This is a genomic window from Streptomyces scabiei 87.22 (assembly GCF_000091305.1).
In the GTDB taxonomy this organism is placed as follows: domain Bacteria; phylum Actinomycetota; class Actinomycetes; order Streptomycetales; family Streptomycetaceae; genus Streptomyces; species Streptomyces scabiei.
This window is the reverse complement of sequence record NC_013929.1, coordinates 3,166,670-3,282,012: the sequence shown is the minus strand read 5'-3', so window position 1 is coordinate 3,282,012 and position 115,343 is coordinate 3,166,670. Positions and strand designations below refer to the sequence as shown.

Below are 115,343 nucleotides of genomic sequence, written 5' to 3'. Positions count from 1 at the left end.
CCGAACTGGCCGGCCGTATCCTCGGCGGCCAGGTCGGCGCGACCACGGTCGACCTGGTGTCCGGTCTGGTGCGCTCCCGCTGGTCGCAGCCCCGCGACCTGGTGGACGCGCTGGAGCAGCTGGCCTCCGTCGCCGACCTCACCGCCGCGCAGCAGTCGGGCTCGCTCGACGACGTCGAGGACGAGCTGTTCCGCTTCGGCCGGATCGTCGCCTCGAACACCGAGCTGCGGGCCGCGCTGACCGACCGGGCCGCCGGTGCCTCCGCCAAGAGCGAGCTGCTGCGCAGCCTGCTCGGCGGCCGCGCCAAGGCCACCACCGAGCGTCTGGTGACGCGACTCGTGGCAGCGCCGCGTGGACGTAGCCTGGAAGCGGGACTCGACTCCCTGTCCAAGCTCGCCGCCGAGCGCCGGGACCGCGTGGTCGCCGTCGTCACCTCGGCGGTCCCGCTGAGCGACGCGCAGAAGCGACGCCTGGGCGCCGCCCTGGCGAAGCTCTACGGCCGTGCCATGCACCTCAACCTCGACGTGGACCCCGAGGTCCTCGGCGGGATCAGGGTCCTGGTCGGCGACGAGCTGATCAACGGCTCGATCGCGGACCGACTCGAGGACGCCGGCCGCCGCCTGGCGAGCTAGCACCAAACTTCATAGCAGTACGTACGTATGTCTGCGGCCCGGTTGGGCCGTGCAGAGGATTCACCTCTTTCAGGGGGGAGTCCCCATCCCCCCAAAGTGAAACTTCGGGCCCAACAAGGAGAGCAGGGAACCCAGATGGCGGAGCTCACGATCCGGCCGGAGGAGATCCGGGACGCGCTGGAGAACTTCGTCCAGTCGTACCAGCCGGACGCGGCCTCGCGCGAAGAGGTCGGTACGGTCACGCTTGCCGGCGACGGCATCGCGAAGGTCGAGGGTCTTCCCTCGGCCATGGCCAACGAACTGCTGAAGTTCGAGGACGGCACCCTCGGCCTCGCGCTCAACCTGGAAGAGCGCGAGATCGGCGCCATCGTCCTCGGTGAGTTCAGCGGCATCGAGGAGGGCCAGCCGGTCAGCCGTACCGGTGAGGTCCTGTCGGTGGCCGTGGGCGAGGGCTACCTCGGCCGCGTCGTCGACCCGCTCGGCAACCCGATCGACGGCCTCGGCGAGATCGAGACGTCCGGTCGCCGTGCCCTGGAGCTGCAGGCTCCCGGCGTCATGGCCCGTAAGTCGGTGCACGAGCCGATGGAGACCGGCTACAAGGCCGTCGACGCCATGACCCCGGTCGGCCGCGGCCAGCGTCAGCTGATCATCGGCGACCGCCAGACCGGCAAGACCGCCCTGGCCGTGGACACGATCATCAACCAGCGCGACAACTGGCGCTCCGGTGACGTGAACAAGCAGGTCCGCTGCGTCTACGTCGCCATCGGCCAGAAGGGCTCGACCATCGCCTCCGTGCGTGGCGCCCTCGAAGAGGCCGGCGCGCTGGAGTACACGACCATCGTTGCCGCCCCGGCGTCCGACCCGGCCGGCTTCAAGTACCTGGCGCCGTACACCGGTTCGGCCATCGGTCAGCAGTGGATGTACGAGGGCAAGCACGTCCTCATCATCTTCGACGACCTGTCGAAGCAGGCCGACGCCTACCGCGCCGTGTCGCTGCTGCTGCGCCGCCCGCCGGGCCGTGAGGCCTACCCGGGTGACGTCTTCTACCTGCACTCCCGTCTGCTGGAGCGCTGCGCGAAGCTCTCCGACGAGCTGGGTGCCGGCTCGATGACCGGTCTGCCGATCGTCGAGACGAAGGCCAACGACGTCTCGGCGTTCATCCCGACCAACGTCATCTCCATCACCGACGGCCAGTGCTTCCTGGAGTCGGACCTCTTCAACGCCGGTCAGCGCCCCGCGCTGAACGTCGGTATCTCCGTCTCCCGAGTCGGTGGTTCCGCGCAGCACAAGGCGATGAAGCAGGTCTCCGGCCGTCTGCGCCTCGACCTCGCCCAGTACCGTGAGCTGGAGGCGTTCGCCGCCTTCGGTTCCGACCTGGACGCCGCGTCGAAGTCGCAGCTGGAGCGGGGTCAGCGTCTGGTCGAGCTGCTGAAGCAGCCGCAGTACCAGCCGATGCCGACCGAGGACCAGGTCGTCTCCGTCTGGGCCGGTACCACCGGCAAGATGGACGACGTCCCCGTCTCCGACGTCCGCCGCTTCGAGAAGGAGCTGCTGGAGTACCTGCACCGCAAGGAGCAGGGCCTCATGACCTCCATCAAGGAGGGCGGCAAGATGTCGGACGACACCCTCACCGCTGTCGCCGACGCGATCGTCGAGTTCAAGAAGCAGTTCGAGACCTCGGACGGCAAGCTGCTCGGCGAGGACGCCCCGGCCGTCAACGTCTCCAAGTGACGTAAGGAAGGGACCTGACTCATGGGAGCCCAGCTCCGGGTCTACAAGCGTCGCATCCGATCCGTCACCGCGACCAAGAAGATCACCAAGGCGATGGAGATGATCGCCGCCTCGCGCGTCGTCAAGGCGCAGCGCAAGGTGGCGGCCTCCGCGCCGTACGCGGCCGAGCTCACCCGCGCGGTCACGGCGGTCGGTACCGGTTCGAACACCAAGCACCCGCTGACCACGGAGGCGGAGACGGCGACCCGTTCCGCGGTGCTGCTCCTCACGAGCGACCGCGGACTGGCCGGCGCCTTCAACTCCAACGCCATCAAGGTCGCCGAGCAGCTGACGGCGCGCCTCCAGGCGGAGGGCAAGGAGGTCGACACGTACATCGTCGGCCGCCGCGGTCTGGCCCACTACAACTTCCGCGAGCGCAAGGTCGTGGAGTCGTGGTCGGGCTTCACCGACGAGCCCACCTACGCGGACGCGAAGAAGGTCGCGGGTCCGCTCATCGAGGCCATCGAGAAGGACACGGCCGACGGCGGCGTGGACGAACTCCACATCGTCTTCACCGAGTTCGTCTCGATGATGACGCAGTCGGCGCTCGACGCCCGGCTGCTGCCACTCAGCCTCGACGAGGTGGCGAAGGAGGCGGCGCCGAAGGGCGAGATCCTTCCGCTGTACGACTTCGAGCCGTCGGCGGAGGACGTCCTCGACGCCCTGCTGCCGCGCTATGTCGAGAGCCGTATCTACAACGCGATGCTTCAGTCGGCCGCTTCCAAGCACGCCGCCACCCGCCGCGCGATGAAGTCGGCCACCGACAACGCGGGCGAGCTGATCAACACGCTCTCCCGCCTTGCCAACGCGGCCCGCCAGGCCGAAATCACCCAGGAAATCAGCGAGATCGTCGGTGGCTCCGCAGCCCTGGCCGACGCGAACGCGGGGAGTGACAGGTAATGACGACGACAGTTGAGACGGCCGCTGCCACGGGCCGCGTCGCCCGGGTCATCGGCCCGGTCGTCGACGTGGAGTTCCCCGTCGACGCCATGCCCGACATCTACAACGCCCTTCACGTCGAGGTCGCCGACCCGGCCGAGGACGGCGCGAAGAAGACGCTGACCCTGGAGGTCGCCCAGCACCTGGGTGACGGCCTGGTCCGCACCATCTCCATGCAGCCCACCGACGGTCTGGTCCGCCAGGCCCCGGTCACCGACACCGGTGCCTCCATCACGGTGCCGGTCGGCGACTTCACCAAGGGCAAGGTGTTCAACACCCTCGGTGAGGTGCTGAACAGCGAGGACACCTACGAGGGCGAGCGCTGGGGCATCCACCGCAAGGCCCCGAACTTCGACGAGCTCGAGTCGAAGACCGAGATGTTCGAGACCGGCGTCAAGGTCATCGACCTTCTCACCCCGTACGTCAAGGGTGGAAAGATCGGTCTGTTCGGTGGTGCCGGCGTCGGCAAGACGGTGCTCATCCAGGAGATGATCTACCGCGTCGCCAACAACCACGACGGTGTCTCCGTGTTCGCCGGTGTCGGTGAGCGCACCCGTGAGGGCAACGACCTCATCGAGGAGATGTCCGAGTCGGGCGTCATCGACAAGACCGCGCTGGTCTTCGGCCAGATGGACGAGCCCCCGGGCACCCGTCTGCGCGTGGCCCTGGCCGGTCTGACCATGGCGGAGTACTTCCGCGATGTGCAGAAGCAGGACGTGCTGTTCTTCATCGACAACATCTTCCGCTTCACCCAGGCCGGTTCCGAGGTGTCGACCCTGCTCGGCCGTATGCCCTCCGCGGTGGGCTACCAGCCGAACCTGGCCGACGAGATGGGTCTCCTCCAGGAGCGCATCACCTCGACCCGTGGTCACTCGATCACCTCGATGCAGGCGATCTACGTCCCCGCGGACGACCTGACCGACCCGGCCCCGGCCACCACCTTCGCCCACCTCGACGCGACGACGGTTCTCTCCCGTCCGATCTCCGAGAAGGGCATCTACCCGGCCGTGGACCCGCTGGACTCCACGTCCCGCATCCTGGACCCCCGCTACATCGCGGCGGACCACTACAACACGGCGATGCGCGTCAAGACGGTCCTGCAGAAGTACAAGGACCTCCAGGACATCATCGCGATCCTCGGTATCGACGAGCTCGGCGAGGAGGACAAGCTCACCGTCCACCGCGCCCGTCGCGTGGAGCGCTTCCTGTCCCAGAACACCCACGTCGCCAAGCAGTTCACCGGCGTCGACGGGTCGGACGTTCCGCTGGACGAGTCGATCACCGCGTTCAACGCGATCATCGACGGTGAGTACGACCACTTCCCGGAGCAGGCGTTCTTCCTCTGCGGTGGTATCGAGGACCTCAAGAAGAACGCGAAGGAGCTCGGCGTCAGCTGACGTCAGGCACTCGTGGCAGAGGGGGCGAGACCGTACCTCTTGGGGTGCTGTCCCGCCCTTCTCTGTACTCCCACTAGAATTGACCCAACACCCGGCGGAACTGCCGGGTGGTGACCCGAGGAGCCATCTTGGCTGCTGAGCTGCACGTCGCGCTGGTCGCGGCCGACCGAGAGGTCTGGTCGGGCCAGGCCACCCTGGTCGTCGCCCGTACCACGTCCGGCGACATCGGCGTCATGCCCGGTCACCAGCCGCTGCTCGGTGTGCTGGAGTCGGGCCCGGTGACCATCCGTACGAGTGACGGCGGCACCGTCGTCGTCGCCGTGCACGGCGGTTTCATCTCGTTCGCGGACAACAAGCTGTCCCTGCTGGCCGAGGTCGCGGAGCTGGCCGACGAGATCGACGTCCAGAGCGCGGAGCGCGAGCTGGAGCGGGCGAAGGCGGCCGGCGACGCCGCCGCCGAGCGCCGCGCGGATGTACGACTGCGTACGGCGGCGGCGCGCTGAGCCCGCACGCCGTGTGATGCTGTACCTCAGCCGCGGCCGGGTCTGGATGACTTCATCCTGACCCGGCCGCGGCTGAGGCGAATGTGGGTGTTTTTTACGTTCCATTACCTAGCAGTGGCATTACCTAGGAGACGAGGAGGTCGGTGTCGATGGTCCTCGCTCTGGCTGTGTGCGGGTCGGTGATCGCGCTCGTGGTGGTGGGGCTCTTCGTCTTCGGACTGCGCAGGCGCCTCATCCAGCGCTCCGGCGGCACCTTCGACTGCAGCCTGCGCTGGAACGCGCCCGAGAAACCCGGGGACGGCGAGAACGGCAAGGGCTGGGGCTACGGAGTCGCCCGCTACAACGGCGACCGCATCGAGTGGTACCGCGTCTTCTCGTACTCCATCCGCCCCCGCCGTGTCCTGGAGCGTGCCGCGATCGAGGTGGCCGGGCGCCGCACCCCCGAGGGCGAGGAGGAGATGGCACTCCTCTCCGACGCCGTGATCCTCGCGTGTCTGCACCGCGGGACCCGGCTCGAACTGGCGATGAGCGAGGACGCGCTGACCGGGTTCCTCGCCTGGCTGGAGGCAGCCCCGCCCGGACAGCGAGTGAATGTGGCGTAGCCGCATTCACTCGCTGTGTGGGGGTCCCCCGGACGAAGTCTGGGGGAGCGTCAATGTGGCCTAGCTGGTAGTCGTCTCTACTTCAGCCCGTTGCTGATCGCGCTCACCAGCTCTCCGTTGCCCGTGTCGCCGCTGAACTCCCAGAAGAACGCTCCGCCCAGCCCCTGGTTCTTGGCCCAGGTCATCTTGGAGCCGATCGTGGCCGGGGTGTCGTACGACCACCACTGGTTGCCGCAGTGCGCGTACGCCGTGCCGCCGACGGTGCCGTTCGCGGGGCAGGAGTTCTTGAGGATCTTGTAGTCCTCGATACCGGCCTCGTACGTGCCGGGTGCCGCGCCGGTCGCCGTGCCGCCGGGGGTGGACTGGGTGACACCGGTCCAGCCGCGCCCGTAGAAGCCGATGCCGAGCAGCAGCTTGGCGCCGGGGACGCCCTTCGCCTTCAGCTTGGCGATCGCGTCGGCGGAGTTGAAGCCCGCCGCCGGGATGCCGGGGTACGAGGTCAGCGGCGAGTGCGGGGCGGTCGGACCGTCCGCGTCGAAGGCGCCGAAGTAGTCGTACGTCATCACGTTGTACCAGTTCAGATGGGTCGCGGCGCCGCCGTAGTCGGCCGCGTCGATCTTGCCGCCGGAGGAGCCGTCGGCGGTGATCGCGGCGGTGACCAGGTAGTTCGCGCCGAACTCGGTACGCAGGGCGGACATCAGGTTCTTGAAGGCCGCCGGCCCGCTGGTGTCACACGTCAGACCGCAGGCGTTCGGGTACTCCCAGTCGATGTCGATGCCGTCGAAGACGTCGGCCCAGCGCGGGTCCTCCACGACCGCCTTGCAGGACTTGGCGAAGGCGGCCGGGTTCTGCGCTGCCTGGCCGAAGCCGCCGGAGTAGGTCCAGCCGCCGAACGAGTACAGCACCTTGATGTGCGGGTACTTGGCCTTCAGCTGGCGGAGCTGGTTGAAGTTGCCGCGCAGCGGCTGGTCCCAGGTGTCGGCGGTGCCGCTGACGGACTGGTCGGCGGTGTAGGCCTTGTCGTAGGCGGCGTAGGTGTCGTCGACCGTGCACTGGCCGTTCTTGACGTTGCCGAAGGCGTAGTTGATGTGGGTGATCTTGGACGCCGAGCCCGAGGTCACCAGGTTCTTGACGTGGTAGTTGCGGCCGTAGACGCCCCACTCGGTGAAGTAGCCGAGGTTGATCTTCGAGCCGGGGTTCGGGTTCGTGCCGCCCGTGGTCCGTACGGCGGCCGCGCCGCTCAGCGGTCCGGTCTGGTCGGCGGTGTCGCGGGCCTGGACGGTGTACGAGTAGTCGGTGCCGGCGCTCAGGCCGGTGTCGGTGTAGGTGGTGCCGGTGACGGTGGCGACCTTGGTGCCGCCCCGCAGGACGTCGTAGTTCTTGACGCCCTTGTCGTCGGTGGCGGCGCTCCAGCTCAGCTTCACCGAGGTGCTGGTGACGTCCGAGGCGGTCGGGGTGCCGGGTGCGGAGGGGGCCGCGTCACCGGGGACGGACGGGCCGCCGTCACAACTGCCGCCGTTCAGCTTGCAGTTCGAAGGGGAGCCTGAGCCGCTCCCGTTGAAACCGAAGGAGACGGAGGCACCCGGGGCGAGGCTGCCGTTCCAGGACTTGTTCTTGGCGGTCCAGTGGGTGCCGGAGGAGGTGACGTCCGCGTCCCAGGCGGAGGTCACGGACGTGCCGGAGGGGAAGTCCCACTCGACCGTCCAGGAGCCGATCGTGGTCGTCCCGGTGTTCTTGACGGTCCACTTGCCCTCGAAGCCGGAGCCCCAGTCCTGGGGCTTGGCGTACGTGGCGGTGGCTTCCGTGGCCGCGTGCGCGGGGGTGGCGAGGCCGACCAGTCCGAAGAGGGGGAGGAGGAGGGTGGCGAGACCCGCAGTGAATCTGTGCCTGAAGCGCATGTGCGCCTCCTTGTGGGGTGTCTTGAGCAAGTGCTCTTGAACATGAGCATGACGTGGCGCAGTGGGGCGAGAATAGAAAGGTCTGGACCATAGGTCAATGGGTCTGGACCAGTGCGCTCACGCGGGACACCCCGGGAAGGTCAGACCCCCAACTCCCGTGCCAGCACGGCGGCCTGCACCCGGCTGCGCAGGTCGAGCTTCCCCAGCAGACGGCTGACGTGCGTCTTCACCGTGGCCTCGGCCATGTCCAGCCGCCCGGCGATCTCCGCGTTCGACAGCCCGGCACCCAGAGCGCCCAGCACCTCCCGTTCCCGCCGGGTGAGCGAGTCCAGGACGGCCGGATCGACCGCGGGTTCGCGTGCGGGCCCGGCGGCGAACTCGGCGATCAGCCGCCGGGTGACGGCCGGGGCGATCAGCCCTTCGCCGCGCCCCACCGCCCGTACCGCCTCGATGAGGTCCCTCGCCTCGGTGTTCTTCAGCAGGAACCCGGCGGCGCCGGCGCGCAGCGCCCCGAAGACGTACTCGTCGAGGTCGAACGTGGTGAGCACCAGTACGTCGGCCAGGCCCTCGGCGACGACCTGGCGGGTCGCCGACACTCCGTCCAGACGGGGCATCTGCACGTCCATCAGCACCAGGTCCGGCCGCAGTTCGCGGGCCAGCGCGACCGCCCGCTCCCCGTCCGCCGCCTCGCCGACCACCTCGATGTCCGGCGCGCTGCGCAGGATGAGGACCAGCCCCGCCCGTACGGCGGACTGGTCCTCGGCGACGAGCACACGGATCATGCGGGTTCTCCTTCGGTGGCGGGGAGGGTGGCGCGGACGCTCCAGATCTTGCCCCGGGCCGCGCCCTCGGGGCCCGCCTCGAAGGTGCCGCCCAGCAGGGCGGCCCGCTCGCGCATCCCGACCAGCCCGGCGCCCGAACCGGGGGCGCCGGGCCGGTCGCGGTCGCCGTACGGGCTGGTCACGTCGATACCGAGGGAGCCTTCCGCCCGGCGCAGCACCACCGCGACCCGGCCGGGGGAGGCGTGTTTGAGGGCGTTGGTCAGCGACTCCTGGACGATGCGGTAGGCGGCCAGTTCGACGGGGGCGGGGAGGGCGCCGCCGTGGTCGGCGTCCAGGGTGACGTCGAGGCCGTTGGTGCGGGCGCCCTCGACCAGGGAGCCGAGCCCGTCGAGGGTGGGTGCGGCGGACGGTTCGGTGCCGGCGCCGGCGTCCCGCAGGATGCCGATCAGTCTGCGCATCTCGGCCAGGCCCTCGACGCTGTTCTCGCGGATGACCCCGAGGGCCTCCGTGGAGGTGTCCGGGTCGTCCAGGGAGAGCGCGGCCGTGGAGTGGATGGCGATCGCCGAGAGGTGGTTGGCGACCATGTCGTGCAACTCCCGTGCCATGCGCGCCCGTTCGGCCACGACGGCCTGGCTGCGGTCCATCTCGGCCAGCAGGGCGGTCTGTTCGGCGCGCAGCCGGGCGGCCTCGGCGGCGTCGCGGTGGTTGCGGACGATCAGGCCGGTGGCGGCGGGCATGACGGAGACCAGGCCGACCACCACCCCGATGAGCAGCGCGTCCGGCTTCCGGAAGGCCATGAGCGGGACCACGGTGAAGGCGACGGTCACCAGCCCGCAGACCAGGGGCACCCGGCGCGCCGTGGCGGCCCGGCCGTACAGCACGGCGGCGTACACCAGGTCGGTGAACATCAGGACCGTGATCAGGTTGCCCTGGGTGATGGTGTCCAGCGTCAGCGCGGCCCAGCCGACCAGCAGGGCGGTACGCGGCATGGTCCGGCGCAGCGCCTCGCAGCCGGCCGTCACGACGAGGGGCGGCAGGACCCACCCGTGGGCCTCCAGGAGCACGATCCCGTCGTGCGGGGTGCGCACGTCGAGGCCCAGCCCCCACAGCAGCAGACCGCCGAGGAGTCCGGCGGTGGCGATGCACACGTCCGTGCGGTGCGGGCGGGGCGGTCGAACGGCCATGTCCCCATCCAACACGCGACGGGCCTTCGGCGCCTGATCCCCGGGAACGGTCCTGGACTGCATCCTTCGATGTACGGCGACTTCGTCACCGCAGACGACGCATCGCCAGCCGCCCGCCGGGAGCCTGGAAGGGTGACCGAGAGGAGCGAGTCGTGATCGTCGCGTTGATCATCGCCTGTGAGGTCGGCTTCTGGGTGCTGCTGGCGCTGGCCCTGGCCGTCCGCTATCTGCTGAAGAGGCGCCGGACCAGTGTCGTGCTGCTGCTCTGCGAGCCCGTGCTGGAGCTGGTGCTGTTCGTCGTGACCGCGATCGACCTGAAGAACGGCGCCGAGCCCAGCTGGGAGCACGGGATCGCGGCCCTCTACATCGGCTTCACCGTGGGCTACGGCCACTACATGATCGGCCGGATGGACGCCTGGGCGGCGTACCGCCTGGGCGGGGGCCCCAGGCCGGAGGGACCTCCGAAGTACGGCCTGGCACGTGCCCGGTACGAGGGGAAGCTGTGGGTGCGGACGGTGGTGGCGGCCGGGGTGGCGCTGGTCCTGCTCCAGCTGGCGGTCTGGTACGTCGGTGACGACGGGAACGTCGATTCGCTGAGGTCGTTCCAGTGGCTCGCCCTGCGGGGCGCGGGCATCCACGGCCTGGTCGCCCTCGCCTACACGATCTGGCCGAAGAAGGACCCGGCCGCGTCGGACACCGGGGAGCGGGTCACCGTCGAGAAGGAGAGGGCCGGACGATGAGCGCGACGGCGGCCGGCAATCTGCGGGACGGGGCCGGCACCTTCGTCGCCGGCCTGGTGCTGTGGCTCTTCACGGACGGGGTGGAGGTGCCGGTCGTGACCCTGACCAAGGTCGGCGTGGTGATGATGTGCGTGGGCGGCGTCCTCATCACCACCGGCCTCTACCAGCGGGTTCGCGGCACAGGGAGGTCCTAGGGCAGGTCGTCCGGATCACGCCCTGGCCGCAGGGCTCCGCTACCGCTCCCCGCCCGGCACCCACAGCACGTCCCCGGTCTCCTTGTTCGCCGTCCTCGCCAGGATGAACAGGAGGTCGGAGAGGCGGTTGAGGTAGGTCGCGGTGAGGGGGTTCATGTCCTCGCCGTGGGCCTCCATGGCCGCCCACGTCGAGCGCTCGGCCCGCCGGACCACCGTGCACGCCTGGTGCAGCAGGGCCGCGCCGGGGGTGCCGCCGGGCAGGATGAAGGAGCGGAGCTTCTCCAGCCGCTCGTTGAAACGGTCGCAGTCCGCCTCCAGCCTGTCGACGTAGAACTGCTCGACGCGCAGCGGCGGGAACTCGGGGTTCTCGACGACGGGCGTGGAGAGGTCGGCGCCCACGTCGAACAGGTCGTTCTGGACGCGGGTGAGGACCTGGACGATCTCCTCCTCCAGCCCGCCGAGCGCGATCGCCGTCCCGATCACCGCGTTGGCCTCGTTGGCGTCGGCGTACGCCGAGATCCGCGGATCGGTCTTGGGAACCCGGCTCATGTCGCCGAGGTGGGTGGTGCCCTTGTCGCCGGTCCTGGTGTAGATGCGCGTCAGATTGACCATGCGACCAGCGTAGTTAGGCCCCGGCCGTCCGGAAGACCCGTGTGCCCACCGTCACGGCGAGCCCCGTGAGACCGACCGCGACCAGGACGCCGTGGAGCATGGCCGGGGTGGCGTACGCCCCGACGTAGGCGTCACGCATCGCGTCCACGAGATAGCGGAACGGCACGAAGTGGGACAGGACGTCCAGCCAGCCCGGGGCCAGGGACATCGGCAGCATCAGGCCCGACAGGAGCATCGACGGCATGGTCAGCGCGTTGACCGCCGGGCCGAACTCGTGCTGGGAGCGGGCCTTCATGGCGAGGGCGTACGACAGCGAGGCGAGCGAGACCGTCAGCAGGGCCACGAAGACGAACCCGATGAGGATGCCGGCGAGGGGCGCCCGCAGGCCCATGAGCAGGGCGGCGAGGACCAGGAGTACCGCCTGGAAGACGAAGACCGCCGCGTCCCGCAGCACCCGGCCCAGGAGGAGGGCGAGGCGGCTCACGGGGGTGACGCGCATGCGTTCGATCACCCCGGTCTGTTTCTCCAGGATGACCATGAAGCCCGCGAACGAGGCTCCGAACAGGCTCAGTTGGAGCAGCAGCCCCGGTACGAGCACCTGCCAGGAGCTGCCCCGCGAGCCGAGCGGGATCCCGGTGAGCAGGGGGCCGAAGAAGAGCAGGTACAGCAGCGGCATCAGCACGCCGAACAGCATCGCGAAGCGGGAGCGCAGGGTCTGGCGGGCGTATCGCCCGAAGATCAGCGCGGTGTCGTGGAGAAGCATCGAAGTCCTCGGGCGGGTTCTAGACGGCTACGGGGGTGGTCTCGGCGGGGGAGGGCCCGCGCCCGGTGATGGCCAGGAAGGCGTCCTGGAGCGTGGCGTCGGCCGAGCCGCCGTACCGCAGTCTGAGCGCGCTCGGGGTGTCGTCCGCCACGACGAGGCCCCGGTCGACGACGACGATCCGGTCGGCGAGGGCGTCCGCCTCGTCGAGGTAGTGCGTCGTCAGGAAGACGGTGGTGCCGTGCTCGTCACGCAGCCGTCGGACCAGCTCCCACAGACCGGCGCGGCTGCCGGGGTCGAGTCCGGTCGTCGGCTCGTCCAGGAAGAGGACCCGGGGGCGGTGGGTGAGGGCCATCGCGATGTCGAGGCGCCGCCGCTGGCCGCCGGAGAGCGCGGCGCACGTGCGGTCGAGCAGCTCGGTCAGCTCCAGCTCGCGGGCCAACTCCTCCGCGCGCTCCACGGCCTGGCTTCTCGTCAGGCGGTAGAGCCGCCCCTGGGTGACCAGCTCCTCCCGCACGGTGATCTGCGGGTCCACCCCGCCCGACTGGGCCACGTACCCGCAGACCCGGCGCACTCCGGCCGGGTCGGTCGCCAGGTCGTGGCCCGCGATCGTGGCCGCGCCGCCGGTCGGCGGCAGCAGCGTCGTGAGCATGCGCAGGAACGTCGTCTTCCCCGCGCCGTTCGGTCCGAGGAACCCGAGGATCTCGCCGGGCCGGACGGTGAGGTCGATTCCGCGTACTGCTTCCAGGGGGCCGCGTTTCGTGCGGAAGGTGTGGGCCAGGCCGGCCGTGCTGATGATGGGCATGACCTCAGAAAAACAGAGTCTCCCAAATTTTGCAATGCCCCCAAATTTCAAGAGACTCCAGGGAAGTCCCGTGGGCCGGCGCGGCGACCTACGATGTGGCCATGGCAGAGGGGCTCAGGGAGCGCAAGAAGCGCGAGACGCGGCAGCGGATCTCGGACATCGCCACCGGGCTGTTCCTGGAGTACGGCTTCGTGACCGTCACCATCGCGGAGGTGGCCGAGGCGGCCGACGTCTCCGTGAACACGGTCTACAACTACTTCCCGGCCAAGGAGGACCTCTTCTTCGACCGCAGCGCGGGCATCGCCGAACGCCTCGCCCGCTGGGTGCGCGCCCGCGACCGGGGCGAGTCGGCCGTCGCCGCCGTCCTGCGCGAGCTGCGCGCCGAGGTCGAGGCGGTCTCTCCGCGCGTGGGCCTGATGGAGGGCTACGACCGCTTCATGCGGGCCATCCACGAGGCACCCGCCCTGCGGTCCCGGCTGTGGAGCATCCAGCAGGAGGTCCAGGACAACCTGGAGGCGGCCCTGCGGGAGGAGACCGGCGCGGCCCCCGACGACGCGCTGCCCACCCTGATCGCGGGTCAGATCAACTGGGTCCACCAGACGGTGATGGCCGTCATCGGACGTGAGATGCTCGCCGGGCGCAATCCGGGCGAAGTGTCCCGAGAGGTGCTTCTTCTCCTGGACGGGATGGAGGGCCTGTTGAGCGAGAAGGTGCTCAACTACGCCGTACGACCCCCGCAGTGAGCGCTGCCGGTGTGATGTCCGCCCCTTGAGACGTGACTCGCGTTACTAAGCGGTCACACGGCCCCTCACGAGCGCTAGTGTCCGCCGAAGAGGTAACCCATCGACAGCGCGTACCAGGGGAGTCGCACAGTGGCACGGAAGCTCGCCGTCATCGGAGCCGGGCTCATGGGGTCCGGCATCGCCCAGGTGTCCGCGCAGGCGGGCTGGGACGTCGTTCTGCGTGACGTCACCGACGAGGCGCTGAACCGTGGCATCGGCGGTATCACGGCGTCGTTCGACAAGTTCGTGGGCAAGGGCAAGCTGGCGGCCGAGGACGCCGAGGCGGCGCTGGGGCGGATCACCGCCACCACCGACCTCGACGCCGCGGCCGACGCGGACGTCGTCGTCGAGGCGGTCTTCGAGAAGCTCGAGGTCAAGCACGAGATCTTCCGGGCCCTGGACAAGGTCGTCCGCGAGGACACCGTGCTCGCCTCGAACACCTCGGCCATCCCGATCACCAAGATCGCGGCGGCCACCGAGCGGCCCGAACGCGTCGTCGGCGTCCACTTCTTCTCGCCGGTGCCGATGATGCAGCTGTGCGAACTGGTGCGCGGCTACAAGACGAGCGACGAGACGCTCGCCACCGCGCGGGAGTTCGCCGAGTCGGTCGGCAAGACCTGCATCGTCGTCAACCGTGACGTCGCCGGCTTCGTGACCACCCGTCTCATCTCCGCCCTCGTCGTGGAGGCCGCGAAGCTGTACGAGTCGGGCGTCGCCACCGCCGAGGACATCGACCTCGCCTGCAAGCTGGGCTTCGGCCACGCGATGGGACCGCTGGCCACCGCCGACCTGACGGGCGTCGACATCCTGCTGCACGCCACGAGCAACATCTACACCGAGTCCCAGGACGAGAAGTTCGCTCCTCCGGAGCTGATGCGCCGGATGGTGGACGCCGGTGACATCGGACGCAAGAGCGGGCAGGGCTTCTACAGCTACTGACGCCGACCCGTGCGTCACGGGCGGCACTTCCCACGCATGTGAACGCTTGAGCCTCTCGGGCCTCACCCCTTGAGGTGAATTCGGTATCGGTTCGCTCACAGACGGCAACCTGGCGGTGCCGAACGCCGTCAGACGTTGCATCACCCACATCACGGAGTACGAGACGCACTCACGGGGAGCGCTTATGTACATCAGGGGCGACCACGCCGAGCTGGTCGTCGGGGGCCGCCTCGACGTACGCAGCGCGGCGGACGCCCGTACGGTCCTGCACTCGGCCGTCGACGACGGAGCCGGCGACCTGGTGCTCGACCTGTCAGAGCTGGACTCCTGGGACGCCACCGGACTCGGGGTGATCATGGGAGCCCACCGGCGGGCGGGGCGGTGCGGACGGCGGCTGGTGCTGCGCGCCGTGCCGCCGCAGATGCAGCGGCTCCTCGTGGCCACCCGGCTGCACCGCATCCTCGCCATCGAGGGCGGTATCGGTCTGGAGTCGTTGCCCAGAGTCTGAACGCGTGTGCGGATCCCTACGTATGGCTCGGTGCGTGCGGGACACCCGGCCGGTGCACGCCGCAATCCTCACGAGACTGTGATGTCTCGGACAGCGTGGGACCCCGGACTGTCGTAGATACTGTGCAAAGGTTTAGGGTTCGGCTGCCCGCTGCCAGCTACCCTCGAGCGGGTTCCGGACCAGAAGCGACAGCGCAGTGTGCGACCAGGCCGGGAGGGGCTCCAGCACACGAGACGCTTTTGGGGGGCTTGAACCGATGGACCCGAACAGCCGGGGACCCGAAGAGTACGGCCACGACGACGCACAGGCGCAGAGCAGACGTCCGGCGCGTGACGCGCTGACGCAGGACTTCGACCGGCACGCTCCGGCGCTCGCCCGCACCGTCCGGCTCGTGTCGGGCGACTTCCTCCTCACCGTCAACCCCGTCGACGGCAGCGAGATCGAGAACTGCCCGCCGGGCGAACTGCCTGGTCGGCCCGCGAAACACACGTCCGACGAGCGCGCCGCCCTCGACCGTGCCGCCCGTCCGCCGGTGCCCCCGGGCCCCTCGCTGCCCCGGCTGCCGCTGATCCAGCGCGACGAGGAGCGGGAGCGGCTCGTACGGCTCCTGGCCCGCGGCCGTTCCGTCCGCCTCACCGGCGCGCCCGGCTCGGGCCGCACCACCCTCCTCGACGCGGTCGCCGAGGACTGCGCGGACCTGGCCCCCGACGGTGTCGTCCGGCTCAGCGGTTTCCGGCGCACGGTCGACGACCTGCTGTACGAACTGTTCGCAGCCGTGTACAGCACATCCGGGTTCCGGCCCGCCCCGCCGCAGGTCGCCGACGTCGTGCGGGAGATCGGCGCGGTCGTCGTCCTGGACGACCTGGAGTTCGGCGGCATCGCGCTGGACGAACTCCTCGACGCCACCCCCGAGTGCGCCTTCCTGATCGGCGCCACCCCCGACATCCCGCTGCCGTCCGCCGACGCGCCCCTGGACGAGGTCGTCCTCGGGGGCCTCGACCGGGCCGGCAGCGAGCAGCTCCTGGAGCGGGTCGTCGGGCGGGCGCTCACCGAGGACGAGTCGAACTGGGCCGGCGACCTCTGGTTCGAGTCCGAAGGGCTGCCGCTGCGCTTCACCCAGGCCGGGGCGCTGCTCAGGCAGCGGGACCGGCAGCGGGCCGGCGAGAACGCCGTCGACGAGTTCGGGGTCTTCCAGGATGCGCCGCCCGTCGACGCCCCCTACGAGGCCGCGGACGAGCACGACGTCCCCCTGCCCTCCCTCGCCGAGGGAGCCGCCCCCGCCGCGCTGCTCGCGTCCCGGCTGGGCTCCTCGGCCCGTGAGACCCTCCGGTTCGCGGTCGCGCTCGGCGGCGAGATCCCCCACCAGGCACACCTGCCCGCCCTCGTGGGCGACACCCACGCCGACGCGGCCCTCGGCGAGCTGGTCGGCTGCGCCCTGGTGACACCTGTCGGTGCCCGCTACCGGCTCGCCGCCGGGGTGCGCACCCAGCTGGAGGCCGCCGGATACGCCGACGACGCCGGGACGCGCGCCGAGGCCGCCGCCCAGCACTACGCCTGGTGGGCCGGGCACCCCTCGGTCACCCCCGAGCGCGTCTCGGCCGAGGCGGACGCCGTCCTGGCCGCCCTCACCGCGCTCGCGCCGGCCACCACCCCGCCCGGCGAGGGCGAGGAGAGCGCCGCCGTGGTGCTGGCCCGGCAGGCCGCGCCCGCGTTCGCGGCGGGTCGGCGCTGGAGCGCCTGGGAGCGGGCGCTCCGGGCCGGTGCCGAGGCCGCCGGCCTCGCCGACGAGACCGCCGAACTGGCCTACTTCCACCACGAGCTGGGCGTCCTCGCCCTCTGCTCCGGACAGCTGGAGCGGGCGCGGGCCGAGCTGGAGTCCTCCATCGGGCTGCGCAACGTCCTCGCGGACAAGCGCGGCACGGTCGCCGGCCGCCGGGCCCTCGCCCTGGTCGCCGACCGCTCGGGGGTGACCCCGCCGGCCGGCCGTACGGCGGTGGGGGAGGAGGTGCCGGACGTCCGGCACGAGGAGCAGGCCCCACCGCTCGGCGGGCCGTCCGCCTACACACCGGTGGGCTTCGGCATGGTCGGCCCCGGGGCGACGGGCGCGGCGGCGGCCACCGGCGGCGGTGGCTCCGCACCGTACCCGTCGGCCGACGACAGCATGCTCGTCACGCACGGGTCCGGCGACGCCACGTCCGCGCACCGGTTCACCGGTCTCAGGAGCCTCGTCGGGGGCGCCCGGCGCAATCTGCTCGCCACGGGCGCGGGAGCGCTGCTCGTCGCCGTGCTGGGGACCGTGGTGACCCTCGGCGCGACCTCCGACCGCAAGGACGACACCCCGGCGGAGCGGGTCGGCGTCAACCCCTCCGCCAGCGCGGGCGTCGACGACGGCGGACTCGTCGCGGACCGTCCCAGGACGGGCGGGGACGACGACGCCCCGGGTGCCGTGCCCGAGCCGACCGACCCGGGCCCGGACGGCACCTACGGCACGTCGGACGACCCGACGCCCACGGGCAGCGCGGGGCCGTCGGACGACCCGAGCGGTACGGACGGGCCGACGGGCAAGCCGACGCCGTCCCCGACCAAGTCGTCCCCCAGGCCGACGCCGTCGAAGCCGGAGTCGGAGTCGCCGTCCGCGACGCCCTCGGAGTCGGAGTCGGAGTCGGCAAGCCCCAGTCCGTCGGATTCGGCGTCGCACGTGCCCACCCCGCCGGCCGACACGAACAGCGCCGGCGCCCCCACGTCCGGCCGGGCCGTCGAGTCGACCGGCGCCGCCGCCCCGGTGGACGAGTCCGACGCGCCGGGCGGCACACCGGCCTGAGCCGCCGTTCCGCCCGTTCGACGCGCCGTTCGACACCGGGAGGGCCGGGTCCGGGAATCGGACCCGGCCCTCCCGGTGTCGTGTGTCGGAGCCCGAACGGGCTCAGAACAGCCGCAGCTTGTCGTCCTCGATGCCGCGCAGGGCGTTGTAGTCGAGGACCGCGCAGCCGATGCCGCGGTCGGTGGCGAGGACACGGGCCTGGGGCTTGATCTCCTGGGCGGCGAAGATCCCGCGGACCGGCGCGAGGTGCGGGTCGCGGTTCAACAGCTCCAGATAGCGCGTGAGCTGCTCGACCCCGTCGATCTCGCCGCGCCGCTTGATCTCGACCGCGACGGTCGCGCCGTCGGCGTCCCGGCACAGGATGTCGACGGGGCCGATGGCCGTCATGTACTCGCGGCGGATGAGCGTGTAGCCCTCGCCGAGGGTCTCGATGCGGTCGGCGAGGAGTTCCTGGAGGTGCGCCTCGACGCCGTCCTTGATCAGGCCGGGGTCGACGCCCAGTTCGTGCGAGGAGTCGTGGAGGACCTCCTCCATCGTGATGATGAGCTTCTCGCCCGCCTTGTTGATGACGGTCCAGACGCCTGCCTCGTCCCCGGAACCCTCCTTCAGCGTGCAGGGCGGCGACATCCAGTTGAGGGGCTTGTAGGCCCGGTCGTCGGCGTGGATCGAGACGCTGCCGTCCGCCTTCACCAGGATCAGGCGGGGGGCCGAGGGGAGATGGGCGGTGAGCCGGCCCGCGTAGTCGACGGAGCAGCGGGCAATGACGAGACGCATGGTCGGCAACGCTATCCGACGCCGACGGGTGCGCGCGATTCGACCGCCGTGGGCGCTCGGTCCGGAGGCCACCCCGCGGCCGCTGCCGCGGGCCGGGGGCCGTTCGACGGGCGGCCGGTCCCGTGCGGTCGCTGTCGCCCTCCGTCACCCTCCTCCGGCCTCTCACGTGGGCTTCCGTCGTCCTCCGGCATGTGCCGCTGTCAACTCCTGTTCGGCATTGGCTGATTGTGTGCGTCCCGCGCCGTGTCGGTGCGCGCAATCTCCTGGTGCGGCCCCGTTCGGTTCCTTACCGTAGAAACTGGAGGTCGCGGACCGTGCACTCTGCGTGTTCGGCATGCGCTCTCCGACCTTGTCCGTCAACCCCTGTTGTTGTGGGGGTGCGAGAGGAGAACCCATGTCGCTCGACGTCTCACCGGCCCTACTCGAACAGGCCGAGCGAGGCGAGGTCGACGAAGCCGCCTTCGTCGACTGCGTCCGGACCTCCCTGCCCTACGCGTGGGAGATGATCAGCTCCCTGGTGGCCCAGCTGAAGGTCGACGGCGGAGAGTTCGCCGACAACCAGACGCCCCCGCCGGACGAGCAGGCACGCGGACAACTGCTGCGCGCGCTCGCCAGTGACGCGATTCGCGGCGCGCTGCAGCGGCACTTCGGTGTACGGCTGGCCTTCCAGAACTGCCACCGCGTGGCGGTGTTCCCTCTGGACCCGTCCGTGGACGACAGGCTGGCCCGCTTCACCTCGATCCGCGGCCAACTCCTCAACCAGTCCCCGGAACTCAGGGACTGCTGAGGTCGTGACGCAGCACGGCTTGCCGCTCCGACCGCGGGAGGTGCATCAGTAACCGGGGCGGCAAGCTTCCCGTAGTGGCTCAGCCGAGGTGAGGCAGCACCTCGGCACCGAGTCGTCGTACGTTCTCCTCCGTCGCCGCCAGGTCGCCGGAGCCCTCGACCAGCAGGGCGAAGCGGGAGATGCCCGTCCGCTCGCTGGTGGCCGCGAGGCGGTCGGCGCACAGCCGGGGGGTGCCCACGGGGTGCAGCCCGCAGAGCAGTTCGGTGTACGCCAGCGGGTCCCGCATGGCGCGGGCCCGGCCGTCGACGGTCACATGGGCGTCGAGGCCCTGCTTCAGCCAGCCCGGCATCGCCTTGGTGAGCGCCTCCACGGCGTCGGTGCGCCGGTCGGCGATCTGGCAGACGCCGGCCGAGACATGGGCCGCGCCGGAGATCTCCTCCGGCGAACGGCCCGCCGCCCGGGCGTGCTTGCGCCACAGGGCGACCATCTCGGCCTTCTCCTCGTCCCCGACGTGCATGCCGAGCAGCATCGACAGCCCGCGCTCGGCGGCCAGCCTGACGCTCGTCGGCGAGGTGCAGGCGACCACGACCTCCGGGCCGGGTGTCTCGTCCAGGTCCTCGGCGGGCCTCGGGACGACCGGGACCTCGCGAAAGCTGAATCGTTCCCCCGACGCCGACACCGAGGGCTCGCGCAGCCAGCGCAGGAGCAGATCGAGTGATTCCGGGAAGCCCGTCTCGTACGCCTGGAGTCCGGCGCCGAACACCTCCAGGTCGACCCACGGGCCGCCGCGTCCGACCCCCAGCGAGAAGCGCCCGCCGGACGTCACGTGCAGCAGGGCCGCCTGTTCGCCCAGGGCCACGGGGTGGACGGTGGGCAGCACACTGACCGCCGTGCCGACCCGGATCCGCCGGGTGCGGCCCAGCAGCAACGCGGCGAGGGTGATCGCCGACGGGCAGGTGCCGTACGGCACGAAGTGGTGCTCGGCCAGCCAGACCGCGTCCAGCCCGGCCTCCTCGGCCACCTCCGCGGTCCGTACCGCCCGGTGGAGCGCCTCGCCCTGACCCTGGCCGGGGAACTGGGCGCCCAGTACAAATGTTCCTACGTGCATCGCTCTTCCTGCTTCCTCGGCTCCGGCTCGGGAGCTCCCCCACCGGCATAACCGGGGGACACGTGACGAAGTCACGGCCTGGCGGCGAGATTTGCGGATTGTCTGCAGAATGGGCCGAGCGGAGGGTGATCTGGGGGGTTTGGTGACGTACGCATACCCCCACCGGGCCCGCGTAGGCTGGAGACCGACCCTGCCCCCTGCCGAGCCCCGTGAGGTGTCCCGTGTCCCCGCGTCGCAACCGCCCCAACGACCAGGGTCCGTCGGGTCCGTCAGGCCGCAGCGCGGAGGAGGACCGGTCCGACCGCTACGGCGGCTGGCAGACCAGCGAGCCCTGGCGGGGCGAGGAGTGGAGTGTGCGCCATGTGGCGGGCGCCAGCGCGGCGGGCAAGACCTACCGCTGCCCCGGCTGCGACCAGATGATCGCCTCGGGGGTCCCGCATGTCGTGGCCTGGCCCGAGCACTCGGGCGTCGACGAGCGCCGGCACTGGCACAAGGCGTGCTGGAACGCGAAGGACCGCCGCACCTCGCGGGTGCAGCGGTCCCGTAACGCGCCGAGGTTCTGACGCCCCCTCAGCCGGAAGGTCAGACGTCCCGCTGCTCCAGCAGGGCGTACGCGCCCACGAACGCCACTCCCGTCAGCGCGAGCATGATCCACAGGGGCTCCCAGCCGGACGGGCCGGACTGGCTGATCTCCGCGCCGTAGAAGACGCTGAGCTGGCTGGGGATCGAGTACTCCAGCAGGAACTCCTGGACGTCCCTCAGCGACTCCGAGAACATGAAGATCGCGATGACCAGCGGGGCGAGGAAGACGCCGAGCATCAGGGTGATCGCACCCGCCGAATGCCGGATCAGCGAGCCCGTCAGCAGCGCCAGCAGCCCGAACAGCGCGAGGTACAGGCTCACGCCGACCGTGGCCTTGAACCACTCACCGGCGTCGGGGCTCGTGGCGCCGTTGCCCTCCAGGATCGCCGTCTGCGCGAAGCCGACGAACGCGGTCGTGACCACCGTGACCGTGAAGGTGAGGGCGAAGAACACGATGGCCTTCGCGGCCAGGACCCGGCCGCGGCTCGGGCACGCCGTCATCGTGGTCCGGATCATCCCCGTGCCGTACTCGGAGGCGGTGGTCAGCACCCCGAGCGTGAGGATGCAGACGCTGCCGATCATCACGCCGAACAGGCCGAGGCCCAGCGGGGACTCGCCCTCCAGGTTCATGTCCGTGGAGGCGGCGATCAGGGCGAAGAGCAGCCCCAGGCCGATCACCAGGACGACGAAGACGCCGAGCGTCCAGATCGTGGAGCGGACCGACTTGATCTTCGTCCACTCGGAGGAGATCGCGTGCCCGAGGTGCGTGCGCACCACCGGGATCGGCGAGGTGTACGACGTGCCCGGCGCGCCCTGCCACTGGGCGGCGGGCGGCGCTTGCGTGAGGGGCGGCTGGGGCGTGCTCATCGGGCGTCCTCGGACTTCGTCAGGTCGGCGGCGGGCGCGGCGGAGGCGGCCGCGGCGGGGGCCGGCGCGGCGGCGGGCTGCGCGGGGGCCGGCGGCGCGGCCTGGGCGTACGGGTTCGGCTGCGGCTGCGGCTGCGGCTGCCCGGGGGCCGGGGCGGCGGGCGCCGGAGCCCCGTAGGGGCCGGCCGGCGGCGGGGCCTGGTGTCCGTGCGGCGCGGGCTGACCCTGCGGCGCGTACGGCTGACCCGGCTGCGGTGCCGGCGGGGCGTACCAGCCCGGCTGGCCCTGTCCGGGCACCGGCATCGGCGGCTGCGCGCCGGGCGGCAGGGGCTGCTGCAGACCGGCCTTCTGGTCGGTCGTCGACCGGTAGTCGACGGCGCCCTGCGTCATCCGCATGTACGCCTCCTCCAGCGACGCCTGGTGCGGCGACAGCTCCCACAGACGTACGTCGGCGCCGTGCGCGAGATCGCTGATGCGGGGCAGCGGGAGCCCCATGACCCGCAGCGCCCCGTCCTGCTCGGGCAGCACCTGGCCGCCCGCCTCGGTCAGCGCGGCCGTCAGCTTCTCGCGCTGCTGCGGCTCGGTGTCCGGTGTCCGTACGCGCGCGAAGTCGGCGGAGTTCGCCGAGATGAAGTCCTTGATGCTCATGTCGGAGAGCAGCTGTCCGCGCCCGATCACGATGAGGTGGTCGGCGGTCAGCGCCATCTCGCTCATCAGGTGCGAGGAGACGAAGACGGTACGACCCTCGGCGGCGAGCGCCTTCATCAGGTTGCGGACCCAGAGGATGCCCTCGGGGTCGAGGCCGTTGACCGGCTCGTCGAAGAGGAGCACCTGCGGGTCGCCGAGCAGCGCGGCGGCGATGCCGAGCCGCTGGCCCATGCCGAGGGAGAAGCCCTTGGAGCGCTTCTTGGCCACGTCCTGCAGACCGACGACACCGAGCACCTCGTCCACCCGGCGGGCCGGGATGCCGGACAGCTGGGCCAGCGACAGCAGGTGGTTGCGGGCGTGCCGGCCGCCGTGCACCGCCTTGGCGTCGAGGAGCGCGCCGACCTGCCGGGCCGCGTTCGGCAGCTTGCGGTACGGATAGCCGCCGATCGTCACCTGCCCGGACGTGGGATTGTCCAGGCCGAGGATCATGCGCATCGTCGTCGACTTCCCGGAGCCGTTGGGCCCCAGGAAGCCGGTGACGGCCCCCGGCCGCACCTGGAAGGAAAGGTTGTACACGGCCGTCTTGGCGCCGTAGCGCTTCGTCAGGCCGACTGCCTCGATCATGCTCCGCACCCATCGAACGGTTCAGGACGTCCCAGGACGTCGGGGCGCACGCCCCCGTAAGGATTAGGAGCTTATCGGGACGCTGACGGTTCCACCCAAGAGGAGGTAAAACCTCGCAGGTCACGAGCCCCTTGCTTTGGCATGTACGTAACCGCTGGTCAGGCTCCCGCTCAGGCGTCACGCCGCTTCAGCATCAGGTATCCGCCGAGCAGGGCCGCTGCCACCCACAGCGCCATGATGGCGAGACCGCCCCAGGGCCCGTACGGCGTGTCGTCGTCCACGGGGGTCACCACCTGCATGATCCTGCTGCCGGCCTGGTCGGGCAGGTACCGGCCGGCCTTCTCGGTGGCGCCGACGTTGCCCAGGATGTTGGAGATCAGGAAGAAGAACGGCATCAGGATGCCGAGCGACAGCATCGGGCTGCGGAGCATCGCCGCCACCCCCATGGAGAACACGGCGATGAGGGTCATGTAGAGACCGCCGCCGAAGACCGCGCGCAGCACGCCCGGGTCATCGATCCCGGCGCGGTGCGGACCGAGCATCGCCTGCCCCAGGAAGAACGTCACGAAGCTGGTCGCGAGCCCCACCGCGAAGGCGAGGGCGGTGGCCACCGCGATCTTGCCGAAGAGGAAGGTGCCGCGCTGCGGAACGGCGGCCAGCGAGGTCCGGATCATGCCGGTGCTGTACTCGTTCGACACCACCAGCACCCCGAACACGATCATCGCCAGCTGGCCGAGGGTCATCCCCGCGAAGCTGATGAACGTCGGGTCGAACGACAGCCGGTCCCGGCGGCTCAGGTTGTCGAACTCGTTCTTCGACAGCAGCGAGATCAGCACGCCGAGCGCGATCGTGACGACCCCGGCCAGCGACAGCGTCCACACCGTGGACGCCACCGACCGGATCTTGGTCCACTCCGAGCGGACCACCTGGGTGACGGCCATCGTCAGCCCTCCCTCTTCCAGGAGCCGCCCCATCCGGCGACGGGTGCCGGTTGGGCCACCGGGGTGCCGTCGTGCGCGTGGTACTCCACCGACTCGGCCGTCAGCTGCATGAACGCCTCCTCCAGCGAGGCCTGCTGGGGGCTCAGCTCGTGCAGCACGATCCGGTGCTGGGCGGCCAGCTCACCGATCGCCTCCGGTTTCCCGCCGTCCACCTCCAGCGCCCCGTTGCCGCTCTCCACGACCGTCGTGCCGACCGCGTGCAGCACGTCGAGCAGCCGCTCCCGCTGCGGTGTGCGAATGCGTACGTACGACCGTGAGTTCTGCCGGATGAACTCCGCCATGGAGGTGTCGGCGAGCAGCCGCCCCTGCCCGATGACGACGAGGTGGTCGGCGGTCAGCGCCATCTCGCTCATCAGGTGCGAGGACACGAACACGGTCCGCCCCTGGGCCGCGAGGGACTTCATCAGATTCCGGATCCAGTGGATGCCCTCGGGGTCGAGGCCGTTGACCGGCTCGTCGAACATCAGGATCCGCGGGTCGCCGAGCAGCGCGCCGGCGATCCCGAGCCGCTGCCCCATGCCTAGCGAGAACCCCTTGGCCTTCTTCCGGGCGACCGTGGTGAGCCCGACCGTGTCCAGCACCTCGTGCACCCGGGCCCGGGGGATCCCGTTGCTCTCGGCCAGGCAGAGCAGGTGGTTGAAGGCGCTGCGGCCGCCGTGCACGGCCTTGGCGTCCAGCAGCGCGCCGATGTACGTCAGCGGGTCCCGCAGGCCGGCGTAGTGCGTGCCGTCGATCCGGACGTCCCCCGAGGTGGGCCGGTCCAGCCCCAGGATCATGCGCATGGTCGTCGACTTCCCGGCCCCGTTCGGCCCCAGAAAGCCGGTCACCGTTCCGGGCCGCACGGCGAAGGTCAGGTTGTTCACCGCGACCTTCTCGCCGTACCGCTTGGTCAGCCCGTCCAGCTCGATCATGCGGCCACGCTAGAACGGGGCTCGGGGGCCTGCCACCGGAGCACTGGTGACTGCCGGTCATCCCCTCAGGGGCGCGGGGAACTGCGCGACCAGCCACGTACGAGTGGCAGCCGCGCGACAGCAGAAGCCCCCGAGCCATGAGGCACCCGCACCCGGAACCCGGCACCACGGCCGGGCGGCCCCGTCGCCACCCCCGGCACACCGAAGGCCCGCGCCCCCCGGAGGGGAGACGCGGGCCCGATGGTGCCTCGTCCGGCCGGTGCCGTCAGGGTGACAGGGTCACCGGGACTGCTGCGCCGGAACCCCGCGGGAGATCGGCTCGTCGTCGGTGACCGGCGTGCCGGCCGCGGCGACGGCCGCACCCGTGAGGGTCGCCAGCATCTCGCGCACGTTCGTCAGCTGGGCGTTGATCGAGTCGCGGCGGTTGGTGAGCGCCGCCAGCTCGCGCTCGGATTCCGAGCGGATCCGGTCGGCCTTGGCGTTCGCGTCCGCGACGATGTCCTCGGCCTGACGCTGCGCGGTCTCCACCGTCTGGCGGGCGCGGCGCTCGGCGTCGGTGCGCAGCTTCTCGGCCTCCAGGCGGAGCTGCTCCGCGCGGTGCTCGATCTCGGCGAGACGCTTCTCCGCCTTCTGCTGACGCGACGCCAGGTCCCGCTCGGACTGCTCGCGGCGCTTGGCGAGGTTCGTCTCGAAGTCGGCGGCGGCCTGGGCGGCCTTGGCGCGGGTCTCCTCGAAGAGGGCGTCCGCCTCCTCGCGCTTGGACTGCGCGTCCTTCTGCGCCTCGGCGCGCAGCTGCGACGCGTCGCTCTTGGCCTTCTCGACGATCCGGACGCCCTCGTCCTCCGCCTTGGCCTTGCGCTCCGCGGAGAAGGACTCCGCGTCGTTGCGCACCTGCTGAGCCGCCGACTCGGCCAGCTCGCGGTGCTGCTCGGCGGCGCGGCGGGCCTCCTCGCGCAGGTCCTTCGCCTCCTCCTCGGCGAGGCGGAGGATCTTCTCGACGCGCGCGCCGAGACCGGCGTAGGACGGCTCGGCGTCGGTCACCGCGGCCTGGGCGTTCTGCGTCTCGAGGTGGAGCTCCTCGATGCGCTTCTCCAGAGCGGTGATGCGGGCGAGCGCGGAGTCACGGTCGGAGACGAGCTTGGAGATACGTTCGTCCACCTGAGCGCGGTCGTATCCACGCCGCACAAGCTCGAAGCCGTAGGGGGAAGTGTCGCTCATGGGGTTCCTGTCGAATGAGACCGGTGAGGTGATAGGTGGAATCCTAGGGGGCGAAGCGGCGTGTCATCGAGCAGATGCACGTTTGATCTGGAGAATGACACCCCTTTTGAGTGGCCGACCTTCGGAATACTTGCCAGAAACTTTGCGTAAAGGCCCTGAAAGCGCAGACGGCACAGATGGCAAGCACAGAACGAGCACAAAATGGTGTCCGTAGGGCTGGAGGCGGAGCGGGAAGATACCCGCAACGCCCCCGCTCCGCTAGCCGTCTGACGACTTGCCACCCGAACGAGTCGCACCCGCCGTGGCGCCCGTCTTGACTCCACCGTCCTTGCCGCCCGACGGGGCCTCAAAAGACTCCAACGCCACCAGGACGTCCTGGACACGGGAGATCTCCGCATTGATGTCCTCGCGGCGCCGGACCAGCACCTCCAGCTCGCGCTTGCCCTCCTCGACCGTGCGGCGCGCCTCGCGGATCGCCTCGGCCTTCAGCTCCTCGGCCTCACGGACGAGCGTGGACTTCTTCTGCTCGGCCTCCTTCAGGAGACCCTCGGCCTTCTTCACCGCCGCGATACGGACCTTGCCCGCTTCGGAGTTGGCCTCGGAAACGATCTCCTTGGCCTTCGACGTCGCCTTCTCCAACTGCTCCTCGGCGGCTTTGATCAACGCGTCACAACGGTCACCTGTCGATTTCATCGTCTCGGCGGCCTCGCGGCGGGCCCGCGTGTGCAGCGCCTCGATCTCGGCGGTGATGCGGTCCCGCAGCTCCTCGGCCCGCTCCCTTATCGCGGTCGCGTCCCGGCGTGCCCCGACCAGCAGCTCGTCGGCGTCCGTACGGGCCTTCTCCACCGTGGAATTGCCCTCGACGGTGGCCTCGGCGACCAGCCGGTCGGCCTCCTTGCGGGCCGCCCCGACCATGGAGTCGGCCTGCCCCTCGGCGTCCGCGGTGGTCTTCAGGGCCTGCGACTGCGCCTCGGCGAGCAGCTTGTCGGCCTCGGCCGCCGTCTCCGTGATGAGCGTGTCGACCTGCTCGGCGGCCTCGGAGCGCCGCTTGTTGGCGTCCTTGCGGGCCGCGTCGAGCGTGTTGTCGGCCTCCTCGCGGGCGTGCGCCATGAGCCGGTCGGCCTCCGCCTCCGCCTCGGCCCGCGCGCGCTCGGCACCGGCCCGCACCCGCTCGGCGTGCGCCTGCGCGGAGCCCACCGTCTCGGCGGCCTCGGCCCGCAGCCGCTCGGCCTCGTCGGTGGCCTCGCCGATCAGCCGGTCGGCCTGGGCGACGGACTCGGCCCGTACGCGCTCGGCCTCCTCGTTGGTCTCCCGCGTCAGCCGCTCCGCCTCGGCCGTCACCTCGGTGATGAGGGTGTCGGCCTGGGTGGCCGCGTCCGACCGCATGCGGTTGGCGTCGTCGCGGGCCTCCGCGCGGGTGCGCGAGGCGTCCTGGTCGGCCCGCGCGATGGCGTCCGACGCCTCCGTACGGACCCGCTGGGCGTGCTCGGACGCCTCCGAACGGATGCGCTCCGCCTCGCCGATGGCCTCCGCGACCGTGTGCTCGGCGAGCGCCTTGGCGGCCTCCGTCTCGTCCCGCGCCTCACGGCGGACCCGGCCCGCGTCCTCGGCGGCCCGCTCGCGCTCGGCGTAGGCGTCGGCTCGGACCCGGTCCGCCTCCGCCTCCGCCTCCCTGCGCATCCGGTCCACCACGTGCTCGGCGGTGTTGCGCAGCCCGGCGATCTCCTCCTGGGCCTGCTCGTGCAGCCCGGCGACGGACTCCCGGACCTGCTGGGCGTGGGTCTCGGCCGCCGACACCATCTCGCCGGCGCGCCGCTCGGCCTCCTCGACCAGCCGTACGGCCTCGGTCTGGGCCTCCTCCACGCGGGTGCGCGCCGAGGCCAGCAGCTCCTCGCTCTGCTCGCGGGCCCGTCGGCGCTCCTGGTCGGCCTCCTGCCGGGCCGAGCCGAGCAGTTCCTCGGCCTCGCGGCGGCGCCGGGCGGCCTCCTCCTGCGCGGCGGCCAGGGTCTCGGACGCCTCGGTGGCGAGCCGCTCGGCCGCGGCCTGTGCCTCCGCCCGTACCCGGTCGGCGGTGTCCTTCGCCTCGGACTTCAGCCGCTCCGCCTCGGCCGCGGCCTCGGAGCGCAGCCGTACGGCGACGGACTCGCCCTCGGCACGGGACACGGACGCGTCGGCCGCGGCCTCGTCGCGCAGCCGCTCGGCCTCGGCCTCGGCCTGCGCCTGGAGCGTACGGATGCGCTCGGCGGCCTCGGAGCGCAGCCGGTCGCTCTCCTCGCCGGCCTCGCGGCGGATCCGCTCGGCCTCGGCACGGGCGTCGGTGAGCGCCTCCTCGGCGGAGGCCAGCCGGCCCTCGGCCTCGGTGTGCAGCCGGGTCAGCTCCTCGGCCGCCTCGGCCTTGCGGGCCTCGACGCCCCGCTCGGTCTCCTCGCGCAGCTCGGCGGCGGCGCGCTCGGCCTCGGCCTTCAGCTCCTCGGTCTGCTCGGCGGCCTCGGCGCGATAGCGCTCGGCCTCCTTGCGGGTGCGCTCCAGGGTCTCCTCGGCCTGGCGGCGCAGTGCGGACGCGCGCTCGATGGCTTCGGTGCGGACCTTCTCGCTGTCCGCGGTGGCGCTCTGCCGCAGCTCGTCGGCGTCCGTGCGGGCCTTGGCGAGCAGCTCCTCGGCGGTCTTGGCCGCCTCCTCGATCTGCTGGACGGCCTCGCGCCGGGCCTCGGAGCGGATCCGCTCGCCCTCGGCGACCGCGTCGGAGCGCAGCAGCTCGGCCTCGCCGCGCAGCCGGCGCGCCTCCTCCTGCAGCTCGACCGTCTTGGCGCGGTACTCCTCGGTGTCGTCCTTCGCCGTGCCCTTGAGCTGTTCGGCGAGGTCGTGCGCCTCGGCACGCAGCCGGTCCGCCTCGGCCTCGGCCTCGGCACGGATGCGCTCGGCCTCCTCTATGGCGGCCTTGGTGGTGCTGCGGGCCTCCTCGGACGCCTTGTTCAGCACGTCCTCGGCGGTCTTGGCGGTCTTGGCCAGAGCGGAGGCGGACTCCTCCGCGGTGATCGAGCGGGCCTTCTCGGAGGCCTCGGCGACGATCTTCTCGGCCTGGGTCTTGGCGTCGGCGACGGACTCCTCGGCGGCCGCCTTGGTGGCCTCGGCCTCCTTCGTGGCCTCCTCGACCAGCCGGGCGACCTGCTCCTTGGCCGTGCGCGTGCGCTGCTCGTTGGTCGACTCGGCGCCGGCGACGGCCTTGGCCGCGTTCTCCTTCGCCTCCGTGACCAGCTTCTCGGCCTCGGCGCGGGCCTCGCGCAGCGCCGTCTCGGCCTCCGTCATCCGCTGCTCGGCGGTCCGGCTCAGCTCGGTGGCCTGGCGGCGGGCGGAGTCCGACTCGGTGGCGGTGGAGGTGCGCAGCTGCTCGGCGTGCTCGGTGGCCTCCTGCGCCTGGGTGGAGGCCGCGTTCAGCAGCCGCTCCGCCTCGGCGCGGGCCCGGCGCAGGATCTGGTCGGCCTCGCCTCGGGCGGCCTCCGAATCGCTCTGCAGCCGCTGGCGGGCCTCGGTGGCGAGCCGTTCCGCCTCGGCGCGGGCGGCGGCCAGCGCCTGTTCGGCCTCCGCGCGGGACTCGTCGACGAGCCGGCGGGCCTGGGCCTCGCTGCGGGCGCGCAGCTGTTCGGCCCACGCCACGTTCTCGTTGACGTGCGACTCGACCGTCTGGCGGCGCTCGGACAGCTCCTGGTCGAGCTGCTGGCGTCGGGTGACCGCCTCCTGGTGCAGCTCCGCCTGGAGGCGCGCGGCCTGCTCGGCGTGCTCCTGGAGGATGCGCTGGGTCTGCGCCCGGGCCTGGCTCAGCTCGCGCTCGGCGTCCGTGCGCAGCTGGTCGGCCTGCATCTGGGCCTGGCGGAGCATCTGCTCGGCCTGGTACCCGAGGTCGCCCCCGGTGTCGTAGGCGGGCCGGGACATGAGGGTGCGGCGCGCCTCGTGCAGCTTGGCGCGCAGCACCTCGACCTGGTAGCCGAGGTCCTCGGCGTGCTGGATCGCCTTTTCCCGCTCGGTCTTCAGCCGCTCCATCTCGGCCTCGAACCGAGAGAGGTGGTCGACGTCAGCCGCCGGCTCTCGCTCCTGGCGTTCGTAGCCCCGCACTGCGCGGTCCCATCCGTCCCCTGGTCGCAACCTCTGGCAAACGAGCTCCGTCCAACCGCCGAACGGGGCCCCCGGGGAATGGTGTCAGATCAACGGCGGAGCACGGGCTGCCGCCCTCACCCTCGTCCCCCGAAACCTGGACCCCGGCCCTCGGACAGCCGCTGGTGGATCGCCGCGGTGCCCTTGGATCCCGCTCGTCGGAAGGCGGCGGAACCCGGGCCGTCCCCCTCGAAGGCGACGGCCGACCCCAACCCTACCGGCCCATATGTACGGGGGTCAGTGCTCAGGTGACTCAACTGGCGCCGAAGTGACCAGTTCTGTCAGTACGCCATGGCAATCCTTGGGGTGCAGAAACGTGATCCGTGACCCCATGGAACCGACTCGCGGCTCCTCGTACAGGACGCGTACGCCCTTGTCCTTGATCGCGGCCGCCTCGCCGTCGACGTCCGCCGTGCCGAAGGCGATGTGATGGACGCCCTCGCCGTTCTTGGCCAGCCACTTCGCGACGGTGGAGTCCTCGCGGGTGGGCTCCAGGAGCTGCAGGTAGGAGGCGCCGCCGTCGTCCGTGCTGTTGATCCTGAGCATGGCCTCGCGCACGCCCTGCTCCTCGTTGACCTCGGAGTGGTACACCTCGAAGCCGTAGGTGGCCCGGTAGAACTCGACGGTCCTGTCCAGGTCGAAACAGGCGATTCCGATGTGGTCGATTCGCGTCAGCATGGTGTCAGTGCAGCGCCCCGGCGCCGGTTACGCAACGTGCGCGCGATCACACCGACAGCCCGGTGACGGCACGGAGTGCCACTCAGTACATTCGAAGTAAACCCTCGTTCACTCACTTCTCGGCCGTGCAGGCTGGAAGGGGATCGCACCTCATGACTGGAACGAACGGCAGGACCTCGGTGATCGTCGCGGGCGCCCGTACGCCCATGGGACGACTGCTCGGCTCGCTGAAGTCCTTCTCCGGAGCCGACCTCGGCGGATTCGCGATCAAGGCCGCCCTCGACCGCGCGGGCATCGGCGGCGACCAGGTGCAGTACGTGATCATGGGCCAGGTGCTCCAGGCCGGGGCGGGGCAGATCCCGGCGCGCCAGGCCGCCGTCAAGGCGGGCGTCCCGATGAACGTGCCCGCGCTGACGATCAACAAGGTCTGTCTCTCGGGCCTCGACGCCATCGCCCTGGCCGACCAGCTGATCCGGGCCGGCGAGTTCGACGTGATCGTGGCCGGCGGCCAGGAATCCATGACGAACGCCCCCCACCTGCTCCCGAAGTCCCGTGAGGGCTACAAGTACGGCGCGATCCAGATGCTCGACGCGATGGCGCACGACGGGCTCACGGACTCCTTCGAGAACATCGCCATGGGCGAGTCCACCGAGAAGCACAACACGCGCCTCGGCATCCTGCGCCCCGAGCAGGACGAGATCGCCGCCCAGTCCCACCAGCGGGCCGCCGCCGCCCAGAAGAACGGCCTCTTCGAGGCGGAGATCACGCCGGTCGAGATCCCGCAGCGCAAGGGCGAGCCGGTCGTTTTCAGCCAGGACGAGGGCATCCGCGGTGAGACCACCGCCGAGTCCCTGGCCAAGCTGCGGCCGGCCTTCGCCAAGGACGGCACGATCACGGCCGGGTCCGCCTCGCAGATCTCCGACGGCGCGGCGGCCGTGGTGGTCATGAGCAAGGAGAAGGCGCAGGAGCTGGGCCTGACCTGGCTGGCCGAGATCGGCGCGCACGGCAACGTCGCGGGCCCTGACAACTCCCTGCAGTCGCAGCCCTCGAACGCGATCCTGCACGCCCTGAAGAAGGACGGGCTGGACGTCGCCGACCTCGATCTGATCGAGATCAACGAGGCGTTCGCCGCGGTCGCCGTGCAGTCAATGAAGGACCTCGGCGTTTCCCCCGAAAAGGTGAACGTCAACGGTGGCGCGATCGCCCTCGGGCACCCCATCGGCATGTCCGGCGCCCGTCTCGTCCTGCACCTGGCCCTGGAGCTGAAGCGGCGCGGCGGCGGTGTCGGCGCGGCCGCGCTGTGCGGCGGCGGCGGACAGGGTGACGCGCTGGTCGTGCGGGTCCCCAAGGCCTGAGTCCCCGGCGGGGCCTTCTTCGTGAACGGAGCTGTGATGCAGGACGTCTCCACCCTGGTGGCCCAGGCCAGGGAAGGCCGGCCGCGGGCCGTGGCCCGGCTGATCTCCCTGGTGGAGGGGGCGTCCCCGCAGCTCCGTGAGGTCATGGCGGAGCTGGCCCCGCTCACGGGCGGGGCGTACGTCGTCGGCCTGACCGGCTCGCCCGGTGTCGGCAAGTCCACGTCCACCTCGGCGCTGGTGACCGCCTACCGGCGGGCCGGGAAGCGGGTGGGCGTGCTCGCCGTCGACCCCTCGTCGCCGTTCTCGGGCGGCGCCCTGCTCGGCGACCGCGTCCGGATGGCGGAGCACGCCTCCGACCCCGGCGTGTACATCCGTTCGATGGCGACCCGCGGCCATCTGGGCGGTCTCGCCCGGTCGGCCCCGCAGGCCGTCCGGGTGCTGGACGCGGCCGGGTGCGAGGTGATCCTGGTCGAGACGGTCGGCGTGGGCCAGTCCGAGGTGGAGATCGCCTCGCAGGCGGACACGTCCGTGGTGCTGCTGGCGCCCGGCATGGGCGACGGCATCCAGGCGGCCAAGGCCGGAATCCTGGAGATCGGCGACGTCTACGTCGTCAACAAGGCCGACCGGGACGGCGCCGACGCGACCGCGCGCGAGCTGAACCACATGCTCGGCCTCGGCGAGTCCCGTGCCCCCGGCGACTGGCGGCCGCCGATCGTCAAGACGGTCGCCTCGCGGGCGGAGGGCATCGACGAGGTCGTCGAGGCGCTGGAGAAGCACCGGGCCTGGATGGACGAACGGGGGGTGCTCGCGGACCGTCGGCGGGCCCGGGCGGCGCGCGAGGTGGAGAGCATCGCGGTGACCGCGCTGCGGGAGCGGATCGGCGACCTGCACGGCGACCGCCGTCTGTCGGCCCTCGCCGAGCGGATCGTGGCGGGGGAGCTGGATCCCTACCGGGCGGCGGACGAACTGGTGACGGGCCTGACCGAGGGCTGACCCCGGCCGCGCGCCCGCCCTCCCGGAAATCCCTGGGGCCCTGGTGCGGGCCGCTGCTAGGTTGGCCGCATGTTCCTTCTTCGTGCGTAGAGGCGGACCCTTCCGCGGGCGACGTGTCGTCGCCGCGCGGGACATCGGTGTCCCCCTTTTCGCCTCCGAGTGAGGAACATTTCGCATGTCCGCGACCATTCCGCGGCCGTCGTACGCCTCGGTGCTCCGCATCCCGTACGCCCGCCGCACCTTCGCCGCCGTACTCGTCGGCCGGCTCTCCTACGGCATGGTGTCCGTCGCCGTGCTGCTCGCCGTGTCCCGGACGACGGGGTCGTACGCCGTCGCCGGCACGGTGCTGGCCCTGTTCGGGGCCACCAGTGTCCTGCTGTCACCCGTGCGGGCGGCGCTCGTCGACCGGTACGGCCCGCGCCGCGCGCTGCTGCCGATGGCCTCGCTGTACGCCCTGCTGCTCGGCGCCCTGGCCGGGGCGAGCTGGCGGCCGGGGGCGTCCGGGGCGCTGCTGGGGACCGTCGCCGCGGCGGCCGGGGCCTGTACGCCGCCGCTCGGACCGACGATGCGGACGGTGTGGAGCGAACTCACCGCCTCGGACGAGGGGCTGCTGCGGCGCGCGTACAGCCTCGACGGAGTCGCGGAGGAACTGCTGTTCGTGTCGGGGCCGCTGGTGGTGGGCGTGATCGTGCAGATCGCCTCCCCGGCCGCCGCCCTGGCCGTGGGGGCGCTGCTGGTCGTGGCCGGGACGTTCGGCTTCGTGAGCTCTCCGGCCGTGGCACGCACGCCGGGGCGCGCACCGGCGCAGGAGAAGGGGGCCCGGGAACGGAAGCCGCGCACGGTGACCGGGATCGTGCCGCCCGTCGTCGCGGCCGCCGGGGTGGGACTGTCGATCGGCGCGCTCGACCTGCTGGTGCTGGCCTTCGCCGAGCACCACGGGCGCGGGGACACCGTCGTGGCCTGGATCTTCGCCGCGCTGTCCGCCGGGAGCGCGGTGGGCGGCCTGGTGTACGGCGCGGTCGACTGGCGCTCCGGTGCCCGCGTACGGCTCTGCCTGCTGACGGCGGGGCTCGGCCTCGCGCTCGCCGGTGCCGGGCTCGCCCCGGGCCTGGCCGTGCTCACCGGCGCCGTGGTCTGCGCCGGTCTCTTCGTCGCCCCCGCGCTGACCACGGCGTACCTCGTCGCCGACGCCGCCGCCCCGTCCGCCTCGCGCACCCAGGCCGGCGCCTGGGTCAACACGGCCGTGAACGCCGGCATCTCGGCGGGCGCGGCCGCGTCGGGCCTCCTGGTGGCCCACTTCTCCCCGGCGCTCGGCTTCGCCCTCGCGGGGGCCGCGGCCCTGCTCGCGGCGGCCGCCGTCGGCCTCGGGCTGTCCGGGGCGGGCACCGCGGCCTGAGACGCCGGCAGAGGCACCCGGTGCCATGCGCCGGATGCCTCTGCGTGTGTGGGGGGGGAGGGGGGAGCCTCGTGGTGCGGGGCGGAGCGTCAGTCCTCGGTGCGGTCGGCGGTGACCTTGCCGGAGCCGAGGGCGACCCGCCAGTCGCTGCCGGTGCCGTCGGCGGCGGTGGTGTCGACCTCCCAGGCCCGGTCCGTGCTCTCCTCGTCGAGGTCGACGGAGGTCACCGTGCCCTTGGCGGCGGCGGCCTCGGCGGCCTCGGCGGCGGTCACCGAGGCGCCCTTCAGCGCGGCCCGGATCTGCCGGGTCTCGGCGGCGTCGTCCCCGTCGTCGTCCCGGTCGGCGTGCGAGCCGAGGACCTTGCCGGTGCGGGGGTCGACCTGGACGCTGAACCACTTGCCGCCGTCCGTCAGGACGTCGACGTCCCACACCAGGTTCGTGCCCTCGTCGTCGAGGTCGGCGGAGACCGCCGTACCGGCCTTCTCCTTCAGGGCCGTCGTGATCGCGTCGGCGGCCGTGACCTGGCCGGCCTTCGCCTCGGCGGCGTTCTCGGCCTTGTCCTCGGCGTCCTGGTCCGTGTCACGGGCGGCCTGGTCCTCGGCCCTGTCCTCGGCCTTGTCCTCGGCCGTGTCCTGTGCGGTGTCGTCGGCGTCGTCGCGGTCGTTGTCGCGGTCGTCGTTCGACACCGACACGGTCTTCCCGGCCGGCGCCTCGTCGTCACCCGCGACCGCGATGGCGGTCGCGGTGCCGCCGCCGATCAGGGCGACGGCCGTGACGGTGGCGATGACGATGTTGCGCTTCATGGGGTTCCTCCAGGATGCGACTGGCTGCGACCAGTAACGGATGATGTCGCCGGTCGCAGCGGGGCTTGTCCGGCTCGTCGGCCTCGTCTGCTTTCGACGGGAACCAATCTGGCCGAGCGACGCTGAAGCGGACCTGAAGCCCCCTGAAGACCGCTTCAGGTTCGGTTTGCCAAGCTGAACGCATGCGCCTGTTGATCGTGGAAGATGAGAAGCGGCTCGCGGTGTCGCTGGCCAAGGGGCTGACGGCCGAGGGATACGCCGTGGACGTCGTCCACGACGGCGTCGAGGGCCTGCACCGCGCGAGCGAGGGGGCGTACGACCTCGTGATCCTCGACATCATGCTGCCCGGCATGAACGGCTACCGCGTGTGCGCCGCCCTGCGCGCCGCCGGCCACGACGTGCCGATCCTCATGCTCACCGCGAAGGACGGCGAGTACGACGAGGCGGAGGGCCTCGACACGGGCGCCGACGACTATCTGACCAAGCCGTTCTCCTACGTCGTCCTCGTGGCCCGGGTGAAGGCGCTGCTGCGGCGGCGCCACGCCTCGGGCGGCGCCTCGCCCGTGCACGAGGTGGGGGAGCTGAGGCTCGACACCGCCGCCCGCCGCGTGTTCCTCACCGAGGACGAGATCTCCCTGACCACCAAGGAGTTCTCCGTCCTGGAGCAGCTGGTGCTCAGAGCCGGTGAGGTCGTCTCCAAGGCGGAGATCCTGGAGCACGTCTGGGACTTCGCCTACGACGGCGACCCGAACATCGTCGAGGTCTACATCAGCACCCTGCGCCGCAAGCTCGGCCCCACGCTCATCAAGACCGTGCGCGGCGCCGGCTACCGACTGGAGGGCCGCCCGTGAAACGCCGCCTGGGCTCGGTGCGGGCCCGCGCCACCCTCGCCGCGACCGTCGTCGTCGCCGTCGCCCTGGTCGCGGCGGGCGCCGCCGTCCTGCTCTCCCTGCGCTTCTCCCTCGTCGACAAGGCGGACACGGAGGCCGACTCCGTGGCCCGCAACGCCGCCTCGGCACTGGCGAACGGGTTCGCCTACGACGAGCTGCGGCTGCCGGACGGCGACGAGAACCCCGTCGAGGTCCTGGACCGCGAGGAGAAGCCCGTCGCGGTCGGCGAGGACGTCGAGGCCATGAACGTGACCGCCGTCGCCTCGGACCGGCTGAACTCCGAGACCAACGACGACGCCGACGACCGCGCGGAGGGCGACAGGGACGCCGAGGACGACGGCACGCTCGGCCCCCGCGAGGTCGCCGACGAGACCTGGTACGGCGAGGGCACCGCGACCGTCGAGGGGGTGACGGCGCACTACCGGTTCGCCGCCGTCGACGTGGTCACACCCGCCGGCGTCCCGCTCACCGTCTACGCGGGCGCCCCGCTCGCCACCGAGGAGGACGCCGTCGGCACCGCGCTGACGACGATGCTCATCGGGCTGCCGCTGCTGCTGCTGACGGTCGGCGCGGTGACGTACGTCGTCACCCGGCGGGCGCTGCGTCCCGTCGAGGACATCCGGTCGGAGATGGCCGCCATCACCGCCTCCGAGGATCTCTCCCGGCGCGTGCCCGAGCCGGACACGCACGACGAGATCGCCCGGCTGGCCCGTACGACGAACGAGACGCTGGCCGCGCTGGAGACCTCGGTGGAGCGGCAGCGGGCGTTCGTCGCGGACGCCTCGCACGAGCTGCGCAGCCCGATCGCGTCGCTGCGCACCCAGCTCGAGGTGGGCGCGGCCCATCCGGAGCTGCTGGACCTGGAGGGGGCGGTCGAGGACACCGTACGACTGCAGAGCCTCGCCGCCGACCTGCTGCTGCTGGCCCGGCTGGACGCGGGGGAGCGGCCGCCGCCGGAGGCGCGGTTCGACCTGGCGCAGGCCGTACGGGACGAGGTGGCGTCCCGGGAGGGCGTGGCCCTGGACGGCGACGGCCCGGTGGAACTGCACGGTTCGCGCAACCAGATCCGCCGCGTGCTCGGCAACCTGCTGGACAACGCCCGCCGCCATGCCCGCGACCGGGTCGCGGTCACCCTGCGCACCGTCCCGGGCTGGGCGGTCCTCCAGGTCACGGACGACGGGGCGGGAGTTCCCGAGGCCGACCGCGAGCGCGTGTTCGAGCGCTTCGTCCGGCTGGACGACTCCCGGGCGAGGGACGACGGCGGCGCGGGTCTGGGCCTGGCCATCGCCCGGGACATCGCCGTACGCCACTCGGGGACCCTGACGGTCGGGGACGCGCCCGGCGGGGGAGCCCTGTTCGAACTGCGGCTGCCCCTGGAGACGCCGGGGCGGGGGGCCGTGACACCCGAGGCCCCGCCTCGGGGGCGTCACCAGCCACGCCGGACCCGGGGCCGCGGCTGACGCCCGGCCCCCGGCTCGTCCCGGTCACCGGGTCACGGCCTGCCGCGGTGGCTCCGCAGGTGGTCCGCGATCGGCCCCAGCGACCGGTGCAGGTCGTCCAGCGACTCCTGGGGCAGCAGGTCGATGAAGTGCCGCCGCACCGAGGCGACATGATGCGGCGCCACCCGCCGCATCGTCTCCAGGCCGTGCTCCGTCAGCACGGCGAACAGCCCGCGCCGGTCGGACTCGCAGTTCTCCCGGCGCACCAGGTCCGCGTTCTCCATGCGGGTGATCTGGTGCGAGAGGCGGCTCTTGGACTGGAGGGTGGCGGCGGCGAGATCGCTCATCCGCATCCGGCGGCCCTCCGACTCGGAGAGGTTCACCAGGATCTCGTAGTCGTTCATCGTCAGGCCGAACGGCTGCAGGTCCCTTTCGAGCTGGTGGGTCAGCAGCCTGTTGACGTCCAGATGGGTGCGCCAGGCGCACTGCTCGGCATCGGTCAGCCAGCGCGTGGCCGTTTCGGTCTCCATGAATGAAGTCTACCTAAAATGTTGAAAGGCGAACTAGTGAGGGCGGGGTGGTTCCGGTCGTACGGACAGGTCGGGTCGTACGGGGGTGGAGCATGACAACGCGCACACGTTCGATGTCACACTCCGCAGACTACCGCTCACAGCCCGAAGCGACGCTGGAGGTCCCCCAGCTGTCCGGGAAGGCGCGGTGCCCCCATCGGCTGTCCGTGGTGGCCGGGCACCCCACCGCCACCGGGTACCCCGGGCTCGTGCGGGACCACGCCCGTGGCCTGCTCGGCCATGAGGGTCTCGGAGGACTGCAGCAGCACTGTCCCCGCCCCGACGAACTCGAACTGGTGCTCCTCGCCGGAGGCGCCGCCGATGCCCGTCATCGCACGTAGGCCGCCCATCACGCCGGCCATGTAGCCGTGGTCGTAGTGGTGGCACGGCGAGGGGCAGTCGGCCCACCCGACCAGGGCCTGCGGGTCGACCCGGATGGGGGGTTCCATGAACACCACCGGGCCGTTGGAGGCCGCCACGAACTTGCCCGTTCCGATGAGGGTCAGGAAGCCCGGAACGATCGACTGCTTCAGCGCGAGACTTGGCTGAAAAGCGAGGAGGTTGCCGGAGCGAATGGTCAGGTTGCCGTCCTCCAAGTCATACGAATTGACGTCGAAGGCCCGGTCGGCGAGGAGCATCTTGCCGGATCCCTCGGCCACGACCCAGTCGCTCGCGTGCAGAGGCGAATGGAACGACGTCCGGACGAGACCGCCGAAACGGCCGTGCCCGATGCCGTTGAACTCCATCTGGCCGTAGTAGGCGATCATCTTGCCCTTCTGCAGGAACCACTGGCTCCCCTTGAGCTCCACGCAGAAGGTGTAGTTGTTGACGTTGTCGTCGGACGGCAGCGTCATCGGGTCGTGGACGGTCGGTCCGGCGACCGGGGCCCCGTACATGCTCACAGCTTCTCCTCCGAGGCCTGGACGTACACCGCACCACTGCCGCTCAGCTCCAGCTGGAACGCCTCGCCGGAGCCCCGGCCCACCATGTCGCGCCAGCCGAGCGCGGTGGAGAGCTTGTTGCGTACGTCGCCGTGGTGCGCCACGTACGCCTGCGGGTCCACGTGGACCGGGCGCTGGGGGGTGATCGGGACCTCGATGACCCCGCCGTGCGCCATGACCGCGACCGCGCCGTGCCCCTTCAGGGTGGTGGTGAACAGGCCCTGGCCCGTCACCTGGCCCCGCACCATGCCCATGACGCCGCCCTGCGAGCCCATGAACATCGTGCCCTGCTGGAGGGTGCCGTCGAAGGCGAGCAGACGGTCGGCCTCGACGTAGAGGGTCTCGCCCGTCAGGCTGATCACCTGGATGTGGTGGCCGCCGTGCCCGAACAGCACCGTGCCGCTGCCCTCGACGGTCATCAGTGGGGTCGCCTCGCCGGCCACCCGGCGGCCGATCATCGAGGCGATACCGCCCTGGCCGCCCTGCATGTTGGGGGTGAAGGACACCTCGCCCTTGTAGGCGAGCATCGCGCCGCGCTGGCTGAACAGCCGCTGGCCCGGCATCACGGTCGCCTCGATCATCTTCGAGTTGATCTCACGGAAGGCCATGTCAGACGTCCCCCGCCACCGTGTTGCGCTCGCTGGGCTGGACGTAGACGAGTCCGTCGCCCTCGAAGCGGATCTGGAAGGCCTCGCCGCCGCCCTCGCCCATGAGCGTGCGGAACGTCACACCGGACTGGAAGGACTGCTGGAGGTTGCCCTGGTGCGCGATGTACGCCCCCGGGTCGACCGTCAGCGGGTACTGGTGACTGACCCGCAGCACCACCGCCGGGCCGTCGGACATGATCGCCGCCTGGCCGTGGCCCTCTATGGTCGTGGTGAACAGGCCGTTGCCCTGCGAGGCGCCGCGCAGCCCCGTGAAGCTCGTGCCCGTACGCAGCCCGGAGCCCGTCGCGAGCAGGTTGCTCGACTCCACGTACAGCTTGTCCCCCTGAAGATTCACCAGGTTGATCTCGGAAGCCCGGTCCGCGAACCAGCAGGTCCCTTGTCCGGTCACCTCCATCAACGTCATCTGCTCACCCGTGAGGCGGCGCGTCACCATCCCGCGCAGGCCCTCACCGCCGCCGCTCAGCTTCTTGAACGACATCTGACCGTCGTACGCGACCATCGAGCCGTTCTTCGCCTTCACGGCGTCCCCGGTCATGTCGACGGCCAGCACTTTGCTGCCTTGAAGTCGGAACATTGCCACGGGAGGACGGTAACCGGCGGATGCCCGGACAGGACAGGCCCTTGAGGAGGATCTCGACCCCGAGGGGACCCCTGGGGGCACCGCGAGGTTGACGGATGCCAGAATGGACGTCGCTTGTGCTTCCTTTCACAAGGGCAGCCGGGCCCCGCGACGACTCGCCCCGCCGACCTCACCGAAGGTGACCCGTGGACATAAAGACCGCCTCCGCCCTGCGCCGCCTGCGCCTCGTCTCCGCCCCCGAGGCGGTCTCCTTCCTGCTGCTGCTCGTGTGCTCGGTGCTCAAGCGCACCACCGAGTTCAACGCGGTGCCGGTGATGGGCTGGGTCCACGCCGTCCTCTTCCTGCTGTACCTGCTCTTCTGGGCCGACGCCTGGAACCGCACCAAGTGGCCGCTGAGCACCGCCGCGCTCTACTTCGCCCTCTCCGTCCTGCCCACCGGCGGCTTCTTCGCCGACCGCAGGCTCCGCAAGGAGGCCGAGAGCGCGGTCGGCGCGGTGTTCACGGCCCGCGCGCAGGGCGAGGACGAGGGAGCGGTGAAAGCGTGATCGTCGCCTTCTCCGTGACCCCGCTGGGTGTCGGCGAGGACGTGGGCGAGTACGTCGCCGACGCCGTCCGGATCGTCCGTGAATCCGGACTGCCGAACCGCACCGACGCCATGTTCACCTCGATCGAGGGCGAGTGGGATCAGGTGATGGACGTCGTCCGGCGGGCCGTCGCCGCCGTCGAGGAGCGCGCGCCCCGCGTCTCGCTCGTGCTCAAGGCCGACATCCGCCCCGGTGTGACCGACGGCCTCACGTCCAAGGTGGAGACGGTGGAGCGCCACCTGTCCGCCGAGCGGTAGCCGTTCGCCGCCGTCGAACCCCGGTCCCCGCGGACCGGGGTTTTCACGTGCCTGCCGTTTGAGCGATCGCTCAAAACGTAGTACGGTCCTGTCCATCGAATTGAGCAGTCGCTCAAAAATGTCGCCGACCTGGGGGAACGCGAATGGGGCTCTACATAGAGACATATGTCCGGGCCGATCTGGACGCACTGTGGGCACACAGCCAGGACCCGGCCCTCCACCAGCGCTGGGACCTGCGCTTCACCGAGATCCGGTACCTCCCGCGCGCGGAGGGCGAGCCCCGGCGCTTCCGGTACGCCACCCGTGTCCTGCCCGGTCTGACGGTCGCCGGGACCGGGGTCTCGGCCGGTGAGCGGGAGCGGCCGGACGGCACCAGGACCTCGGCGCTGCGGTTCTCCTCCCCGCACCCCCTCTCCCTGATCGCCGAGGGCAGCGGGTACTGGCGTTACGTGCCCGAGGGCGACGGGATCCGCTTCCTCACGGGTTACGACTACCGCCCCCGCTGGGGCCGTGCCGGTGCCCTCGCCGACCGGCTGCTGTTCCGTCCGCTCATGGGCTGGGCCACCGCCTGGTCCTTCGACCGGCTGCGCCTCTGGCTGGAGCGGGGCATCACCCCCGAGCGGGCCCTGCGCCGCTGGCTCGCCGAGGCGGCCCTCCGGATGCTGACGGTCGTGGCCGCCTGCGCAGGGCTGGCGTACGGCGCGCTGGTGGACCCGGCCGGGCCCCTCGCCCCGCTGGCGCTGTTCGCGACGCCGGTGCTGGCGGTGTCGGCGATGCTGGCCGCCCTGGTCGTGCCGCCCCTGCCCGGCACCCCGTCCGCCCGCCGCTGTCTGCGGACCCCGCCCCCACGCGCGCGTGCGCCGCGTCTGCTCGCGACCCTGAAGGGATGACCGCCATGCACTCCATGCGCGCGGCGATGCCCCCGCCCTCGATCTTCCGGACGGTCATGGGCGCGGACTTCGACCGGCTCCACCCCGAGCTGCGCCGGCGGTTCTCGGTCGGGCTGGCGAGCGGTGAGGCATGCACCGGCCGGGGGGTGATGGACCGGATCTGGCACGGACGGCGGCTGGTCAAGCCGTTCCTCGCCCTCGGCGCCACCCGCAACATCCTCGTCCCGCGCGAGGGGCGGGACGTCCCCTTCACCATCGAGAACGTGCCGTACGCCGACCGCTTCGGCCGTGAGACGGTGACCTTCGTGCGTACCTTCGACCTGCCCGGCCGGTCCCGCCGGTTCGACGCCCAGATGGTGCTGAGCCCCGAGGGCGACCGTGTCCTCGACTATCTCGGCACCCACCAGCACCTGGCCACCGACCTGTACTTCGGCGCCGAGCCCGACGGGTCGCTGCTGATCCGCTCCGGCGCGCACCGGTTCCGGGAGGGGCCGGTCGACGTGCGCGTCCCGGAACTCGTCGGCGGCGAGGCGGAGGTGCGGGAACGGTTCGACGAACGGACAGGGCGATTCCGGATCCGGGTGCGGGTGGTGAACCGGCACTTCGGGCCGCTCCTCGGCTACGAGGGCTCGTTCGCGGCGACGTACGAGGACGTGCGGGCGTGCGGGGTCCGGGCGGGGCTGCGGCCGGTCCGTGAGGAGGTGCGGGCGTGAGCGAGGCGACCCGGGTGAAGCTGCTGGAGGGTGCGCTGCGGACCCTCGTCGAGCAGGGGATCGCCAAGACGTCCGCCCGCACGATCGCCGCGACCGCCGGGGTGAACCAGGCGCTCGTCTTCTACCACTTCGGGTCCGTGGACGAACTCCTCGCGGCCGCCTGCCGGTACGGGGCGGAGCAGCGGGTCGCCCGCCACCGCGAGCGCCTGGCGGAGATCGGCTCGCTGTCCGAACTGCTGGCCTTCGGGCGGGAGATGCACGCGGAGGAGCGGGCGCGCGGGCATGTGGCGGTCCTGGGACAGCTCCTCGCGGGCGCGCAGACCCAGCCGCGGCTGGCGCCGGCCACGGCGGCGGGGCTGGAACTGTGGATCACGGAGGTGGAGGGGGTGCTGCGGCGGGTCCTGGCGGGCTCGCCGCTCGGCGAGTTCGCGGACGCGGGCGGGCTGGCGCGTGCCGTGGCGGCCTCGTTCGTGGGGCTGGAGCTGTACGAGGGGGTCGATCCCGAGGGGGCGGAGGCGGCGCTCGGCGCGCTGGAGCAGCTCGCGGCGCTCGCGGCCGCGCTGGACGGCCTCGGGCCCGTGGCCCAGCGGGCGGTCCGCCACCACCTCCGCAGGACCGCGGCGCGGTGACGCGGTCCGGCCGGACGGGGTGGACGGCGGTGGCGGCGGGGGCGGGGCGGATCGGCGACGGTGGTGCGGGTCGGCGACGGGGTGCGGGGCCCGGTCGTACCGAAAAGCGAGACGGGGCTGACCAGCATGTGACCGGCCGGTAAGGTCGATGGCGTGCCGAAGCCGCTCAGCCTCTCCTTCGACCCCATCTCGCGCGCCGACGAGCACTGGAAGCAGCGCTGGGGAAGCGTCCCGTCCATGGCCGCGATCACCTCGATCATGCGCGCCCAGCAGATCCTGCTGGCGGAGGTCGACGCCGTGGTCAAGCCGTACGGGCTGACGTTCGCGCGCTACGAGGCGCTCGTGCTGCTCACCTTCTCCCAGAAGGGCGAGCTGCCGATGTCCAAGATCGGCGAGCGACTGATGGTGCACCCGACGTCGGTGACCAACACCGTCGACCGCCTGGTGAGGTCCGGACTCGTCGACAAGCGCCCCAACCCCAACGACGGCCGCGGCACCCTCGCCTCCATCACCGACAAGGGCCGCGAGGTCTGCGACGCCGCCACCCGCGACCTCATGTCCATGGACTTCGGCCTGGGCACCTACGACGCCGAGGAATGCGCGGAGATCTTCGCGATGCTCCGGCCGCTGCGAGTGGCGGCGGGGGACTTCGAGGAGAGCTGAGGGCGGGCGTCAACGGACGCAGCCGCGTACCGCGTGCCGGTGGTTTCCCCGCCGATGTGCCGTGTGGAGGGCGGGCCCCGCGGTGATCGCTGCCATCCTGTCGCTCGACCGACATCCGGACGGCCGAAGTCCGGAACTGCCGACAGGGGGCCGGGTCCTTGCCGTTCATGCCAGGTGTACGTACCTGCGTTCGTAGTGTGGTCGTTGCCGGGAGCGCGGTCGTGTTCGCCGCGGCAATGGCCCTGGGAGCGGCGGGACCGGCGCGAGCAAGCGCCACGGGGAGCACGGCGGTCGGGACCTTCGACTACGACGTGCGGGGAGTCGGCGTGCGGGTTCCCGTCGGCTGTTTCCTCACCCACACCATTGACGGGTCCGGCAGACGGATCACCGGCCAGTCGGCGGGTGTCGACTGTGCGGGGCTGGCGGCAACCTTCTCCCGCTTCTGCAACTGGCGCATCGATTTCGCCTATGCCGACACGGACAACCGGACGTACCGCACCTCGCGCGGCGCGACGCACGCCGAGTGCAGGGGCAATCCCCTGCGGCGTGCGGTGCCGCAGAGGCTGCCGAAGTTCGGCAAGGCGTGCGCGAAGTTCCACGTCAACGGCAAACTGCGTGCCGTGCAGTGCCACTACATCACGAGGTGAGCGGCGCAGGCCGCGGCCCGCGGGCCCGTCCGGTTCAGGCCGCGGCGGGGTTCGGGGCCGCTTCCTTGACGATCAGCGGCTCGACCTCGCGGCTCACCTGGCGTTCGACGAAGAAGGCGGCCGTGGGCACGGTGCCCGCCAGGAGCACCCAGGCGAGACGTCCGAGTGGCATCTTCGCCTTGCTGCCGAGGTCGAAGGCGAAGACCAGGTACAGCACGTACAGCCAGCCGTGCGCGAAGCCGACCACCGTGACGAAGCCGTCGAAGCCGTCGAGATCCAGCAGACGCTTCCCGATCACGCCCGCCGTCAGCAGGATCAGCAGGACGGCGGTGACGTAGGCCATCACCCGGTAGCGGGTCAAGACGCTCTTCTTCATGGCGTCGAGCGTAACGGGTGCTTTCCGGCGCCTCGCGCGCGCGTCCCCGCCCGCGCCCGCTGTCGGTTACTAGGGCGTCCTAGTAAATTGGAGGTCATGGACCCCGACGCCATCGCAGAGGGACGCCGACGCTGGCAGGACCGCTACGACTCCGCCCGGAAGCGGGCGGGGGACTTCACGACGTTGTCCGGGGACTCGGTGGAGCCCGTGTACGGGCCCCGCGGCCGGGATGTGTACGAGGGGTTCGAGCGGATCGGTTGGCCGGGGGAGTATCCGTTCACACGGGGGCTGTACCCGACGGGGTACCGGGGGCGGACCTGGACCATCCGGCAGTTCGCGGGGTTCGGGAACGCGGAGCGGACCAACGAGCGGTACCGGACGATCCTCGCCAACGGGGGCGGAGGGCTGTCCGTCGCGTTCGACATGCCGACGCTCATGGGGCGGGACTCGGACGACCCGCGGGCGCTCGGTGAGGTCGGGCACTGCGGGGTGGCGATCGACTCCGCCGCCGACATGGAGGCGCTGTTCCGGGGGATCCCGCTCGGGGACGTCACCACCTCGATGACCATCAGCGGACCCGCCGTCCCGGTCTTCTGCATGTACCTCGTCGCCGCCGAGCGGCAGGGCGTCGATCCCGCCGTCCTCGACGGCACGCTCCAGACCGACATCTTCAAGGAGTACATCGCGCAGAAGGAGTGGCTCTTCCCGCCCGAGCCGCATCTGCGCCTCATCGGCGACCTCATGGAGTACTGCGCGGCCGGAATGCCCGCCTACAAACCGCTGTCCGTCTCCGGGTACCACATCCGTGAGGCCGGGGCCACGGCCGCGCAGGAGCTGGCGTACACGCTCGCGGACGGGTTCGCGTACGTCGAACTGGGGCGCAGCCGCGGGCTGGACGTGGACGTGTTCGCGCCGGGGCTCTCCTTCTTCTTCGACGCCCACGTCGACTTCTTCGAGGAGATCGCCAAGTTCCGCGCGGCCAGGAGGATCTGGGCGCGGTGGCTGCGCGACGTGTACGGGGCGCGGACCGACCGGGCGCAGTGGCTGCGGTTCCACACCCAGACCGCCGGAGTCTCGCTGACCGCGCAGCAGCCGTACAACAACGTGGTGCGTACGGCGGTGGAGGCTCTGTCCGCCGTGCTCGGCGGCACCAACTCCCTGCACACCAACGCCCTCGACGAGACGCTGGCGCTCCCGAGCGAGCGGGCGGCGGAGATCGCGCTCAGGACGCAGCAGGTGCTGATGGAGGAGACCGGGGTCGCCGACGTGGCCGATCCGCTGGGGGGTTCGTGGTACGTCGAGCAGCTGACGGACCGCATCGAGGCCGACGCCGAGAAGATCTTCCGTCGGATCGAGGAGCGGGGGCTGCGGGCGCGTCCCGACGGCGTGCATCCGGTCGGACCGATGACGTCCGGGATCCTGCGGGGGATCGAGGACGGGTGGTTCACCGGGGAGATCGCGGAGTCCGCCTTCCGGTACCAGCAGGCCCTGGAGAAGGGGGAGAAGCGGGTCGTCGGGGTCAATGTCCACCACGGCTCCGTGACGGGGGACCTGGAGATCCTGCGGGTCGGTCACGAGGTGGAGCGGGACCAGGTCCGGGCGCTGGGCGAGCGGAGGGCGGAGCGGGACGACGCCGCCGTGCGGACGGGGCTCGGCGCGGTGGCGGCCGCCGCCCGGGAGGGCGGGGACATGATCGGGCCCCTGCTGGACGCGGTACGGGCGGAGGCGACGCTGGGGGAGATCTGCGGGGTGCTGCGGGAGGAGTGGGGGGTGTACACGGAGCCGGCCGGGTTCTAGGGCATCGCGGTACCGGCAGGTCCTAGGGAGCGCTCGCCCCGGGGCGGGTGTCCGACGCGTTCCCGCTCAGTCCCCGCAGCAGCAGGGCGGTGAAGTCCCGTACCCATGGCTCGTCCACCGAGCCCGAGCTGATCAGGGTGCGGTGGACCACCGCGCCCGCTACGACGTCGAAGATCAGGTCGACGGTGCGGGAGGCGACGGCGGGGTCGGGTTCGGGAGGGAGTTCGCCGCGGGTCTGGGCGCGGGCCCGGCCCTCCAGGACCAGGCGCTTCTGACGGTCGACGATGGACGCGCGGATGCGTTCGCGCAGGGCCTCGTCGCGGGTCGACTCGGCGATCACCGCCATCAGGCCGCTCCTGGCCTCCGGCCGGGCCAGGATCGCCGCGAACTGGAGCACGACGCCCTCGATGTCGGCCGCCAGACTGCCCCGGTCGGGGAGGCGGAGTTCGTCGAAGAGTTCCGCGACCGCGTCCACCACGAGTTCGTTCTTCCCCGCCCAGCGGCGGTAGAGCGTGGTCTTCGCGACGCCGGCCCGGGTGGCCACGTCGCCCAGCGTCAGCTTCGACCAGCCCAGGTCGACCAGAGCCTCCCGGGTCGCCGCCAGGATCGCGGCGTCCGCGGCGGCGCTGCGCGGGCGGCCGCCCGTGGCGCGGGAGGCGGGGGTGCGGCTCTGCATCAGCCGACCATATCCGGCCGTTGTCGAAATACCGGGCCGCAGCGTGAGACAGATCACTGCGGAGTGGGTAGTGAGGGGTGCAGGGAGCCGTCGGGGGCAGTTACGCTACGAGTCGTAGCGTAAGCCGGGGTGGACGTCTGGCTCTCGGGACGCTTTTCACCCGCGTGCTCGGAAGGGGGAGGATGTACTCATGCAGCCACGGAACATGTCCATGAGCGGAGTCGTCGACCTCGCCGCGGTGAAGGCGGCCCAGGAGGCCAAGGCGAAGGCGGAGCAGGCGCGCGCCGAAGCGGCACGGCAGGGCGGGGGCGGCGCGGTCTCCCCGGCCGACCTGGTCATCGATGTCGATGAGGCCGGGTTCGAGCGCGAGGTCCTGCAGCGGTCCACCGAAGTACCCGTCGTCATCGACTTCTGGGCCGAGTGGTGCCAGCCCTGCAAGCAGCTCAGCCCGGTGCTGGAGCGCCTGGCCGTCGAGTACGCCGGCAAGTTCGTCCTCGCCAAGATCGACGTCGACGCCAACCAGATGTTGATGCAGCAGTTCGGGATCCAGGGGATCCCGGCCGTGTTCGCCGTGGTCGCCGGGCAGGCGCTGCCGCTCTTCCAGGGGGCCGCCCCCGAGCAGCAGATCCGCGAGACCCTCGACCAGCTCGTGCAGGTCGCCGAGCAGCGCTTCGGGCTCACCGGCCTCGTGGTGGACCCCGACGCCGAGGCCGGCGCCCCCGTCGAGGCGGCCCCGCAGATCCCGGCCGGCCCCTACGACCACCTGCTCGAAGCCGCCGTACACGCCCTGGACGCGGGCGACTTCGGCGGCGCGGTGCAGGCGTACAAGAACGTACTGAGTGACGACCCGGGCAACACGGAGGCCAAACTGGGGCTCGCGCAGGCCGAGTTGCTCCAGCGGGTGCAGGGGGCCGATCCGCAGGACGTGCGCAAGGCGGCCGCCGAGAACCCGGGTGACGCGCAGGCGCAGATCGCCGCGGCGGACCTCGACCTCGTCGGCGGGCACGTGGAGGACGCGTTCGGTCGACTCATCGACACCGTGCGGGTCACGGCGGGGGACGAGCGCGACGCCGTACGGACGCGGCTGCTGGAACTCTTCGAGGTGGTCGGCGGCGACGACCCGCGGGTGGCCGCGGCGCGGCGCGCGCTGGCGCGAGCACTGTTCTGAGCCACGGGTGAACCCCCGCCCCGGCTGCGCCGGCCGGGCGGAGCGGGGGCCGTGACCGCGCCGTCCCGGAGTGCCGGGACGCGTGGTGCGGGAGAGAACGATTTGGCGACACAGCGACACCGCGGCCGCGTTTTGCCAAATCTTGGTAAACGCGGCCGCTGTTACTGGCAGTAAGAGAATCCCGTCGTTCTGTCGGGCTCTGTCCATCTGTCAACCATTGTGTCGCCTCACTCGGTGCCACCCAGGGTCGCTGGCCGATGCCGATGGGTCGTTGTTCGGTTATCCGTCCGTTACTAGCCAGTAACGACCCCCCTTGCGGGGGCGGCGAGAATGCACCACGATCGGCGACGCTCGGTCCTTCCCCGTGCCCCGCCAACCAGTCGGGTCAACGGGTTTTCTGGGTCCCCACCGAGCAGAGCGGGCGACAGTGGCGCCTGCTCTTGGACAGGGGGGTCTCCGCCCGAGGGTGGAGCCTGTCCAGCAGGTTGTGCGTGATGCGTGTCAGGCGCGACCAGTGGTTGTCGCTCGGGGGTGATCGCCGGTGAGTTCGGGCGCTTTTCGCGCCGCCGAGCGCGGGCGCTCTCCTTCCCGAGGACGTAGCACTTCTCCCATCCCTGCCCGGTTGAGCCGCCGCCTGTGGGGGCGAACCGGTGGCAGGAGATGTACGTCCGAGAAGGAGGAAATATGGAGTCCCAGGTGCGTGGCGGGACCAGATGGAAGCGGTTCGCTGTGGTCATGGTGCCCAGCGTCGCCGCCACGGCAGCGATAGGTGTCGCCCTCGCGCAGGGTGCTCTCGCAGCGTCGTTCAGTGTGTCGGGCCAGTCGTTCAAGGTGACGGCTGACCAGCTCGACGGTACGGGCTTCTCGCAGTACGGAGCGCTCGACGAGGGCTACACCCTCAAGGGCGAGAAGACGGTTCACCCCGTCGCCGTTTCGGCGTTCAAGTCCGCGTCGATCACCAACATGTGCCAGTCGGTCGTCACCCCGGGCGTCCCGTTCCTCGGTAGCGTCAGCCTCAAGCTGACCGCCGGTACGGGTGGCAAGAAGGTCGAGGCCGAGAACCTCTACATCGACGTCGAGGACCTCTCGGCCGATGCCGTCTTCCGCGGCATCGACATCGGTGTGGCGGCCAAGGACGCCAACAAGGGTCCGGGCATGAAGGGTGGCTCGGAGCAGGCCAACCCCTACGGGTTCGCCCAGCAGGCCGACTCGGCCTCGCTGACCGACGTGAAGCAGACGGCGTGGGCCACCACTGCCGGAACCTTCAAGCTGAGCAACCTGAAGATGTCGCTCCACAAGGGCACGGTGGAGTGCTACTAGGCACTCCCTGGGCGGGTGAGGGGGCCTCTCGCTTCTTCGCCCGCCCGTCCCTCTCGCCGTGCGCTCCGCCGCGCACGCGCATTCCGCACGTGAATTCCGTACGCGCGCTTCGGCGTACGTGAACTTGTCACAGCAACACTGTTCCAGGGAGCTGTTGTCCATGAGCGCCGAGTCAACGGGGCAGAACGAAGACTATCTCCGCGTCCTCCGGCGGCGCTTCCGCGACTGGAGGGGCAGCCGTCCCTTCTGGGCGGGCCTGTTGGTACTGCTCAGCGGCTTCCCGATCATGTACTTCCCGTACGCGAACATCCAGCTCGGCCACCTCACGCTCGCCATGGCGACGACGGGCGGTTCGGGCTCCCTCATCATCGGCGTGCTGCTGGTGGTGCTCGGGGTCAGCCTCTGGTTCCAGCGGCACGTCCGCACCTTCGCCGGTACGGCGGCGATCCTCCTGGCGCTCGTCTCCATCCCCGTCTCCAACCTCGGAGGCTTCGGCTTCGGCTTCCTGCTCGCCCTGATCGGCGGTGCGCTGGCCATCGCCTGGGGGCCCGGTCACGACGAGGCGTCGGTGCCGTCCACCTACCGGACCCCGGCCCAGACGGCGGCTGCCCGGGACGCGACGGCCCAGAACACGGCACAGCAAGGTGCGGTCCCCCTGCACAAGGGCGACGCCCCGGAGCCCGCGACCGCGGGGTCCGTGAGCGGGGCGGCGAACGGCGAGCGCGACGACCTGTCAGGTACCACCCCCACCAACGGGACGAACGGGAGGCACAGTGCCGGCTGACGAGGTGACCCACGGGACTTCGGTGGGAGAGTCCCGTGCGAGAACCGGACCGCGGCACGCGGCACCCAAGAAGCCCCTTCTCACCCGGCTGAACATGCCGGCGGGCAAGGCGATAGCCCTGGCGGCCATGCCCACGGCGGTCCTCATGGGCATGGGCTTCACCCCCACCCTGGCCCTCGCCGAGGACCCCGCGTCCAAGAGCCTGACGGCCGACGAGTACAAGGACTGCCTGACGGCCCTGGAGGCCGCCGAGGAGGACAAGGACAGCTCCGCCTCCCCGACCCCCACGCCGTCCGCCTCCGCCACGAAGGACGCCGACTCCTCGGACGACGCGAAGGACGACGACGCGAAGGACGAGCCGAAGGACGAGCCGAAGGACGAGGACAAGCCCGCGGGCGGCGACTCCTCCGGCGGCTCCGCCTCCGACGACACGTCCTCGGACGAGCCCTCTTCGCCGGATTCAGGTTCCGACGACAAGGACACGACGGGCGGCTCCGCGCCGGCCGACACCTCCGACAAGGCGGCCGCGGACACGCCGTCCGACTCCGTCTCGGAGAAGGACAGCGGCGGCAACGTCCTGGAGGACATCGGCAGCGCGCTGGAGGACCTGTTCACGCCGGACGACAAGGAGACCGGGAGCGACACCCCGTCCGCGTCCACCAGCCCGTCCCCCTCGCCCTCGGCGGCGGAGAACGGCACGGACGACGGCAAGGACTCCGGTTCGGACTCGGGCAAGGACGGCAAGGGCTCCGTCGACGTCACCGACAAGGTCGAGGACTCCGCCAAGGACGTCACCGGCGGCGGCGACAAGACCGACGGCAAGACCGACAAGGCCGACGACAAGGCCGACGACGCCGAGGACAAGGCGAAGGACGCCGACGCCGAGGCGACGCCGAGCCCGTCCCCCAGCGAGAGCACCGACCTCGACGACTGCTTCGTCGCCACGGACGACGAGAGCGGCGTGGAGAAGGGCATCCCCGCGCTGCCCTCCGAGCCCTGGTACCTGAACGCCAGCTCGCTGACGCTGAAGGGCGCCGACTACCAGGGCATCGTCAAGGTGCGGACGGCCGACGGCAAGGTCAAGGAGGTGCTGAAGTACGTCATCTCCGGCGGCACCGACATCGGCGACCTCCACCAGACCGTCGACGACAAGCAGGCCGGCGTGACCTACCACGTGCAGGCCGGCAAGGGCACGACGTCCACGATCCGCGACGGCAAGACGGTCATGTACACCGAGAGCATCTCCGGCAACCTGCTCGGTCTGATCCCGGTGACCTTCGACCCGAAGCACCCGCCGCCGCTGAACATCCCGCTGATCTACTTCACCAAGGTGAAGGTCGTCCAGGCGGGCCAGTTCGGCGGAACGCTCACCGTGCCGGGGCTGCACCAGTTCACCACCAAGTGAACGCCGCCCCTCCCGCGGCCCGCTGAGCGCCGCACAGGACCCTTCCGGGAGCCGCACAGACCGAGGGCGCCCCCTGTTCCCAGGGGGCGCCCTCGGCGCGTTCGGAACGGCTGCGGGCCGCGTCAGTCGCGGGCGCCGCCGCCCAGGTGGTGCACCCGGACCATGTTCGTGGTGCCCGGCACACCGGGGGGCGAGCCGGCGGTGATGACCGCGATGTCGCCCTCCTGGAAGCGCTTGAGCTTGACCATCTCCCCGTCCACCAGGTCGACCATCTCGTCGGTGCTGTTCACGAACGGCACGACGTGCGACTCGACACCCCAGCTGAGCGCCAGCTGGTTGCGGGTGGACTCGTCGGTGGTGAACGCGACGATCGGCTGGGAGGCGCGGTAGCGCGAGAGCCGGCGGGCGGTGTCACCGGACTGCGTGAAGGCCACCAGGGCCCGGCCGCCGAGGAAGTCGGCGATCTCGCAGGCGGCACGGGCGATCGAACCGCCCTGCGTACGCGGCTTCTTGCCCGGCACCAGCGGCTGCAGGCCCTTGGAGAGCAGCTCCTGCTCGGCGGCCGTCACGATCTTCGACATCGTGCGGACCGTCTCCAGCGGGTACGCGCCCACACTGGACTCCGCCGACAGCATGACCGCGTCCGCGCCGTCCAGGATCGCGTTGGCGACGTCGGACGCCTCGGCGCGCGTGGGGCGGGAGTTGGTGATCATCGACTCCATCATCTGGGTCGCCACGATCACCGGCTTGGCGTTGCGGCGGCACAGCTCGATGAGCCGCTTCTGCACCATGGGGACCTTCTCGAGCGGGTACTCGACGGCCAGGTCGCCACGGGCGACCATGACGCCGTCGAACGCCATCACGACGTCCTCCATGTTCTCCACCGCCTGCGGCTTCTCCACCTTGGCGATGACGGGGACCCGGCGGCCCACCTCGTCCATCACCTTGTGGACGTCCCGCACGTCCTCGGCGTCCCGCACGAAGGACAGCGCCACCAGGTCGCAGCCCATCCGCAGCGCGAACCGCAGGTCCTCGACGTCCTTCTCGGACAGCGCGGGCACGTTGACGGCCGCGCCGGGCAGGTTGATGCCCTTGTGGTCGGAGATGACACCGCCCTCGATGACCTCGGTCCGCACCCGGGGGCCGTCGACCTCGATGACCTTCAGCTCGACGTTGCCGTCGTTGATGAGGATCTGGTCGCCCGCGGTGACGTCTCCGGGCAGGCCCTTGTACGTCGTGCCGCAGATCTGCCTGTCGCCCGGCACGTCCTCGGCGGTGATGGTGAACTCGTCACCGCGCACCAGCTCCACCGGGCCCTCGGCGAAGGTCTCCAGGCGGATCTTGGGGCCCTGGAGGTCGGCGAGGACACCGATGGCCGCACCGGTCTCGGCGGCGGCGGCCCGGACCCGGTCGTAGCGGCCCTGGTGCTCGGCGTGACTGCCGTGGCTGAAATTGAAACGGGCCACGTTCATGCCGGCCTCGATGAGGGCGACCAGTTGCTCGTGGGAGTCGACCGCGGGGCCGAGAGTACAGACGATTTTCGAACGGCGCATGGGACGATCCTATCGGTTTGTTTCGCTGCGGAATATTCCGTCTGATGGAATAGCAAATGTGCGGCTATGCGCTCAGGCGTGTTACCGGCGTGTATTCCTCGGCGCTTCTCCGCTCACTCGCGTCCTCTTCGCTCATTTGACGACCAGGGCATACGTTTGTGCCGCGATCTCCAGTTCCTCGTCCGTCGGCACCACTGCGACCGCGACCCGAGCCCCGGCCGGCGAGATCAGCCGGGGCTCACCGCTCCGGACGGCGTTCAGCTCGCCGTCGACCGCGAGTCCCAGGCCCTCCAGGCCCGCCATGGCGGCCTCCCGCACGGGCGCGGCGTTCTCGCCCACACCGGCGGTGAAGACGACCGCGTCCACCCGGCCGAGCACCGCGCAGTAGGCGCCGATGTACTTCTTCAGCCGGTGAATGTAGATGTCGAAGGCCAGCTTCGCCCGCTCGTCGCCCTCGTCGACGCGGCGGCGTATTTCCCGCATGTCGTTGTCGCCGCACAGTCCGATCAGACCGCTCCTCTTGTTGAGGAGAGTGTCGATCTCGTCCGTGGACATTTCGCCAACGCGCATCAAATGAAAGATGACGGCCGGGTCCAGGTCTCCGGACCGCGTACCCATCACGAGCCCCTCCAAGGGGGTGAGCCCCATGGAGGTGTCCACGCACCGCCCGCCCCGGACCGCCGAGGCCGAGGCCCCGTTGCCGAGATGCAGCACGATCACGTTGACGTCCTCGGGCGCCCTGCCCAGCAGTTCGGCCGTGGCCCGGGAGACGTAGGCGTGCGAGGTGCCGTGGAAGCCGTAGCGCCGGATGCGGTGCGCGTCGGCGGTCTCCACGTCGATCGCGTAGCGGGCGGCGGACTCCGGCATCGTCGTGTGGAACGCGGTGTCGAAGACGGCGACCTGCGGGAGGTCGGGGCGCAGTGCGCGGGCGGTGCGGATGCCGGTGAGGTTGGCCGGGTTGTGCAGCGGCGCCACCGGGATCAGGCGCTCGATCTCGGCGAGCACGGCGTCGTCGACGACCGTCGGCTGCGTGAAGCGCTGCCCGCCGTGCACGACGCGGTGCCCGATGGCGGCCAGCTCGGGGGAGTCGAGGCCGAGTCCGTCGGCCGCCAGCTCCTCGGCGACGGCCTTCAGGGCGGCCTCGTGGTCGGCGATCGGGCCGGTGCGCTCGCGGGAGACGCCGCCGCCGGTGAGCGGGCTGTGCTTCAGCCGGGAGTTCTCCTCACCGATCCGCTCGACCAGCCCGACGGCCAGCCGGGCCCGGTCGCGCATGTCGAGCAGCTGGTACTTCACCGACGAGGAGCCGGAGTTGAGGACGAGTACGCGGGTGGCGGTCACGGTCTGCTTCCTGACGAGGTTCACTTGCCGGGGTCGCCGAGGGCGGCGGCGGAGGTCTGGGCCTGGATCGCCGTGATGGCGACCGTGGTGACGATGTCCTGGACGAGCGCTCCCCGGGACAGGTCGTTGACCGGCTTGCGCAGCCCCTGCAGCACCGGGCCCACCGCGAGCGCGCCCGCCGACCGCTGGACGGCCTTGTAGGTGTTGTTGCCGGTGTTGAGGTCCGGGAAGACCAGCACCGTCGCCTGGCCCGCGACCTCGGAGTCCGGCAGCTTCGTCGCCGCGACGCTCGGCTCCACGGCGGCGTCGTACTGGATCGGCCCCTCGATCAGCAGATCGGGGCGCCGCGCGCGCACCAGCTCGGTGGCACGGCGCACCTTGTCGACGTCGGCGCCCGACCCGGAGGTCCCCGTGGAGTACGACAGCATCGCGATCCGCGGTTCGACCCCGAACTGCCGTGCGGTGGCGGCCGACTGGACGGCGATGTCGGCGAGCTGCTCGGCGTCCGGATCCGGGTTGACCGCGCAGTCCCCGTAGACCAGCACCTTGTCGGCGAGACACATGAAGAAGACGGACGAGACGATGTCCGCGTCCGGCCGGGTCTTGATGATCTCGAACGCGGGCCGGATGGTGGCGGCGGTGGAGTGCACGGACCCCGACACCATGCCGTCGGCGAGCCCCTCCTGGACCATGAGCGTGCCGAAGTAGTTCACGTCCGACACCACGTCGTAGGCCAGCTCGACGCTGATGTTCTTGTGGGCGCGGAACTGGGCGTACTTCTCGGCGAACCTGTCCCGCCACGTGGAGGTCGCCGGGTCCACCAGCTGGCTCTCGCCCAGGTCGATGCCCAGGTCGGCGGCCTTCTTGCGGATCTGCTCCACCGGGCCGAGCAGGGTGAGGTCGCAGACCCCGCGCCGCAGCAGCACCTCGGCGGCGTGCAGGACGCGCTCCTCGGTGCCCTCGGGCAGCACGACACGGCGCTTGTCGGAGCGGGCCTGTTCGAGGAGCGTGTGCTCGAACATCATCGGCGTGACCCGGTCGCTGCTCGGCGCGGAGACCCTGCTCCGCAGCTCGGCGGTGTCGACGTAACCCTCGAACAGGCCGAGCGCGGTCTCCGCCTTGCGCGGGGTCACCGCGCTCAACTTGCCCTCCATGGAGAACAGTTCGGAGGCGGTGAGGAAGGAACCCGTCTCGACGGCGACCACGGGGGTGCCGGGCGCGAGCCGCGCGGCGAGGGTCAGGACCTCCTCGCTGGGCCGCTCGTTCAGGGTGAGCAGCACACCGGCGATCGGCGGGGTGCCGGCGCTGTGGGCGGCGAGGGCGCCGACGACCAGGTCCGCGCGGTCGCCGGGGGTGACGACCAGACAGCCCGGGGTCAGGGCGTTCAGGAAGTTGGGCAGCATGGCCCCGCCGAAGACGAAGTTCAGCGCGTCACGGGCGAGGCCCGAGTCGTCGCCGAGGAGCACCGTGCCGCCGAGGGCGTGGGTGATCTGGGCGACGGTGGGCGCGGAGAGAGCCGGCTCGTCGGGCAGGACGTAACAGGGCGCCGGGAGCGGCAGCCGGGAGTCCCCGAGCCGCTCGGCTATGTCGTCCCGGTCGGCGGGCGCGACCCGGTTGACGACCATGGCGAGCACGTCACAGCCGAGGCCGTCGTACGCGCGGAAGGCGTTGTGGGTCTCGGCGGCCACGGACTCGGCGGTCTGCCCCCGCCCGCCGACGACGGGGATGACGGAGGCGCCGAACTCGTTGGCGAGCCGGGCGTTGAGGGAGAGCTCGTCCGGGAACTGGGTGTCGGCGAAGTCGGTCCCGAGGACGAGGACGACGTCGAAGTCGCGCGCGACGGCGTGGAAGCGGTCGACGAGCGCCGACACCAGCTCGTCCGTGCCGTGCTGGGCCTGGAGCGTGGACGCCTCGTGGTAGTCCATGCCATACACGGTCGCCGGGTCCTGGGTGAGCCGGTATCGTGCGCGCAGCAGATCGAACAGCCGGTCCGGCCCGTGGTGCAGCAGCGGCCGGAACACCCCCACCCGGTCGACCTGGCGGGTGAGAAGCTCCATCACCCCCAGCTCGACCACCTGGCGGCCGTCGCCGCGGTCGATCCCGGTCACGTACACGCTGCGCGTCACGTGTGCTCTCCGTTTCTCGTGGGACGTGTAGGACGTGTGGTGCGGTTGGCGGGGGCTCGGCCGGCAGGGGTGAAAATCACCGCCGTGGCGGACGGAAACCCTCTTGACAATACCCTTGACCATGGATAAGGCGCCCATCAGCCCGGAGTGGTCCGCGCGGGGGTGCCGGGCGGCGGCGGTCGGGCGCGGCGACCCCCTGGGAGCCGTGAAACAATCGGACTGGCTCATCAGTACCAGTACCGAGCAGGACGATCAGGACGATCAGGAGACACAGCACGATGCGTATCGGAGTTCTCACCGCAGGCGGCGACTGTCCGGGCCTGAACGCAGTGATCCGGTCGGTCGTGCACCGAGCGGTCGCCCAGTACGGCGACGAGGTCATCGGCTTCGAGGACGGCTACGCCGGACTGCTCGACGGCCGCTACCGCACCCTCGACCTGGAGTCCGTCAGCGGCATCCTCGCCCGCGGCGGCACCATGCTCGGCTCCTCCCGCCTCCAGCGCGACCGCCTCCGCGAGGCGTGCGAGAGCGCGCAGGACATGGCACACCGGTTCGGTATCGACGTACTGATCCCGATCGGCGGCGAGGGCACGCTGACGGCCGCGCGGATGCTGTCGGACGCGGGCCTGCCGGTGGTCGGCGTCCCGAAGACCATCGACAACGACATCTCCTCGACGGACCGCACCTTCGGCTTCGACACGGCGGTCGGGGTCGCCACGGAGGCGATGGACCGCCTGAAGACCACCGCCGAGTCCCACCAGCGTGTGATGGTGGTCGAGGTCATGGGCCGGCACGCGGGCTGGATCGCGCTGGAGTCCGGGATGGCGGCGGGCGCGCACGGCATCTGCCTGCCCGAGCGCGCCTTCGACCCGGCCGACCTGGTGAAGATGGTCGAGGAGCGCTTCGCGCGCGGCAAGAAGTTCGCGGTCATCTGTGTCGCGGAGGGCGCCCACCCCGCCGAGGGCTCGATGGACTACGGCCACGGCGAGATCGACCAGTTCGGGCACGAGCGCTTCCAGGGCATCGGTGCCGCGCTCGCCTACGAACTGGAGCGGCGCCTCGGCAAGGAGGCCAAGCCCGTCATCCTCGGCCACATCCAGCGGGGCGGCACCCCGACCGCCTACGACAGGGTGCTCGCCACACGCTTCGGCTGGCACGCGGTGGAGGCCGCGCACCGCGGCGACTACGGCCGGATGACCGCCCTGCGCGGCACCGACGTGGTGATGGTGCCGCTGGCGGAGGCGGTGACCGAGCTGAAGACGGTGCCCAAGGACCGCATGGACGAGGCGGAGTCGGTGTTCTAGACCGGTTGGTTCCGGACCGGTCGCCGGGGAGGGGTCCGTCCGGCCCCTTCAGCGGGCCGCCGTTCTCCGGACGAGTGCCCAGAAGTGGCCCAGGATCTGGTCCAGATAGTCACGGCCCGCGTCGCCCGAGTCGGTGGCGGCGGTGCCGTTGGCCCAGGTGAGGGTGGCGGCCACCAGGTTCTGGTACTCGGTGTGCATCTCCCGCAGGACGTCCTCCAGGAGATGCCGGTCGAGGTGCCGGTCGAAGGACAACAGCCTGGCGGCCGGCCGCACATGCGCCGGCCAGCGAGTGGTCACCGCGTCGTGGAGGAGTTCCCTGAGGCGGCCCTCCAAGCCCAGGGCGATGACGAGTTCGGGGATCGAGAGGTCGAGCGCGACCCCGAGGGCGGCGGCCTGACGGTCCGTGCCGTGCCACTCCTCACTCTCCTCCGTCCGTACATACGCGGAGAGTTCGAGCCCGGCCGCGCGGGCCACGTCCTCGGCGGCGAGGCCCCGGGCCGTGCGGTGCTCGCGCAAAGTCCGGGGCGTGCCGATGAGTTCGGCCGTCGAGCACCACAACACCCCCGCCAGCGCGGTGAGTTCGGGCCCGGTGGGCGGGACGCCGCCGCCCTCCCAGGCGGCGACCAGGTCGGGGGTGACATGGAGCAGCCCGTACGAGGAGCGCATGCCGTACGCGACGTGCTCGGGCCCCATCCCGAGAGCGATACGGAGGCTGCGGGCGGCGGGGGCGTCGAAGGGCGGGGCGGGGGCGTCGGTGGGCCGGGGGTCCGAGTGCGGCTGCGGGAGCGGCTGTTCGGGTCCGTGTTCATGGGCTGAGCGTCGGTGCACGCGGACACCGTAGGACCGCGGGACGGCGCTGACTACGGACTGTTCGGCCACACTCACGGATGGTGGGAGCCTTGTGGCGGTACGGGCGGCGTGGGTAGGGATGCCGCATGACACCGCTGGACGGACACATACGCGAGCGCCTACTGGCGCCGAATTTCTGGCACTTGGCGACGGTCGGACCGGACGGCGCGCCTCAGGTATCACCCATGTGGGTGGACATCGAGGCCGTCGGCGACACCGAGTACGTCATGGTCAACACCTCCGTGGGGCGGGTGAAGGAGGAGAACCTGCGCCGCAATCCGCAGGTGTCCCTGTCCCATCACGACACCGGCAACCCCTACGACCGGGCCGAGATCCGGGGGCGGGTGGCGCGGTTCGTCGAGGGGGACGACGCCCTGCGCGCCATGGACCGGCTCACCCGGAAGTACATCGGGGAGGAGCGCTATCCGTGGCTGCTGCCCGGGGAGCGGCGGCTGATGATCCTGATCGAGCCGGTGCGGGTGCGGCGCGTGGTGGGGGTGGAGCCGTTCCGGGCCGGCGTGCTGGAGTATCAGTTTCGCTGGGCGATGCTGCCGGGCCGGGGCCTTGGACCGGGTCAGAGGGTGGCTCAGCCCGATACACTGGCCCGGGCGCGGGCTTGGGTGGCTTCGGCGGGGGCGTTGGCCCGGGTGTAGGCGTCGCAGGCTCGGAGCCAGTGGGCCCGGGCTTCGGCGGGACGGTGGGCGGCTAGGAGGGCTAGGGCCAGGTTGCCTAGGCTTTGGCCTACCCCGTACCAGTCCTCGAGCTCGCGGCAGATCTCCAGATCTTTACCGAATGCTGTGATGGCCTCCTCCGGTTGGCCCGACTTTCCCAAGGCGGCGCCGATGTTGTTCCACGCCATGGCCTCGCCGCGGCGGTTCTCGGTGCTCTGGTGCAGGTCGCGGGCGCGGATGTGGGCGTCGATCGCCTCCTCCATCCGACCCGCTTCCTGCAGGGCGGCGCCGATGTTGTTCCACGCCGTGGCCTCGCCGCGGCGGTTCTCGGTGCTCTGGTGCAGGTCGCGGGCGTGGGTAAGGGCGTCGATCGCCTCCGCGATTTGCCCCGCGTCTCGTAGGGCAAGGCCGAGATTGTTCCAAGTGTCGGCCTCGCGTCGGGGGTCTCTCCTGTTCTGGTGCAGGTCGCGGGCGTGGGTAAGGGCGTCGATCGCCTCCTCCACTCGATCCGCATCCCGCAGGGCGGTGCCGTGGTTGTTCCATGCGACAGCCTCGTTGAGACTGTCCCCGGCGCGGTGCGCTGCCTCCTGTGCGGCACGTGTGACCGCGATCTTGTCGTCGAAGTACCGCCGCCAGTCGAGATAATCGGGCAGACAGTCGGCCAGCCGTATCGCTGTACTCGCGAACCTTTCCTCCCGCGCCCAGAGCGCTGCCTCCACCAGTCCCGCCCGCTCCTGGTCAAACCAGGCCAACGCCTCCCTCCGGTCCGCGAACCGCTCCGGCTCCGCTCTCCCGGGCCACCATTGCAACCGCTCATCAGCGGCAGTCGCCCACTCGTTGTAGAACATCAGCAGCCGCTCCTGCGCCACCTTCCCCTCCTCCCACAGCCCCGCATCCCCCGCCACTACTCCCACCCCGAACACCCGCACCAGGTCATGCAACCGCCACCGCAACACGGCAGCTGTCCCCTGATCGCCCCGGACTGGCGTGACCAGGTACGCAGCAGCCAAACTCTCCAGCAGGGACGAGGCTGTCTTCTTGTCCAGAGCTGTCATGGCGGCCACCGCCTCCGTCCCGGTATCCGCGCCCGGAGCCAGGCACAGCAGCCGCAGCAACCGGGCCTGGTCCGGCGGCAGCCGGCGGTAGGAGGTCTCCAGCACCGGCCGGAGGGCCAGTGACTGGCTGTGCAGGTCGGTGCCAGGGCTGCCGCTGTCCAGCGTGGCCGTGGGGTCTCCGGTTTCTCGGATGTCCTCCAACAATGATGCGATCTGCCGGTGACGGCGTCGTCGTAACATCGCGGCGGCAATCTGGAGAGCCAGGGGCAAGTGGCCGCAGAGAGCGACGAGTTCGCGTAGGACACTCGGTTCACGGGAGGGCCGGTCGTCGCGTTCGTCGGCGTAGTGCAGCGCGTGAGTGATGAGCGCGACGGACTCGTCCGGGTCCAGCGTCTCAAGGTCGATGACGCGTATCGGGAGGGAGTCCGGGCGGTCTCGCGACGTGATCACCACCCGGTGGTGGTCAGTGCCGGGGAGGAGAGGGAGGTACTGGGACGGGTCGGAGGCGTTGTCCAGGATTAGCAGTGTGCGATCTCGCCGCTCGGTGAGGAGCGCGCGGTAGGCGTCGTACTGGCGTGCTGCCGTCGGTGGGAGGTCCGTCCCCCGTACCCCCATCGCGTCCAGCAGGGCCAGGACGCCCTGGTCCGCTGTGACCGGGTTGTCGTCGTAACCGCGCAGATCGACGAAGAGGAAGCCGCCGGGGAACCAGCTCTTGGCCCATGCCCGGTGCGCAGCCTCTACCACGAGGGCCGTCTTGCCGATGCCGCCCATGCCGGTGACGGCCGAGATGAGGAGCGGTGTGCCCTCGTCCGAGGAGGGGCCGAGGCGGGGGAGCAGGCGGGCCAGGTCCGCCTCGCGGCCGATGAAGCCGGGTGAGCGGGCCCGGAGGGTGGTGGTCGCGACCGGGACCGGGCCGTGGACCGGTCCCTGGCCCTGCGGCAGGTTCTCCGCGCTACCGTCCGTCCGACTTGCCGGTGACGGGCCTGTAGAAGGTTCCCCCTCGGAAGTCGATGTGATCGCCGCCGTAAGTGGCTCCGCCTTCGTTGCCGCGTAAGGGTCCCTCCTGGGAGCCGGAGGAACCGTCGCCGCGCGGCCGGTGTTTACGGAGGACCGCCATTGCCACGGCCGCGGCCTGCTTGGAGGCCAACTCCTGTGAACCCGAGGCATCCGCCTTGTGCTTTTGGCGGTTGGCGCGGTCGCTGATGCCCCGGACGACCAGAGCGTCCAACTGGCCGTTGAGATGGGCCGCGTGGGCCGCGCCCGAGCCCTCCATCTCGATCGCGCAGGCATCGTTGTAGTGGTGGCGGATGTGCTCGGCGAGCGCGGACCTGTCGTCGGCCAGGACGACGTCACCGCACGCGATCGGCTTCAGGTGACCCCGTACGTCCGGCAGATCGCGTAGCGCGGAACGCGCGGCCGGCACCAGTCGGCCCGACCCGTGCCAGACCTCGGGCCGGGCCTGGAACCCCTTGGTGGTCTGCTTGCCGCCGTGGATGCCGTACACCTTCGTGCCGACCACCACGTCACCGATCTCGATGTCGTCCTTGAGCCCGCCTGCGACCCCCACGAAGAGCAGCACCTCGGGGCGGAGCCAGCCGACGATCTGGGTGGCGCGCGCGGCGGCGTGCACCGCGCCCTCGCCCAGCTCGGAGATCGCGACGGTCCAGGAAGTGCCCTCGATCCGGCCCACCTCGACCCGGGCGCCGTCCTCGTGGACCTGTTCTTCGGGCTCCAGGTCCGTCAGAAGGCCGCGTACGGCGGCGTACTCGACCGGGAGCGCGGTGAGGACGACGACTGATACGGGGTGTGTGTCAGGTTTGGTCACCTGTCCACGGTACTGCCAAGTCTGCTACAAGGGCCGCCAGTTGGCTCCGGCGTGGTGGGCGGCCGGGTCTGCCGTCGAAGCTACCTTTGTCTCTCACGGTGCGGAACGGGGGTCCACGGGCACATGAGGGCGGCGTTGCTGACTGCTCTGTTCGAGGGTGCGTGCGGGGAAGACGGGCGCCGGGCGGTGGAGTCGCTGGCACGGTCGCTCGGGCTGGAGGTCGGGGCGTCGGTCGTGGAAATCGCCGAGGCCGCGCGGGAGCCGGCACGGCGGGAGGCCGTACGTGAGTGGGGCAAGCGATTGGCCGGCCTGCTCGCCGACGAGCCGACCGTCGCGGGCGCCGTGGCGGCGGCCATGGAGCGGCATGCGCCGGGAAGTGGGGCAGCCTGGTACGGCGGGGACCACTGCGACTTCCGGGGCGGGATCTTCCTCCGCGAGGCGATCGGGGTTCAGGTCGTGATCGAGTTCGGTGGGGCCGCCGCCGCGCCGGAGGCCCTGGCCTCGCTGCCGCCGCGGCCAGGTGGGTTTACCGGACGGGACGGTGAGACGGCCGAGCTGCTGCGGGCGCTCGGCGGCTCGGCGGCGGTTCTGGTCAGCGCCGTGTCCGGGCTGGGCGGCATCGGGAAGACAGCGCTCGCCGTCGAGACCGCGCATCTGGCGTGTGGCCAGGGGTGGTTCCCGGGCGGAGTGCTCTTCGTCGACCTGCACGGGTACGACGAGGAGCCGGTCACCGCTGATCAGGCGCTTCAGTCGTTGCTGCGGGCGCTGGGGGTGCAACCGGAGCAGCTTCCGGTCAGGGCCGATGACCGGGCGAGCCTCTATCGGTCGGTGCTCGCGGAGAGGGGGAGAGAGCGAGGGGCGGTGCTGGTGCTGGCGGACAACGCGTCGTCGCCGGAACAGGTACGGGCGCTCCTGCCGGGCGACGATCGGCACCGGGTTCTAGTCACTTCGCGAGACCGGCTCACGCAACTCGGGGCTCGGCTTGTACCGTTGGACCAGCTCACGCCGGAGCATGCTCGGGGGCTGCTCGACCTCGCCCTACGGACCGCCTCGCCCGAGGACAGCCGCGTTGCGGACGACGTCGACGCGGCCGGACGGCTCGCCAGGCTTTGCGGACACCTGCCGCTGGCACTTCAGATCGCAGCCGCGCTGCTGGTGGAGGACCCGGGCATGACGATCGCGGAACTGACCCATGAGCTTGCGGCATCGCGTGATCGGCTGGCGCAACTCGACGACGGGGAACGTAGCGTCCGTGCCGCCTTCGACCTGTCGTATCGGCGTTTGCCGCTCGGACAGGCCCGGCTGCTGCGCCTGCTAGCCCTAGCACCGGGGCCTGAGGTGAGCGACGAGGTCGTTGCCGCGCTGGTAGGGGTCAAGGCTCCACCACTGGCAGAGCTGCGCGCGCTCGCTCGGGCACACCTTGTCGATCGTGGGAGTGGGCATGGGTGGTGGCGGTTGCACGACTTGGTGCGAGAGTTCGGGGCGGGTGTGGTGGCGGGCGATGCGGGGTTGTCGGAAGAAGGGGAGGTGGCCCGCGAGCGAGTGATGGGGCTGTATCACCGAACGGTGTCGGATGCGGATGAGCGATTGCGGTGGTTGCCCGGAAAGGCGGAGCCGGATCGATTTGCGGACCGTGAGGAGGCGCTGGAGTGGTGTGATGGTGAGCGGGCCGGTTTGGTGGCGGCTGTGTCCTGGGGGCGAGAGGTCCGGTTCGCGGAAGTGGCAGTGAGGCTGGCTGAGTGTCTGGGGGAGTATCTGGCTTGGCGACGGTACTTCGATGACTGGATCACTGTTTCCGATGCAGCGCGTAAGGCAGCACAACGGGTTGGGGATCAGGTCGGTGAGGCGGGGGCCTGGACGAGCCTAGGCCTTGCTCTGCAGGAAGTGGGTAAAGCAGGAGAGTCGATTGATGCCCATGGGCGCTGCCGCGAGTTGTTCCATTCCGCCGGATACCCACTTGGCGAGGCCATGGCCTGGAACAACCTCGGCTTGGCGCTGGCGGAGGTAAAGCGCAAGAGCGAGGCGATCGACGCGCTCCTCCGATCACGAGATTTGTATCAAGCCGCCGGGGACCGACAACGCGAGGCTGTTGCGTGGAACAACCTGGGTCTTGCCCATTGGGAGGCGAGGAGGGTGGATGAGTCGATCGATGCGCACAGTCGAGCCCTCGAACTGTGCCAGGCCGTCGGAGACAGCCTCGGTGAGGCCAGGGCGTGCAACAACCTAGGTCTCGCCATGGAAGAAGCAGGCCGGGTGGAGGATGCGGTCGAGGCGTACGGTACGGCCGCCGAAATCTTCGGCAAGTTCGAGGACTGGTACAGGGCTGCCCTGGCTCTCCAAAACCTGGCGATCGTTCACGAGAACGCCCGGCGCCTCACCGACGCCCGCATCCACTGGCTTCGGGCCGCCGACGCTTTCGCGCGTGCCAACGCCAGCACCGAGGCTGCCCAAGTGCGAGCCCAGGCCAAGGCTTTGGAATAACGCGGTCCATTCCCTTCATCCTTTGACCGCTCCACCCAGAGCGAACCCCCCACCCAACCGCCTTGCCACCCCCACATACAACAAAATCACCGGCGTCGAGTAGATCACGGAGAACGCCGCCAGCTGCCCGTAGACCACCGTCCCCCGGTTCCCGAAGAACTCGTTGACGCTGACGGCCGCCGGCATCTGTTCCGGTGTGAGCAGCAGCATGAACGGGACGAAGAAGTTCCCCCACATCATCACGAACGAGAAGACGGTCACCACGGCGACGCCCGGTCCCATCAGCGGGAGCACCACCCGCAGCAGCGACTGCGGCATCGACGCGCCGTCCGTCCACGCCGCCTCCTCCAGCTCCTTCGGAACGCCGTCCATGAAGTTCTTCATCAGCCAGATGGCGAAAGGCAGTTGGGAGGCAGCGAAGAAGAGGATCGTGCCCTGCATGGTGTCGATCAGGTTCACCTGGACGAACAGCGCGTACACCGGGACCATGATCGCCGTGATCGGCAGGCTCGTCGCGAAGAGGATCGTCAGGAGGAAGGGACGGTTCAGGCGGGAGCGGAAACGGGAGAGCGGGTAGGCCGCCGGCACCGCGCACAGCACCGTGAGCGCTGTTCCTCCGCCGCACAGCAGCAGACTGTTGAGCAGCGGCGTGAAGGTGATCTCCGGGGTCAGCACCGCGTCGAAGTGGTCCGGGGTCACGCCGTCCGGGACCTTCACCGTCAGGTTCGCCTCCGGGTCCACCGACGAGAGGATCACCCAGGCCAGGGGGAGGACGAAGGCCGCCGCGATGACCAGGAGAGCAGTGTCCGCCGCCCACCGGCGTGTGTTCAGGCAGGCCACGGCCCTCACACCTCCGTCCGCAGCAGCCGCAGATAGATCACCGAGAACAGCGAACCCACCACCAGCAGCAGCAGCGCCACCGCCGTGCCGTAGCCGATCATGCTCTTCTGGAACGCCTCCTCGTACATGAAGAGAGGCAGGGTCTGGCTCCTGCCGCCCGGGCCGCCTCGCGTCATCACCCAGATCAGGCCGAAGACGGACAGGGTCTGGAGCGTGATCAGCATGAGGTTCGTCCCGATGGAGCGGCGGATCATCGGGAGCGTGATGTGCCACATCCGCCGCCAGCCGCCCGCGCCGTCCATCTCCGCCGCTTCCGTGATCTCCTTCGGGATCTCGTTCAGGGCCGCCGAGTAGACCAGCATCGAGAACGCCGTTCCCCGCCAGACGTTCGCGAAGGAGACCGCGAGGATCGGGAGCGTGTACAGCCAGTTCTGGGTGGGCAGACCGAGCCAGTCGAGGACGGCGTTCAGAGTGCCCTCCCGGCGGAAGAAGGCGTACAGGAGGAAGCCCGCCACCACCTCCGGGAGTACCCAGGCCGTGACGACGATGCCGCCGACCAGGGTGCGGACGGGTTTCGAGGCGCGCCGCATCAGCGCCGCCAGCGCCAGCCCCAGCGTGTTCTGGCCCAGCAGCGCCGAAACCACCGTGAAGACCAGGGTCAGCCAGACCGCGTTCAGGAACGCCTCGTCCCCGAACGCCGTACGGAAGTTCTCGAAGCCGATGAAGGAGTCCTCGGCCTGGCCGGTGAGCTGGAGGTCGGTGAAGGCGATGTAGGCGCAGTAGGCGATGGGGCCGGCGAGGAAGAGGACGAGGAGGACGGTCGCGGGGGTGAGGGGGAGGGCTCGGGCGAGCGCCCGGAACGCCGGGCGGGGTGCTCCCTCCACGGCCGGCCCCCTCATGCGCGGGGGCTCATTCCTCGATCACCTGGTCGTCCGTGGCCCGGCGCAGCTCCTCGTCGTAGTTCTCCGCCGCCTCGGCCACGGACGCGTCGCCCGTGGTCACGGACTCCATCGCCTCCTGGACGGCCGTGGAGACCTTGGGATACGCCGGGTAGGCGGGCCGGTAGTGCGTGCTCGACACCAGGTCGGTGAAGAACGCGATGCCGGGCTGGGCCCGCACGTACGCCGGGTCCTCGGCCACGTCCTTGCGGACCGCGATCCCCGAGTTGGCGATGTACCACTTCCGGGCGTTCGCCTTCGTCTGCATGGTCCTGACGAACTCGAAGGCGAGGTCGGGATTCCCGGCCTTGGCGGGGATCGCCCAGGTCCAGCCGCCGGACATGCTCACCTTGCCGGGGGCCCGGCCGTTCTGGGTGGGCATGTACGCGAGGCCGAGCCTCTCCGACCATTCCGGCCATGCGTGACCGCTGCCGGGCAGCCAGTCCTGGGGGAGCCAGGAGCCGTCGAGGTTGATGCCGAGTCTTCCCTCGGGGAGCAGTTCGCCGCGCACCCGGGTCGCGATGTTGGGGTCGAGGGCGTCGGAGACCTCCGGGCCGAGCTTTTCCTTGTAGACCGTCTCCACGAAGGCGAGGGCGTCCTTGAACCCCTGCGTGCCCGCCTTCCACTTCTTCGCCTTCGCGTCGTACAGCGGGTCGGCGCCACCGGCCGTGGCCCCGTCCGTGCCGTAGAGCAGCATCTCGAAGCCCTGCATGGTGGCGGCCTCACCGGCCGGTTTGCCCGTGTAGACGTTCAGCGGAACGACGTCCGGGACCTTCTCCTTGATGGTGCGGGCGGCGTCGAGCACGTCCTCCCACGTTGTCGGCTGCCAGTCCGCCGGCAGGCCCGCCTTCGCGAAGATCGCCTTGTCGAACCACAGGCCGCGGGTGTCCGTGCCGTCCGGGACGCCGTACGTCTTTCCGTCCTCGGCCTTCGCCGCCGTCCTGGCCGTCCCGATGAACTGGTCCCAGTCCTTCCAGTCGGCCAGGTAGTCGTCGAGGGGCTTCAGATAGCCGCTGGTGATGTCCGAGTTGATGAGGAACGTGTCCTCGTAGACCAGGTCCGGTGCCGTCTTCGGCGAGCGCAGCATCTGCTGGACCTTGGTGTAGTACTCCGAGTCCGGGGCCTTGATCGGGACGAGCTTCACCTTCTTGCCCGGGTTCGCCTTCTCGAACTGTTTCCTGACGTCGGCGAGGAAGGTGTCCATGACCCGGACCTGGTTGTCCGTGGACTGCTTGTAGGAGATCTCCACGGTGTCCGGGTCGCTGCCGGACCCGCTGCCGCAGGCCGTGAGGACGCCGGGCGCGGTGACCGCCAGGGCCGCGGTGAGGAGGAGACGGAGGGGCGAGCGGTGGGGGCGAGGTGCGGTGGGGCGCACGGGCACGACCTCCTGCTGGCTACGTCGTTGTGGCCGGGGTGGGTGCCCGGTGACCGTACGAGGAATGGTCTAGTCAGGTCAATGCGTCTGCGAACATCTGGCACTCGATGGATCGGTCGTGGTTCTTGGCGAGGGCGAAGGCTTCTGCGGCCCTCAGGTAGTGGGTTCGTGCTTCTTGCCGATTGTTCGCAGCGTCATGAATGCGGGCGATCCACTGCGAGTGCAGTCCTGCCCTTTGCCAGTCCTCCAACTCGCAGTACAACCGCGCGGCCGTGCCGTACGCCTCCAGCGCCTCGCGCTCCCTCATCGACTCCTGCAAGAGCGAGCCGAGGCTCGACCACGCCATGGCCTGGCCTGGGAGATCATCCTCGGCCTGGCACAGCTCGTGTGCACGCGTGCATGCAGCGATCGCCTTGTTCAGACGTCGTGCTGCCAACTCGGCATCAGCGAGGCCAAGGAGCGTCGTTGCCTCACCACGGGGATTTCCGGCGGCCTTATGCAGTTCACCGGCATTGGTCAGCAATTCGATCGCTTTCTCCACCTGGCCGAGATGCAGCAAGGTCAGACCGAGGTTGTACAGGGCCTTAGCCTCACCTTGCAGGCTGTTGCCGGCCCGGTACAGTTCGAGCGCGTGTGTGTGGGTGTCCATCGCTGCGTACCACTGGCCCGTCTGCTGCAGAGCGAAGCCAAGGCTGTTCCACAGCTGGGCCGTGACAACCGGGTCGCCCAACTGGGCGGCGGCTTCGCAGGCGGGCCGAACGATCGTGATCCAGTCGTCGAAACTCCGGCTCCTGTTCAGGCCGTGATCCATAAGAGCCAGGGCCAGGCGGACCGCGCCATGAGCATGTCGCTGCACGCGGCACCATTGAACCGCGGCCATCATGCTCGGCCATTCCGCGCCCAGCCAGGCCAAAGCCTCCGTGCGGTTGGCGAATTGGGTTTGGCCGGACCTTCCCGACACCTTCCGCAGGACCGCCTCGGCGTCGCCCGCCCGCTGCCGGTAGAACTCCAGCATCCGTTCTCGGGCGGCCTCGCCCTCTTCCCTGAGAGACGCTGTTCTCGACACGGTCTTCGCGCCATATTCCCTCACCATGTCGTGCAGTCGCCACCGAACGGTCCCGTTCACCGACACAGGCGTGACGAGGTGGTACGAGGCGAGGTCGGCCAGGAGCCCTGCTGCCCGGTCCGCGTCCCGGTCGGCCAGGACCACGGCTGCGTCGTTGCTCACCTCGGACCTGGGGGCCAGCGACAACAGGCGGAACAGGCGCGCCTCGTCCGGGAGTAGTTGGCCGTAGGCCGTGTCGAGGATCCGTTGAAGCCCCAGCGTCTTCGTGCGGTTGGCCGTGACATCGAGTTCGTTCGCGAGTGAGACGATGGGACGGTATCGGTGTTTGCGTAGCATGCTGACGGCGATCTGCAGCGCCAAGGGATGGCGATCGCACAGGGCGGCGAGCCTGGCAATGGCCTCGGGCTCGTGCGTGGCGCGGTCGTCATCCTCGTCGCTGATGCGGAGGGACTTTTCGACGAGGCTGACCGCGTGCTCCAGTTGGAGCGAGTCGAGGCTGATCAACCGGGCATCCAGGTCGGTGAGCCGGTAACGCGAAGTGATCAGCACGCGGTGATGATGCGTACCGGGAAGCAGACGGTCCAGCCCGGTTCCCGGGGAGACGTTGTCGAAGAGGAGCAGCGTGGGGTACCGGGCGGCGAGCCGCTGCTGGTACCGGGTGTACCGGTGCGCTGATGTCCGGGGTACGTCCGCGTCGCCTGGTATGCCAAGCCCTTCCAGGAGGGCGAGGAGCGCCTGCTCTGTCGTGAGCGGGTCCACATCGTACCCACGGAAGTCGATGAAGAGCGCCCCACCCGGGAACCAGCCCTCTCCGACCGCCCTGTGCGCGGCGTACAACGCCAGCGATGTCTTACCGATCCCTCCAAGCCCCGACACCAGGCAAATGCCCACCGGTGGGTCGGACTCGGTCTGCGGATCCAGGACCGGCAACACCCGGGCCAGGTCGTCGTCCCGACCGGTGAACGCCGCAGGGACAGCCGGAAGCGCGGCCCGCGCGTGTGGCTCCCCGGCGTTTCCGGAGCCAGCCTTCGAAACGTGCGGGCTAGCGTCTCCCGCCGTGCTGTTCGCGACCGACCTGCTTGGCGACGAAGGGCCCGTGAAAGGTGCTGCCCCGGAAGTCGAGGTGATCCCCTTCGTAACTGGCCCGTCGATGGGGTCCCTCCTCGGAGTCCCTGGACGCTTCGCCGAACTCCGGCCCACCCCTGAACGGTCGGAACTCCCGCAATACGGCCATCGCCGCGGCAGCAGCATTCGTGGCGGCTCGGAGCTGCGAACCCTGGGCGTCGGCACGGGACTTGGCGGCGTTGGCGCGGTCGCTGACGCCACGGATGACGAGGGCGTGGCTGCCGGCAAGCTCGGCGGCGGCGACGACGCCTGAGGCCTCCATCTCTATGGCGGCGGCGTCGTTGTAGTGCGTCCGGAGGTGTTCCGCGAGCGCGGACCGGGCGGCGGCCAGGACCACGTCTCCGGTGGCGATCGGCTTCAGGTGCACGTGTGGGTCGTCCCGCAGGGCATCGCGGGCAGCCTCCATCAGGCGGTAGGAAGCGCGCCAAGCCTCCGGGCGGACCAGGAAACCCTGGGGTGTGTCCTTGCCGCCGTGGATTCCATACACCTTGGTCGCCACGACCACGTCACCGATTTCGATGTCGCGCTTGAGGCTTCCCGCGACCCCGACGAAGAGCACCGCCTCAGGGTCGAGCCAGCGCAGGACGCGTTCGGTGAGTACGGCGGCCGTCACGCTGCCCTCGCCTGATTGCAGCAGGGCGACGGACCATGGCGTAACTGGCAGTTGGCCCACCAAGGCCCTGGTCCCGGACCGTGGGTCTTCGACTTTCCGCAAGTTCGTGAGATGGCCCTGTACGGCCCGGTACTCCAGCGACAACGCGGTCAGCACCGCCACAGTGGGTTGCGTCACACCCTTAAGGTACGTCCAAGTCGAGTACACGGGGCCCATGTTGGCATCAGGAGTAACGATTGGGAGACACAGTGTCGGAGGAGCGGGACGGCCACGTCACCGTCGGGCAGCTGCTGCTGACTGAGTACCAGACCGTGAAGGATGAGCAGAAGACGCGGATTGGGTTCCGGGACAATCTGCTCTACGTCACGCTCACAGTGCTCGCGGCCGTCATCGCCGCCGCCGCGCAGGCGAAGCAGTCGGCCATGCTGCTCGCGTTGCCGCCCGTTTGCGTGGTGCTCGGATGGACCTACCTTGTCAACGACGAGAAGATCTCGGCGATCGGGGCGTACGTTCGGGGGGATCTCGGGCCGCAGCTCGCTCGGCTCGCCGGCGCGGAGAAGGTTTTCGATTGGGAGATGGCGCACCGGGCCGACGCGCGCAGGCGGTCGCGTAAAGCCGTACAGTGCGGGATCGATCTGCTGGCCTTCTGCGTCGTTCCGTTCGCCGGGCTGCTCGTGTACTGGGTCAGCGGCAGGACCAGCACCGGGCTCGTCGTCCTGTCCGCCCTCGAAGGCCTCACCGTCGTCGGACTCGGCGCCCAGGTTGTCATCTATGCCAAGCCCTTCGGCGGGCCGAGCGGGCCCAGCGGTTCCGGCGCTGCCTCCGACTGACCCGCCCAACTACCCCTTCACCCACCGGTACTGCAGCTCCGGCCGCCCCACCTGCCCGTACTGCGGGCTTCGGGCCGCCCGGCCCGCGTCCACCAGGTGTTCCAGATACCTGCGGGCCGTGATGCGGGAGATGCCCACCGTCTCCGCGACCCCGGCCGCCGTCAGGCCCTCGTTCGCGTCGCGCAGGGCCACCGTCACGCGCTCCAGGGTCGGCGCGCTCAGCCCCTTGGGCAGGGCCGCCGGGCCGGGGGCCCGCAGGGTCGCCAGGGCGCGGTCCACCTCGTCCTGGCCGCTCGCCTCGCCGACCGCCGCGTGGAACTCGGCGTAGCGCACGAGACGGTCACGGAGTGTTGCGAAGGTGAACGGTTTCAGGACGTACTGGACCACGCCCAGCGACACCCCCTCCCGGACCACCGTCAGGTCCCGGGCGGACGTCACCGCTATCACGTCCGCGTGGTGCCCCGCCGCCCGCAGGGAGCGGGCCAGTTGCAGACCGTGCACGTCCGGCAGATGGAGGTCCAGCAGCAGCAGGTCCACCGGCATGCGCTCCAGGGCGCGCCGCGCCTCCGCGCCCGTGTGGGCCTTGCCGACCGCCGCGAAGCCGGGCACACGGCCGACGTACATCATGTGCGCGTCGGCGGCCACGGGGTCGTCCTCGACGACCAGGACTCTGATGGGATCGGCACCGGTCATACGTCGTCGCCTCCAGCCACTGCGGCCCGAGGGGCCCGGTCCGCCTTGTCCCGCACGGCCGGGACCGGCCGCTCGCCACCGCTCGTGCCCAGCGGCAGCCGTACCTCGAACTGGGCCCCGCCCCCGGCCGCCTCCGCCACGGTCAGCGTGCCGCCGTGCCGGCGCGCGGTCTGCCGTACGAGGGCCAGGCCGAGCCCGCGGCCGCCGGGGCCCGCCGGCTTCGTCGAGAAGCCGCGCTCGAACACGGCCTCCGCGTGGGCCGGGTTTATGCCGCTGCCCGTGTCCGACACCCGCAGTACCAGCACGGGGTCGTCCGCCGGTCCGTCCGCGCCGTCCGTCCGGTCCGTCCCGGCCGTGCCGGTCGTGCAGGCCGTCCCGGCTGTGTAGGCCGTCACCGTCACCCTCGCCCCCACCGAACCCTGCGCCGCGTCCACGGCGTTGTCGATCAGATTGCCCAGCACCGTCACCAGGTCACGGGCGGGCAGCGACCGGGGGAGCAGCCCGTCGTCGATGCGGCTGTCCTCGGACACCACCAGCTCGACGCCCCGCTCGTTCGCCTGGGCCGCCTTGCCCAGCAGCAGGGCGGCGAGAACCGGTTCGCTCACCGCCGCGACGACCTGGTCCGTGAGGGCCTGCGCCAGTTCCAGTTCCGCCGTCGCGAAGTCGATGGCCTCGTCCGAGCGGCCCAGCTCGATGAGCGAGACGACCGTGTGGAGACGGTTCGCGGCCTCGTGCGCCTGGGAACGCAGGGCCTGCGTGAAGCCGCGCTCGGAGTCCAACTCGCCGGTGAGGGACTGCAGTTCCGTCACGTCCCTGAGCGTGACCACCGTGCCCCGGCGCTGGCCGCCCGACACCGGGGAGGTGTTCACCACGAGCACCCGGTCGGCGGTGAGGAGCACCTCGTCCACCCGCGGCTCGGAGGAGAGCAGGGCGCCCGTCAGCGGGGCCGGCAGGCCCAGTTCCGCCACCGAGCGGCCGACCGCGTCGTCCGTCAGCCCCAGCAGCTCCCGGGCGCCGTCGTTGATGAGCGCCACCCGGTACTGCCCGTCGAGCATCAGCAGGCCCTCCCGCACGGCGTGCAGGGCTGCCTGGTGGTAGTCGTGCATGTTGCTCAGCTCGGCGGCGTTCATGTTGTGCGTGTGGCGGCGCAGCCGGGCGTTGACGACATAGGTGCCCATGCCGCCGAGGGCCAGCGCACCGGAGGCGACGCCGACGAGGGCCGTGAGCTGTTCCTGGACCCGGTCGCTGATCGCCTGGACCCGGATACCGGCGCTGACCAGGCCGATGACCTTCCCGTTCTCCATGATCGGGGTGACCGCGCGGACCGAGGGGCCGAGGGTGCCCGTGTAGGTCTCGGTGATCGAGCCGCCCTGCCGCGCCTTCTCGATGTGGCCGAGGAAGTGCTCACCGATCCGGTCGGGGTCCGGGTGCGTCCAGCGGATGCCGTCGGGGGTCATGATCGTCACGAAGTCGACGCCGGCGTGCCGCTGCACCTCGGTGGCGTACGGCTGGAGCCTTTCGGTGGGGTCGGACGTGTGGATCGCCGCCCGTACCGAGGGGGCGTCCGCGACGGTGGCGGCCACGGCCAGGGCCTGACGCGTTCCCGCCTCCTCCGCCTGCGAGCGGTCGCTGACGTAGGTGAACAGCGCGTATCCGGCCAGGAGGGCGGCGATGAGCACCGCCTGCACGGCGAAGAGCTGGCCGGCCAGGCTGCGGGGGCGGAGGCGGTGCGGGACGCGCATGGCAACAGTCTGCACGCACGGGTTGGCGTGAACTAAATGAACGGAAGGGTGACCGCCCTCACAGGGCGGGGGATAGTCAGCGCATCGACTCGTCCAGCACATGGACACCGACAGGGAGGACGACTCCCGCACCGGGACCCCCAACCCCGAGCCGCCGGGAGCCCGTCTCCCACCCCCGGGAGACATCTCTCCCACCCCCGGGAGCCTCGCGGCTCCCACCGCCGGAAACCTCCCCGTTTCCGGTCCGGAAGCCCGCCGGCTTCCACCGCCGGGAGCCCCGGCTCCCACACCCCAGGGAGCCCCGCTCCCACCGCCGCCGGAAGTCCCCCAGCTGCCGGCTCCGGGAGCCCGCCGGCTCCCGCCCCGGGAGCCGGTCTCCCACCCGGGAACCCGCCGGTTCCCACCCTGGGAGACCGTCTCCCGAATTCCCCCGGTCGTGAGCCGCACGCCGGAACAGCGAGCCGACGATGTCGTCGACGAGGAGGGCCGCCGTGGCCAGCAGCACCCATACGGCACCTACCGCTCCCGCCAAGCGGGACCGCACCCACTACCTGTACATCGCCGTGATCGTGGCCGTGGCCCTCGGTATCGCCGTGGGTCTCATCGCCCCCGACTTCGCCGTCGAGCTGAAGCCCATCGGCACCGGCTTCGTGAACCTGATCAAGATGATGATCTCGCCGATCATCTTCTGCACGATCGTGCTGGGCATCGGTTCCGTACGGAAGGCCGCGAAGGTCGGCGCCGTCGGCGGTATCGCCCTCGCCTACTTCACGGTGATGTCGCTGGTCGCCCTCGGTATCGGCCTGGTCGTCGGCAACATCGTCGAGCCGGGCACCGGCCTCGCGGTCACCGACGCGATCAAGGAGACCGGCCAGGCGCAGGTGTCGGCGGAGGCCAAGGACACCACCGAGTTCCTGCTGGGCATCATCCCGACGACCATCGTCTCCGCCTTCACCGGCGGCGAGGTCCTCCAGACGCTGCTCGTCGCCCTCTTCGCCGGCTTCGCGCTCCAGGCCATGGGCGACTCCGGCCAGCCGATCCTGCGCGGTGTCGAGCACATCCAGCGCCTCGTCTTCCGCATCCTCGCGATGGTGATGTGGGCCGCCCCGATCGGTGCCTTCGGCGCCATCGCCGCCGTGACCGGTTCCGCGGGCATCGATGCCCTCAAGAGCCTCGCCGTGCTGATGCTCGGCTTCTACATCACCTGCTTCCTCTTCGTCTTCATCGTGCTCGGCGCGCTGCTGCGGGTCGTCGCGGGCATGAACATCTTCACGCTCTTCAAGTACCTGGGCCGTGAGTTCCTGCTGATCCTGTCCACCTCCTCCTCCGAGTCGGCGCTGCCGCGCCTCATCGCGAAGATGGAGCACCTGGGTGTCAGCAAGCCCGTCGTCGGTATCACCGTCCCGACCGGCTACTCCTTCAACCTCGACGGCACCATGATCTACATGACCATGGCGTCCCTGTTCATCGCCGACGCGATGGGTACGCCGATGTCGGTCGGGGAGCAGATCCCGCTGCTGCTCTTCCTGCTGGTGGCCTCCAAGGGCGCGGCCGGTGTCACCGGCGCGGGTCTGGCGACCCTCGCGGGCGGTCTGCAGTCCCACAAGCCGGCCCTGGTGGACGGTATCGGCCTCATCGTCGGCATCGACCGCTTCATGAGCGAGGCCCGCGCCCTCACCAACTTCGCGGGCAACGCGGTCGCCACGGTCCTCATCGGCACCTGGACCAAGGAGATCGACAAGGAGCGCGTGGGCGAGGTGCTCGCCGGACAGCTGCCCTTCGACGAGAAGACGCTGCTGGACGACGGTCACGGCTCCGCGCCTGCGGCCGCCGCCGAGCCCGACGGCGAGAAGGAACTCGCCAAGGCGTGAGGCTCCGCCCCGGACAGGGCCGAAGCCCTGTCCGGCCGGGCCCCCGCGAACCCCGTACGGCCGGGTCCTCCCCCCGTAGACCCGGCCGTACGGTTCCACGAAGGACAACTGAACAAGCACCCCGGAACACCGAGCGGCCAGGTCCTCCCCCTATAGACCTGGCCGCTCGGCCTTTGCCGTCTTCTTCCCCGTCCGCCCGGGCTTTCCTTGACGCCGGGGTCAAGGAATACGGTCCTCCTATGCGCATCGGGGAGCTGGCGGAACGGGCCGGGACGACGACACGGGCGTTGCGGTACTACGAGGCGCGGGGGCTGCTGCCCGCGCGGCGGGCCGGTAACGGGTACCGGACGTACGACGAGGGCGATCTGAAGCTGCTGCGGCAGATCCGCACCCTGCAGGACTTCGGGTTCGACCTGGAGGAGACGCGGCCCTTCGTGGAGTGTCTGCGGGCGGGGCACCCGGAGGGCGACTCGTGCCCGGCGTCGCTGGCGGTGTACCGGCGGAAGCTGGACGAACTCGACGCGCTGATCGGCGAGCTGGCGGCCGTGCGGGCGTCGGTCGGCGAGCAGTTGGCGCGGGCCGAGCGGGCGCGGGAGCGGCTGGCGGCCGAGGCGGAGGTTCCGGGGGGTCCGGAGCCGGGGTGTGAACTGGGAGGCGGACAGCTGTGATCAGGGCGGCCGGTGTGGCGGAAGTGACGGACGCGGACTTCGAGGCGGAGGTGATCGGGGCGGAGCTGCCGGTGCTGGTGGAGTTCACGGCCGACTGGTGTCCGCCCTGCCGGCAGATGGGGCCGGTGCTCAGCGCCCTCGCCGAGCAGGAGGGCGGGCGGCTGAAGGTGGTGCAGCTGGACGTGGACACCAATCCGGAGACCACCAACGCCTACCGGGTGCTGTCGATGCCGACGTTCATGGTGTTCCGGGGCGGGGAGCCGCTGAAGGCCATGGTCGGCGCGCGGCCGAAGCGGCGGCTGCTGGAGGAACTCGCCGACGTGCTCTGAATCCCGCACACACAGAAAATCCCCCGAGCAATTGCGCTCGGGGGATTTTCTTGCGTATATTTGACGGTTCGCGACTTCAATGGAATTGAGTCGCAAGGAAGTTCAGTGAGCACAGTATATCCGGGCGGGAGTGGAATTGTCAAACACCGGCTTTTCGCATGATTCACACGATGAATTGCGGCGCGAGCAGGAATTCATCGACGGGGTGTACGCCCGTGTGGACGCCCTGCGCGGTGAGACCGAGACGTCCGTCACGGACGCGCTCGCCCAGGGCCACACCCCCCGCCAGGCCCGGCTGGAGCGGGACGTCCTCGTCGCCGAACGCTCGGGGCTGCTGGCCGCGCTGAACGCCGTGGACGGCTCCCTCTGCTTCGGCCGGCTCGACCTCGCCGACGGTCACGTCCACCACATCGGCCGGATCGGGCTGCGGGAGGACGACACCGAGCGCACCCCGATCCTCATCGACTGGCGCGCCGACGTCGCCCGCCCCTTCTACCTCGCCACCGGGCACACCCCGATGGGCCTGCGCCGCCGCCGGCACCTCACCACCGAGGGCCGCCGGGTCACCGCCCTGCACGACGAGATCCTCGACCTCGGCGACGCCACCCGCACCGGCTACGAGGACCCGACCGGCGACGCCGTCCTGCTCGCCGCCCTCGACTCCGCCCGCACCGGCCGCATGGGCGACATCGTGCAGACCATCCAGGCCGAGCAGGACCGCGTCATCCGCGCCCCGCACCAGGGGGTGATGGTCGTCGAGGGCGGCCCCGGCACGGGCAAGACCGCCGTCGCCCTGCACCGGGCCGCCTTCCTCCTCTACGAGCAGCGCGAACTCCTCGCCAAGCGCGCCGTCCTCGTCGTCGGCCCCAACCCCGCCTTCCTCGGCTACATCGGCGAGGTGCTCCCCTCGCTGGGCGAGACCGGCGTCCTGCTGGCCACCGTCGGCGAACTGTTCCCCGGCGTACGGGCGACCGCGGCCGACACCCCGCGGGCGGCCCGGGTGAAGGGGAGCGCCGCCATGGCCGACGTGCTCGCGGCCGTCGTACGGGACCGGCAGACCCTGCCCGACCCGGTGATCGCCATCGAGCACGACCGGGAGATCCTCATGCTCGACGACGACCTCGTACGGGTCGCCCGCGAGCGCACCCGCGAGGCGAAACTCCCGCACAACGAGGCCCGGGAACACTTCGAGGGCCACATCCTCAACACCCTCACGGACATGGTCGCCGAACGCATCGGCACCGACCCGTACGACGGCACCAACCTCCTCGACGCGAGCGACATCACCCAGATCCGCGACGAACTCGCCGAGAACCCCGAGGTCTGGTCGGCCATCGGCCGGCTGTGGCCCCGGATCACCCCGCGCCGCCTGATCGCCGGCTTCCTCGCCGAACCCGACGCGTACCTGTCCGCCGAGGACGCCGACGCCGTACGCCGTCCGGTCACCCGGGCGTGGACCGTCGCCGACGTGCCCCTCCTCGACGAGGCCGCCGAACTGCTCGGCGACGACGACCGGTCGGCGCGGGCACGCGCCGAGCGCGAGCGGGAGACCCGGATCGCCTTCGCCCAGGGCGTGCTGGAGGTGTCGTACGCCTCCCGGACGTACGAGTTCGAGGACAAGGAGGACAGCGACCCCGACGGCTCCGAGGTGCTGTCCGCGCACGACATCATCGACGCCGAGCGGTTCGCGGAGCGGCACGAGGAGGACGACCACCGCAGCGCCGCCGAGCGGGCGGCGGCCGACCGCACCTGGGCGTTCGGGCACATCATCGTCGACGAGGCGCAGGAGCTGTCGCCGATGGCCTGGCGGCTGCTGATGCGGCGCTCGCCGACCCGCTCGATGACCCTGGTCGGCGACCCGGCCCAGACCGCGGAGGCCGCGGGCGTCGGCTCCTGGGCCGACATCCTCGCCCCGTACGTCCAGGACCGCTGGGAGCACACCCGCCTCGCGGTCAACTACCGCACCCCCGCCGAGATCATGGCGGTCGCGGCCGGCGTCGTCCGCGCCGAGCGGCCGGACTTCGAACCGCCCAGCTCCGTACGGTCCACGGGCGTACGCCCCTGGGCGCGGCGCGCGGCGGCGAAGGAGCTGCCCGCCGCGGTCGCCAAGGCGGCGGCCGAGCTGACCCCGGCCGAGGGGCGGCTCGGCGTCATCGCGCCACGCGAGCTGCACCGGGCGCTCGCCGCCCGGCTGGACGGGGTCACGGCGGGCGCGGAACCCGATCTGACCAGGACCGTCGTCCTCCTCGACCCCCGGCAGGCCAAGGGGCTGGAGTTCGACTCCGTCCTCGTCGTCGAGCCGGCCCGCCTCGGCACGAGCGATCTGTACGTCGCGCTGACCCGGGCGACGCAGTCGCTCGGCGTCGTGCACGCCGAGGACCTGCCCCCGGCGCTGGCGGAGGAACTGACGGTGGCGTGAAGTCGACGGGCGGGGGCCGTCTGGCGGCTACCCGCCAGACGGCGTTCCCGCCACCGTCACCACAGGTGCATCCGGGATCACCAACCCGTAACAGTTACGGTCATCGTCACTGCTCGTGCACGGTTCATACGGTATGCGTGTCGGTCATGGAAACACATCCGTTCGCGGCCGCTCCGGCCGGCGGCCCCGGCCTGGAATCGCTGCGCGTGGAGCCGCTGTTGACCTCGGAGTTCGACGCGGACCCGGGCAGCGTCTACGAGCGGCTGCGGAGCACCTACGGCCCCGTGGCGCCGGTGGGGCTGATGGGGGTACCGGCGTGGCTGGTTCTCGACTACCGCGAGGTGCTGGAGGTCCTGCGCAACGACAGCGTCTGGCGGCGGGACGTCCGGCACTGGCGGGCCCGGGCGGAGGGGCGGCTGCCGAAGGACTGGCCGCTCCTCGCCGGGTACGAGGTCCGGCAGACCATGTTCTTCGACGACGAGGAGCACCGGCGCGCCCGGCTGAGCTACCACTCGGCGATGCGGCCCTTCCAGGACGGCCACTCGCCCGAGGGCTGGGAGCTGCGGGCGGCCGTCGCACGGTACGCCGACGAGCTGATCGCCCTGCTCGCGGCCGAGTCCGGGACGAGCGGGTTCGCCGATCTCGCGGCCCAGTACACCCGGCCGCTGCTCCTCATGGTCACGACCAGGCTGTTCGGCTGCCCCGTCGAACTCGGCGACGAGATGGTCATGGACCTGTGGCGGATGCTGGACGGCGGGCCGGACGCGGGGCCGGCCACCGGACGGGCACTGGGCGCGATGACCCGGCTGGCGGCCCATCGGCGCTCGCGTCCCGGCGAGGACCTGACCTCCTACATGCTGCTCTCCGACCCCACGCTGAGCGACGAACAGCTGGGCCGTGAGCTGTTCATGAACGCGGTCTACCTGAACGACATCACCGGCAACATGGTCTGCAACACGCTGCTGGAGGTGCTGCGGGGCAACGCGACGGTCCGGCGGAGCCTGTCCGACGGGCAGCTGGGGGAGACGGTGAACCGGGCGGCGCTGGTGAATCCGCCGACGGCCAACCTGTGCTTCCGCTTCGCGGCGCGTGATGTGCGGCTGGGGAACTACGTGATCCGGGCGGGCGACATCGTGTCGCCGTCGGTGGCGGCCGCGCACCGCGATCTGCTCGCGACCGGGTCCTCCCACCTCGTCGACTCCGCGATCAGTACGCGGGCGCATCTGGCGTGGGGTGCCGGGCCGCACCAGTGTCCCAGCGCCGCGCGTGAGTTGGCGGGGACGATCGTGACCACCGCGGTCGGGCGGATCTTCGACCACTTCGCGCGGGCGGAGCTGACCCTGCCGCCGGACCAGCTGCCGTGGCGGTCGGGGCCGGTGGTGCGTGGGCTGCGGCTGCTGCCGGTGCGGTACGAGCTTGCCGGGCACAGTGCGGCTCGGGGGGCGGTGCGGCGGCGGGAGGGGAGCGGGGCGGCCGGGGTTCCGTCGGTGACTCCGTCGGTGGGGTCGCCGGGGGAGGCGGGGGTGGCCGTGGAGCCGGTTCCGGAGCCGGTGGGGGAGCGGGTGGGGAGTGGGTTGCTGGGGGCGTTGCGGCGGATGATGTCCGGGGGGCGGAGGGGGTGAGGGGCGGCCGGGATTCTTTCGCCCCCGCCGCCCCTACCCTTCCCTCCCCCACTCTCGACTTCGCTCGAGCGGGAGGTACCCCCATCGAGGGGCTGCGCCCCTTGGAGTCCCGGACGTCCGCCCGGTGGGGCTTCTCGCGCAGTTCCCCGCGCCCCTGACGGACGGCTCAGGCCGGGCGGAGCCAAACGGTGGAGAGAGGCGGGAGCGTGACCCGGATGCTGGCCGGGCGGGCGTGCCAGGGCTGGGGGTCGGGTTTCACGGGGGCCGAGCCCGTCGAGTCCGACCCGCCGTAGGCCGCCGCGTCGGTGTTCAGCACCTCGCGCCAGGCCGGGACGTCCTCGGGGACACCGAGCCGGTACTCCTCCCGGACCACCGGGCTGAAGTTGGAGACGGCCAGCAGCGGCGTACCGTCCTCGGCGAACCGCAGGAACGCCAGGACGTTGTCGTCCGCGGAGTCCCCCGTGATCCAGGAGAAGCCCGCGGGCCGGGTGTCCTGCTGCCAGAGCGCCGGCGTCCGGCGGTACTCCGCGTTGAGGTCGCGGACCAGGTCGCGCACTCCCCGGTGGTCGGCCTCGGCGCCGTACGCGGGATCGAGCAGCCACCAATCCGGCCCGTGCGCCTCCGACCACTCGGCCCCCTGCGCGAACTCCTGTCCCATGAAGAGGAGTTGCTTGCCGGGGTGGGCCCACATGAAGCCCAGGTACGCCCGGTGGTTCGCCCGCCGCTGCCACCAGTCGCCCGGCATCTTCGACACCAGGGAACCCTTGCCGTGCACGACCTCGTCGTGGGAGATGGGCAGGACGTAGTTCTCGCTGTACGCGTACACCATCGAGAAGGTCATCTCGTGGTGGTGGTGCTTGCGGTGGACGGGGTCCTTGGCCATGTAGTCCAGTGAGTCGTGCATCCAGCCCATGTTCCACTTCAGGCCGAAACCGAGACCGCCGAAGCCGCCGGGGCCGTTGTGGTGGGTGGCCCGGGTGACACCGTCCCAGGCCGTGGACTCCTCCGCGATCGTCACGACACCCGGCACCCGCCGGTACACGGTCGCGTTCATCTCCTGGAGGAAGGCGACCGCGTCCAGGTTCTCCCGGCCCCCGTGCTCGTTCGGCGTCCACTGGCCCGGCTCGCGCGAGTAGTCGAGGTACAGCATCGACGCGACGGCATCCACCCGCAGCCCGTCGATGTGGTACTCCTCGCACCAGTACACCGCGTTGGCCACCAGGAAGTTGCGCACCTCACGGCGGCCGTAGTCGAACTCCAGCGTCCCCCAGTCGGGGTGCGCCGCCCGCTGCGGGTCCGCGTGCTCGTACAGCGGACGTCCGTCGAACTCCGCCAACGCCCAGTCGTCCCGCGGGAAGTGGGCCGGCACCCAGTCCATCAGCACACCGATGCCGGCCCGGTGCAGGGCGTCGACCAGGTACTTGAAGTCGTCGGGGGTGCCGAGCCGGGCGGTCGGGGCGTAGAAGCCGGTGACCTGGTAGCCCCAGGAGCCGCCGAAGGGGTGCTCGGCGATCGGCAGCAGTTCCACATGGGTGAAGCCGAGGTCGGAGACGTACGCCGGGAGCTGCTCCGCCAGCTGCCGGTACGTCAGGCCCGGTCGCCAGGACGGCAGATGCACCTCGTAGACCGAGAACGGCGCCTCGTGCGCGGGGGTCTGCGTGCGCCGGGCGAGCCACTCCTCGTCATTCCACTCGTACCCCGAGGCGTGGATGACGGACGAGGTGTTCGGCGGGACCTCCGTGCGGCGGGCCATCGGGTCGGCCCGCAGCGTCTTCGAACCGTCCGGCCGGGTGATCTCGAACTTGTACAGCTCGCCCTCGCCGATCCCCGGCACGAACAGCTCCCACACACCCGAGGAGCCCAGCGCACGCATGGGGTACCCCGTGGCGTCCCAGAAGTTGAAGGTCCCGGCCAGGCGCACGCCGAGCGCGTTCGGGGCCCACACGGTGAAGCGGGTGCCGGTCACGCCCTGGTGGGTCATCGGCTCGGCGCCGAGCGCCTTCCACAGCTCCTCGTGGCGCCCCTCGCCGATCAGGTACAGATCCAGCTCGCCGATCGCGGGCAGGAAGCGGTAGGCGTCCTCCGTCTCCTGCACGGCGCCCTCGTACGACACCAGCAACCGGTATGCCGACGGCACCTCCCGCAGCGGCAGCAGCGCCGAGTAGAAGCCGCCCCCGTCGTCGTGCAGCTCCGCCCGCAGCGTGTCCACCACCACGCTCACGCCGAGCGCGTAGGGCCGGAACACCCGGAACACCACACCGCCGGGCACGGGATGGGCACCCAGCACGGAGTGCGGCGCGTGATGGGTCCCGGCCAGCAGCCGTTCACGGTCGCCGCCGTCCATCGCGGGGGAGACGACGGGGTGGGCGAGGGCGGGGTCGTCGTGGGGGGCGGTGTCCTGCGCGGGGGTCTCCTGTCTGGGGACCGACGGGTGCGGCGACGCCGGTTCGGCGGCGGCCCGCGGGGGGACGGCCGGTTCGGCGGCGGCCTGCTGGGGCAGCACGGGCTCCGGGGCCGGTGATCCGGCCGACACCGGGGCGGGGGGAGGCGTCCCACCGCCCGGCGGGAGGGCCGGGACCAGCACCGCGCGCTCCGCCTGCCGCGGCGACGTCACCGCCTTCCCGGCGACGGCACGCCGGGCGGCGGCCTCGGTCGTGACGACGTCCTCGGGCGGTGTGGCCTTCCTGGCCGCCGCCTGCTTCTTGACCCCGGCCTTCTTGACCCCCGCCTTCTTGGCGGCGGTCTTCTCCACGGTTGCGGGTTCCTTCACCGCCGCGGTCTTCTTCACGGCAGGGGTCTTCCTCACCGCCGCGGTCTTGGCGGCGACCCGCTTGGCGACCGGCTTCTTGGCGGCTGCCTTTTTCGCGGCTGCCTTCTTCGTGACGGCCTTCTTCGCCAAGGGCTTCTCGGCCGCCGCCTCGGCGGTGACGGCCGACTCCGCAACGGCCTTCTCCGCCACGGCCTCCTCAACCTGGGCCTTCTCCGCCACGGACTTGGCCGCTGCCGCCTTCTTCGAGGCGGCCGACTTCGCGGGGGTCTTCGTCGCCGCGGCGGTCTTCGTCGCGGCTGTCTTCACCACGGCCTTCTTCGTCGCCGCCTTCTTCGCCACGGCCTTCTTCGTCGCCGCCGTCTTCTTGGCCGGGGCCTTCGCGGTCGCACCCCCGGTTCCGGCGGCACGCCCGGGCGCGGGCTCGCCGACGGCCGCCTCGACCTCGACCGACTTCTTCGTCGACTCCTGCGCCGCCTTCTTCGTCGCCGTCTTCTTCGCGGTCGCCGTCTTCGCCACGGCTTTCTTCGCGGCCGTCTTCTTCGCGGCCGTCTTCTTCACCGGGGCGGACCCCTCGACGGGGGGACCGGCGGGCTGGGTGCTGTCGTCGGACGGCGGGCGGGGTGTCACAGGTACTGCCTCCTCGGCAGGGGCGGGGCTGGGGCGTGTCAGGGGGTGTCGGCGTTGGGGTCCGTGGCCAGCCGGTGCACGGCGGCCAGGGGGACCGGTAGCCAGTCGGGGCGGTGGCGGGCCTCGTAGAGGACCTCGTACACGGCCTTGTCGGTCTCGTACGCGCGCAGCAGCACGGGATCCGTACGCGGGTCGGTCCCGGCGACGTCCGCGTACCCGGAGCAGTACGCGGCCCGGCACAGGGTCGCCCATTCCGCGGCCGGGGGCCGGACGGAGTGCGCGGCATAGTCGAAGGAGCGGAGCATGCCGGCGACGTCACGGGCGACGGGCTGCGGCAGCCGCCGCTCGGCCAGCGGCTTCGACGGTTCGCCCTCGAAATCTATGAGGGACCACTCCCCGGAGGGCGAGCGGAGGCTCTGCCCGAGGTGGAGATCGCCGTGTATGCGCTGCGCGGTCCAGGTGCGCCCCTCCGCGGCGAGGTCGGCGAGCGCCTCGAAGGCCGTGTGCAGACCGGGGGCGTACGGCCGCAGCGCGGGGACGGCCTGGGCCGCGGCCTCCAGGCGCCCGGTCATCCCGGCGACGAGCGACTCCAGTTGCGGCCGCCCGAGGGTGACCGTGGGCAGGGCCCGCGCCAGCGCCCTGTGCACCTCGGCGGTCGTGCGGCCCAGGGCCCGTGCCTCGGCGGTGAAGTCCTCGCCCTTGGCCAGCACGTTCAGCGCCAGTTCCCAGCCGTCCGCCGCGCCGTGCAGAAACGGCTGGAGGACGCCCAGGACGTGCTGGCCTTCGGTGCCGGCGGTCCGGTCCAGCTCCGCCACCATCCAGGCCACCGGCGCGGGCACCCGGGGGCAGCCGACGCGGGACAGCTCCCTCGGCAGTTCGAGGTCGGGGTTGTCGCCGGGCACGATCCGGCGGAACAGCTTGAGAATGAACGTATCGCCGTAGACGAGGGAGGAGTTGGACTGCTCCGAGGTGATCAGGCGGGGCACCAGGCCCTCGGCGATGTCGTACCGGGTGTCCCGGCCGCAGCGCAGTGCCCCGACGTGGGCCTCGGACCGCATCGCCTCCAGGAGGACCCCGGCCAGCCGCGGGTCGTGCAGCGCCTCGTAGACCGTGCGTCCGGCCAACGGCCCCTCGGCCACGTGCCCGATCAGCGCGGGTGCCAGCCGTGGCGGCAGCGTCTCGCGTACGCCGAGCAGCAGCTGGTAGCAGTCGCCGGGGTGGGCCGGGGCTCCCTGGGACGGCACCAGCGGCTGGTGGGCGCGGACGAGGAGGTGGAGCAGCCCGGCCTTGGCGGTGCCCGTCGGCAGCAGCTCGGTGGCCGCCACCAGACTGAACCCGGCGACCGGCCGGCCCTTCCCCGCGAACCAGCGCTGCCGTGGCAGCCACTCCCGCAGCAGTGGCTCCAGGGAGAGGAGCAGCCCGGGGGGCGGTTCCGTGGCGGGCGGTGGAGCGGGACTTGGCGCGGTGGGGTGCGTGGCGGCTTCCGACATGGCCTCGCGTCCTTTCCCCGGGGGCGGGGTGTTCCTGTCTGCGTGCCCCGGGCGGGCCGGGAGAAACCGGCCCGCCCGGGGTTCGGGCCGGGCTTACACGGTGTCCTTCCGCAGGCGGAACCAGTAGAAGCCGTGGCCCGCGAGGGTGAGGAGGTAGGGGAGTTCGCCGATGGCGGGGAAGCGGACTCCGCCGATGAGTTCGACGGGGTGGCGTCCTTCGTGGGCGCGCAGGTCGAGTTCGGTGGGCTGGGCGAAGCGGGAGAAGTTGTTGACGCAGAGCACGAGGTCGTCGCCGTGTTCGCGGAGGTAGGCGAGGACGGAGGGGTTGGTGGAGGGGAGTTCGGTGTAGGTGCCCAGGCCGAACGCGGGGTTCTGTTTGCGGATCTCGATCATGCGGCGGGTCCAGTGCAGCAGCGACGAGGGGGAGGACATGGAGGCTTCGACGTTGGTGACCTGGTAGCCGTAGACGGGGTCCATGATCGTGGGCAGGGAGAGGCGGCCGGGGTCGCAGGAGGAGAATCCGGCGTTGCGGTCGGGGGTCCACTGCATGGGGGTGCGGACGGCGTCGCGGTCGCCGAGCCAGATGTTGTCGCCCATGCCGATCTCGTCGCCGTAGTAGAGGATCGGTGAGCCGGGCAGGGACAGCAGCAGGGCGGTGAAGAGTTCGATCTGGTTGCGGTCGTTGTCCAGCAGGGGGGCGAGGCGGCGGCGGATGCCGATGTTGGCGCGCATGCGGGGGTCTTTGGCGTATTCCGCGTACATGTAGTCGCGTTCTTCGTCGGTGACCATTTCGAGGGTGAGCTCGTCGTGGTTGCGGAGGAAGATGCCCCATTGGCAGCTTGAGGGGATCGCCGGGGTTTTGGCGAGGATTTCGGAGACGGGGTAGCGGGATTCCCTGCGGACGGCCATGAAGATGCGTGGCATGACGGGGAAGTGGAAGGCCATGTGGCATTCGTCGCCGCCGCTGGCGAAGTCGCCGAAGTAGTCGACGACGTCCTCGGGCCATTGGTTGGCTTCGGCGAGGATGACGGTGTCGGGGTAGTGGGCGTCGATCTCTTTGCGTACCCGTTTGAGGAAGTCGTGGGTGGCGGGGAGGTTTTCGCAGTTGGTGCCTTCCTGCTGGTACAGGTAGGGCACGGCGTCGAGGCGGAAGCCGTCGATGCCGAGGTCGAGCCAGAACCGCAGGGCGGAGATCATCTCTTCCTGGACGGCGGGGTTCTCGTAGTTGAGGTCGGGCTGGTGGGAGAAGAAGCGGTGCCAGAAGTATTGTTTGCGGACGGGGTCGAAGGTCCAGTTGGAGGCTTCGGTGTCGACGAAGATGATGCGGGCGTCGGGGAATTGTTTGTCGTCGTCGGCCCAGACGTAGTAGTCGCCGTAGGGTCCGTCGGGGTTGTTCCGTGATTCCTGGAACCAGGGGTGCTGGTCGCTGGTGTGGTTCATGACGAAGTCGATGATGACGCGCATGCCGCGTTGGTGGGCGGCGTCGACGAATTCGACGAAGTCGGCGAGGTCGCCGAATTCGGGGAGGACGGCGGTGTAGTCGGAGACGTCGTAGCCGCCGTCGCGGAGGGGGGATTTGAAGAAGGGCGGGAGCCAGATGCAGTCGATGCCGAGCCACTGCAGGTAGTCGAGTTTGGCGGTGAGGCCCTTGAGGTCGCCGACTCCGTCGCCGTTGCTGTCCTGGAAGGAGCGGACGAGTACCTCGTAGAAGACGGCGCGTTTGAACCAGTCCGGGTCCCGGTCCTTCTGCGGCGTGTCCTCGAAGGTGTCCGGAACGGGCTCGTTGACGATCATGATGTGGGTGACCCCCCGATCTGCGGGTTGGACGGTCGCAGGACGGTCAGTACGTGGGCGGGCGAGCGGCCCGGTTCAAGACGTACGTAGTTGTTCCTGCCCCAGGTGTAGACCTCACCGGTGAGCTCGTCTCGTACCAGCACGGACTCATGCCAGTCGAGGCCGAGGTGCGGCATGTCCAACGAGACCGTGGCCTCCTGGGTGTGGTGGGGGTCGAGGTTGACGACCACCAGAACCGTGTTCGAACCCGCCCGCTTCGAGTAGACGATCACCGCTTCCTGGTCGGCGTGGTGGAAGTGCAGGTCACGCAGCTGACGCAGCGCCGGGCTCCGGCGCCTGATCTCGTTGAGCTTGCCGATCAGTGGGGCGATGGTGCGTCCGTCGCGTGCGGCTGTGTCCCAGTTGCGGGGGCGGAGCTGGTATTTCTCGGAGTCGAGGTATTCCTCGCTGCCGGGTTTGAGGGGGGTGTTCTCGCACAGTTCGTAGCCGGAGTAGATGCCCCAGGTGGGGGAGAGGGTGGCGGCGAGGACGGCGCGGAGTTCGAAGGCGGGGCGGCCGCCTTCCTGGAGGAAGGCGTGGAGGATGTCGGGGGTGTTGACGAAGAAGTTGGGCCGCATGTAGGCGGCGGCCTCGCCGGCGAGTTCGGTGGCGTACTCCGTCAGCTCCTGCTTCGTGGTGCGCCAGGTGAAGTAGGTGTAGGACTGCTGGAAGCCGGTGGCGGCCAGGGTGTGCATCATCGCGGGGCGGGTGAAGGCCTCGGCGAGGAAGATGACGTCGGGGTCGGTGGCGTTGATGTCGGCGATGACCTGTTCCCAGAACACGACCGGTTTGGTGTGGGGGTTGTCGACGCGGAAGATCCGTACGCCGTGGTCCATCCAGTGGCGCAGGATCCGGGTGGTCTCGGTGATGAGGCCGGGCAGGTCGGCGTCGAAGGCGATGGGGTAGATGTCCTGGTACTTCTTGGGCGGGTTCTCGGCGTGGGCGATGGTGCCGTCGGGGCGGTGGTGGAACCACTCGGGGTGTTTGGAGACCCAGGGGTGGTCGGGGGAGCACTGCAGGGCGAAGTCGAGGGCGATCTCCATGCCGAGGCTGCGGGCCCGGGTGATGAAGTGGTCGAAGTCGTCCAGGGTGCCGAGGTCGGGGTGGACCGCGTCGTGGCCGCCCTCGGGGGAGCCGATGGCCCAGGGGACGCCGACGTCGTCGGGGGTGGGGGAGAGGGTGTTGTTGCGGCCCTTGCGGAAGGTCGTCCCGATCGGGTGGATCGGGGGCAGGTAGACGACGTCGAAGCCCATCGCGGCGATGGCCGGCAGCCTGCGGGCGGCCGTGCGGAACGTTCCGTGGGGCTGGGCGGGGGTGCCCTCGGACCGGGGGAAGAACTCGTACCAGGAGCCGAACAGGGCCCGTTCGCGTTCCACCAGCAGCGGCAACGGCTCGGAGGAGGTGACCAGCTCCCGCAGGGGATGACGGGCCAGGACCTCGTCCACCTCCGGCGCCAACGCCGCCGCCAGCCGGGAGGACACGGGCCTCGCGGTGTCCCGCAGCGCGTCCACGGCGGAGAGCAGAACGCTCCGTCCGCTCCGGCCCTCGGGGACGCCGTCGGCGGCGCGCTCGTGCAGACGCGCACCCTCCTCCAGGACGAGTTCGGTGTCCATGCCGGCCGGAATCTTGATGCGGGCGTGATGCCGCCACGTGGTGACCGGATCGCCCCAGCCCTCCACCGCGTACGACCAGACACCCTCGCTCGGTACGGAGACGGTGGCGCCCCAGCGGTCCGTGCCGGGGGCCAGTTCACGCATCGGGGCCCAGTCGGCCGGACGGCCCTCCGGGTCCCTGAGCACCACGTTCGCGGCGACCGCGTCGTGGCCCTCCCGGATGACGACGGCCGAGATCTCGAAGGCCTCGCCCACGACGGCCTTGGCCGGACGGCGACCGTGGTGAACGGTCGGCCGCACATCGACGACCGGTATGCGGCCGATGGTGGGGGCGCCCGGAGTCCCGGGGGTCTTCGAGGGCGGCGCGGCCGGCGCGGGCGGGCCCGCGTGCGCCGGGCGTGCGGGGCTTGCGGGGGCGCTCTCTGGAGTCACGTCGGTGGTACTGGTCGTCGGGGGTGGTGACGAGTGGTGCGTGGCGGGCATGACCGCTCCTGTCCGCGTCAACGTGGGTGGGCGGATAAGGGTGTGGGGAGGTGGGGCCAGCGGGACTACCGGTGAAGCCTTCCCACACGGTGCGGGTGGGCATTCCGGCACTTTGTTAACTACTCACGCGTATGTCTACACACAAGACCGGCCTCGTCCGAAAGGGTCGAGGCCGGTCACTGTAGTCGCTCTCGGTAAAGAGACCTTCACCTCCGGTGTTACGGACTCCTACGAACGGCCGACCTGAAGAAGCCTGTTCGGGGAGCCCGCCTTCCTCTCCTTCACCTTGCCCGAAACCGCTCGCTCAACCAGGGCCCCGGCCACGTCGGCCGGTGAGGCCCTCGGACGGTCGGCCAGATACAGGGCCGCCGCGCCCGCCGCGTGCGGTGCGGCCATCGACGTACCGGACCGGGTGGCCGTCCCGGTGTCACCGAGGTGGGAGGCGGAGGTGACGGACACGCCCGGGGCGAACAGGTCCAGGCTCGGGCCCCAGTTCGAGAAGCCGGCACGGACGTCCTTCCTGTCGGTGGCGCCGACGGTGATCGCCTGCTCGACGCGGGCGGGCGAGGAACCGCTCGCCGCCAGCCCGTCGTTGCCCGCGGCGACGGTGTAGGCGACCCCCGAGGCGATGGAGGCGCGTACGGCCGCGTCGAGCTGGGCGTTGGCGGGGCCGACGAGGCTCATGTTGGCCACGGCGGGCTTCCCGGCATGCCGGGTGACCCAGTCGACACCCGCGATGACCTGGGACGTCGTCCCGGCGCCGGCGTCGTCGAGCACACGGACGGAGACGATCCGGGCCTTCTTGGCGACGCCGTGCGTGGTGCCGGCGACGATGCCCGCGACATGGGTCCCGTGGCCGTTGCCGTCCTGTGCGGTCCGGTCGTTCTGCACGAAGTCCCAGCCGTCGACGGCCCGGCCGCCGAACTCCTCGTGCGTCACCCGTACGCCGGTGTCGATCACGTACACGGTGACGCCCCTGCCCGCCGACCGCGGCCCGGTGTAGCTCCTGTCGAGCGGAAGGTCCGGCTGGTCGAGGCGGTCCAGGCCCCACGCGGGCGGGCCGGGCCGTCGACGGCCGTCACGGGTGCGGTCGTAGGCGACCTTCGTGTCCTGGACGACGGAGGCCACGCGGGAGTCCGCCGCGAGGCGCCTGGCCCGGGTCTCGTCCGCCGTTATGGCGTAGCCGTTCAGGGCGGCGCGGTACAGGTGGCGTATGCGCACCCCGTACCTCGCGGCTATGCCCCTGCCCGCGGCCGACGTGGCCGGGACTCCCGCGTCGAGGGTCACGAGGTAACTGCCGCTGACGGAGCCGGGACCGCCCGCTCCGTGGACGAGCCCCTCCGCGGCGGCCCGCGCGGGCAGGGTGCCGGCCGCGAGCACCGCGGCCGTCACGACCGCCGTGAGCCCTCCCGCCCGGCGCACACGCCTCGCTCTTGCCTCTCCCGGGTGACGCATGTGTGGCCAACCCCCTCCTCGGACCGGGTGACGCCCGGGGGCAGCCTCTCGTGCGGCGTGGGACGCCACAAGGCCGCACCGAGGGAGGTAATCAGCCATATCCCCTGTGGGGTACATGCGCAGGTACGGCCGATTACCGCCGCCTCGCGGCCCGGTGCGGCGAATTCAGGACTGAACGCCCGGGAAGGGACTGCCCGACGGGGCGGCCGGGGTACGGATGCGCCGTAATCGCATACCGGGGGACGCCCCGTGGTTACCGGGCCCCCGCGCCGCTACCGTCGGGGGTGACGAACGGCGCACAGCGGAGTGCGTCCCCCCGGCCCGTACGTCCTGGCGCGAAGGTGGAACCCTCTGTGAAGGCCATCCGCAGATTCACCGTCCGACCCGTCCTGCCTCCTGCCCTGCATCCGCTCAGCGAACTGGCGCGCAATCTGCGCTGGTCCTGGCACGCGGAGACCCGTGACCTCTTCCAGTCGGTCGACCCCGAGCGCTGGGCCTCGTCCGGCGGCGACCCCGTGCGCCTCCTCGGTTCCGTCCCCACCCGGCGCCTCGCCGAACTGGGCGAGGACCGGCGCTTCCTGCGCCGGCTGACCGCCGCCGCCGACGACCTGCGCGACTACGTCGGCGGCGACCGCTGGTACCAGGCCCAGGCACAGACCTCCGAACTCCCGGCCGCCGTCGCCTACTTCTCGCCCGAGTTCGGCATCACGGCCGCGCTGCCGCAGTACTCCGGCGGCCTCGGCATCCTCGCCGGCGACCATCTGAAGTCCGCCAGCGACCTCGGCGTCCCGCTGATCGGCGTCGGACTGCTCTACCGGCACGGCTACTTCCGGCAGTCCCTGTCCCGCGACGGCTGGCAGCAGGAGCACTATCCGGTGCTCGATCCGCACGAACTGCCCCTGGTGCCGCTCCAGGAGGCCGACGGCTCGGCCGCCCAGGTCGGCCTGGCCCTGCCCGGCGGCCGCCGGCTGCACGCCCGGATCTGGCAGGCCCAGGTGGGCCGGGTGCCGCTGCTGCTGCTCGACTCCGACGTCGAGGACAACGACCTCGGCGAACGCGGCGTGACCGACCGGCTGTACGGCGGCGGCAGCGAACACCGGCTCCTGCAGGAGATGCTGCTCGGCATAGGAGGTGTGCGGGCCGTACGCGCGTACTGCCGGCTCACCGGCCACGCCGGGCCCGAGGTCTTCCACACCAACGAGGGCCACGCCGGCTTCCTCGGCCTGGAGCGCATCGCCGAACTCGGCGACGAGGGGCTGGACTTCGACGCCGCGCTGGAGGCGGTCCGCGCCGGCACGGTCTTCACCACCCACACCCCCGTCCCCGCCGGAATCGACCGCTTCGACCGCGAACTGGTCGCCCGCCACTTCGGCCCCGACGCCGAACTCCCGCGCATCGACGTGGGCCGCATCCTGGGGCTCGGCATGGAGACGTACCCCGACGGCGACCCGAACGTCTTCAACATGGCGGTGATGGGGCTCCGGCTCGCCCAGCGCGCCAACGGCGTCTCCCTGCTGCACGGACAGGTCAGCCGGCAGATGTTCTCCGGGCTGTGGCCGGGCTTCGACCCGGACGAGGTGCCCATCACCTCCGTCACCAACGGCGTGCACGCCCCGACCTGGGTGGCCCCGGAGGTGTTCCGTCTCGGTGCCCGGCAGATCGGCGCCGAACGGACCGAGGACGCCATGAGCGTCGGCGGCTCGGAGCGCTGGGACGCCGTCGGCGACATCCCCGACCAGGACATCTGGGAGCTCCGCCGCGATCTGCGCGAACAGCTGGTCGTCGAGGTGCGCGAGCGGCTGCACGCCTCCTGGCGTCAGCGTGGCGCCGGCACCGCCGAACTCGGCTGGATCGAGGGCGTCCTGGACCCGGACGTCCTGACCATCGGTTTCGCCCGCCGCGTCCCCTCCTACAAGCGTCTGACGCTGATGCTGCGCGACCAGGACCGTCTGACGGACCTGCTGCTCCACCCGGAGCGGCCGGTGCAGATCGTGATCGCGGGCAAGGCGCACCCGGCGGACGACGGCGGCAAACGCCTGATCCAGGAACTGGTGCGGTTCGCGGACGACCCGCGCGTCCGCCACCGGATCGTGTTCCTGCCCGACTACGGCATGGCGATGGCGCAGAAGCTGTACCCCGGCTGCGACGTCTGGCTGAACAATCCGCTGCGCCCGCTGGAGGCGTGCGGTACGTCCGGCATGAAGGCCGCGCTGAACGGCTGTCTCAATCTGTCCGTCCTGGACGGCTGGTGGGACGAATGGTTCCGGCCGGACTTCGGCTGGGCGATCCCCACGGCCGACGGCACGGCGACGGACGAGGACCAGGACCGCCGGGACGACGTGGAGGCGGCGGCCCTGTACGAGCTGCTGGAGCAGCGGGTCGCGCCGCGCTTCTACGAGCGCGGGCAGGGCGGTCTGCCCGACCGCTGGATCGCGATGGTCCGCGAGACCCTGACCCACCTGGGCCCGAAGGTGCTGGCGGGCCGCATGGTCCGCGAGTACGTCGAGCGCCTGTACGCCCCGGCCGCCCGCGCCCACCGCTCGCTGGTCCCGGACGCGGCCCGTGAACTGTCCGAGTGGAAGGCACGGGTCCGGGGAGCCTGGCACCGGGTGGGCGTGGACCATGTGGAGACCTCGGCGGCGCCCGCCGGCACGGCGGCCGAGCTGGGCGCGACGCTGGTGCTGCGCGTGAGGGTGGGCCTCGGCGAACTGGTCCCGGACGACGTCGAGGTCCAGGCGGTCTCCGGGCGCGTCGACTCCGACGACCGCATCACGGACGCCACGTATGTCCCGCTGAAGCCGGTGAACGGCCCCGACGAGGAGGGCCGCTGGGTGTACGAGGGTCCCCTGTCCCTCGACCGCACCGGCTCCTTCGGCTACACGGTCCGCATCCTCCCGTCCCACCGCCTGACGGCCTCCACCGCCGAACTGGGCCTGGTGACGGTGCCCTCGGAGGAACTGGGGGAGGGGGCGGGGGTGCTGCTGCGGTAGCACCGCTGCGACGTCCGGGCCCCGTACGGGTACGCCTGTGCGGGGCGCCGCGTCAGCCCTTCGCCTCCTCCACCAGCCGCCGCAGCACCACCCCGCACCGTCGCGCGTACGCCTGCTGCAAGCCGCGCGTCGCCGCTCCGCCCGCGCGGGCGTACCACTTCGCGGCCCGGCTGAAGGCGGTGACCGTGAGCCAGACCGTGCCGTCTCCCGTGCGGTCGACCACGAAGGACTCCTCGCCGCACTCCGGGTGGCCAGGGAGGGTGCCGTACGCCCAGCCCTTGCGGCGTGGCTCGTCCAGTGTGTAGACGACGCGGCAGGGGGCCTTGATCACGCCGCCGAGGGTGACCGTCACGTCGACGCCGGGGGCCGCCTCGGGGGCGGAGGTGTGGATGCCGACGCCCAGCGCGCGGTGCATCTCCCAGGTGCGTACGGCGTGCGCGGCCCGCTCGAACACGTCCGTGCCCTCGCCTATGCGGGAGCGGACGTGGAGGCGGTTGAAGTCGGGCGGGCAGTGACCCTCGCGGGTCGCGCCGACCGCTTCGTAGGTGAAGGGGCCCTCGGGGAGCGGGCCGTGTGATGCGGGCATGGCGCAAAGCCTAGGGCGGCACCCGGCGTCGCCTTCTCGCCGGGTACCGCCCCAGTCACCTATACCTGCACCACCACGTCAGGTCAGGCGTTGACGTTGACCGCCGCCCACGCCGCGTTCACCGCCGCGTACTCGGCGCTGGAGGCGCCGTACAGGGAGGAGGCCGCGTTCAGGGTCGCCGTGCGGGCGCCCTTGTAGTTGGTCGTCGAGGTCATGTACGTGCTCAGCGCCTTGTACCAGATCTGGATGGCCTTGGCGCGGCCGATGCCGGCGATCGTGGCACCGTTGGAGGTGGGCGAGTTGTACGAGACGCCGTTGATGGTCTTGGCGCCGCTGCCCTCGCTCAGCAGGTAGAAGAAGTGGTTCGCCGGGCCCGACGAGTAGTGGACGTCCAGGCCGCCGAGGGACGAGGACCAGTAGTTGGCCGACGAGCCGTCCTTGCTGGGCTGGTCCATGTAGCGCAGCGGGGTGCCGTTGCCGTTGATGTCGATCTTCTCGCCGATGAGGTAGTCACCGGGGTCGCTGGCGTTGGCCGCGTAGAACTCGACCGCCGTGCCGAAGATGTCGGAGGTGGCCTCGTTCAGGCCGCCGGACTCGCCCGAGTAGTTCAGGCGGGCGGTGTTGGCGGTCAGGCCGTGGCTCATCTCGTGTCCGGCCACGTCCAGCGAGGTGAGCGGCTTGGTGTTGCTCGTGCCGTCGCCGTACGTCATGCAGAAGCAGCTGTCGTCCCAGAAGGCGTTGACGTACGCGTTGCCGTAGTGGACACGGGAGTACGCGGCGACGCCGTTGTTCTTGATGCCGTTGCGGCCGAGGACGTTCTTGTAGAAGTCCCAGGTGACCTGGGCGCCGTAGTGGGCGTCCACGGCGGCGTTCTGGTCGGTCGAGGAGCTGGAGATGCTGCCGGTGCCCCAGACGTCGTCGGCGTCGGTGAAGAGCGTGCCGGTCGACGACGAGGTGGAACGGGCCTTGTTGTACGTCTTGTGGCCGCCGCGGCCGGCGTCCGTCAGGTTGTACGTGGAGCCCGACAGGGTCGTGCCGAGGGTGACCGAGCCGTTGTACTTGCTCTTGCCGGAGCCGGTCTGGACAGCCTCCCACTCGTACAGCTTCTTGCCGGTCTCCGCGTCGGTGATCACGTGGAGCTGCTGCGGGGTGCCGTCGTGCTGGAAGCCGCCGACGACCGTCTCGTAGGCGAGCGCGGGCTTGCCGCTCGCCGCCCAGACGACCTTGCGCGGGGCCTTGTCGGCCTCGGTCTCGGCGGAGCCCTCGGCCTTGGCGGCCTTCAGCGCCTGCTTCTCGGCGGTGGCCTTGGTGACGTCCGCGGTGAGGTCGGCGACCTTGACGGCGGCCTTGGTCGCTCTGGTGACGCTCTTGACGGCGCCGGCCTTGGACTCGTGGACGACCAGGTCGCCGCCGAGGACCGGGAGGCCGCCGAAGGTGCGCTCGTAGCGCGTGTGGACCGTGCCGTCGGCGTCCTTGATGACGTCGCGGACGACCAGTTCCTCCTTGGCGCCGAGACCTATCTCCTCGGCGGTCTCGGTCGTGGCCGCGTCCGCCTTCTTGATCAGGGCGGTGCGCGCGGCGGGGGTGAGCGCGACCGGGGCACCGGCGGGCTTGGCCTTGTCCGCGACGGGCGCGGGCTGGGCGGTGGCGCCCGTGGTCAGGCCGGTGGTCAGCAGCGCACCTGCGGCGACGGCGGTGGCGATGGCCAGCGTGGTGCGACGGCGACGCGCGTAGAACGGAGTCACTCATGCTCCTTGGTGGGGGAGGCCGGACGGCATGGGGCTGTCGTCCGGCGAACTGAAGTTACGAGTGCGGCGGGTGGGTGAAGCGTGCCAGCACGGCGCGTACATGTCAGGAGGGCAAGGTGATGTTGGCCGAAAATCAACGGTCCGGAAATGTTGCGGCCATGTAAAACGGCTCCGACCACGGCAAAGGCGCCATCAAGGCGCGGCAAAGCGGCCCCCGGGGAACGGCAAAAAAGGCGTCGCCCCGGGGAGTTGGATCCCCCGGGGCGGCGCCCTGTCGACTCACGCTCGCGACGGCCCCCGTGGACGAGGAGCCCTGCCGCGTCCTACGGGAACGTCAGCTTCCAGCTGTTGATGTAGCCGGTGTCGCGGGCCGCGTTGTCCTGGACCCGCAACTGCCACACACCGTTGGCGACTTCGGACGACGCGTTCACGGTGTACGTGGTGTTGATGTTGTCCGCGCTGCCGCCGGTGCCGTACGCCTTCAGCGTGTAGGCCGTGCCGTCGGGGGCGACCAGCTGGACCTGGAGGTCACCGATGTAGGTGTGGACGATGTCCACGGCGACCGCGAGGTTCGAGGGCGCGTTGCCGGTCCGGCCGGAGACGGTGATCGGCGAGGTGACCGCCGCGCCGTTGTCCGGAATCGATACGTCGGCCGCGTTCTCGAACGACGTACCGCCGCCCCCGCCGCCGCCGGGACGCGAGCCCACGTTGATGCCGGCCCACGCGTTCTGCACCGCCGTGTACTCGGCGGACGTGGTGCCGTACAGCTCACCGGCGACCGCGAGCGTGCCGGTGCGGGCCGCCGCGTAGTTGGTCGTCGACGTGAACTTCGTGGTCAGCGCCTTGAACCAGATCTGCTCCGCCTTGGCGCGGCCGATGCCCGTCACCGGGAGGCCGTCCGAGGTGGGCGAGTCGTAGTTCACGCCGTTGATGGTCTTGGTGCCGCTGCCCTCGGAGAGGAGGTAGAAGAAGTGGTTCGCGGGGCCCGAGGAGTAGTGCACGTCGATGTTGCCGATGCCCGAGTACCAGGCGTCCTTGGACGAGCCGTCCTTGCTGGGCTTGTCCATGTAGCGCAACGGCGTGCCGTTGCCGTTGATGTTGATCTCCTCGCCGATGAGGTAGTCACCGACGTCGGAGGAGTTCGCCGCGTAGAACTCGACCGTGGAGCCGAAGATGTCCGAGGTGGCCTCGTTCAGGCCGCCGGACTCGCCCGAGTAGTTCAGCCCGGCCGTGTTGGACGTGAGGCCGTGGGTCATCTCGTGCGCGGCCACGTCGATCGACGTCAGCGGGTTGGCGTTGCCCGAGCCGTCGCCGTACGTCATGCAGAAGCAGGCGTCCTGCCAGAACGCGTTGACGTAGTTGTTGCCGTAGTGCACGCGCGAGTAGGCGCCGACGCCGTTGCCGCGGATGCCGTTGCGGCCGTGCACGTTCTTGTAGTAGTCCCAGGTCAGTGCCGCGCCGTAGTGCGCGTCGGCGCCGGCCGACTCCAGGTTCGACGCAGAGCCGTTGCCCCAGACGTCGTCGGGGCCGGAGAACAGGGTCCCGGTGCCGGAGGTGCCGCGGTTGAGGTTGTACGTCTTGTGGCCGCCGCGCGCGCCGTCGGTCAGGTTGAACGTCGAACCGGACTGCGTGGTCGTGAGGTCGACCGAGCCGCTGTACACCGTGTTGCCGGTGCCGGTCTCGACCGCCTCCCACTCGTACAGCTTCGCCCCGCTGGTGGCGTCCGTGACGACGTGCAGCTCCTGCGGGGTGCCGTCGTGCTGGAAGCCGCCGACGACCGTCTCGTAGGCGAGGACGGGCTTGCCGCTCGCGGCCCAGACGACCTTGCGCGCGCTGTTGACCTTGGGGCTCTTGGCCTTCTCCGCCTTCGCGGCACCGAGTGCCTGCTTCTCGGCCCTGGCCTTGGTCACGGTGGGCGTCAGCGACGGCACCGCGATCTTCGCCTTGGTGGCCCTGACGACGCTCTTGGTGGCGCCCGCCTTCGAGGTCTTGACGACGAGGTCGCCGCCGAGGATCGGGAGGCCGTCGTAGGTCCGCTCGTACCGCGTGTGCACGGTGCCGTCGCGGTCCTTGACCACGTCACGGACGACGAGCTTCTCCTTCGAGCCGAGGTCCAGCTTCCCGGCCGTCTCCGCCTTCGTGGCGTTGGCCTCGCGTATCAGCTCGGCCCGCTGGGCGGGGGTGAGCTTCATCGAGACCGCGCCCGGGTTGGCCTTGCCCGACGCCGACGGTGCCTTCTCCGGGGCGGCGGACGCGGCGCCCGACTGGACGGCCGCGGCCAGCAGGGCGGTGACGGCGACGAGCGCGCCGGCGGCCGCGCGCCGACGGGCGCTGTGGCCGAAAGTGTTACCGGTGTGGGAGGTGCGTCTGTGGGACTGGCGTCTCAACACTGACTCCTTCTGCATGGCCGCGGCCGGCGCGGCCAGGGGAGACCGGACGGCTGGTGGCCGCCCGGGCAGAACAAGGTGAGAACTGGTGAACGCTTAAACCACATGTGTGGGGGGTGCTCCCGCGGCACGGCCGGCCCCGCTGTGAGGTTGCTGTGTCGCGGTTGTGGGCAGAGTGGCAGGAGACCGAGGCTCCTGTCAGGAGCGCGTCAAGAAGTTGGCCGGAAATCGTCCGTTGCCCGGTTGGTCATGTTCGCTATACGGACTGTTCGCCGTGTGTCGTGCGAGGTGCTCCGGCGCCTCCGCGGCCGTGCACTCTTTCAGCCGCTCGGCGAGGGGCGCGTGTGCGGCGCAGAACCACACCGCGTTCTCCGGATGCCCGACCCGGCCCTCCGCGTAGGGATGTTCGGCATGCTGCCGCGGGGCCCGCGGCCCCTCAGGACTCCCCCTCCCCGTGCCACCGCCGCCACAGCGCCGCGTACGCGCCCTGGGCCGCCACCAGCTCCTCGTGCGTGCCGAGTTCGGTGAGCAGACCGTTCTCCATGACGGCCACACGGTCCGCGTCGTGCGCGGTGTGGAGGCGGTGGGCGATGGCGATGACCGTGCGGCCGTGCAGGACGGCGGCGAGGGCGCGTTCGGTGTGGCGGGCGGTGGTGGGGTCCAGCAGGGCGGTGGCCTCGTCGAGGATGAGGGTGTGCGGGTCGGCGAGGACCACCCGGGCGAGCGCCAGCTGCTGGGCCTGGGGGGCGTCCGTGCGGCGGCCGCCCTCGCCGAGGCGGGTGTCGAGGCCGTCGGGAAGGTCGCGCACCCAGGCGTCCGCGCCCACGGCCGACAACGCCGCCCACACCTGCGCGTCCGTGGCCGCCGGTTCGGCGATCAGCAGGTTGTCGCGGACCGTGCCCAGGAAGACGTGGTGCTCCTGGGTGACCAGCACGACCTGGCGGCGCAGGCGTTCGGGGCCGAGGTCCACGACGGGAACCCCGCCGACCGTCACCGAGCCCTCCGTGGGCGCGTCGATACCGGCCAGGAGGCGGCTCAGGGTCGTCTTCCCGGCGCCCGACGGGCCGACCACCGCGAGCCGTTCGCCGGGACGGACCGTCAGATCCACGCCCCGCAGCACCTCACCGCCCCGGTCGTACGCGTAGCGCACCCCCGTCACGTCGATACGGTCGTCCGCCGGCTCCGGGGTCCCGGCGGACCCGGCGCGCGGGGCACCGGCCAGCCCCTCCACCCGGGCGAACGAGGCCCCGCTGCTCTGCAGCAGCTCCACCCGCATCAGGATCTCGTCGAGCGGACCGGCCAGCTGCTGCAGATACAGGGCCGCCGACACCACCGCCCCCAGGCTGACCGAACCTCGCGCCAGCAGCGCCCCGCCGAGCAGGAGGACCAGCACCTGCGGCACGAAGTACGAGACCTCCACACCCGGGAAGAACACCGTGCGCAGGAAGAGGGTGTGGAACCGGCGCCGCCGCGAGACCTCCAGCGCGTCCCGGCTCGCGGTGATCCGGCGGCGCTCCAGCCGCAGCGCCTCCACCGTACGAGCCCCCGACGCGGTCGCCGCGACGATCTCCGCGATCTCCGAACCGGCCGCGCCCTCCGCGAGATACCCGGCGCGTGCCCGGCGCAGATACCAGCGCAGCACCACCGCGATACCGCTGAGACCGGACAGCGCGCACAGCCCGAGCAGCGGGTCCAGCGCGAACACCGCGCCGATCAGGAACACCGCCTGCACCGAGCTGATCAGCAGCTCGGGCCCCACGTCCCGCAGCGTCCTGCCGACCGCGTCCACGTCCGCCGTGCCGCGCGCCGTCAGATCACCGGTCCCCGCCCGCTCCACCACCGACGCCGGCAGCGCCAGCGTCCGGTCCACGAACTCCTCCCGCACCCGCGCCAGCGTCCGCTCCCCGAACCGGTGCCCCACGTAACGGGCCCAGCGCGCCAGCAGCAACTGCGCCCCCGCGCACAGCAGGATCGCCGCCGCCAGCCGGTCCACGACCGCGACACCGCCCCCGCCGCGCACCTCGTCGATGATGCGGCCCAGCAGCCACGGCCCGGCCAGCCCCAGCGCGGCCGCGGCCCCGTTCAGCCCCAGCACGGCCAGGAACGCCCGCCCGTCGGCCCGCACCAGCCGTACGGTGGCCCGCCGTACGGCGGCCCGGTCGGCGACGGGCAGCCGGCCCGCGGCAGGGGGTGTGAGTTCCGTGGTCACCGCAGGGCCTCCTCGACCGCGCTCTCGTCGGCGTCTCCCTCTTCCCCCGCGTCCCGCGCCACCAGCGCCCGGTATCCCGGCTCGGCGTCCAGGAGTTCACGGTGGGTGCCGCGGGCGGCGACCTTGCCGTCGACCAGGTGCAGGACGGTGTCCGCGTGGTCGAGGACCAGGGGCGAGGTGCTGGTGACCAGGGTCGTACGGCCCGCCCGGGCGGTCCGCAGCCGCTGCGCGACCCGCGCCTCGGTGTGCGCGTCGAGCGCCGACGTCGGCTCGACGGCGAGCAGGATCTCGGGATCGGCCACCAGCGCCCGCGCCAGCCGTACCCGTTGGCGCTGACCGCCCGAGAGGTTGCCGCCCCGCGCGTCGACCGCCGCGTCCAGACCGTCCGCCAGGCCCTGGACGATGTCCTCGGCCACGGCCGCGTGCAACGCCCGCGCGGCCGTGGCGTCGTCGACGTCGCCGTGCCCGCCGAGCAGGTCCCGCAGCCGGCCCGCGAACAGGTCGGCCTCGTGGTCGGCGACCAGGATCCGCGCGCGGACCTGCGCCAGCGGGATCGCGTCCAGCGGGGTTCCGCCCCAGGTCACCGCTGTCGGCGCGTACCGGCCGAGCCGGTCCACCACCGCCGCCGCGTCGGCCGGCCGGTCGGCGGCCAGCGCGACCAGGCGCCCCGGCGGCACCCGTACCCCCGACACGGGGTCGTGCAGCGCCGAGGGCTCGGCGGGCGCGTCCGTGGTGCCGTGGTCCGGCAGCGGCTCCAGAGACAGGAACCGGATGACGCGCCGCGCGGCCACCACCCCGCGGCTGACCTCGTACCCCCAGTCGACGAAGTACGACACCGGCCGCACCAGCACGGTGACGTACCCGTACACCGCCACCAGCTCGCCCACCGTGATGGCCCCCTGGGCGGCGAGCCGGGCCGCGAGCCAGGTGACCACCGCCAGGAAGACCGTCGGCAGCCCCACCCCGACCGCCTGCATCCAGCTGGTCACCGCGCCCACCCGGTAGCCCTGCGCCCGCAGCCGCTGCGAGTCCCGGTGGAACGCGTCGGCGACCAGCCCCTTGCCACCGAGCCCGTTGAGCACCCGCAGACCGCCCGCGAGATCCGCGATCCGCGCGGTCAGCACGCCCTGCCGCTCCCGGTACTCCGACTCCGTGCCCTGCAGCCGCCGCATCAGCGGACCCACGATCACGGCGATCAGCGGCATCCCCAGCAGCACCACCCCGGCGACGGGCAGGGACACCGACACCAGCAGCCCCGCGACCACCAGGTACGCGGCGAGCGCACCGGCCCCCGGCCCGATGACCGTCAGCGAGGCGGAGATCGTCTGGACGTCGCCCACGCCGATCGTGACGACCTCCCCGGCGCCGACCCGGCGCGGCAGCGCCGCCCCCAGCCGGACCGCGTGCGCCATCACCACCTTCACCGTGCGGAAGTTGGCGTCCATCCGGACCCGGGTCATCGTGCGGTGGCGCATGATGCTCAGCCAGGCGTTGAAGGCGCCCACCCCGAACAGCGCGGCCGTCCAGCCGGCCAGCGCCGACCGGTCACCGGGTTCCAGCCCCTCGTCGATCGCGCGGGAGAGCAGGTAGGGGGTGGCCGCCAGCAGCACCATCCACACACAGGAGATCAGCGAGCCGAGCGCGGAACGGCCCGCCTGCCGCTTGACCAGCCACCACAGATACCGGGCACCGCCCCGGCGGTCGGGCGTGCCGGGGTCCTCGTACGCGTCGATCATCGGCCCCCGATTCGTGTCGCTCTGTTCGGCTGGGTGGGTTTCTCGGACGCCGCTACGCCAGGCTGTCCCGCCAGGCCCGGTGCAGGTCCGCGAACCTGCCGGTGCCGGCGATCAGCTCCGCCGGCGTGCCGTCCTCCACGATCCTGCCGTGTTCCATCACCAGGACGCGGTCGGCGATCTCGACCGTGGACAGCCGGTGGGCGATCACCACGGCCGTACGGCCGCGCAGGACCGTGGACATGGCGCGCTGGACCGCGCGTTCGCCCGGCACGTCGAGCGAGCTGGTCGCCTCGTCCAGGATGAGGACGGCCGGGTCGGCCAGCAACGCCCGCGCGAACGCCACGAGCTGGCGCTGTCCGGCGGAGATACGGCCACCGCGCTTGCGTACGTCGGTGTCGTAGCCGTCGGGCAGGGCGGCGATGAAGTCATGGGCGCCGATGGCCTTCGCGGCATGCTCGATCTCCTCGCGGCCGGCGTCGGGGCGGCCGATGGCGATGTTCTCGGCGACCGTGCCGGAGAACAGGAACGACTCCTGCGTCACCATGATCACCCCGCGCCGCAGTTCGGGCACCGGGAGGTCGCGCAGGTCGACGCCGTCGAGGAGCACCCGCCCGGACGAGGGGTCGTAGAAGCGGGCCACCAGCTTGGCCAGGGTCGACTTGCCGGCGCCGGTGGACCCGACGACCGCCACCGTGCTGCCCGCCGCGAGGGTGAGGCCGAAGCGGGGCAGGATCTCGCCGCCGGTGCGGTAGGCGAACCGCACGTCGTCGAAGACGACCTCGCGGCCCGGCATGTCACGGGACGCCGCCGGCAGCTCCTTCGGCGCGGCGGGCTCGGGCACCGACGGGGTCTGGGCCAGCAGACCGGCGATCTTCTCCAGCGAGGCCGCCGCCGACTGGTACGAGTTGAGGAACATGCCGAGCCGGTCGATCGGGTCGTACAGCCGCCGCAGATACAGCACGGCGGCCGCCAGCACACCCAGCGCCAGCGTCTGCGAGGCCACCCGGTACGCGCCCCACAGCACGATCGCCGCGACCGTCACGTTGGCGACGACACGGGAGCACACCACATAGCGGGCCATCTCCAGGATCGCGTCGCCGTTCCTGCGCTCGTGGAGCCGGTTCAGGGCCGCGAACTCCGCGTCGTTCGCGGCCTCGCGGCGGAACGCCCGTACCGGCCGGATGCCGTTCATCGTCTCGGCGAACTTCACGATCACCGCGGCGATCGCGGTGGACCGGGCCGTGTAGACGCCTGCGGCGCGCCGCCGGTAGGAGCGCACGAACCCGTACAGCGGCACGAACGACGCCAGCGCGGCCACGCCCAGCCCGAGGTCGAGCCAGAGCAGCATGGCCGAGATGTAGACGGAGGCGAGGATCACGCCGATGAGTTCCTGCAGCCCCTCGTCGAGGAGTTCGCGCAGCGACTCGACGTCCGTGGTGGAGCGGGAGATGAGCCGGCCCGAGGTGTACCGCTCGTGGAAGTCGATGCTCAGGGCCTGCGCGTGCCGGAAGATCCGGCCGCGCAGATCCAGCAGCACGTTCTGGTTGACCCGCGCGGACGCCCCGATGAACGCGAACTGCAGCCCGCCGGCCGCCAGCGCGCACGCCAGGTACCCGGCCGCCACCGCGACCAACGGCCCCTGCCGGCCGTCCCGGAGCGCCGGCACGGCACTGTCGATGGCGTACGCCACCAGCAGCGGGCCCGCCTGCACCGCCGCCTGCTGGAGCAGGAGCAGCACGCTCGCGACGATCACGCGGGTGCGCATCGGCGCGAGGAGGGAGCGCAGCAGCGTGCGGGTGGCGCCCGGGGGAGTGGGCAGGTCGTCGTGGTCGAACGGGTCGTCGGCGGACGCCTCGCGAGGGGCAGCGGAGGGGTCGCCGCCGGCCGGCCTCTCCGGGCCGCCGCCTCCGACGGCCGTGCCCTGCGGCTCGTCGTCCGGTTCCCTGTCCGGCGCGGTGGTCGTGGGCGCCGTCATCGCTCGTCCTCCTCGGTCCCGGACATCAGATGGGCGTACTCGGCGTTCGTACGCAGCAGTTCCTGGTGCGTGCCCACCGCGGTGATCCGGCCGCCGGAGAGCAGGGCCACACGGTCGGCGAGCAGCACCGTCGACGGGCGGTGCGCCACGATCAGGGCGGTCGTCTCCGCGAGCACGCGGCGCAGTGCGGCCTCCACCGCGGCCTCCGTGTGCACGTCGAGCGCCGAGAGGGGGTCGTCCAACACCAGGAAGCGGGGGCGGCCGACCACGGCCCGCGCCAGCGCGAGGCGCTGCCGCTGGCCGCCGGAGAGGCTCAGGCCCTGCTCGCCGACCTGGGTGGCGGTGCCCTGGGGGAGGGCGTGCGCGAACTCCGCCTGGGCGATGGCCAGGGCGCGGTCCAGCTCGGTCTCGCCCGCGTCCGGGTGGGCGCCCATCAGGACGTTCTCACCGACGGTCGCCGAGAACAGGGTGGGCTCCTCGAAGGCGACGGCGACCTTCGCGCGCAGTTCCTCGCGGGACATCGCGGTGATGTCCTCGCCGTCCAGCGTGATGCGGCCGGAGGTGACCTCGTGGAGGCGGGGGACGAGCGCGGTCAGGGTGGTCTTGCCGGAGCCGGTGGCGCCGACCAGGGCCATCGACTCGCCGGGGCGGATGTGGAGGTCGACGCGGTCGAGGGTCGGGGTGGTGCCGGGGCCGGCGTCGGGGTACCGGAAGGTGACGTGGTGGAACCGCAGCCCGCCGTCCCGGGCCCCGGCGGACCCGTCCACCGAAGTCGACGAACGGACCCGCCCGTCGGACCGTGCGGACCGCCGGCCACCGGAAGCGGGGTCGGGGACGGAGGCAGGGGCGGCCGAGGCGGCCGCCGCGCCGACGGTGGCAGCGGCGTCCGCCGGGGCGGGGGCGCCCGCCGTGGTGCCGGTGCCTGTGCCGGAAGCGGCAGTCGGCCTCGCGACGTCGGCCGCCCCGACACCCGCAGCCGCGCCCGCCATGACAGCGATGTCGGTGGCCGTGGTAGCCGGGGGCGCGGGCTCTGCCGACGACTCCGGCTTCTCGTCCATCACCTCGAAATACCGCTCCGTCGCCGTCGCCGCCTCCTGGCTCATCGCCAGCAGGAAGCCGATCGAGTCGACGGGCCAGCGCAGCGCGAGGGCCGTGGACAGGAACGCCACCAGCGTGCCCGCCGACAGGACGCCGTCCGCGACCTGGACGACACCGAGGACGAGGGCCGCCCCGATCGCCAGCTCGGGAAGCGTGATGATGACGCCCCAGATCACCGACAGCAGACGGGCCTTGCGCAGTTCGGTGCCGCGCAGGGTCCGGGACAGCTCCCGGAAGGCGCGGGCCTGGCTGCGGTGGCGCCCGAACCCCTTGACGATGCGGATCCCGAGGACGCTCTCCTCGACGACCGTGGTGAGGTCGCCCACCTGGTCCTGGGCCAGACGCGCGACCTCGGCGTACTTCCGCTCGAAGATCACGCAGGTGACCATCACGGGAATCGCCGGACCCAGGATGACCAGCCCGAGCGTCCAGTCCTGCACCAGCATGATGATCACGCCGACCACAATGGTCACCGCGTTGACCAGCAGGAACGTCAGGGGGAAGGCGAGGAACATCCGCAGCAGCATCAGATCCGTCGTGCCGCGCGAGAGCAGCTGCCCGGAGGCCCAGCGGTCGTGGAAGGAGACCGGCAGGCGCTGCAGATGACGGTAGAGGTCCGCGCGCATCGACGCCTCGACCCCGGCGAGGGGCCGCGCCACCAGCCAGCGCCGCAACCCGAACAGCAGCGCCTCGGTCAGACCGAGCAGCAGCAGGTACAGCGCCCCGAGCCACACACCCGCCGGGTCCCGGTCCGCGACCGGCCCGTCGACCATCCACTTCAGCACCAGCGGGATGACCAGGCCCACGCAGGAGGCGACTATCGCGACGAGCGCGGCCACGGACAGCCGCGCCCGCACCGGCCGCACGTACGGCCACAACCGCAGCAGCGTACGTACGGCGGACCGGCCCCCGGCCTTCTCGGGCGCCTTCGCCCTGTCGAGGTCCTCGGGCTCGGGGACCGTCTCGGGTTCCAGTGACTGGTCGGGTTCCTCGGCGGTTGCACGTGTCGTGGCCATCAGCAGCGAGCCTACGGATCGCCACTGACAACGCCCACCGAGTTTTGGCCGGACCGCCCTCGGCCGTGAGTCCTACGACCCACGCGGTCCCGGAGGCGAAAGGCGAGACCAGCGGGGTCGTAGCGGCCCATCGACCGATCGGTTGATGCCCGTTCGAGCGCGACGGCCGATGCGCGCACCCGTGCGCGGCCGGGATTCTCGACCCATGCCACACACGTCGTCCACATCCGTCATCGAGGTCACCGGCCTGCGCAAGGCCTACGGCGGCCGCAACGTCGTCGACGGGGTCTCCTTCAGCGTCGCGGAGGGCGAGATCTTCGGGATCCTCGGCCCCAACGGCGCCGGCAAGACCACCACCGTCGAATGTGTCGAGGGCCTGCGGGTGCCCGACGCGGGCCGGGTCCGGATCGCCGGCCTCGACCCCGTCGCCGAGCACGAGGCCACCCGCCTGGTGCTCGGCGCGCAGCTCCAGGAGAGCGAGCTGCAGGCCAAACTCACCGTCCGCGAGGCACTGGAGCTGTACGCCTCCTTCTATCCCGACCCGGCCGACTGGCGGCCCCTGGCCGAACGCCTCGGCCTGACCGCCCGGCTCGGCACCCGGTTCGCCAAGCTCTCCGGCGGGCAGAAACAGCGGCTGTTCATCGCGCTCGCGCTCATCGGCAATCCCCGGATCGTCGTCCTGGACGAGCTGACCACCGGCCTGGACCCGCGCGCCCGCCGGGACACCTGGGAGCTGATCGAGGACATCCGCGCGGGCGGGATGACGGTCCTGCTCGTCACCCACTTCATGGAGGAGGCACAGCGGCTGTGCGACCGGATCGCCGTGATCGACCAGGGGCGGATCGCCGCCCTGGACACCCCGGCCGGGCTCGTCCGGCGCTCGGCGGGCGCCACCGTCATCAGCTTCACGCCCTCCGCCCCGCTGGACGACCGTGACCTGAACGCGCTCCCGGCGCTCGCGGCGATCGCGCACAAGGACGGCCGTGTCACCCTCTCCGGCACCGACGAGACCGTGAACGCCGTGCTCACCCTCCTCGCCCGCACGCACATCACCGCCCACCAGCTCCGGGTCGCCGACGCCACGTTGGACGACGCCTTCCTCGACCTGACGAAGACCGGCGCGAGCACTGGCGCCGAGGAGGCAGCCGTATGAGCACCACCCTCGTCAACACCGCCGTACTCCGCAGCGAGACCCGCCTCATCCGCAGGGAACCCGGCAGCCTCTTCTGGATGCTGGGATTCCCCACCCTCCTGCTGGTGATCCTCGGCTCGATCCCGTCCCTGCGCCAGGCCGACCCGGACTTCGGCGGACTGCGCCCGGTCGACGGCTACGTCCCCGTGGCCGTACTGCTCGGCCTGATCGTCGGCGGGCTGCAGGCCATGCCGCAGACCCTCACCGGCTACCGCGAACGCGGTGTGCTGCGCCGGATGTCCACGACCCCGGTCCGGCCCGCCGCCCTGCTGTCCGCCCAGATGTTCCTCTACGGGGGCGGAGCCCTGCTCTCGGCGCTGCTCGTCCTCGCGGTGGGCCGGCTCGCCTTCGACGTGCGGCTGCCCGAGCAGCCCTTCGGCTACGCGCTCGCCCTGCTCCTCGCCGTCCTCGCGGCCCTCGCGCTGGGCGCCGTGATCTCCGCACTGTCCCGCACCGCGAAGATCTCGGCGGCGATCGGCTCCGCCGTGTTCTTCCCGGCGATGTTCTGCGCGGGCGTGTGGATGCCGGTGCAGACCATGCCCGACGTCCTGGCCCGGTGCGTCGGCTACACCCCGTTCGGCGCCGCCGCACAGGCCCTGAACGAGGCGGCGGCGGGCCACTGGCCCGGCTGGGACCACCTCGGCGTCCTCGCCCTCTGGACGACGCTGCTCACCTTCGCCGCCTCGCACTGGTTCCGGTGGGAGTAGGCGCGCAGCCGTGCAGACTGGGGAGATGACCGCCGAGGACCAGCTGATCGAACGGCGATGGGACCAGTTCCACACCTGGGGACCTTACGGACTGCTCGGCGTCAGCACCGTCCTCGCCCTCGCCACCAGCGAGTTGATGGTCGATGCCGCCGAGTGGTACGCCACCGGGGCCCTGATCGCCGCCGCCGTCCTGCTGCAGGTGTGGTGGCACATCACCCGCCCCCGCCGGACCGACCGCCACTGCCGGACCCCGTCCTGGGCCGGGACGGGGTACTACGTCGTCCGCTGGGCCTTCGCCTTCGCCCTGACCTGGATCAACCCGTTCTTCGCGTTCTTCGCCGCCACCGGCTACATGGACGCCGACGAGCTGATCCCGGGCCGATGGCGACGGCTCGGGCTGTTCGCCAGCGCGGTCACCGTGGCGGGCGCGCAGTCCAGCGGGCTGCCACCGAGGGGCGTGGGCCACTGGATCGTCTTCGCCGCCCTGCTGGCCGCCAACTACGGCCTGCAGATGGTGGTCGCCCATCTCACCGAGCAGGAGGAACAGCGGGCCCGCGAGCGCACCGCGACCATCGCCGAACTCGAACGCACCAACACCGCCCTGCAGCAGGCCCTCGACGAGAACGCCGCCCTGCACGCCCAACTCCTCGTCCAGGCACGGGAGGCCGGGGTCGCCGACGAGCGCCGGCGGCTGGCCGCCGAGATCCACGACACCATCGCCCAGGGCCTGACCGGCATCATCGCCCAGCTCCAGGTCGTCGCGAACGCCCCCGACCCGGAGACCGCCCGCGCCCATCTCGCCCGCGCCGGCGACCTGGCCCGGCACAGCCTCGGCGAGGCCCGCCGCTCCGTGCACAACCTCGCCCCGGTCGCCCTGGAGCACGACGGCCTGCCCGAGGCGCTGAAGAAGACGGTCGCGGAGTGGGCCGAACGGACGGGCACCCGCGCCGATTTCACGGCCACCGGGCGGGTCGAACCCCTCCACGAGGAGGTCTCGGCGACCCTCCTGCGCATCGCCCAGGAAGCCCTGTCGAACACGGCCCGGCACGCCCGCGCCCGCCGCGTCGGCGTCACCCTCACCTTCCTCGGTGAGGAGGTCATCCTCGACATCCGCGACGACGGCCGCGGCTTCGACCCGCTCGCCGTCCCCGCCCGCACCCGCGCCGGCGGCTTCGGGCTGGACGGCATGCGGGTCCGCGCCGAACGCATCGCCGGCACCCTCACCGTCGAGTCCGAACCGGACCACGGCACCGCCCTGTCGGCTCGCGTACCGTTGGTCCGCCATGACTGACGAGGCTCACCCGCATCCGCATCCGCATCCGCAGCAGCCCATCTCCGTGCTGGTCGTCGACGACCATCCCGTCGTACGGGACGGTCTGCGCGGCATGTTCGAGTCCGCGCCCGGCTTCCGCGTCCTCGGCGAGGCGGCGAACGGGACGGAGGCGGTCGAGCTGACCGCGGCCCTGGACCCGGACGTCGTCCTGATGGACCTGCGGATGCCGGGTGGCGGGGGAGTGGAAGCCATCCGCGAACTGACCCGCCGCGCCGCCCGTGCGAAGGTCCTCGTCCTCACCACCTACGACACGGACTCCGACACCCTCCCGGCCATCGAGGCGGGCGCGACGGGCTATCTGCTGAAGGACGCCCCGCGCGAGGAGCTGTTCACCGCGGTCCGCGCCGCGGCCGAGGGCCGCACCGTGCTCTCCCCGGCCGTCGCCTCCCGGCTGGTGACGGCCGTCCGCAGCCCGCGCACCCCCGGCAGCGAACCCCTCAGCGCCCGCGAGCGCGAGGTGCTGGCCCTGGTGGCCAGGGGCACCGCCAACCGTGAGATCGCCCGTGAACTCTTCATCAGCGAGGCGACCGTCAAGACCCATCTCACCCATCTCTACGCCAAGCTGGGGGTCAAGGACCGGGCCGCCGCGGTGGCCACGGCCTACGAACGGGGCATCCTCGGCTGACGCCGGGCACCGGACCGCTCACCCCAGCACCCGCAGCAGCAGCACGCACCGCCCCGGGACGGCCACCTCCGCCCCCGCCTCGTGCACCTCCCCCACCGGCTCCCCCTGTTCCTCCCGCGAGGTGTCGACCACCACCTCGTACCGCCGCGCCCACGGTGCGCCCGGCAGGACGAAGCCGGCCGGCCGGTCGCCGGCGTGCAGGACGATGAGGAAGCTGTCGTCGAGGATCGGGGTGCCCCGGGCGTCGCGGCCGGGGATGTCGCGGCCGGAGAGATACATGCCGAGGGTCGCGGCCGGCGCGTACCAGTCCCGTTCGGTCATCTCGTCGCCGCGTGCCGTGAACCAGGCCAGGTCCCGCAGTCCGTCCGCCGAGTGGGCCCGGCCGGAGAAGAACGCCCGGCGGCGCAGCACCGGATGCGCCTGGCGCAGCGCGATCAGGCGGGAGGTGAGGTCGAAGAGGGCCTTCCAGGCGGGGTCCTCCAGCAGGCTCCAGTCGATCCAGCTGATCTCGTTGTCCTGGCAGTAGGCGTTGTTGTTGCCCCCCTGCGTGCGGCCCAGCTCGTCGCCGGCGACCAGCATCGGCACGCCCGTGGACAGCAGCAGCGTCGTCAGCAGGTTCCGCAGCTGCCGTCGCCGCAGGGCCCGTACGCCCTCGTCGTCCGTCTCGCCCTCGGCTCCGCAGTTCCAGGACCGGTTGTCGTCCGAGCCGTCCCGGTTCCCCTCCCCGTTCGCCTCGTTGTGCTTGCGCTCGTACGACACCAGGTCGCGGAGCGTGAAACCGTCGTGCGCGGTGATGAAGTTGACCGAGGCGTAGGGCCGGCGGCCGCCCCAGGCGTACAGGTCGCTCGACCCCGACAGCCGGTAGCCGAGATCCCGTACGTCCGGCAGCGCGCCCCGCCAGAAGTCCCGGACCGCGCCCCGGTAGCGGTCGTTCCACTCCGTCCACAGGGGCGGGAAGGCGCCCACCTGGTAGCCGCCCGAGCCCACGTCCCACGGCTCGGCGATCAGCTTCACCCGCCGCAGCACCGGGTCCTGGGCGATGACGGCGAGGAACGGGGAGAGCATGTCGACGTCGTGCATGGAGCGGGCGAGGGCCGCCGCCAGATCGAAACGGAAGCCGTCCACCCCCATCTCCGTCACCCAGTACCGCAGCGAGTCGGTGATCAGCCGCAGCACGTGCGGCTGGACCACGTGCAGCGTGTTCCCGCAGCCCGTGTAGTCCGCGTAGCGCCGCGCGTCGCTCTGCAGGCGGTAGTAGCCCCGGTTGTCGATGCCGCGCAGCGACAGGCTCGGACCGCGCTCGTCGGCCTCGGCCGTGTGGTTGTAGACCACGTCGAGGACGACCTCGATGCCGGCGGCGTGCAGCGCCCGCACCATCCGCCGGAACTCCCCGACCTGCTGCCCGGCCGTGCCCGAGGAGGAGTACGCCGCGTGCGGGGCGAAGTAGCCGACCGAGTTGTAGCCCCAGTAGTTGCGCATGCCCCTGCGCAGCAGATGGTCCTCGTGGGCGAACTGGTGGACGGGCAGCAGTTCCACCGCCGTCACGCCCAGCTTCACCAGGTGCTCGATCGCGGCGGGGTGCGCGAGACCGGCGTACGTGCCGCGCAGCTCCTCGGGGACGCCGGGGTGGGTCATGGTGAAGCCGCGTACGTGCAGTTCGTAGATGACCGAGTCCGCCCAGGGCGTCTTCGGACGGCGGTCGTCGGTCCATTCGTCGTCAGGGGTGTCGTCGTGCACGACCACGCCCTTCGGGACGTGCGGCGCCGAGTCCCGCTCGTCGCGCACGGTGTCGGCGACATGCTGCTCGGGCCAGTCCCGGACGTGCGCGTACACCTCCGGCGGCAGACCGAACTCGCCGTCCACGGCACGCGCGTACGGGTCTAGGAGGAGCTTCGCCGGGTTCCAGCGGGCGCCGGTCCAGGGGTCCCAGCGGCCGTGCACGCGGTAGCCGTACCGCTGACCGGGCAGGACACCGGGCACGAAGCCGTGCCAGATCTCGTGCGTCAGCTCCGTCAGCCGCAGCCGGGTCTCCTCGCCCGCCGCGGAGAACAGACACAGCTCGACGGCCTCCGCCCCGCCGGCCCACAGCGCGAAGTTGGTGCCCGCGACCCCGTCGGGGCCCACCCGGAACCGCGCGCCGAGCGGCGTCGGCGCCCCCGGCCACACGGGCCTGGTCCCCGGTGAGGGCTCCTCGCGCCGGCCCCCGTTCAGCACGACGGCCCCACGCGCGGCCGGCACGGCGCGCGTCCCCGTCACTTCCTCCTGCTCGGCTGCGCTCGACACCCTCTGGCCTCCCGCGGCTCGGTGGGCGACGGGCAGGGGAGCCGGCCGTCCCCGCGCCGCTCCCCGTCTCGTCGTCCTCCCAAGTGTTCTGCCCAGAGCACGCCTCGCACTCACGTTTCCCGGGGGCGTGCGCCGTCGTTGGGCCGCACGTGAACCACGCACAGACGCACGCGCGCCGCGCCGTGGCCGCCCTGGCCGCCGCGCTCACCGGGGCGGCCCTGCTGGCCGGGGCCGCCGGATGCACCAGTGGGCCGCCGCTGACCAGCGGAAAGGCACCCGACGACACGATCAGGGTCACTCCGGAGGACGGCAGCAAGGGCGTGCGCCCGGAGCAACGTCTCGAAGTGCGGGTGCCCAGTGGGCGCCTGGAGTCCGTCAAGGTGGTGAAGTCGCAGGACGCGCAGGAGTCGCCCGTGCCGGGCCGGATGTCCGCCGACGGGCTGACCTGGCGCCCCACCGGCTCACCGAAGCTCGCGCTGGCCGCCCGGTACACCGTCGACGCGGTCGCCCTCGACGGCCACGGCCGCCGCTCGGCCCGGCACGTCACCTTCACCACCGACGTCCCCGACGAGCGCTTCATCGCCTACGTGACGCCCGAGAACCGGGCCACCGTCGGCACCGGGATGATCGTCTCCCTGGAGTTCAACCGGGAGATCGAGGACCGCGCGGCCGTCGAACGCGCCGTCGACGTGACCGCCGAACCCGCCGTCGAGGTCCGCCCGCACTGGTTCGGCCGGGGGCGCCTGGACTTCCGTCCCGAGACGTACTGGAGGCCCGGCACCCGCGTCACCGTCGGCCTGCGGCTGCGGGATGTCGAGGGCGCGCCCGGCGTCTACGGCCAGCAGGACAGGACGTTCTCCTTCACCGTCGGCCGGCACCAGGTCAGCGTGGTCGACGCGGCACGGCACACCATGCGTGTGGAACGCGGCGACGGCGTGCTCGCCACGCTCCCCGTCACGGCCGGGGCGCCGAGGACGACGACGTACAACGGGAAGATGGTCGTCACCGAGATGCTGGAGGTGACCCGGATGAACGGCGCCACCGTCGGCTTCCGCAAGGCCGACGGCAAGGGCGAGTACGACATCCCGGACGTCCCC

Annotated in this window: 93 protein-coding genes and 1 pseudogene (2 of these 94 running past the window's edge); 46 read left to right on the top strand and 48 right to left on the bottom strand. The window is 71.2% G+C overall.

Translation table 11 applies throughout. From position 1 onward, the window contains the following. From SCAB_RS13655 to SCAB_RS13630, 6 genes are all read left to right on the top strand, one after another. Positions 1–632, top strand: the 3' portion of a protein-coding gene (locus SCAB_RS13655; RefSeq protein ID WP_013000658.1) for a F0F1 ATP synthase subunit delta. It extends 184 nt beyond the left edge of the window; 632 of the gene's 816 nt are visible here — the last part of the coding sequence; its start codon lies off the left edge, out of view; it ends in the stop codon at positions 630–632. Positions 633–767: 135 nt separating this feature from the next. Continuing rightward, positions 768–2,363 carry a F0F1 ATP synthase subunit alpha gene (gene atpA, locus SCAB_RS13650; protein ID WP_037728596.1) on the top strand — a complete coding sequence of 532 codons (1,596 nt, stop codon included), beginning with the start codon at positions 768–770 and terminating at the stop codon, positions 2,361–2,363. A gap of 21 nt (positions 2,364–2,384) precedes the next feature. Continuing rightward, the gene (locus tag SCAB_RS13645; protein ID WP_013000656.1) at positions 2,385–3,302 is read left to right on the top strand and encodes a F0F1 ATP synthase subunit gamma; all 918 of its coding nucleotides are present in this window, start codon (positions 2,385–2,387) and stop codon (positions 3,300–3,302) included. Continuing rightward, the gene (atpD, locus tag SCAB_RS13640; protein ID WP_013000655.1) at positions 3,302–4,738 is read left to right on the top strand and encodes a F0F1 ATP synthase subunit beta; all 1,437 of its coding nucleotides are present in this window, start codon (positions 3,302–3,304) and stop codon (positions 4,736–4,738) included. The genes SCAB_RS13645 and atpD overlap by 1 nt, the downstream gene beginning before the upstream one ends. A 128-nt stretch (positions 4,739–4,866) precedes the next feature. Further along, positions 4,867–5,241, top strand: a complete 375-nt coding sequence (locus SCAB_RS13635; protein ID WP_013000654.1) for a F0F1 ATP synthase subunit epsilon — start codon at positions 4,867–4,869, stop codon at positions 5,239–5,241. A 149-nt stretch (positions 5,242–5,390) separates the two neighbouring features. Continuing rightward, a complete protein-coding gene (locus tag SCAB_RS13630) occupies positions 5,391–5,843 on the top strand; it encodes a DUF2550 domain-containing protein (RefSeq protein WP_037728597.1) in 453 nt (150 codons plus the stop codon). Between the two features lie 77 nt (positions 5,844–5,920). Here the strand turns inward: SCAB_RS13630 and SCAB_RS13625 are convergent, their stop codons facing one another. The 3 genes from SCAB_RS13625 to SCAB_RS13615 form a co-directional block, all read right to left on the bottom strand. Then, positions 5,921–7,741, bottom strand: coding sequence for a glycoside hydrolase family 18 chitinase (locus tag SCAB_RS13625; RefSeq protein ID WP_041669175.1), 1,821 nt, complete (start codon positions 7,739–7,741; stop codon positions 5,921–5,923). 140 nt (positions 7,742–7,881) lie between these two features. Beyond that, entirely contained in the window at positions 7,882–8,523 is a 642-nt protein-coding gene (locus SCAB_RS13620) for a response regulator (RefSeq protein ID WP_037728599.1), read from the bottom strand. Then, complete coding sequence (locus tag SCAB_RS13615) at positions 8,520–9,707, bottom strand: sensor histidine kinase (RefSeq protein WP_013000650.1); 1,188 nt, start codon at positions 9,705–9,707, stop codon at positions 8,520–8,522. The genes SCAB_RS13620 and SCAB_RS13615 overlap by 4 nt, the downstream gene beginning before the upstream one ends. Positions 9,708–9,859: 152 nt before the next feature. Between SCAB_RS13615 and SCAB_RS13610 the strand changes: the two genes are divergently transcribed. Together SCAB_RS13610 and SCAB_RS13605 are read left to right on the top strand one after the other, a co-directional pair. Beyond that, entirely contained in the window at positions 9,860–10,447 is a 588-nt protein-coding gene (locus SCAB_RS13610) for a hypothetical protein (RefSeq protein ID WP_013000649.1), read from the top strand. Next, on the top strand, positions 10,444–10,641 hold the full coding sequence (locus SCAB_RS13605) for a DUF5708 family protein (protein WP_013000648.1): 198 nt from the start codon (positions 10,444–10,446) through the stop codon (positions 10,639–10,641). The genes SCAB_RS13610 and SCAB_RS13605 overlap by 4 nt, the downstream gene beginning before the upstream one ends. A gap of 39 nt (positions 10,642–10,680) precedes the next feature. Here the strand turns inward: SCAB_RS13605 and SCAB_RS13600 are convergent, their stop codons facing one another. The 3 genes from SCAB_RS13600 to SCAB_RS13590 are packed head-to-tail and all read right to left on the bottom strand — an operon-like array spanning position 10,681 to position 12,818. After that, entirely contained in the window at positions 10,681–11,253 is a 573-nt protein-coding gene (locus SCAB_RS13600) for a cob(I)yrinic acid a,c-diamide adenosyltransferase (protein WP_013000647.1), read from the bottom strand. Between the two features lie 13 nt (positions 11,254–11,266). Beyond that, positions 11,267–12,016, bottom strand: coding sequence for an ABC transporter permease (locus SCAB_RS13595; RefSeq protein WP_013000646.1), 750 nt, complete (start codon positions 12,014–12,016; stop codon positions 11,267–11,269). 19 nt (positions 12,017–12,035) lie between these two features. Beyond that, positions 12,036–12,818, bottom strand: coding sequence for an ABC transporter ATP-binding protein (locus SCAB_RS13590; protein WP_013000645.1), 783 nt, complete (start codon positions 12,816–12,818; stop codon positions 12,036–12,038). A gap of 101 nt (positions 12,819–12,919) precedes the next feature. Between SCAB_RS13590 and SCAB_RS13585 the strand changes: the two genes are divergently transcribed. The 4 genes from SCAB_RS13585 to SCAB_RS13570 all read left to right on the top strand — a co-directional run bounded on the left by SCAB_RS13585 (position 12,920) and on the right by SCAB_RS13570 (position 17,868). After that, positions 12,920–13,561, top strand: a complete 642-nt coding sequence (locus SCAB_RS13585; protein WP_037729208.1) for a TetR/AcrR family transcriptional regulator — start codon at positions 12,920–12,922, stop codon at positions 13,559–13,561. Positions 13,562–13,690: 129 nt separating this feature from the next. Continuing rightward, positions 13,691–14,539, top strand: coding sequence for a 3-hydroxyacyl-CoA dehydrogenase family protein (locus SCAB_RS13580; RefSeq protein WP_013000643.1), 849 nt, complete (start codon positions 13,691–13,693; stop codon positions 14,537–14,539). Between the two features lie 184 nt (positions 14,540–14,723). After that, positions 14,724–15,047 (top strand): STAS domain-containing protein, encoded by a 324-nt coding sequence (locus tag SCAB_RS13575; protein ID WP_013000642.1) that lies wholly within the window; start codon positions 14,724–14,726, stop codon positions 15,045–15,047. Positions 15,048–15,303: 256 nt separating this feature from the next. Continuing rightward, positions 15,304–17,868 (top strand): ATP-binding protein, encoded by a 2,565-nt coding sequence (locus SCAB_RS13570; RefSeq protein WP_013000639.1) that lies wholly within the window; start codon positions 15,304–15,306, stop codon positions 17,866–17,868. Positions 17,869–17,970: 102 nt separating this feature from the next. Here the strand turns inward: SCAB_RS13570 and nucS are convergent, their stop codons facing one another. Further along, positions 17,971–18,642: an endonuclease NucS gene (gene nucS, locus SCAB_RS13565; protein WP_037728604.1), complete on the bottom strand. Its 672-nt coding sequence runs from the start codon at positions 18,640–18,642 to the stop codon at positions 17,971–17,973. Positions 18,643–19,036: 394 nt separating this feature from the next. Here nucS and SCAB_RS13560 point away from each other — a divergent pair, with 394 nt between their 5' ends. Beyond that, a complete protein-coding gene (locus tag SCAB_RS13560; RefSeq protein WP_005480204.1) occupies positions 19,037–19,429 on the top strand; it encodes an SCO5389 family protein in 393 nt (130 codons plus the stop codon). 79 nt (positions 19,430–19,508) lie between these two features. On the opposite strand, the gene SCAB_RS13555 is transcribed toward SCAB_RS13560, so the two are convergent. After that, the gene (locus SCAB_RS13555) at positions 19,509–20,537 is read right to left on the bottom strand and encodes an LLM class flavin-dependent oxidoreductase (protein WP_013000637.1); all 1,029 of its coding nucleotides are present in this window, start codon (positions 20,535–20,537) and stop codon (positions 19,509–19,511) included. 221 nt (positions 20,538–20,758) lie between these two features. Here SCAB_RS13555 and SCAB_RS13550 point away from each other — a divergent pair, with 221 nt between their 5' ends. Then, positions 20,759–21,100, top strand: coding sequence for a hypothetical protein (locus SCAB_RS13550; RefSeq protein WP_013000636.1), 342 nt, complete (start codon positions 20,759–20,761; stop codon positions 21,098–21,100). Between the two features lie 19 nt (positions 21,101–21,119). On the opposite strand, the gene SCAB_RS13545 is transcribed toward SCAB_RS13550, so the two are convergent. The 7 genes from SCAB_RS13545 to mce form a co-directional block, all read right to left on the bottom strand. Then, positions 21,120–21,986: an ABC transporter permease subunit gene (locus SCAB_RS13545; RefSeq protein WP_013000635.1), complete on the bottom strand. Its 867-nt coding sequence runs from the start codon at positions 21,984–21,986 to the stop codon at positions 21,120–21,122. Beyond that, the gene (locus tag SCAB_RS13540; protein WP_013000634.1) at positions 21,983–23,257 is read right to left on the bottom strand and encodes an ABC transporter ATP-binding protein; all 1,275 of its coding nucleotides are present in this window, start codon (positions 23,255–23,257) and stop codon (positions 21,983–21,985) included. The genes SCAB_RS13545 and SCAB_RS13540 overlap by 4 nt, the downstream gene beginning before the upstream one ends. 170 nt (positions 23,258–23,427) lie before the next feature. Further along, positions 23,428–24,198 carry an ABC transporter permease gene (locus SCAB_RS13535; RefSeq protein WP_013000633.1) on the bottom strand — a complete coding sequence of 257 codons (771 nt, stop codon included), beginning with the start codon at positions 24,196–24,198 and terminating at the stop codon, positions 23,428–23,430. Positions 24,199–24,200: 2 nt separating this feature from the next. Next, positions 24,201–25,169, bottom strand: coding sequence for an ABC transporter ATP-binding protein (locus tag SCAB_RS13530; protein WP_037728608.1), 969 nt, complete (start codon positions 25,167–25,169; stop codon positions 24,201–24,203). Positions 25,170–25,448: 279 nt separating this feature from the next. Continuing rightward, complete coding sequence (locus tag SCAB_RS13525; RefSeq protein WP_013000631.1) at positions 25,449–26,387, bottom strand: coiled-coil domain-containing protein; 939 nt, start codon at positions 26,385–26,387, stop codon at positions 25,449–25,451. A 258-nt stretch (positions 26,388–26,645) separates the two neighbouring features. Next, entirely contained in the window at positions 26,646–30,497 is a 3,852-nt protein-coding gene (scy, locus tag SCAB_RS13520) for a polarized growth protein Scy (protein WP_041669173.1), read from the bottom strand. Between the two features lie 276 nt (positions 30,498–30,773). Continuing rightward, positions 30,774–31,214, bottom strand: a complete 441-nt coding sequence (gene mce, locus SCAB_RS13515; protein ID WP_013000629.1) for a methylmalonyl-CoA epimerase — start codon at positions 31,212–31,214, stop codon at positions 30,774–30,776. 152 nt (positions 31,215–31,366) lie between these two features. On the opposite strand from mce, the gene SCAB_RS13510 reads away from it, so the two are divergent. From SCAB_RS13510 to SCAB_RS13500, 3 genes are all read left to right on the top strand, one after another. Then, entirely contained in the window at positions 31,367–32,569 is a 1,203-nt protein-coding gene (locus tag SCAB_RS13510; RefSeq protein ID WP_013000628.1) for an acetyl-CoA C-acetyltransferase, read from the top strand. Positions 32,570–32,605: 36 nt separating this feature from the next. After that, positions 32,606–33,562: a methylmalonyl Co-A mutase-associated GTPase MeaB gene (meaB, locus tag SCAB_RS13505; protein WP_037728611.1), complete on the top strand. Its 957-nt coding sequence runs from the start codon at positions 32,606–32,608 to the stop codon at positions 33,560–33,562. 175 nt (positions 33,563–33,737) lie between these two features. After that, positions 33,738–34,958 carry an MFS transporter gene (locus tag SCAB_RS13500; RefSeq protein ID WP_013000626.1) on the top strand — a complete coding sequence of 407 codons (1,221 nt, stop codon included), beginning with the start codon at positions 33,738–33,740 and terminating at the stop codon, positions 34,956–34,958. Positions 34,959–35,047: 89 nt separating this feature from the next. Here the strand turns inward: SCAB_RS13500 and SCAB_RS13495 are convergent, their stop codons facing one another. Next, the gene (locus SCAB_RS13495; RefSeq protein ID WP_013000625.1) at positions 35,048–35,761 is read right to left on the bottom strand and encodes a PepSY domain-containing protein; all 714 of its coding nucleotides are present in this window, start codon (positions 35,759–35,761) and stop codon (positions 35,048–35,050) included. Between the two features lie 182 nt (positions 35,762–35,943). On the opposite strand from SCAB_RS13495, the gene SCAB_RS13490 reads away from it, so the two are divergent. Further along, a complete protein-coding gene (locus SCAB_RS13490) occupies positions 35,944–36,612 on the top strand; it encodes a response regulator transcription factor (RefSeq protein ID WP_013000624.1) in 669 nt (222 codons plus the stop codon). Further along, positions 36,609–38,111: a sensor histidine kinase gene (locus tag SCAB_RS13485; RefSeq protein ID WP_013000623.1), complete on the top strand. Its 1,503-nt coding sequence runs from the start codon at positions 36,609–36,611 to the stop codon at positions 38,109–38,111. The genes SCAB_RS13490 and SCAB_RS13485 overlap by 4 nt, the downstream gene beginning before the upstream one ends. Before the next feature lie 32 nt (positions 38,112–38,143). On the opposite strand, the gene SCAB_RS13480 is transcribed toward SCAB_RS13485, so the two are convergent. The 4 genes from SCAB_RS13480 to SCAB_RS13465 all read right to left on the bottom strand — a co-directional run bounded on the left by SCAB_RS13480 (position 38,144) and on the right by SCAB_RS13465 (position 40,842). Beyond that, on the bottom strand, positions 38,144–38,620 hold the full coding sequence (locus tag SCAB_RS13480; RefSeq protein WP_013000622.1) for a MarR family winged helix-turn-helix transcriptional regulator: 477 nt from the start codon (positions 38,618–38,620) through the stop codon (positions 38,144–38,146). Between the two features lie 137 nt (positions 38,621–38,757). Then, positions 38,758–39,555, bottom strand: coding sequence for an AIM24 family protein (locus SCAB_RS13475; RefSeq protein WP_013000621.1), 798 nt, complete (start codon positions 39,553–39,555; stop codon positions 38,758–38,760). 2 nt (positions 39,556–39,557) lie between these two features. Continuing rightward, the gene (locus SCAB_RS13470; RefSeq protein WP_013000620.1) at positions 39,558–40,208 is read right to left on the bottom strand and encodes an AIM24 family protein; all 651 of its coding nucleotides are present in this window, start codon (positions 40,206–40,208) and stop codon (positions 39,558–39,560) included. A 1-nt stretch (position 40,209) separates the two neighbouring features. Further along, entirely contained in the window at positions 40,210–40,842 is a 633-nt protein-coding gene (locus SCAB_RS13465) for an AIM24 family protein (RefSeq protein ID WP_037728615.1), read from the bottom strand. Between the two features lie 191 nt (positions 40,843–41,033). On the opposite strand from SCAB_RS13465, the gene SCAB_RS13460 reads away from it, so the two are divergent. The 7 genes from SCAB_RS13460 (at position 41,034) to SCAB_RS13430 (ending at position 45,231) form a co-directional block, all read left to right on the top strand. Continuing rightward, a complete protein-coding gene (locus tag SCAB_RS13460; protein ID WP_013000618.1) occupies positions 41,034–41,393 on the top strand; it encodes a DUF3817 domain-containing protein in 360 nt (119 codons plus the stop codon). Continuing rightward, positions 41,390–41,689: an MTH1187 family thiamine-binding protein gene (locus SCAB_RS13455; protein WP_013000617.1), complete on the top strand. Its 300-nt coding sequence runs from the start codon at positions 41,390–41,392 to the stop codon at positions 41,687–41,689. Before SCAB_RS13460 ends, SCAB_RS13455 begins: the two co-directional genes overlap by 4 nt. Before the next feature lie 143 nt (positions 41,690–41,832). Further along, positions 41,833–42,579: a hypothetical protein gene (locus SCAB_RS13450; protein ID WP_013000616.1), complete on the top strand. Its 747-nt coding sequence runs from the start codon at positions 41,833–41,835 to the stop codon at positions 42,577–42,579. Continuing rightward, on the top strand, positions 42,576–43,292 hold the full coding sequence (locus SCAB_RS13445) for a DUF4166 domain-containing protein (RefSeq protein ID WP_013000615.1): 717 nt from the start codon (positions 42,576–42,578) through the stop codon (positions 43,290–43,292). The genes SCAB_RS13450 and SCAB_RS13445 overlap by 4 nt, the downstream gene beginning before the upstream one ends. After that, the gene (locus tag SCAB_RS13440) at positions 43,289–43,921 is read left to right on the top strand and encodes a TetR/AcrR family transcriptional regulator (protein WP_013000614.1); all 633 of its coding nucleotides are present in this window, start codon (positions 43,289–43,291) and stop codon (positions 43,919–43,921) included. Before SCAB_RS13445 ends, SCAB_RS13440 begins: the two co-directional genes overlap by 4 nt. A 153-nt stretch (positions 43,922–44,074) precedes the next feature. Then, on the top strand, positions 44,075–44,584 hold the full coding sequence (locus SCAB_RS13435) for a MarR family winged helix-turn-helix transcriptional regulator (RefSeq protein ID WP_013000613.1): 510 nt from the start codon (positions 44,075–44,077) through the stop codon (positions 44,582–44,584). A 221-nt stretch (positions 44,585–44,805) separates the two neighbouring features. Then, the gene (locus SCAB_RS13430; protein ID WP_231884993.1) at positions 44,806–45,231 is read left to right on the top strand and encodes a hypothetical protein; all 426 of its coding nucleotides are present in this window, start codon (positions 44,806–44,808) and stop codon (positions 45,229–45,231) included. A 34-nt stretch (positions 45,232–45,265) separates the two neighbouring features. On the opposite strand, the gene SCAB_RS13425 is transcribed toward SCAB_RS13430, so the two are convergent. Next, positions 45,266–45,607, bottom strand: a complete 342-nt coding sequence (locus tag SCAB_RS13425; protein ID WP_013000611.1) for a DUF3817 domain-containing protein — start codon at positions 45,605–45,607, stop codon at positions 45,266–45,268. Positions 45,608–45,703: 96 nt separating this feature from the next. Between SCAB_RS13425 and SCAB_RS13420 the strand changes: the two genes are divergently transcribed. After that, entirely contained in the window at positions 45,704–47,404 is a 1,701-nt protein-coding gene (locus SCAB_RS13420) for an acyl-CoA mutase large subunit family protein (RefSeq protein ID WP_013000610.1), read from the top strand. Positions 47,405–47,426: 22 nt separating this feature from the next. On the opposite strand, the gene SCAB_RS13415 is transcribed toward SCAB_RS13420, so the two are convergent. After that, positions 47,427–48,080 (bottom strand): TetR/AcrR family transcriptional regulator, encoded by a 654-nt coding sequence (locus tag SCAB_RS13415; RefSeq protein WP_013000609.1) that lies wholly within the window; start codon positions 48,078–48,080, stop codon positions 47,427–47,429. Positions 48,081–48,270: 190 nt separating this feature from the next. On the opposite strand from SCAB_RS13415, the gene SCAB_RS13410 reads away from it, so the two are divergent. The 4 genes from SCAB_RS13410 to SCAB_RS13395 all read left to right on the top strand — a co-directional run bounded on the left by SCAB_RS13410 (position 48,271) and on the right by SCAB_RS13395 (position 52,757). Continuing rightward, positions 48,271–49,248 (top strand): tetratricopeptide repeat protein, encoded by a 978-nt coding sequence (locus SCAB_RS13410; RefSeq protein WP_037728624.1) that lies wholly within the window; start codon positions 48,271–48,273, stop codon positions 49,246–49,248. Positions 49,249–49,932: 684 nt separating this feature from the next. After that, the gene (locus SCAB_RS13405) at positions 49,933–50,568 is read left to right on the top strand and encodes a DUF6230 family protein (protein WP_037728625.1); all 636 of its coding nucleotides are present in this window, start codon (positions 49,933–49,935) and stop codon (positions 50,566–50,568) included. A gap of 160 nt (positions 50,569–50,728) precedes the next feature. Further along, entirely contained in the window at positions 50,729–51,352 is a 624-nt protein-coding gene (locus tag SCAB_RS13400) for a DUF6114 domain-containing protein (protein ID WP_041669170.1), read from the top strand. Between the two features lie 94 nt (positions 51,353–51,446). Further along, positions 51,447–52,757, top strand: a complete 1,311-nt coding sequence (locus tag SCAB_RS13395) for a hypothetical protein (RefSeq protein ID WP_041670589.1) — start codon at positions 51,447–51,449, stop codon at positions 52,755–52,757. 122 nt (positions 52,758–52,879) lie between these two features. Here the strand turns inward: SCAB_RS13395 and pyk are convergent, their stop codons facing one another. The 3 genes from pyk to pta form a co-directional block, all read right to left on the bottom strand. Then, a complete protein-coding gene (gene pyk / locus SCAB_RS13390) occupies positions 52,880–54,310 on the bottom strand; it encodes a pyruvate kinase (RefSeq protein ID WP_013000604.1) in 1,431 nt (476 codons plus the stop codon). 132 nt (positions 54,311–54,442) lie between these two features. After that, the gene (locus tag SCAB_RS13385; RefSeq protein ID WP_037728627.1) at positions 54,443–55,648 is read right to left on the bottom strand and encodes an acetate kinase; all 1,206 of its coding nucleotides are present in this window, start codon (positions 55,646–55,648) and stop codon (positions 54,443–54,445) included. Between the two features lie 20 nt (positions 55,649–55,668). Next, complete coding sequence (gene pta / locus SCAB_RS13380) at positions 55,669–57,774, bottom strand: phosphate acetyltransferase (RefSeq protein WP_013000602.1); 2,106 nt, start codon at positions 57,772–57,774, stop codon at positions 55,669–55,671. Between the two features lie 278 nt (positions 57,775–58,052). Between pta and SCAB_RS13375 the strand changes: the two genes are divergently transcribed. After that, the gene (locus SCAB_RS13375; protein WP_013000601.1) at positions 58,053–59,078 is read left to right on the top strand and encodes an ATP-dependent 6-phosphofructokinase; all 1,026 of its coding nucleotides are present in this window, start codon (positions 58,053–58,055) and stop codon (positions 59,076–59,078) included. Positions 59,079–59,126: 48 nt separating this feature from the next. Here the strand turns inward: SCAB_RS13375 and SCAB_RS13370 are convergent, their stop codons facing one another. Next, positions 59,127–59,906, bottom strand: a complete 780-nt coding sequence (locus tag SCAB_RS13370) for a helix-turn-helix domain-containing protein (RefSeq protein WP_013000600.1) — start codon at positions 59,904–59,906, stop codon at positions 59,127–59,129. Positions 59,907–60,013: 107 nt separating this feature from the next. Here SCAB_RS13370 and SCAB_RS13365 point away from each other — a divergent pair. After that, positions 60,014–60,451: pseudogene (locus SCAB_RS13365) on the top strand (PPOX class F420-dependent oxidoreductase); the annotation flags it as partial. A gap of 62 nt (positions 60,452–60,513) precedes the next feature. Here SCAB_RS13365 and SCAB_RS13360 read toward each other — a convergent pair. Together SCAB_RS13360 and SCAB_RS13355 are read right to left on the bottom strand one after the other, a co-directional pair. Then, entirely contained in the window at positions 60,514–62,442 is a 1,929-nt protein-coding gene (locus tag SCAB_RS13360) for a tetratricopeptide repeat protein (protein ID WP_374194940.1), read from the bottom strand. 163 nt (positions 62,443–62,605) lie between these two features. After that, a complete protein-coding gene (locus tag SCAB_RS13355) occupies positions 62,606–63,478 on the bottom strand; it encodes a 5'-methylthioadenosine/S-adenosylhomocysteine nucleosidase (RefSeq protein ID WP_013000597.1) in 873 nt (290 codons plus the stop codon). Between the two features lie 123 nt (positions 63,479–63,601). Between SCAB_RS13355 and SCAB_RS13350 the strand changes: the two genes are divergently transcribed. Then, positions 63,602–65,959, top strand: coding sequence for a tetratricopeptide repeat protein (locus tag SCAB_RS13350; RefSeq protein ID WP_041669167.1), 2,358 nt, complete (start codon positions 63,602–63,604; stop codon positions 65,957–65,959). Between the two features lie 15 nt (positions 65,960–65,974). Here SCAB_RS13350 and SCAB_RS13345 read toward each other — a convergent pair whose 3' ends face one another. The 5 genes from SCAB_RS13345 to SCAB_RS13325 all read right to left on the bottom strand — a co-directional run bounded on the left by SCAB_RS13345 (position 65,975) and on the right by SCAB_RS13325 (position 72,123). Beyond that, positions 65,975–66,799, bottom strand: a complete 825-nt coding sequence (locus SCAB_RS13345) for a carbohydrate ABC transporter permease (RefSeq protein WP_013000595.1) — start codon at positions 66,797–66,799, stop codon at positions 65,975–65,977. Between the two features lie 5 nt (positions 66,800–66,804). Continuing rightward, a complete protein-coding gene (locus SCAB_RS13340; RefSeq protein WP_037728633.1) occupies positions 66,805–67,698 on the bottom strand; it encodes a carbohydrate ABC transporter permease in 894 nt (297 codons plus the stop codon). 10 nt (positions 67,699–67,708) lie between these two features. Next, positions 67,709–69,112 carry an extracellular solute-binding protein gene (locus SCAB_RS13335; RefSeq protein WP_037728634.1) on the bottom strand — a complete coding sequence of 468 codons (1,404 nt, stop codon included), beginning with the start codon at positions 69,110–69,112 and terminating at the stop codon, positions 67,709–67,711. Between the two features lie 73 nt (positions 69,113–69,185). Then, on the bottom strand, positions 69,186–71,111 hold the full coding sequence (locus SCAB_RS13330) for a tetratricopeptide repeat protein (RefSeq protein ID WP_013000592.1): 1,926 nt from the start codon (positions 71,109–71,111) through the stop codon (positions 69,186–69,188). 109 nt (positions 71,112–71,220) lie between these two features. After that, positions 71,221–72,123, bottom strand: coding sequence for a 5'-methylthioadenosine/S-adenosylhomocysteine nucleosidase (locus tag SCAB_RS13325; RefSeq protein ID WP_231884991.1), 903 nt, complete (start codon positions 72,121–72,123; stop codon positions 71,221–71,223). Between the two features lie 29 nt (positions 72,124–72,152). On the opposite strand from SCAB_RS13325, the gene SCAB_RS13320 reads away from it, so the two are divergent. Next, positions 72,153–72,746: a hypothetical protein gene (locus SCAB_RS13320; RefSeq protein WP_173402871.1), complete on the top strand. Its 594-nt coding sequence runs from the start codon at positions 72,153–72,155 to the stop codon at positions 72,744–72,746. Positions 72,747–72,755: 9 nt separating this feature from the next. On the opposite strand, the gene SCAB_RS13315 is transcribed toward SCAB_RS13320, so the two are convergent. Continuing rightward, positions 72,756–73,439: a response regulator gene (locus tag SCAB_RS13315; RefSeq protein ID WP_013000589.1), complete on the bottom strand. Its 684-nt coding sequence runs from the start codon at positions 73,437–73,439 to the stop codon at positions 72,756–72,758. After that, positions 73,436–75,181 (bottom strand): ATP-binding protein, encoded by a 1,746-nt coding sequence (locus SCAB_RS13310; RefSeq protein WP_041669163.1) that lies wholly within the window; start codon positions 75,179–75,181, stop codon positions 73,436–73,438. Before SCAB_RS13310 ends, SCAB_RS13315 begins: the two co-directional genes overlap by 4 nt. A 467-nt stretch (positions 75,182–75,648) precedes the next feature. Here SCAB_RS13310 and SCAB_RS13305 point away from each other — a divergent pair, with 467 nt between their 5' ends. The 5 genes from SCAB_RS13305 (at position 75,649) to SCAB_RS13285 (ending at position 82,090) form a co-directional block, all read left to right on the top strand. Beyond that, positions 75,649–77,052, top strand: coding sequence for a cation:dicarboxylate symporter family transporter (locus SCAB_RS13305; RefSeq protein WP_013000587.1), 1,404 nt, complete (start codon positions 75,649–75,651; stop codon positions 77,050–77,052). A 239-nt stretch (positions 77,053–77,291) separates the two neighbouring features. Beyond that, positions 77,292–77,720 (top strand): MerR family transcriptional regulator, encoded by a 429-nt coding sequence (locus SCAB_RS13300; protein ID WP_013000586.1) that lies wholly within the window; start codon positions 77,292–77,294, stop codon positions 77,718–77,720. Positions 77,721–77,734: 14 nt separating this feature from the next. Beyond that, entirely contained in the window at positions 77,735–78,049 is a 315-nt protein-coding gene (locus SCAB_RS13295) for a thioredoxin family protein (protein ID WP_037729220.1), read from the top strand. 175 nt (positions 78,050–78,224) lie between these two features. Next, positions 78,225–80,468, top strand: a complete 2,244-nt coding sequence (locus tag SCAB_RS13290) for a HelD family protein (protein ID WP_013000584.1) — start codon at positions 78,225–78,227, stop codon at positions 80,466–80,468. Between the two features lie 146 nt (positions 80,469–80,614). After that, on the top strand, positions 80,615–82,090 hold the full coding sequence (locus tag SCAB_RS13285) for a cytochrome P450 (RefSeq protein ID WP_037728643.1): 1,476 nt from the start codon (positions 80,615–80,617) through the stop codon (positions 82,088–82,090). Positions 82,091–82,256: 166 nt separating this feature from the next. Here the strand turns inward: SCAB_RS13285 and glgB are convergent, their stop codons facing one another. From glgB to SCAB_RS13260, 5 genes are all read right to left on the bottom strand, one after another. Continuing rightward, positions 82,257–85,487, bottom strand: a complete 3,231-nt coding sequence (gene glgB / locus SCAB_RS13280) for a 1,4-alpha-glucan branching enzyme (RefSeq protein ID WP_106437256.1) — start codon at positions 85,485–85,487, stop codon at positions 82,257–82,259. Positions 85,488–85,525: 38 nt separating this feature from the next. After that, the gene (locus SCAB_RS13275; RefSeq protein WP_013000581.1) at positions 85,526–86,977 is read right to left on the bottom strand and encodes a maltokinase N-terminal cap-like domain-containing protein; all 1,452 of its coding nucleotides are present in this window, start codon (positions 86,975–86,977) and stop codon (positions 85,526–85,528) included. A gap of 93 nt (positions 86,978–87,070) precedes the next feature. Then, a complete protein-coding gene (treS, locus tag SCAB_RS13270; protein WP_013000580.1) occupies positions 87,071–88,771 on the bottom strand; it encodes a maltose alpha-D-glucosyltransferase in 1,701 nt (566 codons plus the stop codon). Beyond that, positions 88,768–90,906 (bottom strand): alpha-1,4-glucan--maltose-1-phosphate maltosyltransferase, encoded by a 2,139-nt coding sequence (locus tag SCAB_RS13265; RefSeq protein WP_041669161.1) that lies wholly within the window; start codon positions 90,904–90,906, stop codon positions 88,768–88,770. The genes treS and SCAB_RS13265 overlap by 4 nt, the downstream gene beginning before the upstream one ends. Before the next feature lie 228 nt (positions 90,907–91,134). Continuing rightward, positions 91,135–92,361, bottom strand: a complete 1,227-nt coding sequence (locus SCAB_RS13260) for a S8 family peptidase (RefSeq protein ID WP_037722816.1) — start codon at positions 92,359–92,361, stop codon at positions 91,135–91,137. Between the two features lie 353 nt (positions 92,362–92,714). Between SCAB_RS13260 and SCAB_RS13255 the strand changes: the two genes are divergently transcribed. After that, entirely contained in the window at positions 92,715–95,351 is a 2,637-nt protein-coding gene (locus SCAB_RS13255; protein ID WP_037722817.1) for a glycosyltransferase family 1 protein, read from the top strand. 52 nt (positions 95,352–95,403) lie between these two features. Here the strand turns inward: SCAB_RS13255 and SCAB_RS13250 are convergent, their stop codons facing one another. The 7 genes from SCAB_RS13250 to SCAB_RS13220 all read right to left on the bottom strand — a co-directional run bounded on the left by SCAB_RS13250 (position 95,404) and on the right by SCAB_RS13220 (position 108,106). Further along, positions 95,404–95,937: a DUF1990 family protein gene (locus tag SCAB_RS13250; RefSeq protein WP_013000576.1), complete on the bottom strand. Its 534-nt coding sequence runs from the start codon at positions 95,935–95,937 to the stop codon at positions 95,404–95,406. A gap of 83 nt (positions 95,938–96,020) precedes the next feature. Next, positions 96,021–97,682: a M4 family metallopeptidase gene (locus SCAB_RS13245; RefSeq protein ID WP_013000575.1), complete on the bottom strand. Its 1,662-nt coding sequence runs from the start codon at positions 97,680–97,682 to the stop codon at positions 96,021–96,023. Between the two features lie 326 nt (positions 97,683–98,008). Next, a complete protein-coding gene (locus SCAB_RS13240; protein WP_013000574.1) occupies positions 98,009–100,090 on the bottom strand; it encodes a M4 family metallopeptidase in 2,082 nt (693 codons plus the stop codon). A gap of 418 nt (positions 100,091–100,508) precedes the next feature. Further along, positions 100,509–102,281: an ABC transporter ATP-binding protein gene (locus SCAB_RS13235; protein WP_013000573.1), complete on the bottom strand. Its 1,773-nt coding sequence runs from the start codon at positions 102,279–102,281 to the stop codon at positions 100,509–100,511. Further along, complete coding sequence (locus tag SCAB_RS13230) at positions 102,278–104,017, bottom strand: ABC transporter ATP-binding protein (RefSeq protein WP_013000572.1); 1,740 nt, start codon at positions 104,015–104,017, stop codon at positions 102,278–102,280. The genes SCAB_RS13235 and SCAB_RS13230 overlap by 4 nt, the downstream gene beginning before the upstream one ends. A 52-nt stretch (positions 104,018–104,069) precedes the next feature. Further along, a complete protein-coding gene (locus tag SCAB_RS13225) occupies positions 104,070–105,992 on the bottom strand; it encodes an ABC transporter ATP-binding protein (RefSeq protein ID WP_013000571.1) in 1,923 nt (640 codons plus the stop codon). Further along, positions 105,989–108,106, bottom strand: coding sequence for an ABC transporter ATP-binding protein (locus tag SCAB_RS13220; RefSeq protein WP_013000570.1), 2,118 nt, complete (start codon positions 108,104–108,106; stop codon positions 105,989–105,991). Before SCAB_RS13220 ends, SCAB_RS13225 begins: the two co-directional genes overlap by 4 nt. Before the next feature lie 205 nt (positions 108,107–108,311). Between SCAB_RS13220 and SCAB_RS13215 the strand changes: the two genes are divergently transcribed. Genes SCAB_RS13215 through SCAB_RS13200 form a run of 4 tightly spaced genes read left to right on the top strand, consistent with a single transcriptional unit; the run spans position 108,312 to position 111,963 of the window. After that, positions 108,312–109,259 carry an ABC transporter ATP-binding protein gene (locus SCAB_RS13215; RefSeq protein ID WP_013000569.1) on the top strand — a complete coding sequence of 316 codons (948 nt, stop codon included), beginning with the start codon at positions 108,312–108,314 and terminating at the stop codon, positions 109,257–109,259. Beyond that, positions 109,256–110,005 carry an ABC transporter permease gene (locus SCAB_RS13210; RefSeq protein WP_013000568.1) on the top strand — a complete coding sequence of 250 codons (750 nt, stop codon included), beginning with the start codon at positions 109,256–109,258 and terminating at the stop codon, positions 110,003–110,005. Before SCAB_RS13215 ends, SCAB_RS13210 begins: the two co-directional genes overlap by 4 nt. A 25-nt stretch (positions 110,006–110,030) precedes the next feature. Continuing rightward, positions 110,031–111,296: a sensor histidine kinase gene (locus SCAB_RS13205; RefSeq protein ID WP_013000567.1), complete on the top strand. Its 1,266-nt coding sequence runs from the start codon at positions 110,031–110,033 to the stop codon at positions 111,294–111,296. After that, positions 111,289–111,963: a response regulator gene (locus SCAB_RS13200; RefSeq protein ID WP_013000566.1), complete on the top strand. Its 675-nt coding sequence runs from the start codon at positions 111,289–111,291 to the stop codon at positions 111,961–111,963. The genes SCAB_RS13205 and SCAB_RS13200 overlap by 8 nt, the downstream gene beginning before the upstream one ends. 18 nt (positions 111,964–111,981) lie before the next feature. Here the strand turns inward: SCAB_RS13200 and glgX are convergent, their stop codons facing one another. Next, a complete protein-coding gene (gene glgX, locus SCAB_RS13195) occupies positions 111,982–114,246 on the bottom strand; it encodes a glycogen debranching protein GlgX (RefSeq protein WP_041669159.1) in 2,265 nt (754 codons plus the stop codon). Positions 114,247–114,395: 149 nt separating this feature from the next. Here glgX and SCAB_RS13190 point away from each other — a divergent pair, with 149 nt between their 5' ends. After that, positions 114,396–115,343: the 5' portion of a L,D-transpeptidase gene (locus SCAB_RS13190; protein ID WP_013000564.1), read on the top strand. 279 nt of this gene lie beyond the right edge of the window; the window shows 948 of its 1,227 coding nt (coding positions 1–948); it begins with the start codon at positions 114,396–114,398; its stop codon lies off the right edge, out of view.

Excerpts from the sequence above, each read along its gene's own strand:
- SCAB_RS13605 (WP_013000648.1), top strand. The coding sequence starts at position 10,444 with ATGAGCGCGACGGCGGCCGGCAATCTGCGGGACGGGGCCGGCACCTTC.
- pyk (WP_013000604.1), bottom strand. The coding sequence starts at position 54,310 with ATGCGCCGTTCGAAAATCGTCTGTACTCTCGGCCCCGCGGTCGACTCC.
- SCAB_RS13340 (WP_037728633.1), bottom strand. The coding sequence starts at position 67,698 with ATGAGGGGGCCGGCCGTGGAGGGAGCACCCCGCCCGGCGTTCCGGGCG.
- SCAB_RS13415 (WP_013000609.1), bottom strand. The coding sequence starts at position 48,080 with ATGCAGAGCCGCACCCCCGCCTCCCGCGCCACGGGCGGCCGCCCGCGC.
- SCAB_RS13420 (WP_013000610.1), top strand. The coding sequence starts at position 45,704 with ATGGACCCCGACGCCATCGCAGAGGGACGCCGACGCTGGCAGGACCGC.
- nucS (WP_037728604.1), bottom strand. The coding sequence starts at position 18,642 with ATGCGTCTCGTCATTGCCCGCTGCTCCGTCGACTACGCGGGCCGGCTC.
- SCAB_RS13545 (WP_013000635.1), bottom strand. The coding sequence starts at position 21,986 with ATGAGCACGCCCCAGCCGCCCCTCACGCAAGCGCCGCCCGCCGCCCAG.
- SCAB_RS13445 (WP_013000615.1), top strand. The coding sequence starts at position 42,576 with ATGACCGCCATGCACTCCATGCGCGCGGCGATGCCCCCGCCCTCGATC.
- SCAB_RS13480 (WP_013000622.1), bottom strand. The coding sequence starts at position 38,620 with ATGGAGACCGAAACGGCCACGCGCTGGCTGACCGATGCCGAGCAGTGC.
- SCAB_RS13530 (WP_037728608.1), bottom strand. The coding sequence starts at position 25,169 with ATGATCGAGCTGGACGGGCTGACCAAGCGGTACGGCGAGAAGGTCGCG.
- SCAB_RS13600 (WP_013000647.1), bottom strand. The coding sequence starts at position 11,253 with ATGGTCAATCTGACGCGCATCTACACCAGGACCGGCGACAAGGGCACC.
- SCAB_RS13260 (WP_037722816.1), bottom strand. The coding sequence starts at position 92,361 with ATGCGTCACCCGGGAGAGGCAAGAGCGAGGCGTGTGCGCCGGGCGGGA.
- SCAB_RS13300 (WP_013000586.1), top strand. The coding sequence starts at position 77,292 with ATGCGCATCGGGGAGCTGGCGGAACGGGCCGGGACGACGACACGGGCG.
- SCAB_RS13595 (WP_013000646.1), bottom strand. The coding sequence starts at position 12,016 with ATGCTTCTCCACGACACCGCGCTGATCTTCGGGCGATACGCCCGCCAG.
- SCAB_RS13425 (WP_013000611.1), bottom strand. The coding sequence starts at position 45,607 with ATGAAGAAGAGCGTCTTGACCCGCTACCGGGTGATGGCCTACGTCACC.
- SCAB_RS13465 (WP_037728615.1), bottom strand. The coding sequence starts at position 40,842 with ATGTTCCGACTTCAAGGCAGCAAAGTGCTGGCCGTCGACATGACCGGG.
- treS (WP_013000580.1), bottom strand. The coding sequence starts at position 88,771 with ATGATCGTCAACGAGCCCGTTCCGGACACCTTCGAGGACACGCCGCAG.
- SCAB_RS13285 (WP_037728643.1), top strand. The coding sequence starts at position 80,615 with ATGGAAACACATCCGTTCGCGGCCGCTCCGGCCGGCGGCCCCGGCCTG.
- SCAB_RS13275 (WP_013000581.1), bottom strand. The coding sequence starts at position 86,977 with ATGTCGGAAGCCGCCACGCACCCCACCGCGCCAAGTCCCGCTCCACCG.
- mce (WP_013000629.1), bottom strand. The coding sequence starts at position 31,214 with ATGCTGACGCGAATCGACCACATCGGAATCGCCTGTTTCGACCTGGAC.
- SCAB_RS13400 (WP_041669170.1), top strand. The coding sequence starts at position 50,729 with ATGAGCGCCGAGTCAACGGGGCAGAACGAAGACTATCTCCGCGTCCTC.
- SCAB_RS13265 (WP_041669161.1), bottom strand. The coding sequence starts at position 90,906 with ATGCCCGCCACGCACCACTCGTCACCACCCCCGACGACCAGTACCACC.
- SCAB_RS13200 (WP_013000566.1), top strand. The coding sequence starts at position 111,289 with ATGACTGACGAGGCTCACCCGCATCCGCATCCGCATCCGCAGCAGCCC.
- SCAB_RS13625 (WP_041669175.1), bottom strand. The coding sequence starts at position 7,741 with ATGCGCTTCAGGCACAGATTCACTGCGGGTCTCGCCACCCTCCTCCTC.
- SCAB_RS13310 (WP_041669163.1), bottom strand. The coding sequence starts at position 75,181 with ATGCGCGTCCCGCACCGCCTCCGCCCCCGCAGCCTGGCCGGCCAGCTC.
- SCAB_RS13250 (WP_013000576.1), bottom strand. The coding sequence starts at position 95,937 with ATGCCCGCATCACACGGCCCGCTCCCCGAGGGCCCCTTCACCTACGAA.
- SCAB_RS13620 (WP_037728599.1), bottom strand. The coding sequence starts at position 8,523 with ATGATCCGTGTGCTCGTCGCCGAGGACCAGTCCGCCGTACGGGCGGGG.
- SCAB_RS13555 (WP_013000637.1), bottom strand. The coding sequence starts at position 20,537 with ATGCACGTAGGAACATTTGTACTGGGCGCCCAGTTCCCCGGCCAGGGT.
- SCAB_RS13375 (WP_013000601.1), top strand. The coding sequence starts at position 58,053 with ATGCGTATCGGAGTTCTCACCGCAGGCGGCGACTGTCCGGGCCTGAAC.
- SCAB_RS13225 (WP_013000571.1), bottom strand. The coding sequence starts at position 105,992 with ATGACGGCGCCCACGACCACCGCGCCGGACAGGGAACCGGACGACGAG.
- SCAB_RS13220 (WP_013000570.1), bottom strand. The coding sequence starts at position 108,106 with ATGGCCACGACACGTGCAACCGCCGAGGAACCCGACCAGTCACTGGAA.
- SCAB_RS13630 (WP_037728597.1), top strand. The coding sequence starts at position 5,391 with ATGGTCCTCGCTCTGGCTGTGTGCGGGTCGGTGATCGCGCTCGTGGTG.
- SCAB_RS13585 (WP_037729208.1), top strand. The coding sequence starts at position 12,920 with ATGGCAGAGGGGCTCAGGGAGCGCAAGAAGCGCGAGACGCGGCAGCGG.
- SCAB_RS13240 (WP_013000574.1), bottom strand. The coding sequence starts at position 100,090 with ATGCAGAAGGAGTCAGTGTTGAGACGCCAGTCCCACAGACGCACCTCC.
- SCAB_RS13475 (WP_013000621.1), bottom strand. The coding sequence starts at position 39,555 with ATGTACGGGGCCCCGGTCGCCGGACCGACCGTCCACGACCCGATGACG.
- SCAB_RS13215 (WP_013000569.1), top strand. The coding sequence starts at position 108,312 with ATGCCACACACGTCGTCCACATCCGTCATCGAGGTCACCGGCCTGCGC.
- SCAB_RS13210 (WP_013000568.1), top strand. The coding sequence starts at position 109,256 with ATGAGCACCACCCTCGTCAACACCGCCGTACTCCGCAGCGAGACCCGC.
- SCAB_RS13535 (WP_013000633.1), bottom strand. The coding sequence starts at position 24,198 with ATGGCCGTCACCCAGGTGGTCCGCTCGGAGTGGACCAAGATCCGGTCG.
- SCAB_RS13495 (WP_013000625.1), bottom strand. The coding sequence starts at position 35,761 with ATGAAGCGCAACATCGTCATCGCCACCGTCACGGCCGTCGCCCTGATC.
- SCAB_RS13510 (WP_013000628.1), top strand. The coding sequence starts at position 31,367 with ATGACTGGAACGAACGGCAGGACCTCGGTGATCGTCGCGGGCGCCCGT.
- SCAB_RS13405 (WP_037728625.1), top strand. The coding sequence starts at position 49,933 with ATGGAGTCCCAGGTGCGTGGCGGGACCAGATGGAAGCGGTTCGCTGTG.
- SCAB_RS13305 (WP_013000587.1), top strand. The coding sequence starts at position 75,649 with ATGTCGTCGACGAGGAGGGCCGCCGTGGCCAGCAGCACCCATACGGCA.
- SCAB_RS13230 (WP_013000572.1), bottom strand. The coding sequence starts at position 104,017 with ATGATCGACGCGTACGAGGACCCCGGCACGCCCGACCGCCGGGGCGGT.
- SCAB_RS13645 (WP_013000656.1), top strand. The coding sequence starts at position 2,385 with ATGGGAGCCCAGCTCCGGGTCTACAAGCGTCGCATCCGATCCGTCACC.
- SCAB_RS13410 (WP_037728624.1), top strand. The coding sequence starts at position 48,271 with ATGCAGCCACGGAACATGTCCATGAGCGGAGTCGTCGACCTCGCCGCG.
- SCAB_RS13500 (WP_013000626.1), top strand. The coding sequence starts at position 33,738 with ATGTCCGCGACCATTCCGCGGCCGTCGTACGCCTCGGTGCTCCGCATC.
- atpA (WP_037728596.1), top strand. The coding sequence starts at position 768 with ATGGCGGAGCTCACGATCCGGCCGGAGGAGATCCGGGACGCGCTGGAG.
- SCAB_RS13350 (WP_041669167.1), top strand. The coding sequence starts at position 63,602 with ATGAGGGCGGCGTTGCTGACTGCTCTGTTCGAGGGTGCGTGCGGGGAA.
- SCAB_RS13590 (WP_013000645.1), bottom strand. The coding sequence starts at position 12,818 with ATGCCCATCATCAGCACGGCCGGCCTGGCCCACACCTTCCGCACGAAA.
- SCAB_RS13540 (WP_013000634.1), bottom strand. The coding sequence starts at position 23,257 with ATGATCGAGGCAGTCGGCCTGACGAAGCGCTACGGCGCCAAGACGGCC.
- SCAB_RS13205 (WP_013000567.1), top strand. The coding sequence starts at position 110,031 with ATGACCGCCGAGGACCAGCTGATCGAACGGCGATGGGACCAGTTCCAC.
- SCAB_RS13450 (WP_013000616.1), top strand. The coding sequence starts at position 41,833 with ATGGGGCTCTACATAGAGACATATGTCCGGGCCGATCTGGACGCACTG.
- meaB (WP_037728611.1), top strand. The coding sequence starts at position 32,606 with ATGCAGGACGTCTCCACCCTGGTGGCCCAGGCCAGGGAAGGCCGGCCG.
- SCAB_RS13560 (WP_005480204.1), top strand. The coding sequence starts at position 19,037 with ATGTCGCTCGACGTCTCACCGGCCCTACTCGAACAGGCCGAGCGAGGC.
- SCAB_RS13525 (WP_013000631.1), bottom strand. The coding sequence starts at position 26,387 with ATGAGCGACACTTCCCCCTACGGCTTCGAGCTTGTGCGGCGTGGATAC.
- SCAB_RS13315 (WP_013000589.1), bottom strand. The coding sequence starts at position 73,439 with ATGACCGGTGCCGATCCCATCAGAGTCCTGGTCGTCGAGGACGACCCC.
- SCAB_RS13570 (WP_013000639.1), top strand. The coding sequence starts at position 15,304 with ATGGACCCGAACAGCCGGGGACCCGAAGAGTACGGCCACGACGACGCA.
- SCAB_RS13395 (WP_041670589.1), top strand. The coding sequence starts at position 51,447 with ATGCCGGCGGGCAAGGCGATAGCCCTGGCGGCCATGCCCACGGCGGTC.
- atpD (WP_013000655.1), top strand. The coding sequence starts at position 3,302 with ATGACGACGACAGTTGAGACGGCCGCTGCCACGGGCCGCGTCGCCCGG.
- SCAB_RS13615 (WP_013000650.1), bottom strand. The coding sequence starts at position 9,707 with ATGGCCGTTCGACCGCCCCGCCCGCACCGCACGGACGTGTGCATCGCC.
- SCAB_RS13490 (WP_013000624.1), top strand. The coding sequence starts at position 35,944 with ATGCGCCTGTTGATCGTGGAAGATGAGAAGCGGCTCGCGGTGTCGCTG.
- SCAB_RS13575 (WP_013000642.1), top strand. The coding sequence starts at position 14,724 with ATGTACATCAGGGGCGACCACGCCGAGCTGGTCGTCGGGGGCCGCCTC.
- SCAB_RS13470 (WP_013000620.1), bottom strand. The coding sequence starts at position 40,208 with ATGGCCTTCCGTGAGATCAACTCGAAGATGATCGAGGCGACCGTGATG.